The 89,892-nt window shown below is 59.9% G+C and carries 84 protein-coding genes and 5 pseudogenes; 42 read left to right on the top strand and 47 right to left on the bottom strand.

The window, feature by feature from the left end:
- The 4 genes from LJE98_RS19680 to LJE98_RS19665 all read right to left on the bottom strand — a co-directional run.
- Positions 1-1,349 (bottom strand): recombinase family protein (locus LJE98_RS19680; RefSeq protein ID WP_229576964.1); only part of this gene is annotated, 1,349 nt, incomplete at its 3' end.
- Between the two features lie 112 nt (positions 1,350-1,461).
- A complete protein-coding gene (locus LJE98_RS19675) occupies positions 1,462-2,010 on the bottom strand; it encodes a hypothetical protein (protein ID WP_229576963.1) in 549 nt (182 codons plus the stop codon).
- 536 nt (positions 2,011-2,546) lie between these two features.
- Positions 2,547-2,882: a hypothetical protein gene (locus LJE98_RS19670; protein ID WP_229576962.1), complete on the bottom strand. Its 336-nt coding sequence runs from the start codon at positions 2,880-2,882 to the stop codon at positions 2,547-2,549.
- A 335-nt stretch (positions 2,883-3,217) separates the two neighbouring features.
- Positions 3,218-4,042 carry a hypothetical protein gene (locus tag LJE98_RS19665; RefSeq protein ID WP_229576961.1) on the bottom strand — a complete coding sequence of 275 codons (825 nt, stop codon included), beginning with the start codon at positions 4,040-4,042 and terminating at the stop codon, positions 3,218-3,220.
- A 728-nt stretch (positions 4,043-4,770) separates the two neighbouring features.
- Between LJE98_RS19665 and LJE98_RS19660 the strand changes: the two genes are divergently transcribed.
- The 5 genes from LJE98_RS19660 (at position 4,771) to LJE98_RS19640 (ending at position 10,532) form a co-directional block, all read left to right on the top strand.
- The gene (locus tag LJE98_RS19660) at positions 4,771-5,826 is read left to right on the top strand and encodes a hypothetical protein (RefSeq protein ID WP_229576960.1); all 1,056 of its coding nucleotides are present in this window, start codon (positions 4,771-4,773) and stop codon (positions 5,824-5,826) included.
- 334 nt (positions 5,827-6,160) lie between these two features.
- Positions 6,161-7,276 (top strand): hypothetical protein, encoded by a 1,116-nt coding sequence (locus LJE98_RS19655; protein ID WP_229576959.1) that lies wholly within the window; start codon positions 6,161-6,163, stop codon positions 7,274-7,276.
- A 151-nt stretch (positions 7,277-7,427) separates the two neighbouring features.
- Positions 7,428-7,892, top strand: coding sequence for a hypothetical protein (locus LJE98_RS19650; RefSeq protein WP_229576958.1), 465 nt, complete (start codon positions 7,428-7,430; stop codon positions 7,890-7,892).
- Entirely contained in the window at positions 7,885-9,789 is a 1,905-nt protein-coding gene (locus LJE98_RS19645; RefSeq protein WP_229576957.1) for an AAA family ATPase, read from the top strand. Before LJE98_RS19650 ends, LJE98_RS19645 begins: the two co-directional genes overlap by 8 nt.
- On the top strand, positions 9,786-10,532 hold the full coding sequence (locus tag LJE98_RS19640; protein ID WP_229576956.1) for an ATP-dependent Zn protease: 747 nt from the start codon (positions 9,786-9,788) through the stop codon (positions 10,530-10,532). Before LJE98_RS19645 ends, LJE98_RS19640 begins: the two co-directional genes overlap by 4 nt.
- A 535-nt stretch (positions 10,533-11,067) precedes the next feature.
- On the opposite strand, the gene ric is transcribed toward LJE98_RS19640, so the two are convergent.
- From ric to ubiT, 4 genes are all read right to left on the bottom strand, one after another.
- The gene (ric, locus tag LJE98_RS19635; RefSeq protein ID WP_229576955.1) at positions 11,068-11,730 is read right to left on the bottom strand and encodes an iron-sulfur cluster repair di-iron protein; all 663 of its coding nucleotides are present in this window, start codon (positions 11,728-11,730) and stop codon (positions 11,068-11,070) included.
- Between the two features lie 111 nt (positions 11,731-11,841).
- A complete protein-coding gene (ubiV, locus tag LJE98_RS19630) occupies positions 11,842-12,765 on the bottom strand; it encodes a ubiquinone anaerobic biosynthesis protein UbiV (protein WP_229576954.1) in 924 nt (307 codons plus the stop codon).
- The gene (gene ubiU / locus LJE98_RS19625) at positions 12,762-13,739 is read right to left on the bottom strand and encodes a ubiquinone anaerobic biosynthesis protein UbiU (RefSeq protein ID WP_229576953.1); all 978 of its coding nucleotides are present in this window, start codon (positions 13,737-13,739) and stop codon (positions 12,762-12,764) included. The genes ubiV and ubiU overlap by 4 nt, the downstream gene beginning before the upstream one ends.
- Positions 13,730-14,242 carry a ubiquinone anaerobic biosynthesis accessory factor UbiT gene (ubiT, locus tag LJE98_RS19620; protein WP_229576952.1) on the bottom strand — a complete coding sequence of 171 codons (513 nt, stop codon included), beginning with the start codon at positions 14,240-14,242 and terminating at the stop codon, positions 13,730-13,732. The genes ubiU and ubiT overlap by 10 nt, the downstream gene beginning before the upstream one ends.
- Before the next feature lie 155 nt (positions 14,243-14,397).
- Between ubiT and LJE98_RS19615 the strand changes: the two genes are divergently transcribed.
- Together LJE98_RS19615 and LJE98_RS19610 are read left to right on the top strand one after the other, a co-directional pair.
- The gene (locus LJE98_RS19615) at positions 14,398-15,873 is read left to right on the top strand and encodes a UbiD family decarboxylase (RefSeq protein WP_324255870.1); all 1,476 of its coding nucleotides are present in this window, start codon (positions 14,398-14,400) and stop codon (positions 15,871-15,873) included.
- Positions 15,870-16,439, top strand: coding sequence for a UbiX family flavin prenyltransferase (locus LJE98_RS19610; RefSeq protein WP_229576950.1), 570 nt, complete (start codon positions 15,870-15,872; stop codon positions 16,437-16,439). Before LJE98_RS19615 ends, LJE98_RS19610 begins: the two co-directional genes overlap by 4 nt.
- Positions 16,440-16,460: 21 nt before the next feature.
- On the opposite strand, the gene LJE98_RS19605 is transcribed toward LJE98_RS19610, so the two are convergent.
- The 8 genes from LJE98_RS19605 to LJE98_RS19570 all read right to left on the bottom strand — a co-directional run bounded on the left by LJE98_RS19605 (position 16,461) and on the right by LJE98_RS19570 (position 22,949).
- Positions 16,461-17,651: an NnrS family protein gene (locus LJE98_RS19605; protein ID WP_229576949.1), complete on the bottom strand. Its 1,191-nt coding sequence runs from the start codon at positions 17,649-17,651 to the stop codon at positions 16,461-16,463.
- Position 17,652: 1 nt separating this feature from the next.
- A complete protein-coding gene (locus LJE98_RS19600; protein WP_229576948.1) occupies positions 17,653-18,873 on the bottom strand; it encodes an NnrS family protein in 1,221 nt (406 codons plus the stop codon).
- Positions 18,870-19,619: an ABC transporter ATP-binding protein gene (locus tag LJE98_RS19595; protein WP_229576947.1), complete on the bottom strand. Its 750-nt coding sequence runs from the start codon at positions 19,617-19,619 to the stop codon at positions 18,870-18,872. The genes LJE98_RS19600 and LJE98_RS19595 overlap by 4 nt, the downstream gene beginning before the upstream one ends.
- On the bottom strand, positions 19,616-20,425 hold the full coding sequence (locus LJE98_RS19590; protein WP_229576946.1) for an ABC transporter permease: 810 nt from the start codon (positions 20,423-20,425) through the stop codon (positions 19,616-19,618). Before LJE98_RS19590 ends, LJE98_RS19595 begins: the two co-directional genes overlap by 4 nt.
- A 9-nt stretch (positions 20,426-20,434) precedes the next feature.
- Positions 20,435-21,475 (bottom strand): ABC transporter substrate-binding protein, encoded by a 1,041-nt coding sequence (locus LJE98_RS19585; protein ID WP_229576945.1) that lies wholly within the window; start codon positions 21,473-21,475, stop codon positions 20,435-20,437.
- A gap of 151 nt (positions 21,476-21,626) precedes the next feature.
- Positions 21,627-22,310, bottom strand: a complete 684-nt coding sequence (locus LJE98_RS19580) for an NnrU family protein (RefSeq protein WP_229576944.1) — start codon at positions 22,308-22,310, stop codon at positions 21,627-21,629.
- Complete coding sequence (locus LJE98_RS19575; protein ID WP_229576943.1) at positions 22,307-22,783, bottom strand: hemerythrin domain-containing protein; 477 nt, start codon at positions 22,781-22,783, stop codon at positions 22,307-22,309. Before LJE98_RS19575 ends, LJE98_RS19580 begins: the two co-directional genes overlap by 4 nt.
- A 10-nt stretch (positions 22,784-22,793) precedes the next feature.
- Positions 22,794-22,949, bottom strand: a complete 156-nt coding sequence (locus LJE98_RS19570) for a hypothetical protein (RefSeq protein WP_229576942.1) — start codon at positions 22,947-22,949, stop codon at positions 22,794-22,796.
- 124 nt (positions 22,950-23,073) lie between these two features.
- Here LJE98_RS19570 and LJE98_RS19565 point away from each other — a divergent pair, with 124 nt between their 5' ends.
- The 6 genes from LJE98_RS19565 (at position 23,074) to LJE98_RS19540 (ending at position 28,662) form a co-directional block, all read left to right on the top strand.
- Entirely contained in the window at positions 23,074-23,619 is a 546-nt protein-coding gene (locus tag LJE98_RS19565) for a cytochrome c oxidase subunit 3 (protein ID WP_229576941.1), read from the top strand.
- Between the two features lie 8 nt (positions 23,620-23,627).
- Positions 23,628-23,903, top strand: a complete 276-nt coding sequence (locus LJE98_RS19560; RefSeq protein ID WP_229576940.1) for a cytochrome C oxidase subunit IV family protein — start codon at positions 23,628-23,630, stop codon at positions 23,901-23,903.
- Between the two features lie 155 nt (positions 23,904-24,058).
- Entirely contained in the window at positions 24,059-24,511 is a 453-nt protein-coding gene (locus tag LJE98_RS19555; RefSeq protein WP_229576939.1) for a c-type cytochrome, read from the top strand.
- Between the two features lie 28 nt (positions 24,512-24,539).
- Complete coding sequence (locus tag LJE98_RS19550) at positions 24,540-25,886, top strand: nitric-oxide reductase large subunit (protein WP_229576938.1); 1,347 nt, start codon at positions 24,540-24,542, stop codon at positions 25,884-25,886.
- 63 nt (positions 25,887-25,949) lie between these two features.
- Positions 25,950-26,753: a CbbQ/NirQ/NorQ/GpvN family protein gene (locus tag LJE98_RS19545; protein ID WP_229576937.1), complete on the top strand. Its 804-nt coding sequence runs from the start codon at positions 25,950-25,952 to the stop codon at positions 26,751-26,753.
- A 10-nt stretch (positions 26,754-26,763) separates the two neighbouring features.
- Positions 26,764-28,662: a nitric oxide reductase activation protein NorD gene (locus LJE98_RS19540; protein WP_229576936.1), complete on the top strand. Its 1,899-nt coding sequence runs from the start codon at positions 26,764-26,766 to the stop codon at positions 28,660-28,662.
- Between the two features lie 71 nt (positions 28,663-28,733).
- Here the strand turns inward: LJE98_RS19540 and hemN are convergent, their stop codons facing one another.
- Entirely contained in the window at positions 28,734-30,086 is a 1,353-nt protein-coding gene (gene hemN / locus LJE98_RS19535) for an oxygen-independent coproporphyrinogen III oxidase (protein WP_229576935.1), read from the bottom strand.
- Between the two features lie 193 nt (positions 30,087-30,279).
- Here hemN and LJE98_RS19530 point away from each other — a divergent pair, with 193 nt between their 5' ends.
- The gene (locus tag LJE98_RS19530) at positions 30,280-30,561 is read left to right on the top strand and encodes a DUF2249 domain-containing protein (RefSeq protein ID WP_229576934.1); all 282 of its coding nucleotides are present in this window, start codon (positions 30,280-30,282) and stop codon (positions 30,559-30,561) included.
- Positions 30,562-30,647: 86 nt separating this feature from the next.
- Positions 30,648-31,172 carry a DUF2249 domain-containing protein gene (locus LJE98_RS19525; RefSeq protein ID WP_229576933.1) on the top strand — a complete coding sequence of 175 codons (525 nt, stop codon included), beginning with the start codon at positions 30,648-30,650 and terminating at the stop codon, positions 31,170-31,172.
- On the opposite strand, the gene LJE98_RS19520 is transcribed toward LJE98_RS19525, so the two are convergent.
- A complete protein-coding gene (locus tag LJE98_RS19520; protein ID WP_229576932.1) occupies positions 31,136-32,380 on the bottom strand; it encodes an NnrS family protein in 1,245 nt (414 codons plus the stop codon). The two genes, LJE98_RS19525 and LJE98_RS19520, sit on opposite strands and share 37 nt — an antisense overlap.
- Positions 32,381-32,609: 229 nt before the next feature.
- Between LJE98_RS19520 and nirK the strand changes: the two genes are divergently transcribed.
- The 4 genes from nirK (at position 32,610) to LJE98_RS19500 (ending at position 36,060) form a co-directional block, all read left to right on the top strand.
- Positions 32,610-33,749 (top strand): copper-containing nitrite reductase, encoded by a 1,140-nt coding sequence (gene nirK, locus LJE98_RS19515; RefSeq protein WP_229576931.1) that lies wholly within the window; start codon positions 32,610-32,612, stop codon positions 33,747-33,749.
- 70 nt (positions 33,750-33,819) lie between these two features.
- Positions 33,820-34,713 (top strand): SUMF1/EgtB/PvdO family nonheme iron enzyme, encoded by an 894-nt coding sequence (locus LJE98_RS19510; protein ID WP_229576930.1) that lies wholly within the window; start codon positions 33,820-33,822, stop codon positions 34,711-34,713.
- Between the two features lie 100 nt (positions 34,714-34,813).
- Positions 34,814-35,515: a Crp/Fnr family transcriptional regulator gene (locus LJE98_RS19505; protein WP_229576969.1), complete on the top strand. Its 702-nt coding sequence runs from the start codon at positions 34,814-34,816 to the stop codon at positions 35,513-35,515.
- Between the two features lie 98 nt (positions 35,516-35,613).
- Entirely contained in the window at positions 35,614-36,060 is a 447-nt protein-coding gene (locus LJE98_RS19500; protein WP_229576929.1) for a pseudoazurin, read from the top strand.
- A 103-nt stretch (positions 36,061-36,163) separates the two neighbouring features.
- Here LJE98_RS19500 and LJE98_RS19495 read toward each other — a convergent pair whose 3' ends face one another.
- Genes LJE98_RS19495 through napE form a run of 6 tightly spaced genes read right to left on the bottom strand, consistent with a single transcriptional unit; the run spans position 36,164 to position 40,796 of the window.
- Positions 36,164-36,874 (bottom strand): NapC/NirT family cytochrome c, encoded by a 711-nt coding sequence (locus LJE98_RS19495; RefSeq protein WP_229576928.1) that lies wholly within the window; start codon positions 36,872-36,874, stop codon positions 36,164-36,166.
- 2 nt (positions 36,875-36,876) lie between these two features.
- Entirely contained in the window at positions 36,877-37,368 is a 492-nt protein-coding gene (locus LJE98_RS19490) for a nitrate reductase cytochrome c-type subunit (RefSeq protein WP_229576927.1), read from the bottom strand.
- A complete protein-coding gene (gene napA / locus LJE98_RS19485) occupies positions 37,338-39,842 on the bottom strand; it encodes a periplasmic nitrate reductase subunit alpha (RefSeq protein WP_229576926.1) in 2,505 nt (834 codons plus the stop codon). The genes LJE98_RS19490 and napA overlap by 31 nt, the downstream gene beginning before the upstream one ends.
- Complete coding sequence (locus LJE98_RS19480) at positions 39,817-40,110, bottom strand: chaperone NapD (RefSeq protein WP_229576925.1); 294 nt, start codon at positions 40,108-40,110, stop codon at positions 39,817-39,819. The genes napA and LJE98_RS19480 overlap by 26 nt, the downstream gene beginning before the upstream one ends.
- Positions 40,091-40,582 carry a ferredoxin-type protein NapF gene (locus LJE98_RS19475; RefSeq protein WP_229576968.1) on the bottom strand — a complete coding sequence of 164 codons (492 nt, stop codon included), beginning with the start codon at positions 40,580-40,582 and terminating at the stop codon, positions 40,091-40,093. The genes LJE98_RS19480 and LJE98_RS19475 overlap by 20 nt, the downstream gene beginning before the upstream one ends.
- Before the next feature lie 19 nt (positions 40,583-40,601).
- Entirely contained in the window at positions 40,602-40,796 is a 195-nt protein-coding gene (gene napE / locus LJE98_RS19470; RefSeq protein ID WP_420710181.1) for a periplasmic nitrate reductase, NapE protein, read from the bottom strand.
- 399 nt (positions 40,797-41,195) lie between these two features.
- On the opposite strand from napE, the gene LJE98_RS19465 reads away from it, so the two are divergent.
- The 5 genes from LJE98_RS19465 to LJE98_RS19445 all read left to right on the top strand — a co-directional run bounded on the left by LJE98_RS19465 (position 41,196) and on the right by LJE98_RS19445 (position 45,409).
- Positions 41,196-41,564, top strand: coding sequence for a hypothetical protein (locus LJE98_RS19465; RefSeq protein WP_229576924.1), 369 nt, complete (start codon positions 41,196-41,198; stop codon positions 41,562-41,564).
- A gap of 93 nt (positions 41,565-41,657) precedes the next feature.
- Complete coding sequence (locus LJE98_RS19460; RefSeq protein ID WP_229576923.1) at positions 41,658-42,326, top strand: Crp/Fnr family transcriptional regulator; 669 nt, start codon at positions 41,658-41,660, stop codon at positions 42,324-42,326.
- Positions 42,327-42,405: 79 nt separating this feature from the next.
- Positions 42,406-43,509, top strand: a complete 1,104-nt coding sequence (locus LJE98_RS19455; protein WP_229576922.1) for an ABC transporter substrate-binding protein — start codon at positions 42,406-42,408, stop codon at positions 43,507-43,509.
- Entirely contained in the window at positions 43,506-44,573 is a 1,068-nt protein-coding gene (locus LJE98_RS19450; RefSeq protein WP_229576921.1) for a FecCD family ABC transporter permease, read from the top strand. The genes LJE98_RS19455 and LJE98_RS19450 overlap by 4 nt, the downstream gene beginning before the upstream one ends.
- The gene (locus LJE98_RS19445) at positions 44,570-45,409 is read left to right on the top strand and encodes an ABC transporter ATP-binding protein (RefSeq protein ID WP_229576920.1); all 840 of its coding nucleotides are present in this window, start codon (positions 44,570-44,572) and stop codon (positions 45,407-45,409) included. The genes LJE98_RS19450 and LJE98_RS19445 overlap by 4 nt, the downstream gene beginning before the upstream one ends.
- On the opposite strand, the gene LJE98_RS19440 is transcribed toward LJE98_RS19445, so the two are convergent.
- Positions 45,365-46,078, bottom strand: a complete 714-nt coding sequence (locus LJE98_RS19440) for a DMT family transporter (RefSeq protein ID WP_229576919.1) — start codon at positions 46,076-46,078, stop codon at positions 45,365-45,367. The two genes, LJE98_RS19445 and LJE98_RS19440, sit on opposite strands and share 45 nt — an antisense overlap.
- A complete protein-coding gene (locus LJE98_RS19435) occupies positions 46,032-46,271 on the bottom strand; it encodes a hypothetical protein (RefSeq protein ID WP_229576970.1) in 240 nt (79 codons plus the stop codon). Before LJE98_RS19435 ends, LJE98_RS19440 begins: the two co-directional genes overlap by 47 nt.
- A gap of 265 nt (positions 46,272-46,536) precedes the next feature.
- Here LJE98_RS19435 and LJE98_RS19430 point away from each other — a divergent pair, with 265 nt between their 5' ends.
- The 7 genes from LJE98_RS19430 to LJE98_RS19400 are packed head-to-tail and all read left to right on the top strand — an operon-like array spanning position 46,537 to position 55,167.
- Entirely contained in the window at positions 46,537-48,693 is a 2,157-nt protein-coding gene (locus LJE98_RS19430; protein WP_229576918.1) for a NosR/NirI family protein, read from the top strand.
- Positions 48,694-48,712: 19 nt separating this feature from the next.
- Entirely contained in the window at positions 48,713-50,641 is a 1,929-nt protein-coding gene (nosZ, locus tag LJE98_RS19425) for a TAT-dependent nitrous-oxide reductase (RefSeq protein WP_229576917.1), read from the top strand.
- A 3-nt stretch (positions 50,642-50,644) separates the two neighbouring features.
- The gene (locus LJE98_RS19420; RefSeq protein ID WP_229576916.1) at positions 50,645-51,973 is read left to right on the top strand and encodes a nitrous oxide reductase family maturation protein NosD; all 1,329 of its coding nucleotides are present in this window, start codon (positions 50,645-50,647) and stop codon (positions 51,971-51,973) included.
- The gene (locus tag LJE98_RS19415) at positions 51,939-52,838 is read left to right on the top strand and encodes an ABC transporter ATP-binding protein (RefSeq protein ID WP_229576915.1); all 900 of its coding nucleotides are present in this window, start codon (positions 51,939-51,941) and stop codon (positions 52,836-52,838) included. Before LJE98_RS19420 ends, LJE98_RS19415 begins: the two co-directional genes overlap by 35 nt.
- Positions 52,835-53,656 carry an ABC transporter permease gene (locus LJE98_RS19410; protein WP_229576914.1) on the top strand — a complete coding sequence of 274 codons (822 nt, stop codon included), beginning with the start codon at positions 52,835-52,837 and terminating at the stop codon, positions 53,654-53,656. Before LJE98_RS19415 ends, LJE98_RS19410 begins: the two co-directional genes overlap by 4 nt.
- A gap of 8 nt (positions 53,657-53,664) precedes the next feature.
- Positions 53,665-54,252, top strand: a complete 588-nt coding sequence (locus tag LJE98_RS19405) for a nitrous oxide reductase accessory protein NosL (protein WP_229576913.1) — start codon at positions 53,665-53,667, stop codon at positions 54,250-54,252.
- Between the two features lie 3 nt (positions 54,253-54,255).
- Positions 54,256-55,167: an FAD:protein FMN transferase gene (locus LJE98_RS19400; RefSeq protein ID WP_229576912.1), complete on the top strand. Its 912-nt coding sequence runs from the start codon at positions 54,256-54,258 to the stop codon at positions 55,165-55,167.
- A gap of 86 nt (positions 55,168-55,253) precedes the next feature.
- Here the strand turns inward: LJE98_RS19400 and LJE98_RS19395 are convergent, their stop codons facing one another.
- Together LJE98_RS19395 and LJE98_RS19390 are read right to left on the bottom strand one after the other, a co-directional pair.
- The gene (locus LJE98_RS19395) at positions 55,254-55,454 is read right to left on the bottom strand and encodes a hypothetical protein (RefSeq protein WP_229576911.1); all 201 of its coding nucleotides are present in this window, start codon (positions 55,452-55,454) and stop codon (positions 55,254-55,256) included.
- Between the two features lie 17 nt (positions 55,455-55,471).
- Positions 55,472-56,660 (bottom strand): annotated as a pseudogene (locus LJE98_RS19390) (IS3 family transposase).
- A 69-nt stretch (positions 56,661-56,729) separates the two neighbouring features.
- Here LJE98_RS19390 and LJE98_RS19385 point away from each other — a divergent pair.
- Together LJE98_RS19385 and LJE98_RS19380 are read left to right on the top strand one after the other, a co-directional pair.
- Positions 56,730-57,003: pseudogene (locus LJE98_RS19385) on the top strand (tyrosine-type recombinase/integrase); the annotation flags it as partial.
- 188 nt (positions 57,004-57,191) lie between these two features.
- Positions 57,192-57,536 (top strand): HNH endonuclease, encoded by a 345-nt coding sequence (locus LJE98_RS19380; RefSeq protein WP_229576910.1) that lies wholly within the window; start codon positions 57,192-57,194, stop codon positions 57,534-57,536.
- 324 nt (positions 57,537-57,860) lie between these two features.
- Here the strand turns inward: LJE98_RS19380 and LJE98_RS19375 are convergent, their stop codons facing one another.
- The 14 genes and pseudogenes from LJE98_RS19375 to LJE98_RS19310 form a co-directional block, all read right to left on the bottom strand.
- Positions 57,861-58,655: an ABC transporter ATP-binding protein gene (locus LJE98_RS19375; RefSeq protein ID WP_229576909.1), complete on the bottom strand. Its 795-nt coding sequence runs from the start codon at positions 58,653-58,655 to the stop codon at positions 57,861-57,863.
- Positions 58,652-59,596: an iron chelate uptake ABC transporter family permease subunit gene (locus tag LJE98_RS19370; protein ID WP_229576908.1), complete on the bottom strand. Its 945-nt coding sequence runs from the start codon at positions 59,594-59,596 to the stop codon at positions 58,652-58,654. Before LJE98_RS19370 ends, LJE98_RS19375 begins: the two co-directional genes overlap by 4 nt.
- Positions 59,589-60,566: an ABC transporter permease gene (locus LJE98_RS19365; RefSeq protein ID WP_229576907.1), complete on the bottom strand. Its 978-nt coding sequence runs from the start codon at positions 60,564-60,566 to the stop codon at positions 59,589-59,591. Before LJE98_RS19365 ends, LJE98_RS19370 begins: the two co-directional genes overlap by 8 nt.
- The gene (locus tag LJE98_RS19360) at positions 60,566-61,477 is read right to left on the bottom strand and encodes a siderophore ABC transporter substrate-binding protein (protein WP_229576906.1); all 912 of its coding nucleotides are present in this window, start codon (positions 61,475-61,477) and stop codon (positions 60,566-60,568) included. The genes LJE98_RS19365 and LJE98_RS19360 overlap by 1 nt, the downstream gene beginning before the upstream one ends.
- A 77-nt stretch (positions 61,478-61,554) precedes the next feature.
- Positions 61,555-63,861, bottom strand: a complete 2,307-nt coding sequence (locus tag LJE98_RS19355) for a TonB-dependent receptor (RefSeq protein WP_229576905.1) — start codon at positions 63,859-63,861, stop codon at positions 61,555-61,557.
- Positions 63,862-63,999: 138 nt separating this feature from the next.
- Entirely contained in the window at positions 64,000-65,007 is a 1,008-nt protein-coding gene (locus LJE98_RS19350) for a FecR family protein (RefSeq protein ID WP_229576904.1), read from the bottom strand.
- Positions 65,008-65,164: 157 nt separating this feature from the next.
- Positions 65,165-65,680: a sigma-70 family RNA polymerase sigma factor gene (locus LJE98_RS19345; protein ID WP_229576903.1), complete on the bottom strand. Its 516-nt coding sequence runs from the start codon at positions 65,678-65,680 to the stop codon at positions 65,165-65,167.
- A 480-nt stretch (positions 65,681-66,160) separates the two neighbouring features.
- Positions 66,161-66,480: pseudogene (locus tag LJE98_RS19340) on the bottom strand (aldehyde dehydrogenase family protein); the annotation flags it as partial.
- Positions 66,481-66,630: 150 nt separating this feature from the next.
- Complete coding sequence (locus LJE98_RS19335; protein WP_229576902.1) at positions 66,631-67,542, bottom strand: dihydrodipicolinate synthase family protein; 912 nt, start codon at positions 67,540-67,542, stop codon at positions 66,631-66,633.
- Positions 67,539-68,714 (bottom strand): L-rhamnonate dehydratase, encoded by a 1,176-nt coding sequence (locus LJE98_RS19330; protein WP_229576901.1) that lies wholly within the window; start codon positions 68,712-68,714, stop codon positions 67,539-67,541. Before LJE98_RS19330 ends, LJE98_RS19335 begins: the two co-directional genes overlap by 4 nt.
- A gap of 13 nt (positions 68,715-68,727) precedes the next feature.
- On the bottom strand, positions 68,728-69,744 hold the full coding sequence (locus LJE98_RS19325; RefSeq protein ID WP_229576900.1) for a 4-hydroxythreonine-4-phosphate dehydrogenase PdxA: 1,017 nt from the start codon (positions 69,742-69,744) through the stop codon (positions 68,728-68,730).
- Positions 69,741-71,021: a TRAP transporter large permease gene (locus LJE98_RS19320; protein WP_229576899.1), complete on the bottom strand. Its 1,281-nt coding sequence runs from the start codon at positions 71,019-71,021 to the stop codon at positions 69,741-69,743. Before LJE98_RS19320 ends, LJE98_RS19325 begins: the two co-directional genes overlap by 4 nt.
- Positions 71,018-71,581 (bottom strand): TRAP transporter small permease, encoded by a 564-nt coding sequence (locus tag LJE98_RS19315; protein WP_229576898.1) that lies wholly within the window; start codon positions 71,579-71,581, stop codon positions 71,018-71,020. The genes LJE98_RS19320 and LJE98_RS19315 overlap by 4 nt, the downstream gene beginning before the upstream one ends.
- A gap of 67 nt (positions 71,582-71,648) precedes the next feature.
- Positions 71,649-72,632, bottom strand: coding sequence for a TRAP transporter substrate-binding protein (locus LJE98_RS19310; protein ID WP_229576897.1), 984 nt, complete (start codon positions 72,630-72,632; stop codon positions 71,649-71,651).
- A gap of 150 nt (positions 72,633-72,782) precedes the next feature.
- Between LJE98_RS19310 and LJE98_RS19305 the strand changes: the two genes are divergently transcribed.
- On the top strand, positions 72,783-73,436 hold the full coding sequence (locus LJE98_RS19305) for a GntR family transcriptional regulator (RefSeq protein WP_229576896.1): 654 nt from the start codon (positions 72,783-72,785) through the stop codon (positions 73,434-73,436).
- A 686-nt stretch (positions 73,437-74,122) separates the two neighbouring features.
- On the opposite strand, the gene LJE98_RS19300 is transcribed toward LJE98_RS19305, so the two are convergent.
- Positions 74,123-75,448: an alpha/beta hydrolase gene (locus LJE98_RS19300; protein ID WP_229576895.1), complete on the bottom strand. Its 1,326-nt coding sequence runs from the start codon at positions 75,446-75,448 to the stop codon at positions 74,123-74,125.
- A gap of 576 nt (positions 75,449-76,024) precedes the next feature.
- Here LJE98_RS19300 and LJE98_RS19295 point away from each other — a divergent pair.
- The 4 genes from LJE98_RS19295 to LJE98_RS19280 all read left to right on the top strand — a co-directional run bounded on the left by LJE98_RS19295 (position 76,025) and on the right by LJE98_RS19280 (position 82,005).
- Complete coding sequence (locus LJE98_RS19295) at positions 76,025-76,978, top strand: helix-turn-helix transcriptional regulator (RefSeq protein ID WP_229576894.1); 954 nt, start codon at positions 76,025-76,027, stop codon at positions 76,976-76,978.
- A 193-nt stretch (positions 76,979-77,171) separates the two neighbouring features.
- Complete coding sequence (locus LJE98_RS19290) at positions 77,172-78,158, top strand: hypothetical protein (RefSeq protein WP_229576893.1); 987 nt, start codon at positions 77,172-77,174, stop codon at positions 78,156-78,158.
- 13 nt (positions 78,159-78,171) lie between these two features.
- Entirely contained in the window at positions 78,172-81,141 is a 2,970-nt protein-coding gene (locus tag LJE98_RS20260; protein ID WP_324255869.1) for a vWA domain-containing protein, read from the top strand.
- Between the two features lie 3 nt (positions 81,142-81,144).
- Positions 81,145-82,005 (top strand): hypothetical protein, encoded by an 861-nt coding sequence (locus tag LJE98_RS19280; RefSeq protein WP_229576892.1) that lies wholly within the window; start codon positions 81,145-81,147, stop codon positions 82,003-82,005.
- Positions 82,006-82,384: 379 nt separating this feature from the next.
- On the opposite strand, the gene LJE98_RS19275 is transcribed toward LJE98_RS19280, so the two are convergent.
- The gene (locus tag LJE98_RS19275) at positions 82,385-83,593 is read right to left on the bottom strand and encodes an MFS transporter (RefSeq protein ID WP_229576891.1); all 1,209 of its coding nucleotides are present in this window, start codon (positions 83,591-83,593) and stop codon (positions 82,385-82,387) included.
- 132 nt (positions 83,594-83,725) lie between these two features.
- Between LJE98_RS19275 and LJE98_RS19270 the strand changes: the two genes are divergently transcribed.
- Positions 83,726-84,193: a DMT family transporter gene (locus tag LJE98_RS19270; protein ID WP_229576890.1), complete on the top strand. Its 468-nt coding sequence runs from the start codon at positions 83,726-83,728 to the stop codon at positions 84,191-84,193.
- Between the two features lie 425 nt (positions 84,194-84,618).
- Here the strand turns inward: LJE98_RS19270 and LJE98_RS19265 are convergent.
- A pseudogene (locus LJE98_RS19265) lies at positions 84,619-85,714 on the bottom strand (IS3 family transposase).
- Positions 85,715-86,241: 527 nt separating this feature from the next.
- Between LJE98_RS19265 and LJE98_RS19260 the strand changes: the two are divergent.
- Both LJE98_RS19260 and LJE98_RS19255 read left to right on the top strand, forming a co-directional pair.
- Positions 86,242-86,922 carry an isochorismatase family protein gene (locus LJE98_RS19260; RefSeq protein ID WP_420710180.1) on the top strand — a complete coding sequence of 227 codons (681 nt, stop codon included), beginning with the start codon at positions 86,242-86,244 and terminating at the stop codon, positions 86,920-86,922.
- A gap of 87 nt (positions 86,923-87,009) precedes the next feature.
- A complete protein-coding gene (locus LJE98_RS19255) occupies positions 87,010-87,474 on the top strand; it encodes a DUF1348 family protein (RefSeq protein WP_229576889.1) in 465 nt (154 codons plus the stop codon).
- A gap of 184 nt (positions 87,475-87,658) precedes the next feature.
- Here LJE98_RS19255 and LJE98_RS19250 read toward each other — a convergent pair whose 3' ends face one another.
- Complete coding sequence (locus tag LJE98_RS19250; protein WP_229576888.1) at positions 87,659-88,945, bottom strand: ATP-binding protein; 1,287 nt, start codon at positions 88,943-88,945, stop codon at positions 87,659-87,661.
- Positions 88,946-89,475: 530 nt separating this feature from the next.
- Entirely contained in the window at positions 89,476-89,739 is a 264-nt protein-coding gene (locus LJE98_RS19245) for a helix-turn-helix domain-containing protein (protein ID WP_229576965.1), read from the bottom strand.
- 15 nt (positions 89,740-89,754) lie between these two features.
- Here LJE98_RS19245 and LJE98_RS19240 point away from each other — a divergent pair.
- Positions 89,755-89,892: pseudogene (locus LJE98_RS19240) on the top strand (IS3 family transposase); the annotation flags it as partial.

Genomic DNA, 89,892 nt, shown 5'->3' with positions numbered 1-89,892 from the left:
AGCTCAAGTTCGTCGAGCTGGTCGTCGAGAATGGCAAGCCGCGGCCGGCCTTCGGCATGCCGGTCCTGGATCTGCTGCATCAGGCTCGTCTGCGTCGCCTTAATCTTCGCGAGTTCAGCCTCCAACTGCGCCTTGCGGGAGGGCGCACTCTTCAGTTTGCTTACCTCGTGGGCGATCATCTTCTTCGAAATCCGGTCGAAGATCTCGATCGAGTAAAACGCGACCGGAAGGCAGTTCAAGACTCGCTCTTCGAGTTCATGGCGGGTGATCGTTTTACTATTGGCGCAGCATTCCCCGTCAAGCTCATCGATTGGCAGGCGCTTCTTGCGGTTGGTACAGCTATAGCGATCCTTTCCGCTGATCGCGTAAGGTCCGCCGCACTCGGCACATTGGAGCATTCGGCTTAGGAGATATTCCGGACGGTGCGTCGCGTTGAGACGGTTTGTCGAGTGCCGGTCAAACTCTTCCCGGCTTTCGGCCTGGCGTTGCTTTGCCCGTTCCCACATCTCATCCGAAATAATGCGAAGCTTTGGCTCGTCCCTGAACTCCCATTCGTCTCTGTCGTTGGCACGAGAGGTTCGCCGCTCTGTCGTCGGGTCCTTGCGGAACTTCTGTTTGTTCCAGACGACTTTCCCCACATAGAGGGAGTTGTTGAGGATGCCGGTCCCGTCAGTGACGCTGCCCCGGATGGTGGTGTCGCGCCAGTATTTGGTGCGTGCACCCGGGATCCCCAGGTCGTTCAGCTTCTGTGCAATGGCGGCCGGTGAGACGCCATCGACATAGTCCTTGAAGATCCCACGCTCGATCTCGGCCTTGACCGGATCGATCTCCCTCAACCCCTTGAGGCGATCGCCATTGGCATCGCGCTGCTGAGAAAGCTTATAGCCGTAGGAAAGGCATGTGGTTGCCTTTCCCTTGCGAACGGCCGTCTTCATGCCCTCTCGGGTGCGTGTCCGGCCCTGCTCGACGAGTTCATGGCTCATCGTGGAGCGCATGTGCAGTTCCATATCTGTGACCGCCCGGCCGGCCTCGACAGTCCAGATGGCGCAGTCGTGATAGTTCAGATCCTTCAGGATCTTCGACGTGTGCTCCACATCGCGCGACAGGCGGTCGACGTTGACGCAGAGTACCACATCAATGTGTTCGCGCTTCACATGCGCGAGGAGCTGCTGGATGCCGGGGCGGGAGGTGAACGAGGTTCCGCTGATTGCGGAGTCGAAGTAAGTCGCGACCAGCTTCCAGTCCCTGTCGGCGACAAACTTTTTGCCGAGTTCCGTCTGGGTCTCGATCGAGACCTCATTCTGGCGGTCCGTGGAGTAGCGGGCGTAGAACAAAACCTTCTTGGTCATTTGGTGCTCATACATAAACAGATTGCGCGTGAGAGACATGCTTAGCCTGGCCGGGACGACTTGGGAGCCCCGGCCAGAGCCAGGTCGTCATGACCTGGCGCTTCGCGTGTGCTTACGGTTGGGGGGCCGGCTTCGTCAGGTGGTGCGCCGTCGAGTAGACCTGACGCTGGACAGCGGATACGAATTCCAGCAACAGCACACGGGCCGCTTCACGATCGATCTCGGCCAGGCGCTTGTTCATCGACAACAGGTCGCCAATGCGCATGCATCCGACGGTGTGGGCAAGGGTCAAGGCCTCTACCGAGCGCTCACCGATACGGCGCTCGCAGATCTCGAACTGAACATACGTTCCTGGGCCGCCAAGCTCCTTGCGCCGTGGCGGCTTGGGCGATGCCGTGAAACCTTGATCGGTCACGGTCACCCAGATCGCCTTCCGGAACACGTGGTAACCGTCCCGCACAACGCCGGGTGTTTGCTCGATCAACTCAAGCAAACGGTCTACCGCCGCCTCGTTTTGCCGGTGGTAGTCCTCGATCCGCCGGTTGTCATCCTCGGAATAGATGAACCTGAACGTCCCGCTCGGTGATTGGGGTGCATGCAGCATAGTGGCTCCTTTCGTGCACAGATCTTCGCCGTCGTATTCGACGGTAATCTGCGCCAAGAGCCTTCTCGGGCATGCGGCCGGTGCAGACCCCGAACTCGGGCGTGGTCTGGCACTCTGGGTCTCCTGACGGCGGCATAACGGCGCCAGTGACATGGCCGTAATCGAACATGGGCGCCTCCTTTCCGTTCCTTGGACTGGCCTGGGTTGAACACTGCTACCAGCCAGAGAACACAGGAGTTGCGATCACGCAAGTACCTGTAATTGTTGGCTAGATGGATGCAGCTTGAGCAAAATCCGGTCGATTCTCAAAATGGGACAGCGCCTTTGCCTGAGAAGTTTGAGCACTTTACCGGCAGCTCATAGTTGTTAACGGCTTGGCAACCGTTGACTTAGATAGGGCAGTGTTGCGTGCGCGCAACAATACGACGGTCGCCCGGGATAGGCCGAAACCCTCCAGAAATCCGATTCAGAATCAAACGCCGTTTTATGAAGTAACGGGGGGAATGTGTCAGATCTTGCAAACGGGGTTTGTGAAAGACGATGCGCGATAGCGCATCCAAGAGGTACCGAATAAGGGCAGGCGAGAAACCTAATCAATCCTCAAGTTCGGCACCGTCTGCCTCGTCCAGGTGAACCTTCCGACGAAAAGGCCACTCGCCCGTGCGGTATTTGGCGGCAAGCTCATCGAATACGGCATCCGATGCTCGCTCATCGAAGCCTTGGCGAACCAGAAGAGCAACCACGCGATCCTGCAGCTCATCGAGTTCGGCCTCCGCCCGACGTTCCGCCATCGCAGAAATGATCATGAAGAGAGCCGTGCGGGCGACATCGTCGCGATTGGGGCGCCTTGCCTTCCTGTCGGCATCGCGCAGTCGCTGCTGACGCTCTCGCTGTTCGCGATTGCGGATCTCCTCCGATTTGCGTGTCATCCCGTCCCCTCAAACCAACAGGTGGCCTGCATGCCAGACCGGCATGAGCGCAGCAACCGCGTTCGCGGCTGAATCGAAAATCCCGGTTGATGAATCGGAAATCCTCAACTCTGAATCAGGAATGCGCAACTTGAGACAAGTTGTGGGCACTGTGCGGCAGGTCGAGATGACTTAATTCCTGCAAACGGCGTTTGTGGAAACGCCATTCTACTATCCTGAATCGGATGTCCAGAGTTCGGAATCGCTGCTGCGCAATTTGTCTCGATGTGAGATGGCGGCAGGATGATTTGCCTGCACTTTGAGACAGCTCGAGCGCTCTTGCGCCACCGGCAGGATCAAGGCTGCTGCGGCGACCCCAGAAGCTGCTGCATCATCGCGCGCACTTTGACAACGTCAGGCTTAGAGCTCTCACTGATATCATAGAGCTCCCCTAGACCATCAAGAAGCTCGTTCCACGGAGACGCTTGAGGCGGCCATGCTGGAAAGATGTGGCTTGGGCTTGAGGCGAGCGGATGCGGCAGCAGGATCAGGTTGCCGATCATCGTCTCCAGGTGTTCGCCGCCGATACGCAATTGGCTCCGGATGGCCTCGGATTCTTCGTGGTTAAAGCCCACCTCTTCGAGGCGGTTGATCAACTGAATGATGCGGCTGACCATCTCTCGGAAGATGCGAAACCCGCTGCGTGTCTTCATCGCTGCCAGCTCCTCCATGCTCGCCATATCGAACCGTAGCAGGGCATGATGAGGCGCTTGATAGACACTTTGTTCACTGGAGGGGTCCATCAGGATCTGCAGGTTGACCAGAGAAATCCCGGGGTAGGTTTGGAGCGCTTGAACCCCGCGGTCGACGTCCTGCTCTTCACCCACTGCGAGAGCGGCGACCACGTCGGCAGATACGCCCATGCGCTCAAGGCTCGTGCGGTGGGGACCAAGCACTGAACCGGCGTACAAAGCCCGCTCTATAACGGCCCCCTCGATACCGGTTCGTTCTGCGATGGACGACAGCACCTTTGATGTTGGTATCTCGTCAAAGACTTCCGAAAGCGCAATCCCGATGTCGATGAGCGCCAGCGGAGCGGTTTGGTCAATCGCCTCGATGGTTCTGAGCGCGGATTCCAGGGTCTCGGCCCGGTCGGCTGCAACATGGCTTGTTTTACTCATCGGAACTCCTGAACCCTGCGCGAAACGACTACATCAGTCGCCACGGCTATCGGCGAGAGTTTAAGCGGTGATGAATGACGAGAGCGACCGGTGGCCAATGCTGTTCGTGTCCACAGATCGATCACCTTGCCAAGTCCGATTGAACCGGTCGGCGAGGCAAGGCGCGCCGTAACGCCCGGATCAATGCAAACGGCGTTTGTGGAAACGCCGTTCCGGTGTTCTGAATCGGATGTCCAAAGTTCGGAATCAGATGAGCGCAATTTGTCTCGATGCATGGGCACTTTGAGAAAACGCGTGATGCCTTGTGAGGCTCAAGTGAGCCATTTTAGCCGTCTCCGTAGCCCTTGGCGGCTAAACCTTCGGTGATTGCAAAATACTTCGAACAGCCTCTGCGTGGAAAAAGTGCTTTTTGCGTCCCAATGGGAGGTGGCCGTCGAGCGAGCATGGGGCATGCCTGGCCGCGAAAATGCACGTTGGTCTGCTTGTTGACGGATGTAATAAAGTCGGAGTTGTAATTAAGATTGTTTGATCAATCGATTAGTATATTTAATGCCAAATTTATTAATAAGTATTTATTGCGGTTTGTAAATTGGTTTGTGGTGGAATTACATGGTTTTTGCTTGGTGTGATTCTAGGTGCGATTTGCATCGATTGATAATCGTGACGATAATAGCTTCATCCGATGCCTTTGCGTGTCGGATGATTGTAGCTAGTAACCGGAGTGTCAGATGACCACCAAGACCAAGCCCAAGGCCCCCGCCACCCCCTCCCTCACATATGAAAAGCTGAAGATCGATCCAGCGCTTCAGGGCCTTCTCGAGAACAAGGCCGAGCGCATCTTCGAGCTCGGTCGCCGCTCGACGGAGCAGACCTTCCTGATCGGCGACATTCTCAATGAAGTCGCTGACGTACTGGAGGGCCCGACGTTCGCGAAATGGGTGCATAGCCGTTGCGGGATCGCTGCGCGCACGGCGACCGGCTTCATTGCCGTCTCGCGGAACCTTGAGGCGTTCCGCGACGAGATGATCGATCTCAACGTGAGCTCGACCGTCTTGTTCACGATCGCTCATGCGGAGCCGGACAAAATCCGCCAGGTGCTGAAGCTTGCCGAGGAGCACGGTCAGGTCCGGGTCTCGGATGCCAGGGCCATCCTGTCTGATGGCCAGGAGAAACCCCGCGTCAATCCTTATGACATCGGCGGCGTGAGCGGACTTCAGGCGCTGATTGCTCTCAAATCCCGCGAAGGGCAGAAGATCTTCCTTGCCCGGCTTCAGACAATCGTCGGGGTCATGGATGCAGCTTTGAAAGCCAAGCGGCTCTATAAAGAGAAGCTGCAGGAAGCGCTTATGCTGTCGGCAGGTACCGCTCGAAACGAGCTTCGCAATCTGACGCACTTCGTCGGTTCGTCTGAGGCGAGGAGCGAGCACCAGAGCCTTGTGATGTTCCCCAATGGCAGCCAATGGGCGCGGGTCGAGGCCGTGCTGACGCGACTGTCCGACAAAGAGCGGTGGCCGAAGATGGTCGACCTGCGCAAGTGGCTCGAGGGCGAAGCCGTGCCCGTCCTGTCCTGGGCGATCTCGAAGGATCGGAAAGCAAAGCTGACCGGCCCCGACGTTAAGGACGCTGTCGACGGCAATGACGATGTCGCAGGCCGCCAGTTGCTCGAAGCGGTTCCGTCGATCGACACGTCCGAGATGGTTGAAGTCGAGATCGAATTTGAGGGCGAGGCCGAGGTTGAAGACGAAAACCTCGACGAGGTGGCCTCGCCTGTGATGTCGATGTGACCGGCGTTTAGATCGGGAAGGCGGCAACATTGCCTTCTCCCAAACCTTCCCTGGGGCCGCTTGTCGGCCCTTTTTTTGTTTGGTTGCCTGAGAGGCAGGAAGCGAACTTGGCCGCCGGCATTCGGCGACGGGCAGGGGCGTCCTGCGGAGTTCGTGAGCCCGCCGTTAACCTTGTACCGGCTTCGTTCTCTTTTTGACTGCCAAGGTCCTTGAGCCCGATCCCCGGTCCTGCCAGGTTGGGGAAGTTCCGGATGGCCGGAACAAGCGGCCCAAGCCGATGCTGGACACATCGACAAGGGCCTGACCGTCAACCTTGGTTAGAAGGAATCGGGCTATGAGCACGAATACCGCTTCTGTTCCCTATGGGGAAGTTCTCAACTCACTCGTCAACGCCAGCGCATCGGCCATGTCAGGCTCCCGCCCGCGCCCGTTCGGCTTCGGCCGAAACGCCATTGCCGCGCCGATCCGCGAGCCCGCCGCGCTGCGTCGGCATCCACACCTCGTCCGCTTTGAGGATGTTGAAGCCGATCTCGATGTGCTCATCGATCGCGCCATCACCGCCATCATGGACGGCGAACCGGCTGAAGACAAGATCTTGGGGCACTACGTTCACATCGCCTCGCTGGTGCGTGCGGTGTCGTTCCGGGAAGGCAAGCTTCTTGAATACGCGTTCGAACGGGTGGCGAGAGCGAACCCGAACGTGCTGGTGCTGATGCAGTCCCTCAAACTGCCGCTGGTCAAGGCCGCGCTTGAAGCAGTGTCCGGCAATAACTGGTCGAGCCTCGACGGCATCAAGCTCGATTGCGAGTCCCCGGCAAAGGGCAGCTACACGCCGGACTTGATTGTGGTGAACCGCGCGCGACACACGGCATACATCCTCGACCTCAAGCGATCGCTCGCGTCCTATGGCGACACAAGCCGGCTCGAGGAGTTGAAGACCAAGATGATGGCCGCGGCGATGGTCTTGCCCGACTGGCTTTACAAGACGCAAAAGCGATTGATGGTGGATACAGTCGAAGTCGCAATCGTCGATGGGGCCAGCCGACCAAGCGATCACGCTACCGGCATCTGGGCTCTCTCCGAAATCGATGACCTCCTGGAAATCGATGGTGCCGCTGCGTGCATGGCCGAACTGCGCCGTCGCTTCGGTGCCCGGGTGCAGCAGCTTCTTGAGGTCGAAGCGCGCAAGGCTATTGGGGTGGATGAGCGGATCGTCGAAGTCGTAGGCGACACTGAAGCCGCGCTGATCACGCCCAAGCCACCACGGATCAATCTCAACGGACCGAGCCGAACGTTCGAGGAAGAGATGGCGGCCCAGTCGTTTGACGAGGATCCGCTTCGCGGCCCATGGGACGAAGAGCGCTTCGAGCGGGTCGATACCATAGATGACGACGAGCCGCGCCCGGTCTTCTTCCGCATCGGCTATGCCAGACGCCCTGGGGCGCTCTGACCCGATCCACTCGATGATCTGAACGCTGCAGCCAGACGCTTACCGTCGGGTTGTGGGCGTTGGCCTCGACGGCTTCGCGCCTGTGACTTGCCACACCATTCCCATTCCCTGATTGCGCTGGACCCCGATGCGGTTCGGCCAAGGAGTTCCCATGTCTTCCGAAACCCAGCCGGAGGGGCTGCCGCGCATGCGTTGCGAAGCGGTCACCCCGAATACACGACCGACGACTCTCGATTGCCACCGCTCCCACGACGCCTTGCTCCGCACCCGGAGCACTCCCGTCAATCAATTGTCCGCCGATGATCCTGCCGTCGCGATCGGCCTCGCACTTGGCCACGTTCGAACCCAAGACGGACTGGCTGGCACCGTGCCGCCTCGCGTGATGGCCCACCTGCTAATCCATATCGAGCGGGGCGATCCAGCCTGCGAAGTGGTTATGGATTGGCTCGCCAAGCGCAGCCGCAACGCTGAAATGCAGGGCCAGCGTCGCCGGGTTCACGAGCGTCCCAGGCAGGAACCGGGCACCCTCAGGAAACGCGCGTTGCGGGCGCTGACACCAGCCGAGTCCGACTTGGCAATTATTGCCGAAACTGAGGAGGGCAAAACTGATGAGTAAGATCGCCCGTTTGTTTGTTCACCGCCTTGAACAGCTTGCCCGGCGCGAAGCGAGGCGCAATGCGCTGCGCAACGGTTTGCTCGACGTCAAGGCCATCGAGATCGGCGGTCACGTGGTCCGGCGCTACATGCCCGTGTTTGACACCTCATACCTCACCGGCGATCGCGAGAAGGATCTCGCCTGGGTGCGGCGGCACTTTGGCGACTGTCTGCAGCCAACGGCTGGATTGTTCGAAGGTACCTCCGTGCCCGCGGGTCTGCGGTCGGTATCTCGGCGGAAGTCCGGTTCCAAAAGTGAGCGTCTGTCCGACGCTGATCATGCAAACCGCGCCTATGCCCTCAGCCTCATTGGCCAAGCGGGCAAAGGACCCCTCGTCAGCAACATCATCGCGGCGATCGTCCTTGCCCGGACGATTGAGAGAGCCCGTGTGACCCTGGCTGCCGTGACACGCGCGGCGGCGATGCCGGCTCCGGTGATCGCACTGCATGCGCCAATCATCGGCTTCGAACCCGCAATCCGACGGCTGATCGAAGTCCCGGGCTTTGTACCCGGTGGCGATCTTAAAGGTCTCGATGGTGAGTATGTTTATGACGACGTGACCATCGCCGGCGATGAAGGCCCAGGGAGAACCTACGTTCTACTGCTTGGACATCTCCTGCGTCGCGTGGCCGGAGGCAATTTGCAGCGTCGCCTCCTCAACGCGCTGCGGCGTGATTATCCCGTTGTTGCTATCTGCGAAGATGCGAAAGGTGTTCCGGACGACATCAGTATCGCCGCGGATATCAATCTGGTCGGCGGGAGGCTCGATTACCCCTTCCTCGCCCTTATGCTCGAAGCTGTCTACGGACCGGGCGGCAGGTTGCCGCTCGATCGGTGGACCAATGCCTACGATGTACACTACCTCACCATCGATGACGTCGTGCTCGCGTTCAGACCGGGGCGCAGCGCTGCTGAAGTCGTTGCAATTCTTGCGTCGCTCACTGAGCGCAATCGCATCGCCGCGCGCGATGGGGAAAGTCATGACGATGAGGGCGACGGCTCTTCAAGTGGGTCCAAGGCGTCGAAGCAAAAGCCAGGCAAGGCGAACCACGACACGTCCGCCTCGGGGCAAGACGGTAGTAGCGGAGGATGGCGACGCGACAAGCCGTCTGGTGCCGAGGTGATCCAGCCGGAGCCTTGGAGCGAAGACGGCAGCCCACCGAGCCTCGCGGTCGAGACGCTCCCTGGATACGGCAAGGCGAAGACCTGGGCGCTCGATCTGAAGGCGGATCTCGATGACTACCGCGCCTCGATCTTGCCTTGGTCTGACATGAGCACCAAGCTGCTGCTCTCCGGACCGCCCGGGACCGGCAAGACGACATTTGCGCGGGCGCTCTGCAACAGCCTCCAGGTGCCTCTCGTCGTTAGTTCGGTATCGACCTGGTTGCAGGGTGCCCATCTGAGCGACGTGCTCAATCGTATGACCCGGACGTTTGCAGAGGCGCGTGCCGTGGCTCCCGCGATCCTCTTCATCGACGAGATTGACGGCATTGGAAAACGCCAGCCGGCGGAAAGGGACTACTCCGACTATTGGAATGGCGTGGTCAACAAGGCGCTCGAACTGCTGGATGGAGCGGTGAAGGGCGAAGGCCTCATCGTCGTCGGCGCCACCAACCGACCGGAGCAGATCGACGAGGCCTTGAAACGTTCCGGGCGACTGGAAACCCACATCGAGATCCCTAGGCCTGATACCGCCACGCTGGTCGAAATCTTCCGGCATCATCTTGGCGAAGATCTGAACGTTCTGGTCGCCGAGGGGCAGGTGCCAACCAAGGAGGAACCTGAGATCGCCAAGCCGTCCCCGGATGCGGAGGACAGCCTAAGTCAACAAGCAGCGCTGAATGGAGGGAGCCAATGACGGATCAACCCATGACTAATACGGGTTCAATCGATAGCGACGTTCAATCGGTCCTGAAGCGTCTGGGGACCCGTGCCATGGGGCTTACGGGTGCTGATGTCGAGCGCATTGTACGCGAGGCCCGGCAGGTCGCCCGCCGGCAGAAGCGGTCTATCCGATATAAGGATCTGGAAGACGGCATCCGCATGAACAGACCAGAGCTTCCGCATGATCTACGCTGGCGCTTCGCGGTCCACGAGGCGGGCCATGCGATCGTCCATCATGCCCTGAAGCTTGGTCCGATCCAGGGGATCACAATCGATATGCCCGATGGCGGGTACAGTCTTCTAGCTTTCCAGAGGTCCGGCAGTGATACGCTGAGCTATCGCGAGGACCTGCTGGCGATGCTGCTGGCCGGGCGGGCGGCAGAGCAAATTGTCTTCTGTTCGGTCTCAGTTGGTTCGGCCGGATCAGACGACAGTGATCTCGCGCGTGCGACCGGGCTTGCCCTGGCCCTTGAGCGCAGTCTCGGCTTTGGGGCGGTGCAGCCGCTGCTCTACCGTGACGACAAGGATCCGACGCCAGTCCTCGATGCGCATTCGGATCTGGCCGCTCGGGTGCATGCGCGCTTGGAGAAGGCGTTGGCAAAGGCGCTGGATCTGCTCACCGGAAGCCGGGATAAGCTTGATCGGTTGACGGCGGTGCTGTTCGAACAGCAGGTGCTTGATGGGGATGTGGTGCTCGAAATCCTCAATGAGGGGTGAGGCAATGACGGGCGGGAAAGCAGTTTGGCGCCCTCATATTGGCCTGTGGCATATTCTGGCGTTTGCCCGGAACCTGCCGGTCCGCTCGCCCTGTTCGGAAAGCGCCAACAGGAGAACATGAACTATTTCGCGGTTGGCGGCTGGAATGGGCCGGGAGCGGACTGGCAGCTTCTGTTCCATAAGGCGCATAAAGCGGCACCTTGTTCGCGCCTCTTACCAATCTCAAACCCGGTCATTCGTCACTGCACATTTACGCGCAAACTCCAGGCGCAATTGAGCGGATGGCATGGAGGGGCCGATCATCGCCTTTCGCCTGTGTATCGAGGATCAAGTAACAGCAGCCGGTCCATGAGATAGGCGGCCGTCTCGGGTCCGGCGCAGCCACTGATCACGCATTCATGCATGTCGCAGACGGTGTCACAGACTCGCTCACGCCGCGATCTAAAGACGACCGCAGGAACAAACCTGTCGCGGTCTATACTTTGGTTCGGCGTCTGGCTCCTCAGCATGATCCCTCATCCTCAATAGATTTGTTTTAGAGGGTCCCGCCAGTAAAGCGTGGAAACAGGACTTCATTTTCCAGGTGCATGTGCTGGACGAGGTCGTCCGCGAATTTCTTCGTGCCTGTGTAGAGCGCGCGCCAAGAATTGCAGGCGCCTTCTGGCAGATGAAATCCGCCGGTCACGTGCTCGAGTGCCGCCAGATGCTGTGCCTTAACGTCATGTTCTTGGCGCATCTGTTCGATGGGTCTCGTCAGCACCTGATGGTCGCTGCGTTCCATGAGCGGGAAGAGAAAAATCTCCTCGCGATGCATGTGGTCGTCGAGTTCTCCCTGGATGCGCTCGAGGAGATCCGCCAGTCCGATCGGTGCATCGGGATGATTGCCATGCACGCGCTCAACCTTGGCTGCGAGCGGGATCAGCGAGATGAGTTCCGCCCGGTGGGTGTCGTGGTAGCGTGTCCTGATGTGATTGATCAGATCGACCGTTCCGTCCGGTGCTTCCGTCGAGGCGGCGTTGACGAGGCCGAGCAATTCAGCAACCAGGGCTTCCGGTGAAAGTCCTGCAGCTTCGGCCGCAGCCGCGATGCTGTCAGAACCACCACAGCAGAAGCTGATGCCGTGTCGGCGGAACAGTGCGGCTGCACCGGGGAGGGATGTGGCGATCTTTCCGACCGTCTGGCTTGCGTTGAGTTCCATCGAATTCACCTGCGCTTCAATGCGTTTTCAGTTTGGGGAGAACATGGTCGGGATGGCCGATCGGGTCGTTGCGCTGTCGCAAACAACATGCCGCCAGCGCGTTGCGCGATGTCAGAGGGCTTGGGGAGTGTTTCTGGCCCGCGACACCCAGGCCGCTCCCTCTCGCGCGTGATGAAAGCCGTTTGAAAACCTAGCTGTGGGATAGGAATGCCCGATCAACGCGGCGGCCTCCTCGGGCTCCATGCCGCCGGACAAGGTCTTCTGGAAAATGGAGGCAATACGCGCCATGTCGCAATCCTGCGGCGAGAGACGGAAGGCGTTGACCCCGGCCTCCTGCAACTCGTGCAGTTCGCTGAGCAGGAGTTGGCACGTATGCGACATGGTCTGCACGCCATTGAGCACAAGGAATGACTGGCGGTCGAGGGTGTTGATTGGCAGGCCATCCGGCTCTTCGCCGCAGACGAACTGGCAATTGTCCTTGATCCTGCCCTTGGAGCGGGCATGGGCGCAGCGGGCCGATATGGCGAGCGGCATGCGGCCGAACACCATGACTTCGAGAGCCACATCAGGCGCATCGGCGGCGATCCTGGCAATCGAACTGAAGGGAAGTTCGGGCGGAAGACAGATGCGTTCCGCCCCGCGTTGTGCCAGGAGGCGCGCTGTGGGGCCGTTATAGACATTGACCAAGGGGCCGACGAGGTGCCGACGACCGTTGATCAGGCCGACGGCGGAGAGATCGTTGACCTCGATGGGGTGGTCGGCTGTCTCGATCAGCTCTTTCAGGCTACGGCTTTCGCGCTCCAGCGTGACGAGTGCCAGCGACGAGAAGGCGACGGTTTTCCCCGCCCGTTCCAGGCGTTCCACCACATCTGCCAGATGCGGCTCAGTGAAATGCTGCCGTTTGGAGCACACGGTCTCGCCGAGAATCACGCGATCCACCGGTGCTTCGTCCGCGATCTGGAAATAGAAATCGCGCCATTTCGGGCCATCCCAGAGATAGTAGACGGGTCCCAATGTCAGTTTGCTCATGCTCATCTCCAGCGCTTCTCATAGGCGCCGACCGTGGTCTTCTGTCCTTCGCTCAGGGCTCTGAGACGGGCCAGCAAGGGGCCGCGCCCTGTGGGATCGGTTGCGAGCGCCTGGCGCAGCGTCGAGACGACCTCGGCGACATAGGCCTTGCCGCGCTGGCGCCCCTCGATTTTCAAGGCGGATACGCCGGCATTCTTCAAGGCTTCGATTTCGCCCATGACGTCGAGTGACACAGGGTCCTCGAAGGCGTAGCCACGCGCATCGCCAATGTCGAAGCGCCCCTTGCACAGTGTCGGATAGCCGGCGGCCTCGCCTTGGCTGAACCGGTTGATCGTGTAGTCGCCGAGTTCCGATACCATGTCCGATCCCTCCTGCCGGTATCGCACATGGCTGGCCGGCGAGCAGACGCCATTCATGTTGGGCGATTTGCCGGTGGCGTAGGAGGAGAGCGAGCAGCGTCCCTCGGCCATGACGCAGAGCCCGCCGAAGACGAAGACTTCAATCTCGCATTTGACCTTGCGCCCGATACGGGCGATGTCGGCGATCGTCAGCGTCCTCGGCAAGACGACCCGTTTTGCGTCGAAGGCCTCGACGAGAAAGTTGATCGCTTCGGGATTGGAAGCAGACGCCTGGACCGAGACATGCAGGCGCTGCTCGGGATAGTGATCTCTGACATGCGCCATGAGGCCGAAATCGGCCAGGATCAGCGCATCGGCACCGAGCTTCGCCGCGTCGGCTGCTGCGCGATACCAGATCTCTTCGTCACCGGCCCGCATGAACGTATTGAGGGCAACGAAGGTCATGCAGCCCTTCTTGCGGGCATAGGCAATCGCATCGCGCAATTCGTCCCGGCTGAAATTGAGGCCGGGGAAATTGCGGGCATTGGTCTCATCGCGGAAACCACAATAGACTGCGTCGGCGCCCGCATCGACGGCTTCCCGAAAGGCGGCTGGTGTTCCGGCCGGGCAGATCAGTTCCATGACGGCGTCTCCTTCAGCGACTGGCTGCGGATTTTCTCGGCCAGCCTGTGAACGATGGGCGCCGCCGGTCCCCCGATCCGGGCGAGATCACGCGGCAGGTCGATATCGCAGTCGTCGAGCGCGTTTCTCATGGCGAGCATGGCCTCCATGTCCCCGATTACCTTCAGGTCGCGGGAAAAGAACAGGGCATCGGCATCGCAGCGACCCTCGAGGAGCGCCAAAAGCATGACCAGAGGGGCCTCCACGCCGGCGTCCGCCGTGAAGGCATCGCCCTTGCGCACCACCTTGAGGCGCTGAAGATCCGGTTCGATCAGGAAAACGAGGGGGAGGTCCGTCGGGACAAAGGAAAAGCGGCTGCTCTTGTATGTGCCAAGACGCTCGAACATGTCGCCATGGGCCGAGAGCAGGAGCTTGAAGAGGCGGCCCGCCACGAGTTCAATCGGCACGAGTGGCACGAGCGGAACGGCCTTCAGCGGGAGAGCCAGAATGGATGAAATCTGCATTGCGCCAATTCGGATGTTTGAACCGGCGCAAGCCTAGGGGAGCGCCCGGCGATCCAGATTGCTCCAGCGCAAAGACGCAGCCGAATTCGCGGTCCATAGCGGTCGGCATGACACAGAACGCACCGCCTCGTCGCTACGACGGCCTTCAAGCTTTCATGAGTGAATTGGAAAAACGGGGGCGGCTCGTCCGTGTTTCGCAGCCAGTCAGCCTCGTCCATGAGATCACCGAAATCCACAAACGGGTCCTGGCAGAGGGTGGCCCTGCCTTGCTCTTCGAACGTCCCGTCCGGCCGGACGGCTCGACGTCGGATGTTCCCCTTCTCGCCAATCTGTTCGGCACGCGCGAGCGCATCGAACTTGGCTACGGCATTGGCGGTGGCAAGATCGGCGATCTCGCGGAATTGCTGGCCGAATTGCGCGAGCCAAGACCGCCGGCTTCGCTTCGGGATGCCCTGAAGAAGCTGCCTGTGCTTCGGTCGGCCATGGCCCTGGGGTGCCGCCGGGTGTCACACGCCAGATGCCAGGATGTCGTGTTCGAAGGCGAAGCCGTCGATCTTGGTCGGCTGCCAATCCAGTGGTGCTGGCCCGGCGAACCTGCGCCGCTGATCACCTGGGGGCTGGTCGTCACCGCTTCACCTCATGATCCAAAGGATGTCAACGTCGGCGTCTACCGGCTGCAAGCGCTGGATCGAAAGCGTCTGATCACGCGCTGGCTTGCCCATCGCGGCGCTGCCAAGCATTTCCGACAGTGGCAGGCGGTGGGCCAGGATATGCCGATCGCGGTGGTCATCGGTGCTGATCCGCAAACGATCCTCGCAGCCGTCATGCCCTTGCCGGAGACCATGAGCGAGCTTTCATTCGCCGGCGTCTTGGGTGGAAAGCGCAGCCGTGTCGTTCGGGCGCTCACCCAGCCGCTCGATGTTCCAGCCAGCGCGGAAATCGTGCTCGAAGGGACGGTCTCCCTGGATGAGACCGCGCCCGAGGGGCCATACGGCGATCACACGGGTTACTATAACTCCGTCGACACGTTTCCCATCATGACCCTGAGCGCGATGACGATGCGCCAGAATCCGGTTTACCTCTCGACCTTTACGGGCCGTCCCCCGGACGAACCCTCGGTGCTCGGGGAGGCGATGAATGCCTTGTTCCTTCCACTCGTGAAGCGTCAGTTTCCGGAGATCGTCGATCTCTGGCTGCCGCCTGAAGCCTGTTCCTACCGGGCGATCGTCGTCTCGATCCACAAGCGTTATCCGGGGCAGGCGCGGCGGATCATGCTCGGGCTTTGGTCGATGCTGCCACAGTTCAGCTACACAAAGCTGATCATCGTGGTCGATCCCGACGTTGACGTCAGAAACTGGAGCGATGTCATGTGGGCTGTTTCCACCCGGTTCGATGCCTCTCGCGACATGGTGGTGGTCAGCGACACACCCATCGACTATCTCGATTTTGCCTCTCCCAAACCAGGGCTCGGCGGAAAGCTCGGGCTCGATGCCACAAACAAGCTTCCACCCGAAACCGACCGGGAATGGGGCAGAATTCTTCAGATGACGCCGGAAATCTCGGCGCGCGTCGATGCCATGTGGGGCGAGCTCGGACTTGGTCCAGGTCAGACGGCGGCAGGCCACCCATGAGCAGGCGTGTCATCCTCGGCATTTCAGGTGCATCCGGTGCTGCGATCGGACTTCAAGTCGGCCGGATTCTGGCCGCGATGGAGGACGTAGAACTGCATCTCGTAGTCACCAATGCAGCGCGCCGGACGATCGCCCACGAGGCAGGCAACGAGGCGCTGGGGCGCCTCATCGGCCTCGCCGATCACTTCCATGCCGATACCGATATCGGCGCGTCCATCGCCAGCGGATCCTTTCGCACGGCCGGGATGATTGTCGCGCCCTGTTCGATGCGTTCTCTTGCGGCGATCGCGGCCGGGATCACCGACAATCTCCTCACCCGCGCCGCCGATGTGCAACTCAAGGAACGGCGCAGGCTGGTTCTGCTCGCCCGGGAGACACCACTTCATCTCGGACACCTGCGCAACATGGTGGCGGTGACCGAGATGGGGGGCGTGGTGATGCCGCCGGTCCCCTCCTTTTACCGCAATCCGGCGACCGTGGAGGATCTGGTCGCCCACATCGCGGCGCGCGCAGTGGACCTCCTCGGTTTGTCGGATACACCCTTGATCCCCGAGTGGAGGGGGTGAGGGCGCGCCCGCGCCCTCCTGCTATCCCTTCCGCAAGATCAGCGGCATGTAGAAGACCACGTAGCCCAGGAAGGCGACGATCCAGGCGAATGCTGCAATGGGCAGCAAGAGCATGGTGTGTTGAGGCAATAGCGCGACCAGTATCCTGAGCGCTGCCGCGAGAATAATCGGCGCATAGATCAGCCAGGTCGTGGTGCGGGGTGACGTCAGCGCCTGGCCCGTATGCCCTCGGGTTGCACGCGTCATCACCGCCAGCGTGACGACCCCGATGCCACCGGTCGTCCAGGCATGGATGCCGGCTGAGGCAAAGCCTGAAACTTGCAGGAGCATGGAAAGGCCTGTGAGCAGGAAACCCAAGGGGATGAACAGATAACCGACATGGAGGATCGTTACCAAGGGCTCGCGCAGCGTGCGCTCGGGACACCATCTGGCCTGTCTCGTGAGGTGCGCGATTCCGGCGAGGATCATCAGCAGCCCAGTGGGTGCGCGGAGGTCTTCCGAACCGGCGGCAACAGCGACCCACATTGCAAGCGACAGGCCAGCAAGGATCATGACGGCAAGATCGAAAGGGGCGAAATTCTGAGGCAGCCGTCCCGGATTGTTCGCCTTCAGCCAGTTGCCGGTGAAGGCTGGAATGATGCGTCCTGTGACAAGGGATACCAGGATGAGGATTGCCGACAGGGCCATCCGGTCGGACATCTCGATCCGCCCGTAGCGCTCGATTTCGCGATGGAAGAGGATCTGGGCTGCGCTGAGAACGACGAGCACCGCGACGATCTTGTAGTTCCGGCGGTTCGATGCCGCGACCAGTTCCTTCAGAACGAAGATGGCGAGCACCGGCAGAAAGGCGAGCGTGACGAGCGTTGCACCAAGCAGGCCCGTCCATTCCGAGAAACCGATTGCCAGGCGCCCTGCGATCCAGAGAAGAAACAGCGCCAACAGGGGCAGTCCCTTCAATCCCGGCCTGCCGGTCCAGTTCGGCACGGCGGTCAGAAGAAAGCCGGCAATCACGGCCGGGACGAAGCCGAAGAGAAGCTCATGCTGGTGCCAGGCAACTGGGGGCAAGAGGGTCGGGACATGCATGAAGCCGAGGAACCAGGGGACCCAGATAGCAATCGACAGGGCGGCGACAAGCGCACTGCCCGGGAAGAACAGGCGGAAGCCTCCAGACAAAAGATGCTGCGGGATGGCGGGGCCGGGAATTTTAGTCATGTCAGCACCTTTCCTGATCCACCGTTTCCGGCGACCAGAGCAGAGGAATATAGGCCTTGGCCCAGAGGAAGAAGGAGAGCGAGAAAAGCGTCGAGGCGAGGCCGTGCGGGCCAAAGGGCAGGGCAAGGGACGGGGTGAATTCAGGCAGGATCCGCACAAGCACCGACAGGACGAGGAGCAGGATCGACAGCCTGGTTATCCGGGAGAAGCGCAGCGGTTGACCGGTATGGAGCAGGCCCGCAATCGACAGAACCTGCAGGACGCCGAGACTCAGCCCACCCATCAGCGCCAGATGCAGCCCACCCAGCCAGGGCAATGGCAAGCCAGCAAGAGAGAGCCCGCAGGTGACAAGGCCGGTGCCGGCGAGCGCACTCGACATCCACAAGCCGCCGAGTTCCAGCGAAAAGCCTTCGCGCCCCACAAACCCCTCGGCGACCCGATCGAGAAAGGCTGCACCGGCAGCCAATATCAGATAGCCGCGCACGGCGTCCGAGAGCGTGGCTGCCTCTGCCACGATCACCAGCATGGTCAACCCCGCCGCGAGATGGACCCGGCCCGGATGGGGTCGATAGGGCGAGGTCTTTTCCGTCGGGTCGAGGATCAGATTGGTCACCGGCACGGTGATGCGGGCAAGGGCGAGACCGAGCAGGCCGAGAAGCGAAAGCCCGAGTATCCTGATGGAGCTTTCCGCAAGCTCATAGCTCTCCAGGGCCATCGCAATCCGCAGCGATGCTGCAGCTGTGGCATATGCGATCACAAAGAGGGTGAACCCCAGGAGGTCGGTGGTTTTTCTGATCCACGCCAGTCGCAGCACATAGGCAAGCAGGAACAGCATCCAGGCCTCATCGAACAGGAGGCCGAGGAGCCAGCCCTTCTCGACGGCGAGGAAGCCGAGTACACGGGCGCCGGCCCAGAGAGCCGCAAGCAGGAACAAGGGGCGGCCGCTCAGGCGCTGCGTGTCCGTCCATTCCGGCAAAGCAGAGGTCAGGAAGCCTAGGAGAGCACCTCCGAAGGAGCCGACAAGCATTTCCTGGGCATGCCAATGGCCCGGCAGGGACGAGGTCGCGAACGGCAGATCGAGAGACCAGACCACCACCCAGAGAAACGGCCAGAGTGCTGCATGCAGGGCGGCGAGAGGAAACATCAGTCTGAGGCCGTCGGCAGACATGGCCCTGGCAAGATCGGGGGAGGGGAGCATCCGAATGGCTGGAAGCACACTCATGCCAGCCTCCGCTCGTCATGCTCGTCCACCACGGCAAACAGCGGATGATCGCAAACGAGCCGACGAGCCATCTCGAAGACCATCTCGTCGCTGCGGGTTTCGGGCATTTCGGGAACGGCGACGCAGTCGAGAATTCCATGCCCGTATCGATCTAGAACCGCGATCCGGTGGCAGATCCGCAGCGCTTCGTGTATGTCATGGGTGATGAAGAGCCCGCCCTTGCCGCTGTTTAGAACCGTGGTGACGACGAGGTCCTGCATTCGTCGTCGCAAGGCAGCGTCGAGCGCGGTGAAGGGCTCGTCGAAATAGAGGAAATCCGGATCGCCGACGAGTGCGCGGGCGAGCGCCGTGCGCTGACGCATGCCACCTGACAACTGTGATGGAAACTTGTGCCAGTCGCTCTCTTCCAGCGAAACGCGACGACAGGCATCCGCAATCCTCGCCGACTGCTGGGCGCGCGAAAGCGCATGACCGGAAAGGCCGAGCGCCACATTGGCCTCGACCGTCGCCCAGGGGAGGAGGCGCGGCTCCTGAAAGACGAAAGCGCTGCGGTCATATCCTCGCGTCACTTGGCCATGGCGTGGAATAATCAACCCGGCGGCAATCTGGGCAAGGGTGCTCTTGCCACAGCCGGATGGTCCGACCAGGGCTATCATTTCTCCATGTTCAACCCAAAGGCTGGCGTTCTCGAGAACAGCGCGGCCGAGAAAGACATGGCCGACGGCATTGAGCTGGAGAAGTGTCATCGGCGAACGCCCCAGGGTTGGGCAGCTTCCCGCCACGCCTCGGCTTCCGCCCGCAGGGGCTGTACAATCCCGTATTCGACGCCGATCAGAGCGATGACCGAGAGGAGGATCCAGGCGAGGGCTGCTTCCACATCGAGTGCCGAGCGGGCATTGGCCAGGGCTCCGCCGATACCGCCGGCATTGGCCAGAAGCTCGGCCATAACCGCTGCCTTGAAGGCCGTACCGAGCGCCATAACCAGAGCCGGAAACAGGACGTGCAGCATTTGCCGCAGCGATATTTCAAGCAGGCGAGCGAGGGGGGAAAGGCCGGCCATGCGGGCCATGTCCTCGAGCGCCCGGTCTCGGGTTTGAATGCCTTCGGCCGCACCGACGAAAACGAGCGGCAAGGCGGCGATGGCCGCGGTCGCGATGACCGTCCCGGCCCCCATGCCGAACCAGATCATCAGGAGGACGATCCAGGCGATGGGAGGCACGCCGATCACCAATGTCACCTGCGGTCGCGCAAGGCGCATCACTGCCGGATGATATCCGGCAATGACGCCCGCAATGGTCCCAAGCGCGGCCGCCACTAAGAAGCCACCGAGCGCCCTGAGACTTGTCGAGAGTACCAGCAGCCGGTTGTGGGGATCTGCGACCAGTCCCAACAGGGTCTGGATCGTCGCGGCGGGCGCGGGCAGAACGAAGCTGCCATAGGCCTCGGCGCCGAGCTGCCAGACGGCTGCAAAGACCGCAAGGCCGGCGAGACCCGCCCAGCCGGACCAGAAGAAGCGGCCAATCCTGCCCGCACGATCTGTGAGGCCCTTCATCCTCAGGCCTCAGAGATAGAGGGAGGCGTCGGGCATGCGCCCGCCCACCATTTCCGGGTGGCTCTGCGCCACGGCTTTGAGCAAAGCCTCGATCGATCCACGTGCCTCCCGCGCGGCAATGGCAACGAGGTTCGAATAGGGGATCGAAGCCTCGATCACCGGCCAGGGCAGTTCAAGTGCCGATGCGGCCTGGCTTGCAGCCGCTGCCGGGTCGGCATTCACCTCGACCGCCGCCTGCGCAAGCCCCTGAAGAAGCGCTTTCGCCTGTTCCGGATGATCGTCCAGGAAGCTGTGGGCGAGGGCCAGACCTGCCTGCGGCATGACCGGCGCCGTTGCGGTCACAGCGCCCCATTCCTGCTGCATGTCGATCACCCGGTGAAGGGCCTGACCACCGGTCTTGGCCTTGAAGATCGCGGCAGAGACCGCCGGCTCGGGCAGCAGGGCGGTATCGATGCGGCCGGCGAGCAGCATCTGCACGGCTTCGATCGGCGTGCCTGCCCGCTCCACCTTGACTTTCCCGCTCATTCCATGATGGGCCAGTGCTGCGTCAAAGACGAGCTCCGGCGTGTCATTGGGAAACGGCACGGTCACGCTTTGTCCTTCGAGATCGGAGAATGCAGTGATCCTGTCATCGCGCGACACGATGTAGAGAAGACCGTTGGTCATGACATTGGCCAGTTTCAGGCCAAGCCCGCGCGTATGCAGGTTCGCCGCAGCTGTTGTCGGCATGACCACGGCCTGCATCGAGCCGGATGAGAGGCCGGCCCGCATCTCGTCGGGCGTGCGCCACACCTTGAACTCCACCTTCTCGGCGACATCGCGTAGAAGCCCCTTGCCGACCGCATAGGCCATCGTGATCGATGGCCCGGCAGGAGGGCCATAGAGAACGAGCTGGTCCAGTGACGAAGCCCGCGCCCGCTTGTTGAGGAAGGGCAAGGCAAGGGTCGCGGCTATGCCCGCGCATAGCGTGCGACGGGTCGGTGCATAGCCGGCCTTGTCGGCTTCAGTGCTCTTTGTCTTGCTGATCCGGTCACCTGGGTTCGGCATCATGCTCTCCGTAAAGATGAATTAGTGGCTCATGTTATCGTCCGCCGCGCGCCGGTTGTTTGATATGGAGCAAGGAACGAGGCGAATTGCAGGTCGAGCGCCGGCGACCTGTATGGAGAAATGCAAGTCCTCCTGATCGTGCCTGCAATCGCTGTCAGAGATCGAGCGCGAGGACGGGGTCGACGCCAAACAGCGCGGCATGCCCTCCCGTGAGCAGCCAGGTCGTTGTCAAGAGCGTCAGGGCCAACGCGGCTAGCAGGGGTCGATCCAGACGCAGCTCGGCGCGTCCAGAGAACAAGGCGATGAAGGGAAATACCGATGTCGATCGCGCGATTGACGACCACTTGTCGCCCATCCGGCGTTTTGCGCGTTTTTCCACGACGAGGATTCCGACAGCCGAGAATAGGCCGAGGCCGCCGAATACAAGGAGTGACCTGACGTCACCGTTTGCGCAGACATGGCCAAGAGACCAGAGGAGGAAACCCCATAGGACAGGATGACGTGTCATGGTCGTTATCGCGCCGGGTGTAGCGCCTGGAAAAACGCTGACCGATGCCGGATTGGTGCTGATGAGACCAGCGGTGACAAGGAAGAGTCCGAGTGGCGACAACACCAGATTGACGAGGACGCTCCGCGGATCCGGCTGCCAGATCTCGACGTATTCGGCGCTCCAGGCGGCATGCAGAACCCAGATCAGGAGGGCCCCGGACGTTGCCGAATAGGCCAGAAGATAGACAGGCAATCCAAGCGCTGCGGTCAGCCTCCCCCGAATGCCTGGTATGGCAGGAACCGAATGCAGCAAAAGGAAAGCTGCAAGGGCGAGAATGACCTCGGTCATGATGGGAGTGTCTGCATCTCTGGCTCAACGCTGAGGAGCTGCTGCAGCAATATCTGCTCCACTGTTATGTGGCGCCGGACCGCCTCCTGAAAGCCGCGAACCATATGAGCTACCGTTTCCAGGCTCAGTCTGCATCGTTTGCGGGCGACTGCGGCCAAAGTGAGCGACAGTTCACGGGCGGCGCGACGGTCGACGCGATGTTCGGACTTGACCTGATCGAGAAGAAGAGAGCCGAAGCAGGAGCCGGCATGCAGCTCGAGGTCGGGGTAAAACCTTTGCTCTTCCAGAGTGTGTGCCGCTGCGACCAGCGGTTCGATGTGCTTTGCAACCTTCTGGATGCCGCGCGGGATCTCACCCGCGTCAAAGTCCATGGCCAGTTCCTCCAGCCTCAGGCAGAGGATGAGAAGATCGCGGTGCTTGTCCTCAAGCGCCCTGACCTCGGCGGCCGTTAGGCTGGATCCTGTCGTTTCCATGGTTTTCTCCCTACTGGCCGAGAAACAGGATGACGCCGATGACCATTGACGCCAGAACGGCGGCAAGCGTACCTCCGCCCTGCAGCACGCCCATGCGTTTCAGCATCAGGGCAAAGCCCACGATGACCGGTGTCACAACGACAAGGCCGATCTGTGCATCCGTCATGTCAATCATTTCCTTCTGTTCTGAACGCAGTCTGCCTTGCCTTTCGTCAGTCTTCTTTGCGCTCCCACAAAGAGCGCTTCGGATTTTTCTCTAAAACCGATCCCGACCGGAAGGAGATGTGACCATGGCCATGCGAACGAGCCTCCAGGATGAGGCAAAGGACGACCATCTGCTGCTCTGGATCCTGGTGTGGAGCGAGTTGATCGCTTTCGGCATCCTGATCCTCGGCTTTCTCGTCGCTTCGACCTTCGAGGCGGAAGCTTTCGAACTCGCCCGTCTGCACTTGAGGCCCGGCATCGCCGGAGCCAATACCCTCATCCTTCTCGTGAGCGGGTACTTTGTCGCAGTGGCGATGCGAAATCGGCTTGATCTTGAGGCGGTAAAACGGCCGTTGACCATTGCAGCCATGCTTGGCTTCTGCTTCGTGGCGATCAAGCTCTTCGAATATTGGGGTGAGGTCCGCTTCGCCGGTGATGCGACACTCGATACCTTCTTCGAACTCTACTTCATCATCACCGGCTTCCATCTCCTGCATGTCTTCTTTGGCGCAATTGCCCTTCTTCTGGTTGCCTGGCGCCCGGCACGGGAAAACCTGATCCTGATCGCCACGCTCTGGCACGTGATCGACCTCGTCTGGCTGGTCATCTTCCCCATCCTCTATCTCGCGTGAGGCCTGTCATGACCCGCAGACAACATGAGGAGTTGGTTGGCGTACTTGCCATGCTGATCACCTTCGCGATCGGCGGCGCGGTGGTTGCGGCGCTCGCTGGTGCTACCATCATACCGATCGCCGCAGTTCTTCTGATTGCCTTTGCCAAGGGACGGCTTGTGGTTCTCGACTTCCTCGAGCTGAGGAGCGGTCAGCATCCCATGCGGGTCGCGCTCATCGGCTGGTTGTGCATCCTTCTGACCGCCGCACTCGCCCGCTCGCTGGCCGTCGCCCTGATTGGTTGAAGATTCGCTGCGTTGCTTGCCGAAGCGCAAAGAACAACTCCCACCACTCACTATGAACAAGCATCCCGCAGACCCGGCGAGGGGATCGCCGGAGCCTTCAAGGCGGGGAAACCAGCGCCGGGTGTCATTCGCCCGGCAGACGGAAGGACAAAGGCATGGCAGAGCGCCTGACCAAGACCGGAGCGCGCAACGTTTTCTACGGCGGCTCCATCTTCTTTTTTGCGATCTTCGTGGGGCTCACGGCCCACAGTCACTACTACATCCGGACGACCTCGACCGACGAGACGACGCTGACCGACAGCGTCGCCCGCGGCAAGCATGTCTGGGAGAAGAACTCCTGCATCAACTGCCATACGCTTCTGGGGGAGGGGGCCTATTTCGCGCCTGAACTGGGCAATGTCTGGACCCGATGGGGCGGCCAGGACGACCATGAGGGTGCCCGCGAGACGCTTCGCTCCTGGATGGCCGCACAGCCCTCCGGCGTCGAAGGTCGCCGACAGATGCCGCAATTCAACCTGACCGACGACGAGATCAACGATCTCGCCGATTTCCTCGAATGGACCAGCAAGATCAAGACGCAGAACTGGCCGCCGAACGAGGCGGGCTGAGCCCTTCGTGACCCAAGGAGACATCACCATGAAATATCAAAGCCAAAAGGTCGCGATGCTGTATTTCTACGGCGCGCTTGGCCTCTTCGTTGCCCAGGTCCTGTTCGGGGTTGTTGCGGGCACGATCTATGTCCTGCCCAACACGCTCTCCGAGCTCCTCCCCTTCAATATCGTGCGCATGATCCACACCAACGCCCTGCTCGTCTGGTTGCTGATGGGCTTCATGGGCGCGACCTATTATCTCTTGCCGGAAGAGGCGGAGACGGAGCTTTACAGCCCGAAGCTCGCCATTGCGCAGTTCTGGATCTTCCTGATCGCCGCTGCCGCCGCCGTCGTCGGCTATCTCTTCGGCATCCATGAAGGCCGCGAGTTTCTCGAGCAACCCTTCATCATCAAGGTCGGCATCGTCATTGTCGCGTTGATGCTGCTGTTCAACGTCACCATGACGTCGCTCAAGGGACGCAAGACTGTTGTCACCAACATTCTGATCTTCGGCCTCTGGGGCGTGGCGATCTTCTTCCTCTTCGCCTTCTACAACCCGATCAATCTCGCGCTCGACAAGATGTACTGGTGGTATGTCGTCCATCTGTGGGTCGAAGGCGTCTGGGAGCTGATCATGGCCTCGGTGCTCGCCTTCCTGATGATCAAGCTCAACGGCATCGATCGCGAAGTCGTCGAGAAATGGCTCTATGTCATCGTCGGTCTGGCACTCTTCTCCGGCATTCTCGGCACGGGCCATCACTACTATTGGATCGGTGCGCCAGGTTACTGGCAATGGATCGGTTCGCTCTTCTCGACGCTCGAAGTCGCCCCGTTCTTCACCATGGTCATCTTCACCTTCGTGATGACCTGGAAGGCCGGCCGCAAGCATCCGAACAAGGCTGCCCTTCTGTGGTCGATCGGCTGCTCGGTCATGGCCTTCTTCGGCGCCGGCGTCTGGGGCTTCCTGCACACGCTGTCTTCGGTCAACTACTACACGCACGGCACGCAGGTGACCGCTGCGCACGGACACCTCGCCTTCTTCGGCGCCTACGTCATGCTCAACCTTGCGATCATGGCCTATGCCATTCCCGAAATGCGGGGTCGCCAGCCGTATAACCAGTGGCTGTCGATCGCGAGCTTCTGGATGATGTGCACCGCCATGTCGGTCATGACCTTCGCACTCACCTTTGCCGGTGTCCTGCAGGTACATCTGCAGCGCGTGCTTGGTGACAGCTATATGGCCGTGCAGGACCAGTTGGCACTGTTCTACTGGGTACGCCTCGGCTCGGGTGCCATCGTGCTGGTCTCCGCCCTGATGTTTGTCTGGGCCGTGCTGATGCCGGGCAAGGAAAAAGAGCCTGCCTTCGGCGGCTATGTCGAGCCTGCCGAGTGAGACAGCGGCCCCGCTACTTTCCCGGCGGCGGGGCCTTTTCCAGAGTTTTCAAGGATCAGACCTATGAACATCATTGCACGCAATCTTCAGTCGGATATCCCGGCCTATAGCCCGCTCGGCAACGAATGCGCCCTCTTTGAGACGGCCTGGACGCGGCAATTGCCGCTTCTCCTCAAAGGTCCCACCGGTTGCGGCAAGACCCGTTTCGTCAGCCATATGGCGCAAAAGCTTGGTCTGCCGCTCACCACCGTGTCCTGCCACGATGACCTTGCCGCCGCCGATCTCACGGGACGGTTTCTGCTCAAGGGCGGCGAGACCGTCTGGGTCGACGGGCCATTGACGCGCGCCGTGCGCGAAGGCGGCGTCTGCTATCTCGATGAAGTCGTCGAGGCACGCAAGGACGTGGCCGTCGTCCTCCATCCGCTCACCGACGACCGGCGGATCCTGCCGCTGGAGCGCACGGGCGAAGAGCTTGCGGCGCCACTCTCCTTCATGCTCGTCGTTTCCTACAATCCCGGCTATCAGAGCCTGCTCAAGGCGCTGAAGCCCTCGACCCGCCAGCGCTTCGTTGCGATCGAGTTCGACTTTCTGCCCAAGGCCCGTGAGATCGAAGTTGTCTCGGCGGAAAGCGGACTACCCATTTCGGCCGTCGAGCCGCTGGTCGAACTGGCGCGGCGGCTGCGCGCACTCAAAGGTCATGATCTGGAGGAAGGTGTCTCGACCCGTCTCCTCGTTTATTGCGCCAGCTTGATTGATGCCGGACTCTCCCCACGCGACGCCGTGCGTGCCGCGATGATCGAGCCGCTGACCGACGAGCCGGATGTGCGTGCCGCTCTTCTGGAACTCTCGCAAGCGGTCATCCGCTAGGAGTTGCGTCATGCTGGATTTCCTGGAGCTTGAGGAGACGGTCGGCCGTGTCTGGCACAGGCTGGCCGGCGACACCCGGACCTGGCCACGCTATCCCGAGGCAGCTGTCACGCTGGACGAGATGCTGCCGGTTCTCTCGGTCTGCTTTCGCGGTTTCGGCGGGGAAAAGACGGTGCAACTGGTCCCGGCGCGATGCCGGACCTCGCAGCATCGCCTGAAGCTGCGCCAGCGCTTGGGCCTGGGCGAGGAAAAGCTTATCCATCCGGCGCGCGACGAGGCGAGCGTCATGCTGCCGCCGGTTCTCGACCTGATGCCGGAGCAGGCGCTCAATCGCGACCTTTATGTCTGGCTCGTCGCCGCCATGGCCGTCATGCCGCTCGAACCGATGACGCAGGCTGATCCGCTGAAGGCCGATCTTGCCATGCTGGAGGCAGCCTCGCAGTTGCAGGGGCACGTTCTCGCCGCGTTTCCCGGCTTTGTTGATCTCTATCGCCGGCTGTGTCTCGCTCTGTTGACGGAACGCCGGCGCGGTTCGCTGCCCCGGGTCGAGGGCCTGCTCGAAGACCGGGTGATCGACCTCCTGCGACAGGGTGGTGGTCTCGCGCCGCTCTCCGTCGAGGCTGAGCTTCCCGCAACCGCGCCCCCCGGCTATTTGCCAATGCTGCCGGTGCCGCTCTGGCCGCAGGCGGTCATCAGGGAGGAATGGGCCGGCCGCCAGGAAGTGGACCAGCCGGTCGGCTCCAGTCAGGCGGATGCACAAGCCGCTGGCCGCCATGTGGCGATCCGCGAAAAGGACTCCGCTGCCAAGGGCGAGCGCAGCCCCTTCATCCTCAACCGCTTCGAAAAGATCCTAGCCATGGCGGAGATGGTCAATGTCGACCGCCCCGCCGATGACAGCGATGATCACGATGCGTCAGCCGCCGATGAGCTCGACGAAATGGTGCTCGGCGAACGCAAGGGCCGGCCTGCGGCGAAGTTCCGTTTCGACCTCGACCTGCCGCCGGAGGCCATCATCCACTCTGCGCTTGAAGCCGATCTCACCTATCCGGAATGGGACTACCGCCGCGGCGTCTACCTGAAGGATCATTGCCGCGTCGTGGCAGGTCCTGCCTCGAGCGAAGAGGCGGGGCAGATCGCTTCGGAGGAGATGAAGGCCCTGATCCGCCGTGTGCGGCGACAGTTCGAGGCGATGCGCCCCCGTCATGAAAATCTGCGGGCGCAGGTCGATGGCGCCGATCTCGATCTCGATGCCGTCGTCCGCAGCCGCACCGAGCTTGCTGCCAGCGGCGAGTGCTCGGACCGGATCCATCTGGCGAGCCGTCCGCAGGCGCATGATCTCGCAGTCACTTTGCTGGTCGACGTTTCGCTGTCCACCGACGCCTGGTTTAACGATCGGCGGGTGCTCGATGTGGAGAAGGAGGCATTGCTCGTGCTGGCCGAAGGGCTCGCCGCCTGCGGCGACAGTCATTCGATCCTGAGCTTCACGTCGAGACGGAGGGAATGGGTTCGGGTCGAGACGATCAAGGGTTTCGATGAGCCGATGAGTGCGCTGGTCCGCCACCGTATCGCGGCCCTGAAACCGGGCTATTACACCCGCATGGGAGCAGCACTGCGCCATGCCACGTCAAAGCTGGCTGAACGCTCAAACCGTAAGCATCTCCTCCTGGTTCTGACCGACGGCAAGCCGAATGACGTGGATCACTACGAAGGCCGCTTTGCGATCGAAGATTCACGCCGCGCCGTGACCGAGGCGCGCCGTCGCGGCATTCATGTCTTCGGCGTCACGGTCGATCAGGATGCAAAGACCTACGTGCCCGCCGTCTTCGGCCATCACGGCTTTGCCGTTGTCCCCGATATCCGCCGCCTGCCGGCCGCCCTGCCACAGATCTACCGCGCGCTCGTTCGCTGATCCGCGATCGCGCAAAGGGAAAGCCCGGACCGAGTGATCGGACCGGGCTTTCTCGTTTTCCCTGCTTTGCCTCAGGCTGCGGTGGCGTGTGTTCGACCCGTTTCGCCAAGATAGGCGTCAAAGCAGGATGCCACCGTTCTGACCAGGAACCTGTGCTGTGTATCGACCCTTAGCGTATCGCCATGCCAATTCGCGATGCCCTCCGCCACCAAGGTCTGCAACGGCTGATTTGCCTTTCCGATGCTCTTGTCCGGAAGGTCGAAACCATCCGGCATAGCGCCGAAATCCACCTGGAAGTCGCACATCAGCCGCTCGATGATCCAGGCCCGGATGCGGTCCTCCCGTGTAAGGCGGTAGCCTTTCGATGTGGCAAGTTCACCGGACGAGATGAGGTTCGCATATCGCCCGATCGCGACGTCATTTTGCGCATAACCTTCGGCCAGGCGTCCGATTGCCGACGAACCGAATCCGATAAGCGTCGATGCATTGTCGGTCGTATATCCTTGGAAGTTTCGATGCAGCGCCTGGCGATCGGCCGCGATCGAAAGCGAATCCTCAGGAAGCGCGAAATGGTCGAGACCGATGCGGCGATACCCGGCTTCGCACAATGTTGCCGCGATGGCTTCCGCCTGAGCGTGCCGCTCATGCGCGTCACCAAGGGCTGCCGTATCGATCAGGCGTTGATGCTTCTTGAAGGTCGGTACATGGGCGTAGCCAAAGACGGCGAAACGTTCCGGACGCATGGCGGCTGCCACACGCGCAGTTTCAATCGCAGAGTCTACGGTCTGATGTGGCAAACCGTAGATCAGGTCGAAGTTGACACTTGTGGCGCCTGCCTTGCGCAGGTTTGCAAGGGCAATTTCCGTTTGCTCCGCCGACTGGATGCGATTGATCGCCTTTTGAACTTTTGGATCAAAGCTCTGTACGCCGAGACTGGCCCGGGTCATCCCCGCCTGGCCCAGGGCCTCGGACATTTCGAGCGTCAGGGTTCTCGGGTCGATTTCCACGGCCAGCTCCGCGGCGCCGCCTAAGTCGAAGGCCTTGTCGAGAGTGGCAGTCAGGTCGAGAAACTCGTCCGGCGTCATGATGGTGGGGGTGCCGCCGCCGAAGTGGACTTCACTCACACTTTGTCGCCGCCCGATCGCCTTGGCCACCAGCTTGATCTCCTGCTTCAGCACAGTGAGATAGTCGAGGATCGGCGCGTCCTTCTGGGTAATCGTGGTGTGGCAGCCGCAATACCAGCACATGGATCGACAGAAGGGCACGTGGAGATAAAGCGACACCGGATCGCTTTCCGGAACGGTCGCCAGCCAGTCACGATAGGTGCCTGCTCCAATGCTGGGTGAAAAGCGTGGCGCCGTCGGATAGCTCGTGTAGCGGGGCAGGCGGCTTTCGCCGTAACGGCGGATTATCTCTGCGTTCATTGTATCGCTCCGGTTTGGTGCCGTCACGATAGTGCCGCGCGCCAGCACTTCGTTGTCGAAAGGCAAAGAGGAACACAGCTTTCTAGGTTTTGCTTGTCGCAGCACAACGAAGTCCGCGCACAAGCGCTTCAATGTCCTGTGGTGCGGCCGAGCTGCATGCGCCCTGCAAACCTCCATGGAAGAAAGCGACCGAATGACTGCTGTCGAAGATCATGTTCTCAAACTCGATGTGCGAGAAGTTCCCCGCGTGGAACGGCATCCCCGCATATTCGGAATGTTGAATTCTCTGCTCCCGGATTATCAGTTGATCCTGACCGTCGATCATGATCCGGTTCCGCTCTATTACCACCTCGAAATGCACTATGACGGGATGTTCGGCTGGGAATACCTTTCCCGCGGTCCGGAAATATGGGAAGTCCGCATTAGCCGGAAGAAACACGAAGGCTGCAACTGCAACTGCGGTGGTGGCCATTGAACTGAGTCGGAGCGGTCGGTATTCCTCGGTCGCTCCACGTGCGTTTGGTGCGATCGGTTCCTGGGAATCGCAAACAGGGAGGTTACATGTCGACAGCGATCAACTACAGGGAGCTCGACGTGCGGCCCATTCTTCGCGAGGGTGGTGAGCCATTTCCCGCGATCATGGAGGCGGTGCAGTCCTTGGAGCCCGGCGAAGGCTTGCGGCTCTTGGCAACCTTTCAACCTGTGCCCCTTTTGAGCGTCATGGCGCGGCGCGGCTATTCTGCGGAGATCAAGGAGTTGGATGGCGGCGACTGGGAAGTCTTGTTTTCCCCGGCCATCGAAGCATCTGCAAAGATATTCCATTCCCTTGGGGCTGAAGAAGCGGCGGCGTGGCCCGATCCCCTGTGGCAGATCGACCTCACCAATCATGAGCCGCCGGCACCGATGGAGAAGGTTCTCTCGCTGATCGACCTGATGGAACCCGGTGAAGTTCTGTTCGCGGTTTTTTCCGAGGAATCTCGCTTCTTGGCAGCGGAGCTTGAAAAACGTGGTCACCAATGGGTTGGCAATCTTGACGCGTCGAAGCGTGCTTATCGCATGCTGATCCGCGTCGGCGACGAGGGCTGACGGCCGGGTTGTCGCTGAACGTGACATAGCAGTCCTGCGCTATCGCACAGGAAGAAGACAAAACCGGCGATCCAAAATAGACCGGCGGTCCCTAGCAGGGCCTCATAAAATCCGGGAACGAGATCGGCACTGCTGCGCATGCCTGCCGCCAGCAGCACGCATGGAACCGACAATCGCAGAGGCCAGGACAGCTTTCCATTCCGGCCGGTGTGAAGCCGGATCGAACGGTTCATGATCGCGAGCATCATTCCCGATACAGCGCCGATGGCAAGTAGATGCATTGCAGTGATCGGGTCGAGCATGTCGAGTGCGGTTGCTCCGAGACCCAGGAGCCCGAGAGGGATGAACCCGTAGGAAATCTGTATGGCAGTGATCAGGGATGACCGCAGTATGGCGGGCCTGAACCATGCTCCTGTGCGAAGCAGATGCGAGCCTGCTGCAACAACCGCCACGATGGCCGTAAGAAGTCCTGACGGCACCAATGTCCACATCATCGCTGCAAGCAGCGTGGTGACAAGTACGAAGCGGTCGACCACGCGATTTCCCGGGGCGAGGCGTGGCCTGCCTGCCTGGGCAAGCCAGTTGTTTGTGAAGCTCGGGATGAGTTTGCTGGCGGTGGCAGCTATCAACAGGATGTAGACGGACAGACCTGCCCGTGCCCAGGCGCTCACGTCGCCTCCGGTCATGGCTGCGGCGTGAAACCCGCCATTGAGAAAGGCAAGAAGCGTAACGGAGAGTATAGGTTTGGCATCCGCAATCCGTCTTGCAGCCCAGACCTCCCTCAGGCAAAAAAAAGCGAAGAGTGGGAGGAATATCCAGTCGATCGGGAGTGTAATCAGGGCCGTCGTGTCGCCGACCATCAGCATGGAGACCCGGCCCGCAAGCCAGATGAGCACGAGGCGTGCAAGCGGCAGGCCTGATAGTGGAAAGCGACCCGTCCAGTTTGGCACGGTCGTCATCAAATAGCCGACCAGAACCGCCGGCATGAAACCAAACAAGAGTTCATGTGCGTGCCAGGCGGATTGCCCGTAACTGTCTGCGAGGTCGAGCCAGCCCTGGCGGGCGAACATCCACACTGCCATCGTTGCAATGGCCCATAATCCGGCTCCAAGATAAAATGGCCTGAAACCGTAGGAGAGCAGGACGAGACCATCGCGCCCAAGGCCGCGTGGAATGCCGCCAATGGCCAACTTTTCTCGATCCGTCATGAAACTGGTCTCCACCCACTGCGGGAAATGTTGCTTCAAGAACTCGTCGAGCAAAGTAATTGATCTCGATCAACTGGCCGCGATCAATCCGTTGTTTTTCCGGCGGCTGAACGTCGCACCGCGAAGAATAGAGATCATTGTTCCAGATCAAATAGAACGGCGTGTCATGAAGTAAAACAATGTCAACAGATCGGGCGAAACGCTCACTGCATGACAAGGAGAAAAGATTATGACCCATGCGTTGAATTTGACCAGAAGAACAATGCTTGCGGGAGCTGTCTTTGCAAGCGCGCTTGTGCCTGTCCTGACGGGTACTGTGGCACGCGCCGAAGGCGGCGACATCAAGACCAATGCCGCAGCCGTTGCCGCTGACATCGCCAAGCTGGAGCGTGTGAAGGTCGACCTGGTTGCGCCGCCCTTCGTCCATGCCCACTCGCAGAAGGCAGAAGGTGCGCCGAAGGTCGTCGAGTTCACGCTTACCATCGAGGAAAAGAAGATCATCGTCGATGATGCTGGGACCGAAGTCCATGCCATGACCTTCAACGGCTCTGTCCCCGGTCCCATGATGGTCGTTCATGAAGGCGACTATGTCGAGCTGACGCTGATCAACCCCGACACCAACAGCCTGCAGCACAATATCGACTTCCATTCGGCAACCGGTGCGCTTGGCGGTGGTGCCCTGACGCTGGTCAACCCGGGCGAGAAGGCGGTGCTCCGCTTCAAAGCCACCAAGGCCGGTGTCTTCGTTTATCACTGCGCACCTCCCGGAATGGTGCCGTGGCACGTCACCTCGGGCATGAACGGCGCGATCATGGTCCTCCCGCGGGAAGGCCTGAAGGACCACAAGGGCAACGATCTGCCCTATGACAAGGTCTATTATGTCGGCGAGCAGGACTTCTATGTGCCGAAGGATGCCGACGGCAATTACAAGAAATACGAAAGTGCCGGCGATGCCTACTCGGACGTGCTCGAAGTCATGAATACGCTGACCCCGAGCCACATCGTCTTCAACGGAGCCGTCGGAGCCCTGACCGGCGACAATGCCTTGACCGCTGAAGTCGGCGACCGGGTGCTGATCCTGCATTCGCAGGCCAATCGTGACACGCGACCGCACCTGATCGGTGGTCATGGCGACTATGTCTGGGCGACCGGCAAGTTTGCCAACCCGCCAGAACTCGACCAGGAAACCTGGTTCATTCCCGGCGGTGCTGCGGGTGCTGCCTACTACACCTTCCTGCAGCCGGGCATCTACGCCTATGTCAACCACAACCTGATCGAAGCCTTCGAAAAGGGTGCGGCCGCTCACTTCAAGGTCACCGGCGACTGGAACGACGACCTGATGACCGCCGTGGTCAAGCCGGAAAGCTGATCGAACCGCAGTCCGGGGCGCCCGCCAGGGCGCCCCGGGACATTTGTTCTCAAGCTCGTTGGAAATCGCCATGTTCGGCGCCATCAACACACCCAGACATTTCAACCCAATCGCCTCGGTGGCCTTGCCGCTTTTTCTGATTGGCGGCTTGTCGATCGCGGTCGGGGTTCAGTCCGGCATCGTGCGGCTGGAGGGCGCGGATGTAACCGCGCCGCAAACCATCTCGGTGGCTCCAGGAACATTCGCTTATCGTCAGCCCGGTGAATATTATCGTGCCGGCTATGCAGTCGACGGTCCGAAGGCCGATGAAACGCTGGTGACACCGGTCACCATCATGAAGTATCAGGTGAGCACACAGGATTATGACGCCTGTGTTGCCGATGGTGCCTGCCCGGCCCGGGAATCGGCCACGCCATCGCGCCCGGACATGCCGGCCACGGGCGTCAGCCATGACGACGCAACACTCTATGCGCGGTGGTTCTCGGAAAAGAGCGGCGGGCTCTGGCGCCTGCCGAGCGACGTCGAGCTGGCTTTTGCCGCTGGCACCAAGTTTCCTGATGACGCTCTCGGCATAGATCCGGACAACAGGAACCCGGCATTGCGTTGGCTTGCCGACTATGAGCGCGAGGCGGCGCGCAAGAGGTCGAAGGAGCCGAAGCCACTTCCTTATGGAAGCTTCGGTGAGAACGAGCATGGCCTTGCCGATTTTGCCGGCAATGTCTGGGAATGGACGACCACATGCAACCGGCGCGTCGATCTCGTCAGTGGTGGTCAGTCAGTCGCAACCGAAGCCTGCGGTGTCTATATCGCCGCCGGCAAACATAGATCGCCATTGAGTTCGTTCATCCGCGACCCGAAAAGCGGTGGTTGCTCTGTCGGAGTTCCCCCTGACCATGTCGGCTTCCGGCTGGTTGAAGATCGTCGCTGGTATGCTCCTTTGCTCTTTTCGATTGGTGCCTTGTGATATAGTTTGCACCCGTCGCATTGGACACTCGCCGCTGCAGCCGTTATTGGACTCTCCCGAGGCCGGATGGTGCACGCTGGTGGCGGGAGAGGGATCTGTTTTGAAACTTGATCGGACGATCATCAAGTCATTGTCATTGTTCGACAAGATGACGGATGACGAGCTGGACGCACTGCTCGTTCCCGCGCAGACGAGGCGGTTGCCGATCGGTGAGTCCGTGTTTGAACAGGGTCAGCCTGCCTCCTATTTCTTTCTACTTCTGCATGGTCGCCTCAAGGTTACCCAGGTCACCAGTGCAGGTCAGCAGATCATTGTCCGAGTCGTGCATCCGGGTGATCTCTTCGGCTTTGCAAAGGCACTTCAGCGGCACGACTATCCCGGTACAGCCCTTGCCGCAGCCGAGAGCATTGTTCTGTCCTGGCCGACAGAGCTCTGGCCGCGATTTGTGGAGCGCAATCCCAGGCTCGCCGTCAGTGCGATGGAGACGATCGGACAAAGGCTCGAAGAGGCGCATGTCCGCATTCGCGAGATGTCCACTCAGGAAGTCGAGAAGAGGGTTGCGCATACCGTGCTGCGGCTGGCTCAAAAAGCCGGTCGCGCAGAGGCTGCGGGGATACGGATCGATTTCCCGATTTCGCGGCAGGACATCGCGGAAATGACCGGAACGACGGTGCATACGGTGTCGCGCATATTCAGTGCCTGGGAAAGCCGGGGGCTGATCGAAGGCGGCCGGCAAAAACTTCTCGTGCGCAATCTGGCAGAACTGGCATCGCTGGCGGAATCGCTTCCCGAGCGTCGATAATCAGGTAAAGCGTTCTCGTACTTGATATTGCGCAAAGAAGGCGCGGCAATCCTGGCCTATCTCTTCACCAACGGAACAGGGTGTTCCTGTGTAAGGAGATGAAAATGGAACTTCGTAGTGTAATCATGGCAGCCGTTCTCTTGGTTTCGGCTCCGGCGCTTTCAGTCGCTGCCGATTTCGAAGTCAAGATGCTGAACAAGGGTGCTGAGGGTCCCATGGTGTTCGAGCCAGCCGGTCTGAAGATCGCTCCCGGTGACACGGTCACCTTCATCCCGACCGACAAGGGCCACAATGCCGAAGTGATCAAGGGCATGTTTCCGGACGGTGGCACTGAGTTCAAAGGCAAAATGAACGAAGAAATCAAGGTGACGTTCGACGTGCCTGGGCTCTATGGCGTGAAATGCGCTCCCCATGTCGGCATGGGCATGGTGGCTGCCATTCTGGTTGGGGATGCCCCGGCCGCCAATCTCGACGCCTTCAACGCCGCCAAGCTGCCGAAAAAGGCTCGCGAGCGGATTGATGCAGCCGTTGCGGCGGCGCAGTAAAGCCGCGCGCCAGTACATGTTTCTTGGCCAACGCCGCCGGGGGGGGCTGATCCCCGGCGGCGTCGCTATTCGTGAACCGTTTCGATGGCGGGTCTCACACGTATCAGATCCCGCCATCGGCCAGAAGACCGCTATGCGCTCGGTCGATTGCGTCGCGTAGCTCGTCGACCGGCGATGCGGTGGGAAGCTCCTTGCCTTCCAGCTCTTCCGACACCTTCCAGCCAGGATTGATCCCTTGCATGTTCGGCAGTTCATGCGCGATGCCCATGTGGCAGTCGATGCAGGTTGCCTTGCCGCTCAGGAGATAGCGCGTGTGGATCTCCGCCGCGCGTTCCGTCTGTTTCGACAGGTCCATGGCGACGGAGGAGTGGCAGTTTCTGCATTCGAGGCTGTCGTTGGCCTTCAGTCTTGCCCATTCATGCTGGGCCAGCCGTAATCGCTCATCCAGGAATTTTTGACGTGTATTGATCGTTCCGAAGATCTTGCCCCAGACTTCTTTGGATGCCTGCATCTTGCGGGCAATCTTGTCCGTCCATTCGTGGGGCACATGGCAGTCGGGGCACGACGCCCTGACACCGGATCGGTTGGAGAAGTGTACGGTCCTCGTCATCTCCTCGTAAACATTGTTCTTCATCTCGTGACAACCGACGCAGAACTCTTCCGTATTGGTCAGCTCAAGTGCTGTGTTGAACGCGCCCCAGAACATCACACCGCCGACGAAGCCGCCCAGTGTCAGGAAAGCCAGGCTGAGCGTGGCCGCTGGCGTCGTCAGAATGCGCCATGTCCATGAGAGCAGGTTTCGGAGTCTCTGCATCTCTAGTGCTCCTCGCCCATCAGCTTGACCCCCATGTCGCTCATGTCGCGGAAGGTGTTCCCGACCAGGGGGCTTGTCTCCGCCTGGGGTACGTGACAGGCTGTGCAGAAATATCGTCTCGGCGAGACGTCTGCCAGCATTTGCCCCTCCCGCGTGATGTAGTGGGTCACGCTGATCATGGGCGCCCCGGACCCTTCCGTAAACTCGCGCTTGTGGCAGGAAAGGCATCTGTTGGTATTGACCGACAGCTGATAGCCCTCGATCGAGTGCGGAATGACGGGAGGCTGGTCCGGATAGGCGCGCATCTTTCGCACGTCATCCACATTCCATTTCGGCAAGGCTTTTGCCGGAACGCTCTCCATCTGTTGCGGTGGGCCGGACAATTGCGGAACCGATTGTGCGACGACGCCACCGCCGATGAGACAGGCTGCAAACAGGGCAACGGCACCAAGTCGGCCTCTTGTCAGGCCACGGGAACGATCTTGACTGCACATTTTTTGAAATCCGTTTGTTTGGAGATCGGATCGGTGGCGTCAAGCGTCACCTTGTTGATCAGTTGACTGGCATCGAACCACGGAACGAAGATTACGCCTGGCGGCATGCGGTTCCGGCCTCGGGTCTCGACTCGGGTCCGCATCTCGCCGCGACGCGAGACGATCGTGATTTCTGCCCCTTGGTTGATTCCACGTTTCCGGGCGTCGTCCGCATTCATGAAACAGCGCGCGCCGGGGAAGGCCTTGTAGAGTTCGGGCACTCTCATCGTCATTGAACCGGAGTGCCAGTGCTCCAGCACCCGGCCTGTGACCAGCCAGAAATCGTATTCCTCATCCGGCGATTCGGCCGGCGGTTCATAGGGGACAGCCAGGATGACCGCACGTCCATCGGGTTTGCCGTAGAAGCGCACCCCTTCGCCGGGTTTGACATATGGGTCATAACCCTCCCGGTAGCGCCATTTGGTCTCCTTGCCGTCGACGACCGGCCAACGAAGGCCCCGCTCCTGATGGTAGACGTCGTAAGGTGCCAGGTCATGCCCATGTCCGCGCCCAAACTCCGCATATTCCTCGAAGAGGCCCTTCTGGAGATAAAAGCCAAATGCTTCGGCTTCGCGATTGGCATAGTCGGCGTCCACCTCTGAGAGGGGGTATCGGTCCACCTTGCCATTGGCGAACAGCACCTCGAAAAGTGTTTTGCCGCGGTAGTCCGGGTTCTGCGCCAAGATCTCCTCGGTCCAGACTTCATCCGTCGTGAACCGTTTGGAAAACTCCACCAATTGCCATAGGTCCGAGCGCGCATATCCTGGCGCATTGACCAGTTGATGCCAGACATGTGTTCGGCGCTCTGCATTGCCATAGGCTCCTTCCTTCTCGACCCACATGGCGGCCGGAAGAATGAGGTCGGCAGACATGGCGGTGATCGTGGGATAGGCATCGGAGACGACAATGAAGTTGTCCGGGTTCCTGTAGCCGAGATAGGTCTCGTTGCTGGTATTGGGGGCCGCCTGGACGTTGTTGTTGACCTGAACCCAATAGAAGTTCAGCTTGCCGTCCTTCAGCATCCTGTCCTGTTCTACGGCATGGTATCCTGGTTTGTCAGGAAGAAGACCTTCCGGGAGTTTCCAGATCTCCTCTGCGTGATGTCGGTGCTCCGGATTGGTCACCACCATGTCTGCCGGCAGGCGATGCGCGAATGTGCCGACTTCGCGCGCCGTTCCACAGGCCGATGGTTGGCCTGTCAGTGAGAAGGGGCCGTTGCCCGGTTCAGAGATCTTCCCCGTCAGCAGATGCAGATTATAGATCATGTGGTTTGCCCAGACACCGCGCGTGTGCTGGTTGAAACCCATGGTCCAAAGAGACATGACCTTGGTGTCGGGATTGGCATAGAGCTCAGCGAGTTGCTCCAGAAAGCCCGGATCGGACCCAGTCAGCTCGGCGACTTTTTCTAAAGTGTAATCTGCGACAAAGGCCTTGAAACTGTCGAAGTCGATCGGCTCCATCTTGGTCGGGTCGCCGGCGTTCTTTGCCTTCATCTCGAGCGGATCGTCCGGTCGAAGACCATATCCGATATCGTCCACGCCCTTCATGAAGGTCGTGTGCGCGCGGACAAAGTCCTCGTTCACTCGACCGGTCGAGATGATGTGATTAGCGATATAGTTCATGATCGCCAGATCCGTGCTCGGCTTGAAGATGATCGGAACGTCTGCAAGATCCATGCTGCGGTGGGTGAAGGTCGAGAGTACTGCGACTTTTACATGTTCGTGGCCCAGTCGCCGGTCCGCAAGGCGTGTCCACAGGATCGGGTGCATCTCGGCCATGTTCGAGCCCCAGAGCACGAAGGCGTCAGCGTGCTCGAAGTCGTCGTAGCAGCCCATGGGTTCGTCCATGCCGAAGGTCCGCATGAACGCATAGGCGGCCGACGCCATGCAATGGCGGGCATTGGGGTCCAGGTTGTTGGAGCGGAAGCCAGCGCGCATCAGCTTCGTGGCAGCATAGCCTTCGAAAATGGTCCACTGGCCGGAACCGAACATGCCGACTGCGGTGGGTCCCTTTTCGCGCAGGACCTTCTTGCACTGCTCTGCCATGACGTCGAAAGCTTCGTCCCAGCTCACCGGTTCGAACTCGCCGTCCTTGGAATACTGCCCGTTGCGCTTGCGCAGGAGCGGTGTGGTCAGGCGATCCTCGCCATACATGATCTTTGAGAGGAAATAACCCTTGATGCAGTTGAGGCCGCGGTTCACCTCGGCTTGCATGTCGCCGTGTGTGGCGACGACCTGCCCTTCCTTGACGCCGACCATGACACCACAACCGGTGCCACAGAACCGGCAGGGCGCCTTGGACCATTTGATCTCAAGGGACCCGACGCCACCGGGAACGGACTGTGCATTGGCCGGCAAGGTGATGCCGGCGGTGGCCGCTGCAATCGCGGCGGCATGGGCCTTGAGCAGACTACGCCGCGTCAGTTCTGTGTCCATTGATCGGACCCTCCTTCAAATTCTCTGCATGCTCGAAAACCATATTTGCCGCCATGACATCCGGAAGACCTGAGATGGCGGCCAATGTCGCGCCCATTTCACCGCTGGACTTGCCTTCGATCACGATGACGATCTTGCCCTTCTCTGCGGCATGAACTTCAACGTTCGGCATCTCTGCCAATGCTAAAAGAAGACGGTCAGCCGCTGCGGGCGAGGTCAGGATGACGGCACTGGATACATGGTAGCGTTCAGGATTGTGCGTCGACATGCGGGCCACTCCTTACCGATATGGAAATTGCGTTCGTGGGACAGTGGCCGATACAGGCGCCGCAGCCGGTGCAGTCGTCTTGTGCAACATCCGGGTGCCATGGTCCGCCGGCTCGCGGGCGAAACCGGATGGCGTCGGCCGGACAGTGGTCACGGCATGACTGACAGTCGACGCCGTTGAGCGCCAGACAGTGCGACAGGACTTGTGCCGTGTGGGGGAAAGTGAGGTCTTCTTCGAAGAAAACATCGGAGTGCGGACAGTTATCGCGGCATTCGCCGCAGAAGTCGCATCCCTCGAAAGAGAAATCGAGCGCGGGCATGCCCGACTTCAGAGAGATGATCGATGCCGGACAGTGGTCAACACATGCCCTGCATTGTTGACAGATCTCCGCAACAGGCCGCACGAGACCCGGGGGCAGGATGCGTGGCTCTTCCCTAAAATGGCCTCGAAGCAGTGCTCGGCGCGATAGCATGGTCACCATGATCTCCTCGCTAGGCTGGAGGGCCGGGTGGACCCACGATGATCTGGTACATCCACACCATGAAGCCGAAACCGCCAACGGCAGCCACGGCGAGGATCGGCCAGATGCCAAAGGCAAGGATGAAAAATGTCACAATCTCGGATCGACGCCGGACACGGCGGTCGGAGGCGGACAACGGGATGGTGGTCTCGGTGCTGTGCTGCACTGGTACTCCTCCTTTTCCTCGCGGCAAGTGTGCGGACCGATCACTCCGCTGTCAAGGAAGGTGAGTTTCTGTGACATGGCAATGGCAGTGCCGGAGCCTGGTCGATGCGGTGCGGACGGAGACGACAAGGCGAAGCGGAATACCGGGGCTCAAGGCGTGGATGCTGTTGAGCCGCCAGTCGGCCTGGTTGTTCGCAATGTGAAGCGTTCCCGGGTGGGACACAACCCACCCTGATCAAGGCTTGCTGTCTTCCGGCATTCGTCCCGAGAGCCGCCTGTGCCCAAGACCTCACGAGCGCGCATTGACTTTCTGCAGCATGTTTGTTCCAGGTCAAACAGTTCGCTGCAATGGCATGTTAGGCATTCGATAGTCGACAATGCAAACCGGGCCATAGGCATCGTGGAAAGAGCTATTCGGATCATCCTTGCATTGCTGCTCATCATGGTCGGGATGGCACACCAGCCCCCGTCAGGCGTCGGAAATGCCGCAACGCATGGCGTTGCCGCCTATGTTCTGCCGGACGGCACTGTACCCGAGCTTTGTGTCACGACCGAAGATGGCGGGATCGCGCATCACGGCGGGGTTGCCACCTGTGAAGCCTGCCTGATTGCATCTGCGACGCTGCTGCCGGTGCCGGTCGATCTTGTCGGTCGGCGCATGCTCGTTGCTCTCAACATGTCGGCGCCTGTGCGAAACGACGCAGGCTACCGGCGTCTTTTCCCCCCGAACACTGCGCCGCGTGCGCCTCCGGTGCCGGATTCCCTCTGAATCCGGTCCGAATTCGACGTCAGACGTCCGGACCGATCTCGTTCGATCGCCGGCAGATGCGACGCATCATGACCGGCCAACTCCGGAGCCGTCATGTTGTACGTCGTCCCTGTCAGCGCTACTCCGATTTCGCAATCCAGTATTCCCGCTCCACATCCGTCAAAGGCACGGTTCCTCAAGGAACATGGCTTTGTCGCACCCGGTACTGTCCTTTTCCATCAGGGGCAGCCGTCTGCTCCCCAGTTCAAGCTGTCGCAGGGCTGTATCGCCCTCTCGCAGACCCTTGCCGACGGGCGTCGTCAGATCGTCGACATCGTCGGACCCGGCGAACTGGTCGGTCTTGCCCACGGTGACAAGAACCGGATGACGGCCGAAACGCTCAGCTATTGCCACATCGAGCACTATCATGCCGACGGGATCGGCAAGATCTACAGCGCGATCGGCGAAGCCATGATGCGCATCGAGGCACACACCATGCTGCTGGGCCGCAAGACGGCACCTGAACGTGTGGCAAGTGCAATCCTCGATTTGTCAGAGCGGTTTGCTCGACCGCAACGTCTGCGCAGCGAGGTCCGCGTCTTCAATCTCTATCTCGGACGGGGCGACCTGGCTGATTGGTTGGGCCTGTCGCTGGAAACGGTAAGTCGCTGTTTCACGCGGTTCAAACGGGCGGGCCTGATCGATTTCGAGGAGCCCGAAATCGTCACCGTTCTGGATCTTCCCGCACTTCAAGCGATTGCTGACGGCGCCGTGCCGACCTGATTGCCAAGTCAGCTCCAAAATTCTGTCATTCCTCACGGACCGAAAGCTCGACCCGTGATACCCTCCAAAGGAAAGTTTCATGAAAAACCTGCTGCTTTGCACCACATGCGCCCTGATCGCTCTTGCAGGACAGGCCATGGCCGATATCACCGTGACCGACGTCAAGGGGCGAACCGTTAACGTTCCCACCCCCCCCGAACGGGTCGTCCTCGGCTTCTACTACGAAGACTACCTGGCCATCGTCGGTCCTGATGCGATCGACAAGGTGGTGGCGCTTTCGCTCTCGCCCTGGAAAGATTGGAGGCCCAGCCAGTTTTCGGCCTACGAGAAGGCGCTTCCGAAACTTGCCTCTATTCCCGATGTCGGAAACACGGAAGACAACAGCTTTTCGATCGAGAAGGTGATCGCGGCGAGACCCGATCTGGTCGTCCTCGCCGCCTGGTCCTATGACGCGCTGGGCGAAAGCGTCAAACAGTTCGATGACGCAGGTATTCCGGTGGTTACGCTCGACTACAATGCCCAGTCCGTGGAAAAGCATGTTGTCTCGACCCTGGCGCTCGGAGCCCTGATGGGAACGCAAGATCGGGCCGAGGACCTTGCGAAGAACTACCAACATGCCATGGCGGATATCGCAGCCCGGGTCGAGGCTGCCGGGCCGTCGAACAAGAAGGTTTATGTAGAACTCGCTCAGAAGGGGCCTTCCGAGGTCGGAAACTCCTATGGTGACAGCATGTGGGGAGCGCTGGTCGACAGGCTTGGCGGCGAGAACATCGCCAAGGGTCAGATCGGCAATTGGGGTCCGCTGAGCCCCGAATATGTTCTCGCTCAAAAGCCGGATATGATCTTCCTCGCCGGGTCGGAATGGTTGAACAAGCCGCAGTCGGTCTCGGTCGGTTTCGGCGCATCCAACGAACTGACCCGCGAGCGGATGAAAGCCTATCTGGAACGCCCCGGCTGGTCAGATCTTCCCGCAGTAAAGAATGGCAATGTTCATGCCATATACCACGGCGGCGCGCGCACCTTGTCCGACTATGTTTTTGCGCAATACATCGCCAAGCAATTGCATCCTGACGCCTTCAAGGATGTCAATCCGGAGCAGAACCTCAAGGACTATTACAAGACCTGGCTGCCTATCGAAGCCGATGGCACCTTCGTCTTGCCCTATCGGGCTGTCGGCCAATGACCTTCGTCCTCAGTCAGGTCGAATTCGTGCGCGGCGATTATCGCCGCGCGTCCCGACGCCGGCAGTGGGGTCTGGGCCTGTCGGCGATTGCATTAATCGGTCTGATGCTGCTCGACCTGGTCACGGGTCCATCCGGCATGCCGCTTGGGGATGTGCTCCACGGATTGATTGCAGGTCCCGCCGGTGAGGACAGGATGGCGGCAACGATTCTATGGCAGCTACGCATGCCACAGACCGTCATGGGGGTCGTGGTCGGGGCTTGTCTGGGGCTCGCCGGGCTTCAGATGCAGACGATCCTCGACAATCCGCTTGCCAGTCCGTTCACGCTGGGGTTCTCCGCTGCGGCAGGCTTCGGAGCAGCGCTCGCGATCACCTTCGGCGGCGCTTTCGCAATGCCGGATCATTTCGTCGTGCCGGCTGCCGCCTTCAGCATGACGCTCGTTGCCTGCGGGCTGGTCTACCTGATCGCAACCTTGCGCGGCGCTTCCCCGGAAATCCTGGTGCTGGGCGGGATTGCCGTTTCCTTCTTCTTCCAATCCATCCAATCCCTGCTGCAATTCCTGGCGTCGCCCGAGGTCCTGCAGCAGATTGTATTCTGGCTTTTCGGCAGCCTGCTCAAGGCAACATGGACCAGTGTGTCGGTCAGTGGCGCGATACTGCTGTTTTGCCTGCCCTTCGTGGCGCGCAATTGCTGGGCATTGACCGTGCTGAAGCTTGGCGACGGCAATGCGCGCAGTCTTGGCCTGTCGGTTGAAAGGGTGCGACGCGAAACCTTCCTTCTCGTTGCCCTCCTGACGGCGGCGGCGGTTTCCTTTGTCGGAACCATCGGTTTTGTCGGGCTGATCGCGCCGCATGTCTGCCGGCTTCTGGTGGGGGAGGACCATCGCTTCGCGCTGCCGCTGTCGGCCATCATAGGCGCTGTCATCCTCGTCGGTGCTTCCGTACTCGGCAAGTTCATTTCACCGGCCGCGGTGATCCCGGTGGGTATCGTGACCGCCGTGGCGGGTATTCCGATGCTGTTTGCGGCGATCCTGTCTCGAAGCACTCAAGGAGGTGCAAGGTGAGTGAAGGTCTTGTCTTTGACCGGGTCGGCGTCCAGTTTGGTGATCGTGTTGTTCTGAAGGATGTCGCAACTCAGTTTTCTCCGGCACAAATCATTGGCCTGGTGGGGCCGAACGGAAGTGGAAAGTCCAGCCTGCTCGGCGCTGTCGCAGGCCTTGTGCCCCATTTCGGGGGGATTACCTTCGACGGTTGTAGGGTCGATCCGCGCATGCTTGGCTACATGCCGCAACATGGGCAGATCCGCGCCAGCCTGTCGGTTCTGGAGGTCGTCCTGCTGGGACAGCATGAGAGGCTTGGATGGAGGGTGAACGCCGAGATTCAGGAGGGCGCCTATGACATTCTCCGTTCCTTTGGCATCGCGGACCTCGCTTCGCGCCCCATTCACGCGCTGTCCGGCGGCCAGCAGCAATTGGTTCTTCTTGCCCAGCGTCTCCTGCGTGCCCCTCGCCTGCTGCTCCTCGACGAGGCGACGAGTGCGCTCGATCTAGCGCATCAGCTGCGCGTCTTCGAAATCCTCAGATCGTATGTGACAAGAACCGGGGCATTGGTGGTGATCGCCATCCACGATCTCAACCTGGCGGCGCGCCATACGGATGGCGTCATGCTTCTGCGCAAAGGCGGGCTGGCGGGGGCAGGGTGTTTTGACGACGTGGTCACCCAGCAAGTTCTGCGCACGGTCTACGGCGTGGAAGCCGAGTTCTTGTCCTCGGGCGCAACCGGATCCGTCATCGTGCCGGTGGCGCGTGTGCGCGAGGCCTCCACGGGCGCGGCCAACCATTGTTGTGGAGATCGTTCAAGGTCGTTTTCGGCCTTCGAGAGCCGCAAAGGCAGCGCCTGAGAGCACCAGGGGCAGGGCCGTGAGAAATGGTGACGCGAGTGGCTGACCGAACAATACGAGGTCAGCCATGATCGGCCACAGGATTGCCAGATACTCCAACGGCGCAAGACGCGAGGCTTGGGTATAGCGGAATGCGAGCGTCATGGAGATATGGGCAAAGCCTCCGAAAACGCCGGCTCCCACAAGGTAGGCCAATTCGTCATGGCCCGGCGTTGTCCAGCCGAACGGAAGTGTGAGGATCCCGCCAGCCATGGAAGCCAGGACGAAGTAGAAGGCTATGCTTCCCGGGCTTTCCGTCCGGCTGAGACTTCGCACCATGATCAGGGCCAAAGCCGTCAGCAAACCCATCAGAAGGCCGAAGCCAAAACCAATCAGGCGCGTGTCGTCCGTTGCCGCTGGACCGAGTTCGGGCCAGACGAGCGACACCACGCCGATCGTCCCCAATACCATGCCACCGGCACGCCAGACCGTTGCAGGTTCCGAAAGTATGACCACACCCGCAATCGCTGTGAAGACGGGCGACAGGTAACCCAACAATGTTGCCTCGGCGAGGGGAAGGCGTGCAATCGAGGCGAAGGATGCAAACATGGCCGCCGCCCCGAGCGCGGATCGCAGCAGGTGATCAAAGGGACGCCGCGTGGCCAGTCCTTTCGGAAACTCCCCCCTCATCCACAGGAAGAAAATCAGGGGAATGAGCGCAAAGGCGGACCGGAGAAACGATCTGCCCGACCGGCACATCGTTCGACACCTTTTTGACGAAGATCGCCATAACAGCAAAGAGCGCACCTGAAAGGATGCGCAGCGAAATTCCGAGGGCAGGGCGGTCTGGTTTCTCTGCGTTTGCGCTGCTCTCGTTCGTCATTCGCTACCGTCGCTGGCTGCCAGAATTCAGGACAAACCCCCATGTCACCGGGCACCTCCGCATCAGATGTCACTCTTTTCCATTGAAGTCGAGAGGTTGATGGGGAGGTCGTGAAACCGTGGTTTTACGTGTGTCAGCTGTTGATCCAGACGCGCGCAGTAGCTGCAGGCAATCACTCGAGAAACGGCTGCATCTTTGATCTGGCGCAACGATCTATCTCCCTGAAGCCGCCAATGCTCCTGCGACGAAATGCGGGAAATCTGGGATGAATCTCTTACGTGTGGCCCTTCTGATCTGCGCTTCCCTTTGCCTTGCGGTCTCCGCCAGTGCGGCATCGGTGCTGGAGCAGTATTTGCCTGCTGCCCAGGTCTCCGACCTGGTGCCGGGCGCTGATGGATTCGGCCCGCTGCGGGCGGATCTGGCGGTTGCCCCCGTGCTGAAGGGCGGCGAGACTGTGGGCTGGGTCTTCGCGACGTCGGATTTCGTCGGCACGACGGGATACTCGGGCAAGCCCATCCACACGCTGGTGGCGGTTGCTCTCGACGCGAAAATCATCGGTGTGCAGTTGGTCAAGCATTCCGAACCCATCGTCCTGATCGGCATTCCCGAGGCCAAGGTCAAGGCAATGGTTTCAGGCTATGCCGGTCTCGACCTTGTTGCCGAGGCAAAGTCGGGCGGCACCGCGCATGACGTCGATATCATCTCGGGTGCTACGGTCACTGTGATGGTGATCGACGATTCGATCGTGCGATCAGGCTTGAAGGTGGCACGCGCGCTCGGGCTCGGCGGCCTGGCACCGGAAAGCGAACTGGCCGGCCCTCGCTTCACGATTGATGCCGATGCCGCAGAGCCGGCCGACTGGGTCGAGGCGGAGGGCGACGGCACGATCCGTCGTCTGTCGCTTGATGTGGTGCAGGTCAATGCCGCTTTTGCCGAGCATGCCGATGCGCGGGCTCGCGAGCGGGCGCTGACGGAGCCGCCGGAAACCACCTTTATCGACATGCATGCAGCACTCGTCTCTGTGCCGGCGATCGGCAAGGCTATGCTCGGGCCGGCCGAGGAGGCCAATCTTAGGGACTGGCTGAAGGAGGGCGAAAACGCGGTCGCCGTTGCCGGCAGAGGGCTTTACTCGTTCAAGGGCTCCGGCTACGTGCGCGGCGGCATCTTCGACCGCATCGTGCTGATCCAGGACGATGTTTCTGTGCGCTTTCGCGACCGCGATCATCGCCGGCTCGGCAGGATCGCACTTTCCGGCGCGCCCGACTTCGCCGAGATGGATCTTTTCCGCATCCCCGCCGATGTCGGCTTTGATCCGACCAAACCCTTCCGCATCCAGCTTCTGGCGCACCGCGAGGTCGGTCCAATCGAAAAGGTGTTCCATACCTTTGATCTCAGCTATCAGCTGCCGCAGAAATATCTGAAGGCTGCGGCTCTTCCTCTCGCCGAAGTCACAGCTGTCGCCGACCGCGACGAGGGCACGGCTCAGGCGGATCTTTGGAAACGCATCTGGCGTGACAAGACGCTGGAGATCGCAGTGCTCGGCACGATGCTGTTCGTGCTGACGGCGGTATTCTTCTTCCAGACCTATGCCGTCAGGAATGCCAGAGCTTTCTATATCTTCCGCATCGCTTTCCTTACCGTCACACTGGTTTTCCTCGGATGGTATGCCAATGCCCAGCTCTCGGTGGTCAACCTCATGGCCCTGTTCGGCAGTCTGGTCACCGGCTTTTCCTGGCAGGCCTTTCTACTTGATCCCTTGACCTTCATCCTGTGGTTTTCGGTAGCGGCTGCCCTTCTGTTCTGGGGGCGCGGCGCGTATTGCGGCTGGCTCTGCCCATTCGGCGCGCTCCAGGAACTGAGCAATCAGATCGCCCGCAAGCTGCATGTTCCGCAGTGGACCCTGCCGTGGGGGCTGCATGAGCGACTGTGGCCGCTTAAATACATGATCTTCCTTGGCCTGTTCGGGGTCTCGCTGATGAGTGTCGAGCAGGCCGAGCACCTGGCCGAGATCGAACCGTTCAAGACGGCGATCATCCTGAAGTTCATCCGCGCCTGGCCGTTTGTCGCCTATGCGGCCGCCCTTCTGGTCGCGGGACTCTTCGTCGAACGCTTCTACTGCCGCTACCTCTGCCCGCTCGGTGCAGCACTCGCGATACCCGCCCGAATGCGCATGTTCGACTGGCTGAAGCGCTATCACGAATGCGGCAACCCCTGCCAGACCTGTTCCAACCAGTGTCCCGTGCAGGCCATCCACAGGACCGGCGAGATCAATCCGAACGAGTGCATCAACTGCCTTCACTGTCAGGTGCTCTACCAGTCCGAAACCGTCTGTCCCGTCGTGATGAAGAAAATGAAGTCGCGAGCAAAGCTCGCGGCAAGTCCGGGCGGGGCGCCGATCAATCAATCCGCAGCCAAAGTCTAACCGAAGAAGGATACCGACGATGGAAAAGAAAGAAACCAAAGGCCTGAGCCGGCGAGAGCTGTTCAGTGCCACAGCCGGCAGCGCAGTACTGGCCGGAAGCATGGGGGCAGGCGCGCTCGGCCTCGGGGCTGCCGTCGTCGCGACGCCGGCACTCGCTGCTGCCGAAGGCGACGGCTCCGTGGCGCCCGGCAAGCTCGACGATTATTACGGCTTCTGGTCCTCGGGGCAAACAGGCGAAATGCGCATTCTGGGCATCCCTTCGATGCGCGAGCTGATGCGTGTTCCCGTGTTCAACCGTTGCTCGGCAACCGGCTGGGGCCAAACCAATGAATCGATCCGTATCCATCAGCGGACGATGACAGAGAAGACCAAGAAGCAGCTCGCCGCCAATGGCAAGAAGATCCATGACAATGGCGACCTGCACCACGTCCACATGTCCTTCACCGAGGGCAAGTATGACGGCCGCTATCTGTTCATGAACGACAAGGCCAATACCCGCGTTGCACGCGTTCGCTGCGACGTCATGAAGACCGATGCCATTCTGGAAATTCCGAATGCTAAAGGCATTCACGGCCTGCGCCCGCAGAAGTGGCCGAAGACCAATTACGTCTTCTGCAACGGCGAGGACGAAGCGCCGCTGGTCAATGATGGTTCGACCATGACGGATGTTTCGACCTATGTGAACGTTTTCACTGCGGTCGACGCTGAAAAATGGGACGTTGCCTGGCAGGTCAAGGTGTCGGGCAATCTTGACAACTGCGATGCCGACTATGAAGGCAAGTGGGCCTTCTCCACCAGCTACAACTCCGAAATGGGCGTGAATCTCGAAGAAATGACCAAGTCCGAAATGGACCATGTCGTCATCTTCAATCTGGCTGAGATCGAAAAGGCCATCGCTGTTGGTCAATACGAGGAGATCAACGGCGTCAAGGTGCTGGATGGTCGCAAGGAAGCCAAGTCGCTCTTCACCCGCTACATCCCGATCGCCAACAATCCACATGGCTGCAACATGGCGCCGGACAAGAAGCACCTTTGCATCAATGGCAAGCTTTCGCCGACCGTCACGGTGCTTGATGTGACCAAGTTCGACGCACTGTTCTATGAAAATGCAGAACCGCGCAGCGCAGTTGTTGCCGAACCGGAACTTGGCCTTGGGCCGCTGCATACGGCCTTTGACGGTCGCGGCAATGCCTATACCTCGCTCTTCCTCGACAGCCAGGTCGCCAAGTGGAACATCGAGGATGCGATTAAGGCTTATGCCGGCGAAAAGGTCGATCCGATCAAGGACAAGATCGACGTCCAGTATCAGCCGGGGCACCTGAAGACAGTCATGGGAGAAACGCTCGACGCCTCCAACGACTGGTTGGTTTGCCTTTGCAAGTTCTCTAAGGACCGTTTCTTGAACGTCGGGCCGTTAAAGCCTGAAAACGATCAGTTGATCGACATCTCCGGCGACAAGATGAAGCTTGTTCATGATGGCCCGACATTTGCTGAGCCTCATGATGCAATCGCTGTTGCGCCCTCGATCCTGTCCAACATTCGCTCAACCTGGGATCGCAATGATGCGATGTGGGCCGAAACCCGCAAACAGGCCGAGGCTGATGGTGTCAACATCGATGAGTGGACTGACGCAGTTGTCCGCGACGGCAACAAGGTGCGCGTCTACATGACTTCGGTCGCTCCGGCCTTCAGCCTGGAGAGCTTCACGGTGAAGGAAGGCGACGAAGTCACGGTTATCGTCACCAATCTGGATGACATCGACGATCTGACGCACGGATTCACCATGGGCAACCATGGCGTGGCGATCGAGATCGGTCCGCAGCAGACGAGCTCGGTCACCTTCGTCGCGGCCAATGCCGGTGTCTACTGGTACTATTGCCAGTGGTTCTGCCATGCCCTTCACATGGAAATGCGTGGGCGCATGTTTGTCGAACCGAAGGGCGCCTGAGCCATGCGGCTACCCGTCGTCCTGATCGGTCTTGTTCTTGCTTCGCCGCTTGCGGCGGAGGAGTACATGGTCGCCCCGGGTACGGGCAGTCTCGCGGCCGCCATCGCCGTTGCATCACCCGGCGATGTCCTGACATTGACCGACGGGGCCTATCTTGGCCCCGTAACCATCGACCGGTCCCTTGCCATCATCGGTCCGCGCGGCGCCGTCGTCGATGGCCTGGGCTCGGGCAGCGTGATGACGATCACCGCAGCCGATGTCCATCTGACCGGGTTCACAGTCACGGGCTCGGGCCGGATCAACCAGGACCTCGACGCGGGCGTAAAGATTGAAAAAGGGGCCGATCGCACCCGGGTCGAGAAGTTGTACGTCACCGGCAACATGCATGGCATCGATGTGCACGGTGGTCGGGATGTGGTGGTCTCTGGCAATGAGATCATCGGCACCGACAGCCTACGCATGAACGAGCGCGGCAACGGCATCTATGTCTGGAACAGCCCAGGCACCCTTCTGGAGAACAATCTCATCCGCTTCGGTCGCGACGGCATCTTCTCCAATGCCAGCTCCAACAGCATCTATCGTGGTAATGTCATGCGCGATCTGCGTTTTGCCGTGCATTTCATGTATACCCGCAATACCGAGGTTTCCGGCAATATCTCGGTCGGGAACCATCTCGGCTTTGCCATCATGTTCTCCGACAGGGCTAAGATCCTCAACAATCTGAGCCTCGGTGACCGTGATCACGGGTTGATGCTGAATTACGCCAACAATGCCGACGTTACCGGCAATCTGGTGCGCGGCCGCACGAAGAAGTGCCTGTTCATCTACAACGCTCACAAGAACCTGATCTGGGATAATCGCTTTGAGGGCTGCCATATCGGCATTCATTTCACTGCCGGTTCGGAAAAGAACGTGCTGACCGGCAATGCCTTCGTCGCCAATCGCGAGCAGGTCAAATATGTCGGGACCCGCAACATGGAATGGAGCTATGAGGGGAGGGGAAATTTCTGGTCCGACCATCCGGCTTTCGATCTCAATGGCGACGGCATCGCCGACAGCTTCTACCGCCCGAACGACGTGATGGACCAAATTCTGTGGTCGCAGCCTGCCGCAAGCCTTCTGATCGGTTCGCCCGCCGTGCAACTTGTGCGCTGGAGCCAGCGGGATTTTCCAGCCACCTTGCCGGGTGGGGTGCGCGACGGCGCCCCGTTGATGCGCGCGCTGACGATCGAAATTCCCGAAGACATACTCCGCCATGAAGCCGAGGCCACGGGCCGATGGGCGACAGGAAATTATGATGACACCGACGCTGACAATCTCTCGGCTCACTAAGCGCTTCCAGTCCGTGGAGGCGCTGAAGCAGGTCTCGCTGGCATTGCAGCCTGGAAAGCGCGCAGCGCTGCTTGGACACAACGGTGCCGGCAAGTCGACGATAATGAAGATCATTCTTGGGCTGATTCCGTTCGACAGCGGCGAGGTTCAGGTTTGTGGATTAATGCCAGGTTCGGAAGCTGCGCGCATGCAGGTGGCCTATTTGCCGGAAAATGTTGCCTTTCATCCCGCGCTTACCGGCGAGGAACAGATCCGCCACTATCTTTCGCTTCGCGGGGACGATCCCCGCATCGCGCCGGAACTCCTCGCTCGCGTAGGTCTTGGCCATGCGGCGCGGCGGCGGATTGGTACCTATTCCAAAGGCATGCGCCAGCGCGTGGGCCTTGCCCAGACCCTGATTGGCCGACCCCGCCTTATGGTGTTGGACGAGCCGACCTCGGGCCTCGACCCCGTCTCACGACGAGATTTCTACGACCTGCTTGATGGTCTCTCGGCGGATGGCACCACGATCCTTTTGTCCTCGCACGCGCTTACCGAGGTCGAGGCGCGTACCGACAGCATCCTCATCCTGTCGGGCGGACAACTGGTGGCCGAGGGCAGCCTTGCCGACATTCGCGCGCAGGCCGTCTTGCCAATCACGCTCCTCGTTCGTCCGGTTGAGGGCCATGCAGCATCGCTTGCCGCAGCCTTGCCGGAAGCATCCCTCGGCATCGACGGAGTGCTGCGCATCACCTGCGCGCAGACCGAAAAGCTGCCGCTTCTCGCTCGCATCACGTCGCGAAGTGCCGAGGTCGCCGATCTCGATGTGAACCCGCCGAGCCTTGAGGATATCTACAGCCATTTCAGCCGGAGGGACGGGCAATGAGGCGCATTCTCGCCACCGCGACTTGCGAGTTCCGCATCGCCTTCCGGAACCGCTGGGTGCTGATCGCCACCGGCATGATGATGCTATTTGCGCTCGTGCTTGCCGCCGCAGGTTCCGCGCCGACCGGCGATGTCGGCGTCGACCGGCTGTCGGTCATTGTTGCCTCACTCACTTCACTTGCCGTTTATCTCGTGCCGCTGCTTGCGCTTTTGATGAGTTTTGATGCCGTGGCTGGCGAAGTGGAGCGCGGCACGCTTCCGCTGCTTCTCACCTATCCGGTCTCGCGCCTTGAGATCCTGCTCGGCAAGCTTCTGGCGCATCTTGCGATCCTGGCGCTTGCTGTAATCCTTGGCTATGGCGCAGCACTGGTGGTGGCCGTGTGGTCTGATCCGGCGGCGATCAAGGGGATCGGTTCCCTGGTCCGGTTGATCTGGTCCTCGGTTCTCCTGGGTGCCACTTTCCTCGGCGCCGGCTATGCGCTCTCGGCACTGGCGCGCCGCCCCTCCGGTGCTGCGGGACTTGCGATTGCGGTGTGGCTGGTTGCCGTCGTGCTCTACGACCTGGCGCTGCTGGCGCTGATCGTCACCGATGGCGGCGGTGCCTTTACCACGCAAGCCTTGCCCGTCGTCCTGCTGGCCAACCCCGCCGATGCCTTCCGCGTTTTCAACCTGTCTGCCGCTAAGGCGGTCGCGGCCGCCGGCGGCATCGGTGGCGCAGCGGGGGCAATCCCGCTCTGGCAGTTGGCAGCTTCGCTGTTCCTCTGGCCATTGCTGGCGATCGCGCTTGCGCTTGCCGCTTTTCGAAAGGTGACCCCATGAAATGGCCCATGCGACTTCCGCTTCACACGCTCCTGATCGCCGGCTTTCTGGCATTGCTCGCCGGGTGCCAGGAGAAGGTCACGCAGGACACGACGCCCAAGGACATGACGGCCGAGACGCTTGGCCACTATTGCCAGATGAACCTGCTGGAACATGCTGGGCCCAAGGGGCAGGTGTTTCTCGAGGGCATGCCAGCCCCCCTGTTCTTCAGCCAGGTCCGTGATGCCATTGCCTATCTGCGTGGACCTGAGCAGGTGGCGCCAATCCTTGCCGTCTATGTGAACGATATGGGGGCGACGGGGGCCACCTGGGATCAACCGGGCGATGGCAACTGGATTGCCATAGACGAGGCGCTGTTCGTCGTGGGATCGGCGCGCCAGGGGGGCATGGGGGCGCCGGAGACGGTTCCGTTTTCGAGCCGTCAACAGGCCGAGGAATTTGCCCGCGTCGAGGGCGGTCGTGTCTTGTCCCTGGCTGAAATCACCGACGACATGGTTCTGGCCCCGGTTGAGGACGTTGTCGACCCGAACCCGCAGGGCGACAATACCGATTTCCAAAACCGTCTGCGTGCCCTGTCCAACAAAGCTGGAGGCTGAACCATGCCCGTAACACGCCGCCGACTGATCACGATTTCCGCTGCCTTGGCTCTTCTGCCAGCCGTGACACGCGCCGCGCCGCAAGTCTCGAAATTCTGGACCGGGCAAGCGCTTGGTGCACGCGCTTCTATCCGGATCGACCATCCCGACGCGGAGGCGATCACCGCCCGCGTATTGGCCGAAATCGATCGGTTGGAAGACATTCTGAGCCTCTACCGAGCGCATAGTGCGCTGGCGCGGCTCAACCGGGAGGGCCATCTGGCCGAGCCGCCTTTCGAACTGCTGGAATGCCTGTCGCTTGCCGCTGCCGTGAACCATGCCAGCGGCGGGAGGTTTGATCCGACCGTGCAGCCGCTTTGGACGCTCTGGGCCGAAGCCGCCGCGCGCGGCAGGCAGCCGGATGCCCCGGCAATCGCCGTGGCCAAGGCGCTTGTTGGCTGGCACAAGGTGGAGATGGATGCGGCGAAAATCAGCCTGCGACCGGGCATGGCGCTGACCTTGAATGGGATCGGCCAAGGCTATGTCGCCGACCGGGTGGCTGCATTGCTGGAGGCAGAAGGCCTGACGAACGTTCTGATCGACACGGGAGAATTCCGTGCCCTTGGAGGCACTCCGACTGGTGGCGACTGGCCTGTTCGAACCGAAGCCGGCGGTTTTGTCGGTTTGCGGCAACGCGCTCTCGCCACATCGTCTCCTCTCGGTACGACATTCGATGCCGCGGGACGGCAGGGGCACATTCTTGACCCCGTCAGCGGAATGCCTGCACCGGCGGTGTGGCGCGCCGTGTCGATCTCGGCACCCACCGCGGCCGTTGCAGACGCGCTCTCAACCACAGCTTGCCTTCTTGAGGACGTCAGCCAGATGGAACTCCTGATACGAGAATTCCCAGGGTCCCGACTGGAGGCTGCGGGATGATGGCCTGCGTTGTTCCATCATTAGGCTACCCCACAAAGGGCTAGTTTGAGCCCTCTCGACGCGATTTACCGCAAGTCTCCGTGCAATCAGGCCCCCGCAACCAACCAAAATCGAAAATCCTCCCAAGCTAAGTATTTACGTGTAAACTCCTCACCATAGCGGTCTAGGAGCTTTTTGCGTTTTTGCTCCGTGTCGAGTTCACCAGACAGCTGACGCGCCAGCACATCCTGATCCACCATTGCCTTGAACTTTGCTTCCATCATTTGCGCTGCCTCCATGGCAGCCATGACCTTGCCCCCAAGTTTTATCCAGTTTTGAGTTCGCTCCGGCGGTTTTGGGTTGCTGTATTTAGGGCGGTAGCGGCGGGTTGCGGTGCGGAGCCATTCCGGCTGCGCAGCACCGCATCACGTCGCGGGCTGATGGTCTGAGCGAACTCGGCTGGTGTGAGCCAGCCAAGGCCGGAATGCGGTCGATGATCGTTGTAGTCGCTACGCCAGCTTGAGAGCGCTGATCGGGCATGGCTCAGTGACGAGAAGAGCGTCTCGTTCAGGAGCTCATCCCGCAGTCGGCCATTGAAGCTTTCGATGAAGGCGTTCTGGATCGGCTTACCCGGCGCGATGTAGTGCCACTCCACCTTGACCTGGTCTGCCCACTGCAGGATCGCGTTACTGGTGAACTCACTGCCATTGTCGCTAACGATCATCTTGGGCTTGCCACGCTTCTCGATGATCCGATCCAACTCGCGAGCAACCCGAAGACCCGAGAGCGATGTATCGGCGACGAGGCCCAGACATTCCCTGGTGCAATCATCGACGATCGTCAGCACCCGGAACCTGCGCCATCGCTGAACTGATCCGACACGAAGTCCAGCGACCAGCGGTCATTGGCCGTCATCGGGACAAGCATTGGTGCTCGCGTGCCGATCGCTCGCTTGCGGCCGCCGCGCTTGCGCACCGTCAGCTTCTCCTCCCTATACAGCCGGAAGAGCTTCTTGTGGTTCACACGGTGTCCCTCGCGTTTGAGCAGCACGTGGATGCGTCGATAACCAAAGCGGCGGCGTTCATGCGCCAATGCTTTCATTCGCTCGCGAAGACGATCATCGTCACTGCGCCTGGTTTCGTAACGAATTGTCATTCGGCAAAAGCCCATGGCTTTACACGCCCGCCGTTCGCTCATCTCGTGGTGACCCATCAGATGAACGACAGCTTTCCGCCTTGCTGCGGGCGTCACCACTTCTTTCCCAACAGGTCCTTCAAAGCCGCATTGTCGAGCATCGCGTCAGCCAGAAGCCGCTTCAGCTTCGTGTTTTCGTCCTCAAGTGTCTTCAACCTCTTGGCTTCGGACACGTCCATGCCGCCGAATTTGGCCTTCCATTTATAGATGCTGGCATCGCTGACGCCGTGCTTGCGGCAAAGCTCCGAGACCGGCGTACCCGCCTCGTGCTCCTTCAGAATGCCGATGATCTGTTCGTCCGTGAAACGGTTGCGCTTCATTCTCTGGTCCTCTCAATGGGCCAGAGCTTACTTCAAAATGGATTAGTTCAGCGGGGCAAGGTCACAACGGGAGGAACAGTCGATGACTATGCCTTTCCCAGTCGCGTCGACCACGCTGATCATCTCAGCACTCGGCAGTACGCCCGACTGGTCGATGAGTGGGTGACGGCGATCGGGCTTCGTCGGGAGGATTACGGTACGCATTCCCTGCGGCGAACGAAGGCCGCCATGATCTACAAGGCCACTGGCAATCTTCGAGCGATCCAGATCCTACTTGGCCATACCAAGATCGCCCGTCGACATTGGGGACGCATTAGAACTAGCTGTGCGAACTGAAATCTGAAAGCGGACGGCTCCACACGTCGTGGGGCCGCTCCTTTTTCCGGTGAGCCCCTCGAAGGATCCGATCCGGTTCGCGCCCTCAAACAAGCCATACGGTTCTGATGGTTTCATGCTACTGGCGTGCGCGTACGACACTAGCACCCATCCTCGGGAACAGCATCCGGGGTCTCCACCAGGAAAGATCGAGCCTTGGCCCGCAAGAACAGAGACGAGCTAGCTTTTTGGGACGAGCCTACGCCAGAGCCCGTGTTCTGTCCGATGTGCGAGCGCGTCATCCCGGAGGATCAGAGAGACGAGCATCATCTTGTTCCCAAGAGCAAGGGTGGAAAGGAAACCGTTTGCCTGCACCGTATATGCCACGATCAGATCCATTCGATCTTTACCGATGCTCAACTCGCCAAGAAATTTTCCACGATCAAAACAATCCTGGAAGACCCTGCGGTGCGGACATTCATCACGTGGGTGAGAAACAAGCCTCCTGGCTTTTCAGATTCTGCAAAGGAAACACGGCAGTCATTCCGTCGAGGCCGCTAGCCGCAACAGGAAAAAGTCCGGCTAGAAGCGAATGCTGCCGTGGCGAGAATGCGCCTTCAGTTCGGACGTTTGGCCGCAATAGGGTCTTTTCCATAAGCGGACACTCGCTTTGCCGGGCGATTTGGCAACACACCCACCGTCTTTGTAGGCGCTTCACTCTGAACGTTTCTGCCTGCTAGATACTGCTGCCGAGAATGGGGTCGCATTCCCGCGCAGTTCAACAGGAGTGTCCTCAGCCGTCAGCATGCTTCCCGCCTGAGGCGAGCATTTGGCAGCAACAGAGTTTTGTGGTTCCTTGGACCTATGGTGTGGTCCTCAAACCCATCAGGTTGGGCCGGACACACCTGTCGCATCTGGGCGCTGCGTGTAGTGTAGTGCAAACCGCATTCCGCCTGCCTCAACCACCGCGACGGGAAAATCGTAGATCCCCTGTAGCACGTCCGTGTGCATGATGGCGTCAGGCGTCCCGTCGGCTGCGATCCGGCCATTCTTCATCGCAATGATCCGGTCGGCGCTGGCTGATGCGTGGTTGATGTCGTGCAGCACGACGACGATGGTTCGGCCGGCTTCGTCAGCGAGCCGGCGCAGTTCCAGCATCAGTTGGCGGGCGTGATACATGTCGAGATTGTTCAGGGGCTCGTCGAGCAAGATATAGTCGGTCCCCTGCGCATAGGTCATAGCCACCATCACCCGCTGCCGCTGGCCGCCGGACAGCCGATCAAGCGAGCGGTTGGCAAGGCCTTCGAGTTCGAAACGAGCGAGCGCCTCCTCGACCATGGCCCGATCCTCCGCCGTCATCCGCCCCCCGCCATGCGGAAACCGGCCAAATTCGACCATCTCGCGCACGCTGACGCGCGGCGGCGGGCCGATATCCTGCCTCAGGATCGCGAGTTTTCTGGCCAGGGTTTTGCCGGGTGTCGAGCCGACCGGAAGCCCGTCGATGGTGACGGAGCCCTGCTGCAGCGGCAACAGCCGGGCGGCTAGCGAGAGCAGGGTGGATTTGCCCGCCCCGTTCGGGCCGACCAGGGCGGTAAGGCCGCCTCTGGGCAGAACAAGATCAATGCCATCCAGCACGCGCTGGCCCTCGCGATCCAGGCTGACGGATTGGATTTCGATCATCGGGCTCGCCTCGCAAACAGAAACAGGATGAACACAAGGCCGCCGAGGAAATCGACGACCACAGAGAGCGTGCCGGTCTGGCCAAGCCCGTGCTGCAACAGCGTCTGCCCGCCGACCAGCACGATCACGCCGAGAAGCATGGCAACCACGACGACGGAAGCGTGCCTGCGGGAGGATGTGAGCCGCTCGGCAAGCGCTGCGATCAACAGGCCGAAAAAGGTGACGGGCCCGACAAGCGCGGTGGAGACGGCGACCAGCAGTGACACGGTGATGAGCTGCACCAGCACCACCCGGTTCCAGTCAAGACCGAGGCCGATGGCCGTGTCACGTCCGAGTGCGGCGATGTCCAGCAGATGGCGGCGCGAGAAGAGGAAGCCGCCGGCCAGGAGCGTGACGAGCGTCGCAATGGCGAGCAGATCGGTGTTCGGCGCGGAGAAGTTCGCATACATCGCCCGCTGCGCCACGGCGAATTCCTGCGGATCTATCAGCCGTGCCAGAAGGTTCGTCAGGCTACGAAAGAGCCCGCCGATGACGACACCCGCGAGCAGCATCAGCGTCAGATCCATCCGGCTTTTCAGCGCCGGCCAGAGGATGAGCATGGCGAGCAGCATCAGGGCGGACGCTTCCATGCCGAATTTTAGATGCGGCGAGAGCGAGACATAACCCAGCCCGCCCAGCGCAAAGACGAGGGCCGCCTGACCGAACTGGTAGAGCGCGTCCAGCCCCATGATCGAGGGTGTGAGGATGCGATTGCCGGTGATCGTCTGGAAGGTGACGGTCGAGAGCGCGATGGCAACCGCGACGGTCACCAGCGCCGCAAGCCGGATCCCGCGCAGCTCCAACGCAAAAGCGATATTGCCGCGCAGGTTGACCGTCATGAAGGCGATGATGGAGGTGAGCGCAAGACAGAGAATAAGGCCGATAACGATCCGGTCACGCATCGCGGCGCTCCCGCAGGATGAACCAGAGGAAGACCGCCGGTCCGATGACACCCATGACCGTGCCGACAGGGATCTCGTAAGGAAAGCGCATGACGCGCCCGGCGATGTCGGAGGCGAGCACGAGGATTGCCCCGCCGAGTGCCACGAGCGGCAGTGTGCCGCGCAGATTGTCGCCCGAGAGGCGCGAGATGAGATTGGGCACGACGAGGCCGACAAAGGGGATGAGCCCGACGACGACGACCGAGAGCGCCGACATGACGGAGACCAGCACCAGCCCGATCTGGGTCATCCGGCGATAATCGATGCCGAGGCTGGTCGCCTGGTCCTTGCCGAGCGCCATGATTGTCAGCCGGTCGGCGATCACGGTGGCCACACCGACGATAACGAAGGCGACGAAGAGCAGTTCGTAACGGCCTTTCAGCACGCCGGAGAATTCGCCATTGGTCCAAATGTCGAGATATTGCAGGAGATCGGTTTGCCAGGCGACATAGGTGACGGCCGCTCCCACTACGCCGCCGTAGACAAGGCCGAAGAGCGGCACGAGATGCGGCTGTTCCGGCGGCAGGCGGTGCGCGGTGGCGAGGAACAGAGCCGTGCCGATGAGCGCACAGCCGCTGGCGACCAGCGCTTTTACTCCCAGGCCGGCAGCCGGCAGAAAGAGCGTCACGATCAGGATGCCGAGCGCTGCACTCTGGGCGGTGCCCGCGGTCGATGGCTCGACGAAGCGGTTGCGCGTCAGCGTCTGCATGATCTGGCCGGCGACCGCCAGCCCGGCGCCGCAGAGCACGGCGGCAAGCGTGCGCGGCAGCCGGCTGATGGCCATGAGATCGCCAAAGGGCATCCCCCCCTCGGTGCCGGACAACGACAGTTCCTGCACGCCGATCGCAAGGCTCAAGACGACGAGAAGCGCCAGGCAGAGCCCGGCGCCGATCATTGCGCGACGATGGTGTGTCTCAAGTTTGGCAGACATCACTGGCTGGCGGAGAATGCGGCCTCGATGGTGGCCAGGACCCGTTCGGTAGCCTTCAATCCGCCGGCGGCGATGTAGAAATCGGCCGACGGCAAATAGATCACCTGGCCGGTCTTCCAGGCTTTGGTCTCGGCGACCAGCGCATTGTCGAGCGTTGCCTTGGCATTTTGGTCATTGGCGCCAATGGCGGCGGCCCGGTCGAGCACCAGCAGCCAGTCGGGATTGGCTTTGGCGATGAATTCGAAGGAGACCGGCTCGCCATGGGTGGCGGCTTCAACGTCTTCCACGACGGCTGGCAGGTCGAGCGCCTTGTGCACCCAGCCGAAGCGGGAATCGATACCGTAAGCTGTGATCTTCGGCCCGTTGGTCATCACGATCAGCCCCTTGCCCTTGCCCTGAACGGCGGCCTTGGCGCGGGCGAGCGCTGCGTCGAAATCGGCAACGACCTTTTCGGCCTCCGCCTGCTTGCCGAAGATCGCACCATAGGTCTTGGCCCGCTTACGCGCCTGGTCAATCACGTCGATGCCGTCCATGGTCATGTCGAGCGAGGGCGCGACCTTCGACGTTTCCTTTTCCCTGCCGGAAGAGCGACCACCAACGATGATGAGGTCAGGTGCAAGCGCGCTCAAGGCTTCGAGATTGGGCTCGAATATGTCGCCGACGACCTCGGCCTTGCCCTTCAGGTCCGAGAGTTCGGAAAGATAGAGGTTTTCCGGGATACCGGCCGGCATCACGCCGATCGCCAGCAGCGTATCAAGTGCTGCAATGTCGAAGACGGCAACCTTCGACGGTGTTTCCTCGACGGTGACCTTGCCAGCATAGGTCTCGACGTCGAGCGCAAGCGCCGGCAGGGTGGCGAGGACGAGGCCTGCGGTAATCAGTGCGCGGCGGGTCATGGGGCGAATAAACATGCTCGTTTCTTCCTGATGTCAGATGGTCATGGGTCGCCCTCCGCCGGTCTCGCGACGAACAGCAATGTCTTTCGGGATCAGAAGGTCGCCTTGACTGATAGCAGGAAGGTGCGGCCCTGCTCGTATAGGGGCTCAACATTGCCGAATTCCTGGCCATAGGTGGAGCGGCTCGCATAGGTCTCGTTGAAGAGGTTCTGCACTTCTGCGCGGAACGTCATGTGAGAGAGCTGTTCGGGCTTCCACTCTGTGTAGATGTTGACGACTTCATAGGCCACATAGGTGTTCGCGCCGTCTTCGAATTCCGGTGCAAACTCCATGTCGCCGCCGACTGTCAGGCCCCAGTCGCTGAAGGTGTGAGCTGCTGAAATGGTGATGATGTCGCCAACCGGTGTGGTGAGGTAGTTGCCCGTGTCGGAATCGGCCGGCAAGCCATCGATTTCCGCATTCACCCGTGTGTACTTCACCTTGATGAAGCCGTCGGTCCAGTCATAGCCTGCCCCCACTTCGAAGCCCCAGGTCTCGACGTCATAATTTTGGTTGGCCCGCGCAGCAGCCCATTTCGCCACGCGCGCATCCTGGATCATGCTGCGGAAGAGGCTCCCCTCGGCAGTGAAGCCGTCATGGTGGAATTCGAGCCCTGCGGTCGCGTTGTTGGCAGTCGTCACCTCCGGCCCCTCTAGGCCATAGTTCCAGGCGGGGTTCATGATGAAGGCTTCCGCAAGCGGAATACCCGCCCAGACATGGCTTGCACCGGCCTTGGCCGTCAGGAAGCTCGTCAGGTCGTATTCCACGGACGCATTGCCGCTGAGACCGGCATGGTCCCACTTCTCGCCCGTCGTGCCCTCGAACCACTGCTTGTCGGCGCGTCCGCCAAAGGACAGCCGCATGGCATCAACAGGCTCGATCCGCACCTGTGTATAGATGCCGACGTTGCGCGCGCGTTCGGAGGCGTCCTCCGTATATCCGAGCGGCTCGCTAGCGGTCTCCAGTTCGATCTTGTCGCTGTAGAAGTCCAGACCGGCGACAATGTTGCCGTTTTCCAGCGTGAACTTGTTCTCGAACTTGCCGTTCAGGCTGCCGCTCTCGCCCTGTCCGTCATAGGAAGCGCCCACGCCACCGCCGGCATTGTAGAAGATCGGCGTTTCGACCGAGCTGTGGCTGTAGGCCAGCCGCACAGTTGGGTCCCACCAGCCTTCCGGCGTTGTATCCGCATAGGTGAAGACGGTATTGTCGCGTTCAAGCTTATAATTGCGATAGGCCGGCTCCCAGGGACGCCCGGTCGTGACCACGCTGGCATTTGCGCGGTAAGGCCGATCTGCGTCGTCGCGCACCCGCTCATGACTGATCTCGAAGCGATCGCCGCTTTCGGCCTCATAGGCCAGCTTGCCGAGGCCGCTCAGGAGGTTTGTCTCGGTGCCACGGACCTCATCGCCGTTTCCTGCTTCGTAATTGCCGCCTTTGCCATAGTTCAGGAAGCCGAGAAACTCGAAGCCATCCTGCATGGCCCAGCCGCCAATGCCGGTGGTGAAGGTATTGCTGTTCGAATTATAGGTCTCCGACGCCATGCCGCCGAAGCCGTCTTGCGTGAGCAGGTCTTTGACATCTTTCGTCTCATAGGCAATTGAGCCGGCCAGAGCGCCCGGGCCTACATCGGCAGGTGCGATGCTGGCATCGACGTCGACGGCCTTCAGCAGCGATGGATCGATCAGGTTGGTGGCATTATGATGGAAGACGCGGTTGTTCTGACGGCTGCCGTCAATGCTGACTGCGAGCGTCGTTTCTTCCAGCCCGTTGACATAGACCTTCTGCGAGGTCGGGATCGAGCTTCCGACGCTCACCCCCGCTTCGTCGCGGAAGACGTCGGCGACGCTGGTCGGATTGCGCGCTGCGAGTTCTTCGGCACCGATGTTGACGGAGCTGACGCTGGTCTCGGCCCGCTGGCCGGTGACATTGATCTCACCGATCACTGTTGAACCATCGGCTGCAGGCGCGCCACCGGTGACACCAGAAGACTGGTCGCCGACGACGACCGTGCCATTGCTGATGCGCCAGGAAAGTCCGGTGCCGGACAAAAGCTGCGAGAGGGCAGCTTCGGTCGAAAGCGTCCCGGAGACGGCAGCGGAATTCGCGCCGCGGGCCGCCTCTGCCGGCAGGGAAACCTGCAGGCCGGATTGGCGGCCGAAGGCCCTCAGCGCATTGGCAAGCGGTTGTGCCGGAATGACATAGGCGCGGGTCGCCGCACTCACTGGCGCCGTCTGCGCCACGACGGGCATCGTGAAAGGTCCGGCCAGAAGCGCAAACGCGCAGGCGGTTGTGGTCATAAGGCGGCGCGACTGTGCCCCGATCAAGGCGCCGCGATCCGCAGAAAGTCTTGTCACTGTCATACTCGTCCCCATACTCAACCGGCTTAAGCCGGGTTCGAGATTAAATACGAGTGAAAGTGACAAGTTTTTCAGGCGGCATTCATCTTTTTGCGATGGTTCGCGAAATATTGATCAAGATACTGAATTGCAGCGATTATTTCAGCGACTTGAGACGATGCGCAGATAGGGAGACGCCGCCCGCACCTGAAGACCGAAGGCGGCAGCCAGTGCCGTTAGCGCCCGGTCTGGATCGCTCAGGTCATAAAGGCCGGTGACCCGCAGCGTGGCGAGGTCGCTTTCCGGCAGCATGATCCAGGCTGGATGCTGGCGCTGGATGAGCGCCACGACATCCCCGAGCGCCTGATCGGTGACGGACAGGCGTCCCTCGCGCCAGAGTGCGATATCGGCGGGGTCGACCCGGCTCAGTTCCGCTTTGCCGCCCCTGCGGTCGACTGTTGCGACGTCACCGGGCGCAAGCGTCAGCTCCGTGCCGTTCTCTACCCCCTGAGGGCGTAGCGCAATCGACCCATGTGCCAGTTCCACGCGCGTGCCATGGCCTGTGTCGCGCACGCTGAAGGCTGTGCCCAGCACCCGCACGGAGGCGTCCTGTGCATCCACGACAAAGGGTCGGGTGGCATCCCGCTCGACCTCGAAGAAGGCTTCGCCGGCCAGTAGTCGGACATGCCGCGCCGTCCCGTCGACGTCATCCGCTAGTGCCGTATAGGGCGCGAGCGTCACCCGCGATCCGTCGGCCAGCGTCACGATCCGTGTTTCGCCGGCGCCCGTTAGAAAATCGGCTTCGAGGCGGATCTGCAGCGCCGGGCCGAACAGGGCGACGACGAGACCGGCGGACATCAGGCAGGCCGCTGCGAGCCGAAGGCTGCGGCTGGACAGGCGCAAACCGATCGGTGAAACCTGCGATGCAGGCGAGGGCCGTGTGCTCTGCAGCGCGACATCCGGCAAGGCTGCGGGGCGATCGCCAAGGGCTGCCCAGGTGCGACAGATCCGTGTCCAGGCCGCGGCATGGGTTTCTGACGCCTGCAGCCAGTCTCCCCAGGCCGCCATCAGCGCGGGGTCTGCCGGCGTGTCGCGCAACAGCATGAACCAGTCCATCGCTTCTTCGAGGAGCATGGTGGCCCGCTGTTCTGGCTGATCCGTGACACTCACCGGTTGGCTGTTCCCTGGTTGCTTGGTTGCTCCGCACGCGCGCCCAGGCGGCATTGCGCATGGTCTTTCGATGTGTCCGTCTTGTGAGCGAACTTATCTGTGCCTGCTGGATATACGATTGGCTGGATGTCCTTTTTCACGTGCGCCTCGACATTTTTCAATGGCTCCCCCGGTCAAGCGACAGGGCTATCTTCACCATGCCGGCGCGGATCAGCCGGTGGGCCGTCGCGACTGAAATCTTCAGCTCGCCGGCGATTGCCTCCAGCGTCCAGCCCTCGATCCGGTAGAGTTCGATCGCGCGGCGTGTCTCTGGCGGCAATTCCTCCAGCGTCTGCGAGGCAACCCTTGCCTGATCTGCGAAAAGAACTGATTCCTCCGGTGTGCCCTGTTCCTGCGGCAGGATCCAGAACGGCGGATCGACCTCTCGGCCGCGCGTCTCGATGGTACGGCGCTTCATCTGGTCAAGAGCGAGATTGCGCACGATGCTGTAGAAATAGGACAGGACCTGGCGCGGCGCATAGTCATCCGATTTCCTAGGCTTCAGCCGCAGAAAGGCGTCCTGCACGATATCCTCTGCCTGATCACGGGATCCCAGCAGCCGGGTGGCATAGTCCACCAATGCCGACCTGTGTTCCAGGAAAAACGCGATCTGGCGTTGGGTCTGTGCGCTCATAGTCCTAATGCGGTTGAAAGTTGATAGAAAAGGTATGCTTTCCTATCGCGCAACCACGGTTAAGGCAATTGGCAGTTATGCGCACGCCGCATTGCGGACCTGCACGCCCCCCGGCTTTCCTAAGCAGGGGCTGGCGGAACGTGCTGCGCGTTCCGCTCACCGCCACATAAAGGTAATGATTCCCGCTTTGCGCTGTCATTTCGGTCTTTGTGCAGCTCTCGACCCAACCCGAAAGCGGTCGTTCGCTTTTGCCCGGTCAGAGGCCTTGAATCGGTGAGAAGCCGCCATTCCCTGCAATTTGCGTCGATGACAGCTTCGCTGACGAGCAAATTGTGAATATCTTGCGTCCGAAACCTTAGCTATTTCCGTTGGCTATCGAGGTAGCAGCGCCTCCGGCATGTCCTGATAGCAAACAGGCCGCAGGAACCTACGGATTGACAATGTACCAACCGAGGTCGCACCAAAGTTGGTGCTCGCAGGCTGGCCCACAGTGCGGCCGCGTTCACCTTGCAGCCGCCCGGCAGGAAGACCTGTTTCCTGCGTGCCGATCTCCGTAATCTGGTCGCCGCGCGCCTCGATCTCGTCTGCAATTGCGTTCAGGAACTCCGCGCGCGCCTCCCGCGTGGAATAGCCATAGGTCCAGAAGGCGTCTTCTGCCGCAATGCAGGCGCGGTCAATCAGCTCCGCGGTGCCGATGCTGAATTCGTGCGCCGGGCCATCAGCGGGCTCCGAGCGGAGGTCGCATCGCCTGCAATCCAGTTGCCGGCGATCAAGTGCTTTCCGTGAGGAGTAAAAGACATGTATTTCAATCTCGTTTGGCTTGCGGCGCGCCCAGACCGGGTCCGGGCGCCGCGCTTCACAGCACCGCCCGACTAACAGGACAATGCTCTGAGGGTGTGTTGCTGAATGTGGTTATGGCAGCAGCGCCGGACGCTTCTGCGCGTCCTGGACTAACGGCCCCAGTTCAGCACCATGGGCTCCAGCGGTTGCAACAGGTCGATCATTCGCTGGCGGATTGCCGGATGCAGCGGCGGGATCGGATGTCGGCAGAACTCGGACCGGATGACGCCACCCTCGACCATGGCCGCCTTGCAGGATTGCCATCCGCATTGCCGGTTCTCATGGTTGATGGCCATCGCCACCCGCCCATAAGCTGCAGTGGCGCCCTCAATGTCGCCGGCATGGTGCTTCTCGATGACCGGTTTGATCTGATCAACAATCATGCCGCTGGTCATCGACCCCGTCGCACCGGCGTCGAGATCAGCCAGCAGGGTGATACCTTCCTCGCCATCAAACGGCCCCTCGATGGCGTCTCCACCTTCGGCGATCAGCGCACGCAGCTTGTTGGCGGCCTTCGGGCATTCGATCTTGAACAGGCGCACTTCCTCGATCTCCCGGGCCATGCGCACCAGCAGCGGCACCGGTAGTTCAACGCCCGACAGCGGCGCGTCCTGCACCATGATCGGGATGCCCACCTCGCCTACCATGCGGAACTGCTCGAAGGTTTGCTCGGGCGTGCCTTTGAGAAGCGCACCGTGATAGGGCGGCATCATCATGACCATGCTCGCGCCGAGCGATTTTGCAAAACGCGCCCGCTCGACGGCAATCTGTGTCGCATAGTGGCTGATCGTCACGATCACCGGCACGCGGCCAGCCACGTGCTCGAGGCTGACGCGGGTCAAAAACGCGCGTTCTTCATCCGAAATCAGGAACTGCTCGGAGAAGTTCGCCAGGATGCAGATGCCATCGGCACCCTGGTCGATGAGGCAATCGAGAACACGCTTCATACCTTCGAGGTCGAGCGTTCCGTCCTCGTGGAATGGTGTGGGTGCGACGGGCCAGATACCGGTGTAACGGGTCATTCCACGATCTCGAAGTTCGAGAGATGCTTGTCGCTGATGGTGATCCCCAGACCGGGTTTGTCATCGTCGAGCTGAAGGAAACCATCGACGGCTTCCGGATCACCTTCAAAGATGTAGTAGAACAGCTCATTGCCCACCTCGACATCGAAAACTGGGAAATACTCGCTGATCGGGCAATTGGTGTTGGCCATTGTCAGGTGATAATTGTGCATCTGGCCTGCATGCGGGATGACAGGGATCTGCGCAGCCTCGGCGATGGCGTTGATCTTCTGTGCCGCAGTGATGCCGCCGACCCGGTTGGTGTCATATTGCAAGACGCTGACGGCCTTCTTGTCAATCAGATCCTTGCAGCCGATCACGCTGAATTCGTGCTCGCCGCCCGAAATCGGCACGATGCCCATGGCGTTGAGTTCGGCATAGCCTTCCACGTCATCGGCGATCACCGGCTCCTCGAGCCAGCGCGGCTCGTATTTCTCCAACTTTGGCAGCATGCGCTTGGCGTAATCCAGGTTCCAGCCCATGTAGCATTCGAGCATCAGGTCGTTGTCGTAACCGATGACTTCGCGCAAGGCTTCGACGCGCTTGAGATTCTCGCGCATGCCCGCCATGCCGTCCTTGGGACCGTAGCCAAAGCGCGACTTGTAACCCGTGTAGCCGTTCTTCATGGCTTCTTCGGCCTCGGCCTGCATGCTCTCGACCGGGCCTGCGTAAAGCTTGGAGTAGTAGACCGGGATCTTTTCCTTGGTCCGGCCACCAAGCAGCTTGAACACGGGCTTGCCCACCAGCTTGCCCATCAGGTCCCAGATGGCGATGTCTATGGCGGAAATTGCTGTCATTCCAATGCCCTTGCGGCCCCAAGCATGGGTGCGCCGGTACATTTTTTCCCAGATATAGGCGTAATCGAACGGATCTTCGCCGATCACCAGAGGGGCATACCAGTCGTCGATGGCCTTCTTGACGACGGTCGGCGCGAGCGCCGCATTGCCGATACCGATGGTGCCGTCTTCAGTCTCGATTTCGCAGGTCAGCCACTGGTGAAAGCGGAACGACGCCATCGCATCGCCCTTGAGCCACAGCGCATCGGACGCATTTGTGCAGAAATTCCCGGTGGGCGGCACAGTCGGGCCGGTCCAGTTCCAGACCCGGGTGCGGACAGATTTGATCTTGGTCATGTGCGTTTCCTTGTCAAGCGGCGGCGCGGTTAGCGCGATGATTAAGGGCCATGCGGACGAGCAGGTTGAAGGCCTGCAGGGTGGCGCCGACATTTGCCTTGTTCTGGCCGGCAATGTCGAAGGCGGTGCCATGGGCAGGCGTGGCGACAGGAATTGGCAGGCCGCCGGCCACGGTCACGCCACGGTCGAAGCCCATCAGCTTGATGGCGATCTGGCCCTGGTCGTGATACATCGTGACCACCGCATCAACCTCGCCACGTTGGGCCTTGAGGAACACAGTGTCCGATGGCCACGGCCCAGTGACATGCTTTTGCTTATCCTGTGCTGCTTTGACGACGGGCTGCAGGATGTCGATTTCTTCGCGACCGAACTTGCCATTATCGCCGGCATGCGGATTGAGGGCGGCAACGGCAATATGCGGACGGGCGTTGCCGGCACGCTGGCAGGTGTCCTCTGCGAGACCGATTGCCTTTTCCACGGCTTCCGCCGTGATCCGTTCAGCGACGTCGCGAAGACCGATATGGCTGGTGACACGGGTGGTCATCAGATTGTCGAGAACGTTGATCTCGCTGTGATAACCCTTGAAGCCGATGTGGCGGGCTATGTAGCGGTGTTCATCCTCGGCGTTCAGGCCTGCACTGGTCAAAGCCGCCTTGTTGAAGGGGCCGAACAGGACGCCGTCCACCTTACCCGCCATGGCCAGGTCCAGCGCCTTGTCGAGGCAACGCAGACTGCACTCTCCGCCTGCAACGGTGACTTCCGCGATTCTTACATCCTCCGGAGCAATGGTCTGCATCGGAAGCCAGCTCAGCCCCTCCTGCGTTTCGACCCCTGCCTCATCGATCTGCGCTAGGTCGACGGTCATTCCCGCCTGCTGGGCACCTTGTTGCCAGACATGCTGATCGCCAATCAGCACGATGTCGGCGGCGTCCCTGACGCCCTCCTGAGCCAAAAGCTTGAAGATCAGTTCCGGTCCGATCCCGGAGGGATCTCCGGGAATGATGGCAATACGTGGTTTCTGGTCGGTCATTGGATCAACCCTGTGAGTGCGAGAGATACCTGCGGCACATACGTGACCAGCAAGAGGATGAAGGCGAGGACGCCGATGAACGGAAGGTTGGTGCGGGAGGTCTCCCAGATCCCGGCCTTGGCAATCGAGCATGAGGTGATCAGCACCGAGGCCACGGGCGGGGTCTGCTGACCGATGGCGAGATTGAGCGTCACCATGATGCCGAAATGCACGGGGTCGATCCCGACGGCATTGACCAGGGGCATAACCACCGGCACCACCAGGATGATTGCTGCAGCACCGTGCAGGAACATGCCGAGCACCAGAAGCAGCAGATTGAGCAGCGCCAGCACGATCAGAGGGTTTGTCGTAAGCTCGGTGATCTGTTGCGCCAACTGTTGCGGGACCTGCGCTTGGGTGAGGAACAGCCCGAGTGCCGCCGATGTGGAAACAAGCAGCATCACAACGCCGGTCTGGCTGACCCCTTCAAGCATCACCTTGCGCAGCCGCGTGACATCAAGATCGCGGTAGATGAAGATGCCGATGACCAGTGCGGCGAGAACCGCCAGTCCAGCACCTTCGGTCGCAGTCACCACACCGGAGAAGATGCCGCCAAGAATGATCACCGGCATCAGCAGTGCCCAGATGGCCTCCTTGAACGACCTCCAGACATGGCAGAGGTCGAAGCCTTCGGCACGCGGCAAATCATAGCGAACCGCCAACACGTAGGTGACCGCCATCAGCAGGACACCGCCCAGGACGCCCGGCACGACACCGGCGACGAACAGCTTGAGCACGGAGGTTTCGGCAATCGCGCCATAGAGGATCATCGGGATCGACGGCGGAATGATGATGGCCAGCGACGCTGACGAGGATGTGATTGCCGCGGCAAGGGTTCTGGAATAGCCGCGTTTCTTCATCTCGGGGATCAGCACTGTGCCGGTGGCTGCAACATCGGCGACGGCGGAGCCGGAAATTTCGGCAAAGACCATCGAAACGCCGATATTGACCATGCCAAGGCCGCCGCGGACGAAGCCGATCAGCGAGGTGACGAAGTTGATGAGCCTGACTGAAATGCCCGAGGTGTTCATCAGGTTTCCAGCTAGGATAAACAGCGGAATGGCGATCAGTGGGAACGAAGTCGAGCCGGAGTAAAGCGCGATCGCCATATCGTAGAGCGTGGCGCCGCCCGGTGTCAGGACAAGTCCACCCACGGCAACGATCCCGATGGCGACGGCGATCGGCACATTGATCAGGATTAGGGTGATCAGGGCGACTGTGGTTGCAAGAAGGATCATTTGTGGTCGTCCTTTCCGAACGCGGACGCGTTCTCGCGCTCAGCTTCGGCAATGGCCTGTTCGATTTCGGCGTGGTCGGCATCGATGCCTGCTGCGGCATTTCTGAGAGCGCGCGGCATCGTCAGGAAGGTTCCGATGATCATCAGCACGGCGGAAACGGGTATGATCGACTGGACGATATCCAGCGTCATCCAGCGGATCGAGAGCAGCGAATCCCACTTGGCGGCCGCGAGCACCGCGTTGCCGTACCACGCGACGATGGCGAAGAAGCCGATCACCAGGAACTCGGATGCCAGCGCAAGTGCGACCGCAGCATATTTCGGCAGCGCGGTAACGATGCCACCGAAGCTCATGTGCTGGCGCAGAAACAGCGCATAGGTGGCGCCAAAATAGGTGAGCCAGGCCAGAAGAACGATGGCGATCTCGTCGTACCAGGACGGCGACGAACCGAGATAGCGCATTGTGGCCGAATAGATGACCGACAGCGCCAATGCGATCAGCAGTGCAAGACAGATCGTCTCGATCACCCACAGAAGCGCTTTTTCAAACTTTGCGACCATGAAACAGGTTTCCTCCCCCAAAAAAAGGAGCCGACCGGGATTATCCGGCCGACTCCGCACCGCGTTGTTACTTGGCCAGAGCCTGCGCGCGGCTCACCAGTACGTCACCGCCCTCCACCTGGCTTGCGAAAGCCGCGTAGACCGGAGCAGACGCTTCGATGAACGCTTTCTTGTCAGGCTGGTTGACCTCGACGCCGGCCGCCTTGACCTTGTCAACGAGCTCGTTGTCAGCAGTCTCACCTTGGGAAAATGACCAGTCCTGGACCGAGGCAGAGACGCTCAAGGCAGCTTCCTTCACCTCATCAGGCAGACCATCCCAGGTGCCCAGACCGGTTGTCAGATAGGTCGGCGAATAGACGTGTCCGGTCATGCTGAGATATTTCTGAACTTCCTGGAAATTCGCACCGGTGATGTTGGTGAGCGGATTTTCCTGACCGTCCATCGTGCCTGTCTGAAGTGCGACGAAGACTTCGGAGAATGCCATTGGCGTCGGGTTGGCGCCCCACTCCTTGAACATCGACACGCGCCACTCGGAAGAAGGCGTGCGGATCTTCAGCCCTTCAAGATCGGCGGGTGTGTTAATCGGGCGGGTGTTGTTGGTGATCTGGCGGAAACCGTTCTCCCAGGTCGACAAAACCTTCAGGCCGGCCTCTTCGGCTTTCGGCGCCAGGTCCTTCTGAACGATCTCGGTATCGATTGCCTTGAGATGCGCGCGGTCCTGCACCAGGAACGGCATGTCAAAGAGCGCGAACTCGGGCGCGACATTGGTCATGATGGATGAGACCAGGGTGAACTGGACCGTGCCAAGACGGAGCTTCTGAATCAGTTCCTTTTCGTCGCCGAGCTGGCCGTCAGCATAGAATTGAACCGTATGCGCGTCGCCAAGCTTGGCACCAAGATCCTCTGCGAATTTGGCTGCGCTGCGGCCCTGAAGGCTGTTTGACGCTGCGCCGACGGCAACGATGTAGGTGTCAGCCAGTGCCGGTGCTGCCGTCACCGACATTGCGCAGATCATCAGTCCGGCGGAAATGCCTTTACGTAGAGTGTTCATTGGGGGCTCCTCTCCCTTGAATTATATCATGCATATTCGCACAATGTATTTTGTATACATTATGAAAGTATGGACTAGCAAGGCGTTTCTGTATATTTTGCAACACCGTGTTGCCTGTGCACTAAACGACGTGAAATTAAAGGCTTAGAGATGAAATCCGGCATTGCCATTACGAATCGATCACTCCACGATCAGGTGGCGAGCCGCATTCGCGATCTGATTATCGAAGGCACACTGGAACCAGGAAGCCGCATCGACGAGGCGCATCTCATCGAAGAACTTGGTGTGTCGCGCACCCCGTTCCGCGAAGCACTCAGGACACTCGCCGCGGAGGGACTGGTGATTGTGCGCCCTTCCAAAGGAAGCATAGTTCGCAAACTCACCCAAGACGAAGTTTTCTCCATGCTCGAAGTTCTCGGAAATCTAGAGAAACTAGGCGCTGAACTGGCCTGCGAACGGGCCAGCGACAAAGAGATAAATGCACTGATCGATCTTCATGAGCGCATGATGGACTGCTACCGAGCGCGTGACCGCATGCCGTATTACAAGATGAACCAGGAGTTTCACTCACGGCTATCGGAATTGTCGAAGAACGAGACCCTGCTGGAAATGCAGGCGAACATTCAGGCGCGTCTGAAGCGCATCCGCTACATCGGCAATCAAGAACCCGACTCCTGGGCCGGGGCTGTGGCCGATCACGAGGAAATGGTAAGCGCTCTCAAGGACAGGGATGGCCGCGCCCTCGGTGAAGCCATGGCGAATCACCTCAAGAAGACCTGGGACCGCGTAAAGGACAGCATTTAGTCACGCTGTTGGAAAAAATCGCTAAGTTGAGCGATCGGACGACATCGGCATTGTGACCAAAGAACTTTACGCGCGCAGATTGCACGCGCGCATTTGGAGTTGCCATTCGTCATAACTTGCACTGACTGCGTGTCAGAGCTGCGAGGGCCAATGCACCTCTGGCGTCCGAATGGCTGCTTCATTGGTTTGGCATCTATAAGCTGCCATTCCGCTCCCGGCCCCAAAAAGGACATTGCTTGCGGGTCCCCAGCCATTTTCGCGAGACCTGTTTAAGCACGACGGATGGCCTCAAGAACACCAGCCACGATTGCTCAAGTTGTTGAGAAGGCGTCACTTTTTCCTGTGAGGAATAGTCGCTGATTTTCAGCGGAACACCGACCTAAAATGGTTCGCCTGGGGCGGGCCTGGATTATCACATTATTTCAAAGGCTTAATAAAGACGCCTTTGATTTTGTTCTGTTTTCCTGCCGCGAGCGACCGTGGATGTTATCTTTGTGCCCTGGCTTTGGGCCAACGTCAATTTGGCGGGATAGCGGCAATTATTTCCGCTCGGGTGCGCCAACTTGGAGGTGGAGACAGGCGATGAGCAAAGCGGTGCGCCAACAGTTACAAACTTCAAGGGCCAAGCAGCAGGCAATCCAGTCTCACTAAAATGAGGTCCGTAAAATGCTTTCTGCACAAGCTGATTACGGTCGATCTAAGCCATTAGTTTTACTGGTCGCGGTGTCGATGATCAAGTCAACGATGCGGCAGGTCTGTTGGTAGAGCGCCAGCTCGCCAGCCTTTGCGAGAGGTCTTACGCGGATAAGAGGATTTCTCCTCTCAATTCGCCGGAAGCTTACCTCATCGAAGACACCGTCCTGTTCCGGCGCAACCCATGTCAACGGAACCGACAAGGCGTCGATGACAGGATCGATATCAGACCGGGCAAGGATAAGCTCCCGGACAAACGTCTGATGTCCCTGGGAAAGTAAATGCGAGCAGGCGTTTCGAATAAAGGGCGCGAGATTGGGATCGGTACAGGTTGCGTAATCGAGAGGTCGAGTGCGATAGGCGCGCTCGATATACCAATCGACGCCATAGGTCTGGATCATCCGATGAGCCTGTTTGGCCATCAGGTCGACGAGCCACGGCAACATCCCGACGAGCCGCATCATTGCCTGTTGTGTCGGCTGCAATCGCCGGATGCCGCTGCGATCAAGGACGCCCGTATAGCCGATGGCGATAAGCGCGTGGAACCGGTCTGGGCGCAGGCTTGCTTCAGCGAGCAGCGGCAAGATGCCGTTGCTCAGCCCGATCGCAATGCAGGGTGCCTTGACCACATGGTCGAGAAAGCCACGAAGCGCGGCGAGATTATCTTCCAGCGGAGATAGATTGGAATGCTGGCTGGAATTACCGAAGCCCGGTCGGGAAAGGGCCAGAAGCTTGATGCCGGCATCTCGCAATTGGCCTTCGCTGTCGGGTGGCAGGAGATAGCACATCGGTAGACCGCGGCAGAGAATAACGGGTCGACCATCGGGGTCGCCGAGCCACGTCCAGGCGATGCAGCGCCCGTCCGGTAGGCTCAGCATCTCTTCGCGGCCAAGCGGGTCCCTCCATGTATCGGTCTTGCCCTGACGGTCCTGAATGGCCCGCCCGGCGGTCATTGCGAGAAGCCGCATGAGCTCGACCTGTGAGGGTGCCTCAGTCTTTGCCATGATGCTCTTGAGCTGGGTGCGCACCGTCAGCAATGAAACATTGCGAGCGGCAGCGGTGGCGGCAACGTCACGGACACGGAAGAAGATCCGCGCGATTTCTATTTCGGCGGCCGAGAGCCCGAAGGCTTGCGCGAGCATCTCTGAAGCGCGATCGGTCCACTCGATTTCCAAGGAACGAATGACGACGAAGGCGGCGCCGTCGAACTTCGGAGTGAGAAGCCACGCCTCGGCCAGGATGGGATCACTGTTATCCAGCGGGGTCATCCGGAGAATGGCCTGCGAGCGATTGGCGCGCTTGTTCGCTGCGCGCATCATGGTCCGAAAGGTTTCCAGTGATCGCGGGTCTACTCTGTCCAGATCAAGGAAGCTTCCTTGTCGGGCTCCGAGAACGGATGCCCCTTCGGTATTGGTGACGACGACGCGACCTTCGGGGGACAGCACGAGTGCCGGACCGGGCACATCCTGCACTGCGCGTGCCAAGGGGTCGTTCTCGGCGGGAATGTCGAGGCCGTCGAGGGTTGTGCGTGCTAAGGCAAGTTGCGCCAGAAGCGCGCCCGACAGTTGCTTCGAAGCTTTCTCATCATCCGGAATGCGACCGAGTTTCGCCTGCCAACTATCGATCATGGCGTCGAAGGCCTCCTGATCGACAATGGCGCGATAGGTGTTCGAGATGATATCGAGGTCCACGTCTGCATCTATCATCGCGGTAGCAACCGGCCCGTCTTTGCGGTCTATGGCTGCCTTCACAGGATGATTTGAACGTGCCCCATCTCTGTCCATGGGCTAACCTCCGCCAAAACCCTTGATCGGGATGATACGCCAAATGGTGTATGCGACAAATGACGGGTATCACTACAAGGGCAGGGGAGACGAGCCATAGGGGAGGTCATCATGCCATTGCTGTCTATTCGATCGCAGGATTTCGACCGGGCAAGCCGCGTCGATGCGTTTCGCAATGTCGTTGCCAGTATGACCAAGGTCGACTTCATTCCGGATGACCGGCAGCATTTTAGCTCGGAGACATCGATCGCCGTCCTGCCCGGTGTGATCATCGGGCATGGTCGGCATTCTGCGTCGAGAGCCATCCGGACACGAAGCCATGCTGCGGAGTGTAGCGACGACGTGATGTTTCATATCCCGCTTGCCGGCGGTGGCACGATCTCGCAGATCGGTGGAAACGAAGAGGTTTTGCGTGCCGGAACTGTCTATGTCGATCCGGGCGACGTCCCCGGGACCGTGCGGTTCGGTGGCCAATACATGGAGGGCATTTATGTCTCCATTCCAAAGGCCCATCTCGGAATGGCTGAGGCAGGGCTTCAGGCGGCACTCAGGCGTTCTGCACCGCTGACACCACAATGGCGGCTTTTTCTCAACTACGCCCGCAGTCTGCATGCCGAACTGCCAGCATTGGCCCCCGAAGAGGCAGCCCAATGCGTGGCGCATGTCCAGGATCTTGCTTTGATGGCCCTGGGGGCGACGCGGGAGGCGACCGAGATTGCCGCCGGGCGCGGCGTGCGGGCCGCACGATTGAAGGAAGTAAAGAGAGAGATCGAGCAAAATCTCCTCTCCGCTGAATTGAGTGCCGACGGTGTCGCAAGCCGGCTGGGCTTTTCATCGCGCTATCTTCGCGCCCTCTTTGAGCGGGAGGGAACATCCTTCCGCGACTATGTGGCGAGCCGCCGTCTGGCGCGAGCCTATCGCATGCTGTGCGACCCGGCTTTGCAGCATCTCAATATCGCTCAGATCGCCATGGAGGCAGGCTTTGGGGATCTGTCCTGGTTCAACACTCGTTTCAAACAGACCTATGGCATGACACCAAGGGATGTGCGGGCCGGACTCGCATAGCCGCCTGACAGGGAAGAGGCGGGACCAGCGTTAGTCCGCCTTGGTGCCCGTCTCTGTGTCCTTGTGCCATCGCCCCCGCAAATGGGTGCCGTCAGGCCCAAGACCGAAGCTTCATCGAAATCTACTGTCGATCCTGGCGGCCATTCCCTTGCCAGGACATGCCCCTTCGTGACCTTTTTGAGGATCAAGCTCTATGTGGAATTTCAGTTTATCGGGTGCTCTGGCGCTCATGGTGCGCACTGCTCCCTTTCTTTTCTTCCGGATGGCCGTCTACTTCGCCTTGGCTTGCGCCTATGTGATCGCGACAGGAACGGGGGGCGCGATCGGTTATGGCGTCGGCCAGTTTGGAGACGCTGACTTCCTGGCGACCAGCACAGTGTTTGGTGGATTGGCTGGCTTTGGCCTGGTGGCGGCGATCGTCTATCTTCTGCGAGAATATCTGCTCTATCTCGTCAAGGCGGGGCATATCGCCGTGCTCGTGGAACTGATGGGCGGTCGAGCTCTACCTGCGGGCGAAGGACAGGTGACCTATGGCAGCCGGATGGTGCGCGAACGCTTCACCGAGGCGAGCGTTCTTTTCGGTATCGACCAACTCGTCAAGGGTGTGATTGCCGCCATTGCTGGACTCATTGAGGGGATCGCGTCGCTCCTCCCCATTCCCGGTCTCGATACGGCAGCCCGCGCTTTCCGGAGTTTCCTGAAGATCGCTGTCGGCTTTACCGACGAGGTGATCCTTGCCCATGCCCTGCGAAGCCGTGCAGCCAATCCATGGGCTTCGGCGGAAGAGGCCCTTGTCCTCTATGGGCAGAACTACAAGATCATGTTGCGCAATGCAGCCTGGCTCGCGGTCATCATCTACGGTCTATCCTTCATCGTGTTCCTGCTGGCGCTCGCACCTGCTGCGGCACTTGTTTATCTCATGCCTGGCACACTCAGCGCAGGCGGTTTCGTCTTTGCTCTTCTCTTCGCCTGGGCGTTCAAGGCAGCCTTGCTCGAACCGCTCGCCATCACCTGCATGCTTCAGGTCTTCTTCAAGACAACCGAAGGACAGGTGCCGGATCCGCAATGGCGAGCGCGTCTGCAGAACCTTTCGGGAAAATTCAGAGACATCGGCAGCAAAGCGGCAAGCTGGGCATCCGGTCGGCAGACACCTGTCCAGCCCTTTGCGGCATCGGCTTGAGAGGAATGAATTGATGAAAAGCGCTTTACTGAAAGTCGCCAGTCTGCTTGCGGGGGTTCTGCTTGTTCAGATCCCGACGGGGCAGGCCGAGGAAGCACCACGCACGATCATCGTCATGGATGGCTCCGGCTCCATGTGGGGGCAGATCGACGGTCGGCCAAAACTCGAAATCGCCCGTGAGGCGGTGGCTGACGTTGTGACCCGCCTGCCGGTAGAGCAGGAACTCGGCCTCATCGCATATGGCCACCGCTCCAAAGGCAATTGCGGCGATATCGAGCTTCTCGTGCCACCGGGCAAGAACACCGGCCAAACGGTTGTCGGCGCGGTCAACTCCATGCGCTTCCTCGGCAAGACCCCTCTCTCGGCGGCCGTGCGCCAGGCCGCTGAGGCGCTGCGCTATGGCGAGGAAAGTGCAACTGTCGTGCTTGTCACGGACGGACTGGAGACCTGCGAGGCGGACCCTTGTGCGCTGGCTTCGGAACTGGAGGCGTCAGGCGTCGATTTCACAGCCCATGTGGTTGGTTTCGGGCTGTCAAAGGAAGAAGGCGCCCAGGTGGCCTGCCTCGCTGAAAACACAGGCGGGCGATATATACAGGCCAGCAACACAGCGGATCTGACGGATGCGCTCACACAAACGGTCGGGGCTCAACAAAGTGCTCCGCAACCCGCGCCGGTTACTATGCCCGACGCAACATTATCAGCACCATCGACAGCCGCGATCGCGACGACGATCGATGTCGATTGGACCGGTCCCGGCAATGCTGAGGACTATCTCGAGATTGTGCCAGCGACAACGAACGAGGTCGTCAGCGGCAGCCGGAACTACGCCTATGCGAGGGAAGGTGCGCCGGCGCGCCTGCTCGTACCTGCAAACGAGGGCGACTATCTTGTCCGCTACATCTGGAATGGCCCCGAAGGTCGCAGGGTTCTGGCCACCGCACCATTGGCCGTCAGCGATGCCGAATTTGCGGTGTTTCTGCCTGAAGGCCCGATCCAGATGGGCTCCACCATCTCGGTTCGTTGGAAAGGCCCCAATGGTCCCGGCGACTATCTCGCGATCCGGGAGACCGGTAACGCCGAGGCAGGCGATCTGAACTATGCCTACACCAAGGATGCCAATCCCGCCGAAATGGTGGTGCCGAACGTGCCTGGAGATTACGAACTTCTCTACATCGTCGAGGGTTCGGGCGAGCGTCGCCCGGGTGTTTCCGTGCCGCTGAAGATTGTCGAAGGCGAAGTCTCGTTGCAGGCAGCTCCTTTTGTCCGGCCTGGCGCAACACTCGCCGTGCGGTGGAAAGGTCCCGGAAGTAGCCTCGACTACCTCGACATCGTGCCTTCGAACCATACGGAACCGAGTGGCGAACTGACCTACGCCTATATTGGCGGCGCAGGACCAGGCCCCCGTGAATTGGGGGCACCAACGGAGCCTGGAAATTATCTGATCCGTTATCTCTCGGAGGGTGCCGGCGGACGCCGGGTGCTTGCCAGCATCCCGCTCGCGGTGGACCCGAACGCACCCGATATCTCAGCCATAACGACGGTAGAGGCGACTTTTGAGGTACCTGCTGATTTCGCCGGAACCGCGATCCAGTGGTCGGCGGTACCGTTGCCGGGTCAGGCCGTTTCTCCTGAAGCATGGGCGATGAATGATTTCGCGACCGGGCCGGTCACCGAGCAATTTGAACCCGGGACATACGCTGTTCGCGGAGACGCGGCTGACGTCGTCTTCACCGGCGAAGTCAGCATCGTTCCCGGTGGTGAAAACCGTTTTGTTATCCTCCCGGATGAGACGCAATCCCCGGCGGGTGCTGTCGATGGTGCGCCGCCAAAGCGCGGGTCTGACAATATCGGCGAGGACACCGGATATCTGTGCGACGGTCCAGCGCCTTGCCCCATAACAGACAGCAGCACTGGTCTTTCCTTCATGCTGCCCGCCGGCTGGTGGACGGATTATCCCACGACTGAGGGATACACCAGCGGTGCTCAGGCGGCAGATGACGTCTTTAGCCCGCGCGTCAATTTCTTCCGAACGGGCACCGACGACGTGCTGGTCCTCGGACCACGCCAGTGGGTTGCCATGAACGGCCCATGTGAGGAGGTGGGCGCTCTCGGCCCGTTCTGTATGTTTCAGAGCACGGATCCGCAGGTGCTGGCGGCCTATCAGCTCGTCAAGGCAACGTTGAAATGGGATCCGCCACAGGATCGAGCCTCCCTTGACCGTGGCTGCGCTGATGATGATGGCCATGGTCCGGACGCCTGCGAGAACGGCATGGAGGCCGGTGCCAAAGCATTTTCTGACTATCCGCATCGATGCCTTCCGGGTGACAGGACGGTTCCAAACTGCGATATGCGCGACGGGGCGACCAATCTCTCCTTCCATTTGCTGGAGAACTGGGTGGCGCAGGTAGAACCGTCATCCCCATTTCCGCGTGCCGAGTTCGCACAGCTGGCCGGTTCAGCCCATTCGATCTGGCTCAATCCGAAGGATTGGCCGCTTGCTGATCGGGGCTGTTTCCTGACGCGGGTCGGGCAATTGTGCCTGGATCCGGACAGCGTAGATGAAGCGCTTGACGGTGCGCGACAGACCCTGCAGTACACGTTGACGACAGGTGAGGTTCTGCGTCGCTGCGGCGATGAGGAATGCGACTTTTCCCACCCCAATCCCGCGCTCTCTGGAAAGCTGCCAGCTCTCTGGTCGGTTGAGGTCGGGCGCCCACTCCAAGACGGCCGGATCTCCACCTGGTTCTGGGATCGCGATCCCGCCGGCAATTTCAAGCTCATTGGTCTCAATCAGTGGGGCGGTGACAATTGTCTTGAAGCCGGGGCAGGGCAGATGCTCTGCGAGTTCACGCCTTACATTTCCACGGATGAATTTGACCTCATTCGCGAGAACCTGAAGGCCGGTGCACCTGCGACATCCGGGCCCAGAACCCTTGCGCCCGCCGAATTCGAGCGTGCACTTTCCATTGTCAGGGGGAACTGAAACATGCGCCGCCACATCATTGCGACAAGCCTTTTTCTTCTGGCAACTGCCTCGCTTTCTCTTGCCGCACAGGATTGCAACAGCCCCGTCATCTCCATTGACGCAAACGGACAGGCGGAATTCATTTCCCCTGACCGGGAGGTGAAGCGTGACATGGAGAGCTTCTGTGGTGAGGCGCCTAGTCCAGACTCGATCCTTGTTGTCGACGCCCGAAACCGTCAGGGGATCTGGATCGCACGAACGGATCTACCCCTGGTCCTGGTGGGGTTTGGCGCAAGCAGCGATGGCTATCTCTATTCCGGCCCGAGCCACTGCCTGCCACCCGGATTGCCTGTTGACCTGCCGGACAACAAGCGCCGGCCGGAGGAACTTCCGCCAGGCAAGCCGCCGATCGAACTTTTCCCCGGCATCGAACCGCAGTCTGGCCTCTGGCAGGCGCGTCTTGGCGACACGCGGCTTGAAGGCTGCCCAGCTATGATGCAGCAGGTCTTCCCGAAGTCGCCCGGCGCGCTGCCTGCAGAATGGCTGGCGCCGCGAATACTGGAATTCGAGGTGCCTTTCCATCCAGACCAGCTTGAAATGTCTCGCCGACTGTCGGCCGAAGGGCTGAACTCGATTGCTTGGCGCAATGCCGGGGAGAATGCCTGGACAACCGAGGTGTTTCCTGAGCTTTTCGGCCAGTTACCCGCAGGACAGGGGGCAGGCAGTAAGATGACCTGGCGCCTCACGCTCAAGAGTGAGACGGAGATAGAACATCTCTCGACCGTCCAGATCGTTTTGCCGAAGGAAGCCGCCGCCGTGTTGGGCGGGAGTGGCAACTGTCGCATGATCAGTCGCAATTACTGGATCAGGATTTCTGATTGATCGGAAAGATTGGGAAGCGCTGGTCCCTAAGGCAAGCGAAGAAATCGGAACGCGGTCGTGTTATCATCCTAAAAGAGGACATGTACTGCCGTGAGGATACTCAGCCACTCGCTGCGCATCCGCGGCCCGAGGCTCAAAAGCGTCTTGAATAAGCCCGCTTCCTTTCATGCATGGATCAAAGAAATCCGATGCACTGACCCGGAAAGCTGACAGAAACCTGGAGGGTAGTCTCGGGCTGTTGTGATGCCGAGGTTCAGGTAAAGCGAATAAGAAGCCGCCAGCTTGATAGAGGCTCGGCATAGTCAACGGCTCTCGGGGTTCCCCAGCCAACTCTGCAAGACCCGGTTCAAGGCGTTTGACCGCGTTCCAGAGAGACCATTTATATGCTTCTGTGCTCAATCTTTGGCAGACACCATGCAAAAAGCCCCGCAAGTGGCAGAAATGAGCAGATAAGGTAGACCGTTTCCACGCCATAGCGATCGGCGAGGATGCCCAAGAGTGCGGCGGCGATGCCACCCAGACCAAAATTTAGGCCGTAAAACAGGCCCCCGATGAGGCCGATGCGGTTCGGTAACAGTTCCATTGCGTAGATCAGGATGGAAGCAAAAGCGCTGGCCATGATGAGATTGATCATCACGGTCAGAATGCCAGTCCATAATAGATCGACATGAGGAAGGATTAGGGTCAGCGGCAGTGGCCCGAGCACTGAAATCCAGATGATGCGGTATCGGCCGATCCTGTCCCCCACGATGCCTCCGATCAAAGCTCCGGCAGCTGATGCGAGCAGGAAGATGAACAGCATCATCTGGGCGGACGGGATGGAAAGATCAAATTTTTCCATGAGGTAGAAGGTGTAGAACGAGCGGAAACTTTCGCCGTACGCGTTCTTCGTGAACATGAGGAAAGTCAGGACGGCAAGAGCCGTGGCGACCGACGCCGGAGCTTGGCGTACTCCACCTTCCTTGCTAATTCCATTCGCTCGCGTGGCCGCGAACACGGCGCTGATCGCCCTCTGTTTGGATCCAATCCACATTAGAAGTGCCATGGCAAGCAGCGCGAGAACAGCGAACCAAGAGAGGCTGGACTGGCCGAAAGGCACGATCAGGATAGCGGCGAAGACAGGGCCGAGCGCTCCGCCCGCCTGGCCGCCGACTTGAAAAAGCCCTTGAGCCAGTCCCTGTCTTCCTCCCGCCGCATAACGCGCCATGCGGGTCGCTTCAGGATGGAATATGGAAGACCCGACTCCGATGAGAGCGACGGAGGCCAGGATGATCGCGTAGCTGTGTGCAAATGCAAGGCTGATGATCCCTGCCAACGTAAACATCATCCCCACGACAGGCGAGTACGGCGCGGGATGCTTGTCGGTAACGAAGCCTATCACTGGCTGCAACAACGAGCCAGCAATTTGAAATGTCATGGTGATCATACCGATTTGTACGAAATCGAGTGCATAGGCTTCTTTCAAAATCGGATAAGCCGCTGGGATCAAGGATTGCATGAGGTCGTTCAGTAGGTGGGTGAGACCCAGAACGACAAGAACGCCAATGTAAGTATTGGAACGGGGAGTGGCGGAAGCAGTGACTGTCATGATGACTTCTGTATTTTATCGAGAATCACGCCATCCAGTAGAGGTGACGATGAGATGTATTTGTTTATTCGTTGAAAATCGGAACGTCACGACAAATGTACAACGGCTGACATGATGAGGTTGCATATCGGGATGGTCGAACCGGCCGCGGGGCTCGTCCTGATTGCCGCCGCCGGTTACGGACTCTCGCTGATTTTCGTCAAAAGGCTGACGCGCGACGTCTCGCCGGCTGCGATCGTCGTCTGGATGATCCTCATCCAGCTGCCACTCGGCCTCGGGGCCTCGCTGACCGACTGGCGGCCGGTGCATGCAGCCGATATTCCCTGGATGGTAGTTGCCGGTCTCGGCGCTCTCTGCGCCCATTACTGCCAGGCGCAAGCCCTGAAGCGCCTTGATGCGTCCGTTGCCATGCCGATTGATTTTCTGCGGGTGCCGATGGCAGCCGTCGTCGGCTCCTATGCCTATGGCGAGGCGATCGACCTCTGGGTTTTCCTTGGCGGTGCCATGATCGTGCTGGCCAACTATCGGACCGTGATGACGGAACGACGCGCCGGAGTGGGATCGCTTTCCGCCGGCCCGGCTCCTCCAGGATCAGTGTGATCGCATGGTGTTGGCATCTCGTAAAGGGTTCGCCGACACCATGCAGAACCTATTCGCTGCGAGTCAAAGGAATTGAATGTAGCAACGTGTAGCCAGCCTGTCCGTAGAATGTCCGGTGGAGCAGTCTGCCCGTAGTTCCATAATTTAGCTACCCTACAAAGACCTCGTTTGATCCGTCTAGTCGCAGTCTTTATGCAAGTCTCTGTGCAATCAGGCCCCCGCAACCAATCAAAATCGAAAATCCTCCCAAGCTAAGTATTTGCGTGTAAGCTCCTCACCATAGCGGTCGAGGAGCTTTTGGCGTTTGAGCTCCGTGTCGATCTCAACCGGATGCCATGCGCGCCATCAGATCGTTCTGGGCGGCAGTGACCTGAGACCCAACTCCCCTCCAGTTTTCGGGAGAGTCTTGGATTTTCAATCTGGCCTCATGCGGCCCGTTTTTCCATAGCCATTTTCATGGCGAACTCGCTGGGAGTGATATTGCCCAGCGACGAGTGCGGTCTGTTTCTGTTGTAATCCTCCTTCCATGCAGTGATTGCGGCGCGGGCCTGAGCGACGAGAACAGCGTCTCATTCAGGCATTCGTCACGGAAGCTGCCGTTGAAGCTTTCGACGAAGCCGTTTTGCATCGGCTTGCCGGGGGCGATGTAGTGCCATTCGACCTTGGTCTCCTGGCACCGTTTGAGGATGGCCATGCTGGTTATCTCCGTGCCGTTGTCCGAGACGATCGTCCTCGGTTTTCCGCGTCTGTTGATGAGACCACCCAGCTCGCGGGCAAGCCTTGCGCCTGACAGGGATGTATCGGCGACCAGGCACAGGCATTCACGGGTAAAGTCGTCGACCACCGCCAGAACACGGGACCGTCGCCCGTTGGTGAAGGCATCGCTGATGAAGTCCAGGCTCCAGCGCTCGTTGAGGCGTGAGGGCAGAGCCAGAGGACGCCTCGTTCCCAAGGCCCGCTTTCTGCCACCACGCTTGCGCACCCGTCAGCTTCTCCTCCCGATAGAGACGTCGAAGCTTCTTCAGGTTCATGACGATCCCCTGCCGGTCGAGCATGATGTGGATGCGCCGGTAACCGAAGCGCCGCCGCTCGGATGCCACCTTCTTCACCGCCTCCCGAATGGCCGCATCGTCAGGCCGCACACTGCGATATCGCATGCTCAACCGATTAAACGATAGAACCTCGCACGCCGACGCTGGCTCACTCCATGCTGCGCACAGACGTGAGCCACCGCATTCCGCTTCACATCGGGCGTCACCATTTTTTTGCAGCGACATCCTTCAGGATCGCATTGTCCAGCATGGCCTCGGCGAGCAGCTTCTTCAGTTTGGCATTCTCGTCCTCGAGTGCCTTCAGCTTGCGGGCATCCGACACGTCCATGCCGCCTTACTTCGCCTTGTATTTGTAGAAGGTTGCATCCGAGATACCGTGCTTGCGGCAGACATCCGCAGTCTTCGCGCCTGCCTCCTGCTCCTTCAGTATCCCGATAATCTGTTCTTCCGTGAACCCTGAACGCTTCATTCGTCCGTCTCCTTGATGTGACGGACTCTACCAAAATCTGGAGGAAGTTCAGGGTCTCAGGTCATCAGGTCAGAAAAAGAGCGCGCCGGACCTTTTGGGGACGTGGGGACCGGCGGGGTGTCCGAGTGGTCGCGGCGCGCTCAGGTGACCCCGGGGGGAGGAGGCCGGGGGCATGGGTAACAGATACTCGCCTGTCTGGCTGATTGGCTTTCTCTATTAACATCAGCATGCCACCTAGGATCTAGGGCGACCAGTAAAACAAAGAAAAACAATGTGAATTAAACCCGCTCTATAAATCGAGTTGCCTGTGATATGAATCAATATAATATGTATCGCACCCTTTTAGATGGCGAAAATATCGTCTGATTTTCGATTTTATACAGAAAATTAATCAGCCAAACCCACACTTCACGCTAGATACCTTAATTTTTCGGATTTTAACTTCACTCCCCTGGCTCGTTGATATCCATTGGTGAGGCACGATCTGTCGGTCGTCGCTGGCTTAACTCGGATCATGGAGATTGACCGTGAGCATTCAGAACCCTGGAAAAACAAGCATCCTTGCCTCCGGTGGAGGCGTTGCCCTTATCAATCCATCCGACACAGTGATCCTCCTACTCGACCACCAGTCTGGTTTGTTTCAAACCGTTAAGGATATTGCTATCGCGGACTTGCGCCGGAACGTGGCCATGATTGCGCGCTTGGCGACTCTTCTTGACATTCCCGTGATCACAACGGCTTCAGAACCCAATGGCAGAAACGGGCCGTTGATGCCGGAAATCCATACTGACGCACCACATGCGGTTTACGTTGCGCGCAGGGGTGAGGTGAACGCCTGGGACAATGATGATTTCGTCGCAACTGTGAAAGCTACCGGTCGCAGAACCCTCGTCATGGCGGGTGTCTGGACGAGTGTCTGTGTGATGTTCCCCGCGCTCGATGCCCGCGAGGCGGGATTCGATGTCTATGCAGTCATCGACGCTTCTGGGGATCCATCAGAAATGGCATCTCGTGTCACCCTCGCCCGGTTCACACAGGCAGGGGTGAAGCCGACTTCGACAAACGCGTTGCTATCCGAGCTTCACCGCACTTGGGCGCGTCCAGAGGCCGCGGCTCTGGCTGAGTTGTACGGCATGGTTGCGCCGAATTACGCCGCTGTTGCTGAGAGTTATCAGAGGGCCCAGCAAGCCGCACGAGATGCGACCTAGCGGAAAAAGACCCTTTCATGACTGAGAAGGGCATTAACCTGCGGAGGCGCGGCTCCGCATGTCCTAATTCCTGACAGGAGTTTTCACATGTCTCGCCATCCCTTGCCGCCATTTACACTGCAAACAGCTGAGGAAAAAGTTCGCCTGGCCGAAGATGGCTGGAACAGTCGCGACCCCGCTCGGGTTGCGTTGGCCTATACTGAGCAGACGGAATGGAGAAATCGAGCCGAATTTCCGCGTGGGCGTGAGCAAGCGCAGGCGTTCCTGGAGAGGAAGTGGGCGAAGGAACTCGATTACAGGCTGATCAAGGAGCTCTGGACGTTTACCGGCAACAGGATCGCCGTGCGATATGCCTATGAGTATCATGATGACAGCGGAAATTGGTTCAGAGCGTATGGTAATGAAAACTGGGAGTTTGCACCTGATGGTCTGATGCAGAGGCGCTTCGCCAGTATAAATGAACACCCCATCAGCGAAATGGAGCGCAAGTTTCGATGGCCGCTTGGACGCAGGCCGGACGATCATCCAAGCCTTTCTGGACTTGGCCTGTGAACAGTTTTCTTTGATTGGCTTTTGGATCGATTGAGCAACATGGTGCACTGCTGCTACGCGACGACAATTTCTTCCGCCGTCAGCAATTCGAAGCCATCCAAATCGCTCGCTCTCTACATGGCAGCCAGGAGAGCTGCGCGGCGACCGACACGCATGAGCGATTGTGCCATAGTTCATCCAATCATTACAGAACTGAAGTCGCCAATTGAGTGAACTCGTGCGCCCGCCACAACGCGGCCGCGGCGGAGGTCAACCGAACCCTCAAAACGTTATCCTCCGGCGTCGAATTCAGCCAGACCAGGGCAGCCAGTAGATCGGGCAGCAGCACCTTTCGTAGCGCGCTGCATTCTGGGGTATTGCTGTCACCACCATCAGCCGACGCTTTCTCAAGCAGTCTGATGACATGCTTTGCGTGGCGCCGACAAACGTCAGGTTCGCGACCACTCTCAGCAAGCTTGGCCAGGCAATAGTATCGGGTGGTCTCGAGCATTCGATACCTGCTGCCCATGCCTTCGCCATCTGTGGAAAGAAGCGAGTTCATAACGAGCTCGCCGAGCACGGCGATAACGCTGTCAACAGGAAGTTCGAAAGCCGACAAGGCATCTTCAATTCCGAACCCGCCAGCGAAGACCGATATGGTCTGCAACAGCTCCGCTTCTGGGTCGGTCAAGAGGCTGAAGCTCCAATCCAATGTCGCCGCCATGGAGCGGTGGCGCTCAAGCCCCGCCCTCCGTCCGCCAAGGATACGCAACCCATCGCCCATTTGGCGTTGGAGGCCGGATACTCCGAACACATGTAACTTGATCGCGGCAAGCTCGATGGCAAGCGGTATTCCATCCAGTTTGGTGCAGATGATCGCCACCGCCGCGGCATCCGCATCGGTCAGAGCGAAACTATCGACGCGAGCCCGCGCACGATCGACAAAAAGTTCGATGGCTGGGAACCCCAAGGCTGCCTCAGCAGAAAGCCCGTAGCAGTCAGTGGGCGTTGCCAACCCATTGAGAAAATGAACACATTCATTCTCTACGCGAAGTGAAATTCGGCTGGCGGCGAGCAGGTGCACGCGAGACGCCTTATCCAGGATCTGCCGGATACAAGCCGCGATGGCGTCCGCTACATGCTCACAATTGTCCAGTACAAGGAGCATTTCTCGTTTGCGAAGGAAACGAGACAAAGCCGCTCCTGCATCGGCCGATTGTATGACAAAGCCTATCGTATCAGCGATGAAATGGGCAACGTCCGCGGAAGCCTTGTAGGAGGCAAAATCGATCCACCAAACACCATCTGCGTACGTGTCAACTACGCGTTCCGCGACAGCCAATGCGACCGTGCTTTTGCCAATGCCGCCAGGTCCCAGAATCGACACCAGCCTGACACGTTGCACTTCACCGTGAATCAGATCAACGAATTCATCACGCCCAAGGAGATTGGTAATACCGGCTGGCAAGTTGTGACCGATTTCCGCACCCATCCGCGCGTCCTTTATGAGTGCGGCGAGTGCTCACCGCCAACAAAGTGCAGGGGCTTCACGCCCCGCGCTCCTGGAGACTTTCTGATCGTGGTGTAACACCCAGGGAGCGATACAGGCGGATGCGGCGCGACGAAGACCTCTGGCGGAGCCGTTCTAAATTCGGGCTCCTCGGTTTTTCGCTTCTGGCGAATGCGACGGTGAGGATACTGGGAGCTCTTTACTCGGCAGTTCTCTTCACTAGAAGTGGAGTTACCAATACATTCGTATTTAATCAATTAAAATCAAGTAAAAAGTGGTAAAATACTGTAATAAGAGGCTGAAGCTAATGCTCATAAAATCATTTCATTCTTGAAGATTTGACTTTCCATTTGCGCCGGATGCGTTCATTTTGCAGGCTGTTGTCTCCTCCCCTTCGTAGGGCCACATGGGCTTTGCGCCTCGTTCGACCCCGTTTGGCAACCCGAGCAATATCAGCTGCGAAAGCGCAATCGACCGCCGTTGTCGCACCGTCGTTCCATTCGACTGAACATCTAAAGGGTGCGGTTCTGTTTTCGCCAAGCGAGCGGGCTCGTGCCGATATATCGGCGGAAAAGCTTGGAAAGATGCGACTGATCGGCAAGTCCGCAGCAGGCTGCAATTTGACAGAGCGGCTCTTCTGTTGTCAGCATTAGCTGTTGTGCGAGCGAGACGCGCTTGCGCATGACGTAAAGCGTTGGCGGTTCGCCATAACTGACTTTGAAGGCGCGTGAGAAATGGCCAACACTCAGACGAGTGACAGCCGCCAGGGCATCCATGCGTATCTGAGTTGAGAGTTGCAGCGGGAGGGCTTCGACATCGCCCGCTGCACTGTCGCTCGGCTTATGAGAGTAATGGGGCTGCAGGGCATCATTCGTGGCAAACCCGTCAAAACCACCGTGTCGGACAAGACCGCCGCATGTCCGCTCGAC

The organism is Rhizobium sp. 'Codium 1', assembly GCF_020889605.1.
Taxonomy (GTDB): domain Bacteria; phylum Pseudomonadota; class Alphaproteobacteria; order Rhizobiales; family Rhizobiaceae; genus Allorhizobium; species Allorhizobium algae.
This window is presented reverse-complemented; position numbering and strand designations above follow the sequence as displayed.

Excerpts from the sequence above, each read along its gene's own strand:
- LJE98_RS19670 (WP_229576962.1), bottom strand. The coding sequence starts at position 2,882 with ATGACACGCAAATCGGAGGAGATCCGCAATCGCGAACAGCGAGAGCGT.
- LJE98_RS19665 (WP_229576961.1), bottom strand. The coding sequence starts at position 4,042 with ATGAGTAAAACAAGCCATGTTGCAGCCGACCGGGCCGAGACCCTGGAA.
- LJE98_RS19660 (WP_229576960.1), top strand. The coding sequence starts at position 4,771 with ATGACCACCAAGACCAAGCCCAAGGCCCCCGCCACCCCCTCCCTCACA.
- LJE98_RS19655 (WP_229576959.1), top strand. The coding sequence starts at position 6,161 with ATGAGCACGAATACCGCTTCTGTTCCCTATGGGGAAGTTCTCAACTCA.
- LJE98_RS19650 (WP_229576958.1), top strand. The coding sequence starts at position 7,428 with ATGTCTTCCGAAACCCAGCCGGAGGGGCTGCCGCGCATGCGTTGCGAA.
- LJE98_RS19645 (WP_229576957.1), top strand. The coding sequence starts at position 7,885 with ATGAGTAAGATCGCCCGTTTGTTTGTTCACCGCCTTGAACAGCTTGCC.
- LJE98_RS19640 (WP_229576956.1), top strand. The coding sequence starts at position 9,786 with ATGACGGATCAACCCATGACTAATACGGGTTCAATCGATAGCGACGTT.
- ric (WP_229576955.1), bottom strand. The coding sequence starts at position 11,730 with ATGGAACTCAACGCAAGCCAGACGGTCGGAAAGATCGCCACATCCCTC.
- ubiV (WP_229576954.1), bottom strand. The coding sequence starts at position 12,765 with ATGAGCATGAGCAAACTGACATTGGGACCCGTCTACTATCTCTGGGAT.
- ubiU (WP_229576953.1), bottom strand. The coding sequence starts at position 13,739 with ATGGAACTGATCTGCCCGGCCGGAACACCAGCCGCCTTTCGGGAAGCC.
- ubiT (WP_229576952.1), bottom strand. The coding sequence starts at position 14,242 with ATGCAGATTTCATCCATTCTGGCTCTCCCGCTGAAGGCCGTTCCGCTC.
- LJE98_RS19615 (WP_324255870.1), top strand. The coding sequence starts at position 14,398 with ATGAGTGAATTGGAAAAACGGGGGCGGCTCGTCCGTGTTTCGCAGCCA.
- LJE98_RS19610 (WP_229576950.1), top strand. The coding sequence starts at position 15,870 with ATGAGCAGGCGTGTCATCCTCGGCATTTCAGGTGCATCCGGTGCTGCG.
- LJE98_RS19605 (WP_229576949.1), bottom strand. The coding sequence starts at position 17,651 with ATGACTAAAATTCCCGGCCCCGCCATCCCGCAGCATCTTTTGTCTGGA.
- LJE98_RS19600 (WP_229576948.1), bottom strand. The coding sequence starts at position 18,873 with ATGAGTGTGCTTCCAGCCATTCGGATGCTCCCCTCCCCCGATCTTGCC.
- LJE98_RS19595 (WP_229576947.1), bottom strand. The coding sequence starts at position 19,619 with ATGACACTTCTCCAGCTCAATGCCGTCGGCCATGTCTTTCTCGGCCGC.
- LJE98_RS19590 (WP_229576946.1), bottom strand. The coding sequence starts at position 20,425 with ATGAAGGGCCTCACAGATCGTGCGGGCAGGATTGGCCGCTTCTTCTGG.
- LJE98_RS19585 (WP_229576945.1), bottom strand. The coding sequence starts at position 21,475 with ATGATGCCGAACCCAGGTGACCGGATCAGCAAGACAAAGAGCACTGAA.
- LJE98_RS19580 (WP_229576944.1), bottom strand. The coding sequence starts at position 22,310 with ATGACCGAGGTCATTCTCGCCCTTGCAGCTTTCCTTTTGCTGCATTCG.
- LJE98_RS19575 (WP_229576943.1), bottom strand. The coding sequence starts at position 22,783 with ATGGAAACGACAGGATCCAGCCTAACGGCCGCCGAGGTCAGGGCGCTT.
- LJE98_RS19570 (WP_229576942.1), bottom strand. The coding sequence starts at position 22,949 with ATGACGGATGCACAGATCGGCCTTGTCGTTGTGACACCGGTCATCGTG.
- LJE98_RS19565 (WP_229576941.1), top strand. The coding sequence starts at position 23,074 with ATGGCCATGCGAACGAGCCTCCAGGATGAGGCAAAGGACGACCATCTG.
- LJE98_RS19560 (WP_229576940.1), top strand. The coding sequence starts at position 23,628 with ATGACCCGCAGACAACATGAGGAGTTGGTTGGCGTACTTGCCATGCTG.
- LJE98_RS19555 (WP_229576939.1), top strand. The coding sequence starts at position 24,059 with ATGGCAGAGCGCCTGACCAAGACCGGAGCGCGCAACGTTTTCTACGGC.
- LJE98_RS19550 (WP_229576938.1), top strand. The coding sequence starts at position 24,540 with ATGAAATATCAAAGCCAAAAGGTCGCGATGCTGTATTTCTACGGCGCG.
- LJE98_RS19545 (WP_229576937.1), top strand. The coding sequence starts at position 25,950 with ATGAACATCATTGCACGCAATCTTCAGTCGGATATCCCGGCCTATAGC.
- LJE98_RS19540 (WP_229576936.1), top strand. The coding sequence starts at position 26,764 with ATGCTGGATTTCCTGGAGCTTGAGGAGACGGTCGGCCGTGTCTGGCAC.
- hemN (WP_229576935.1), bottom strand. The coding sequence starts at position 30,086 with ATGAACGCAGAGATAATCCGCCGTTACGGCGAAAGCCGCCTGCCCCGC.
- LJE98_RS19530 (WP_229576934.1), top strand. The coding sequence starts at position 30,280 with ATGACTGCTGTCGAAGATCATGTTCTCAAACTCGATGTGCGAGAAGTT.
- LJE98_RS19525 (WP_229576933.1), top strand. The coding sequence starts at position 30,648 with ATGTCGACAGCGATCAACTACAGGGAGCTCGACGTGCGGCCCATTCTT.
- LJE98_RS19520 (WP_229576932.1), bottom strand. The coding sequence starts at position 32,380 with ATGACGGATCGAGAAAAGTTGGCCATTGGCGGCATTCCACGCGGCCTT.
- nirK (WP_229576931.1), top strand. The coding sequence starts at position 32,610 with ATGACCCATGCGTTGAATTTGACCAGAAGAACAATGCTTGCGGGAGCT.
- LJE98_RS19510 (WP_229576930.1), top strand. The coding sequence starts at position 33,820 with ATGTTCGGCGCCATCAACACACCCAGACATTTCAACCCAATCGCCTCG.
- LJE98_RS19500 (WP_229576929.1), top strand. The coding sequence starts at position 35,614 with ATGAAAATGGAACTTCGTAGTGTAATCATGGCAGCCGTTCTCTTGGTT.
- LJE98_RS19495 (WP_229576928.1), bottom strand. The coding sequence starts at position 36,874 with ATGCAGAGACTCCGAAACCTGCTCTCATGGACATGGCGCATTCTGACG.
- LJE98_RS19490 (WP_229576927.1), bottom strand. The coding sequence starts at position 37,368 with ATGTGCAGTCAAGATCGTTCCCGTGGCCTGACAAGAGGCCGACTTGGT.
- napA (WP_229576926.1), bottom strand. The coding sequence starts at position 39,842 with ATGGACACAGAACTGACGCGGCGTAGTCTGCTCAAGGCCCATGCCGCC.
- LJE98_RS19480 (WP_229576925.1), bottom strand. The coding sequence starts at position 40,110 with ATGTCGACGCACAATCCTGAACGCTACCATGTATCCAGTGCCGTCATC.
- LJE98_RS19475 (WP_229576968.1), bottom strand. The coding sequence starts at position 40,582 with ATGCTATCGCGCCGAGCACTGCTTCGAGGCCATTTTAGGGAAGAGCCA.
- LJE98_RS19460 (WP_229576923.1), top strand. The coding sequence starts at position 41,658 with ATGTTGTACGTCGTCCCTGTCAGCGCTACTCCGATTTCGCAATCCAGT.
- LJE98_RS19455 (WP_229576922.1), top strand. The coding sequence starts at position 42,406 with ATGAAAAACCTGCTGCTTTGCACCACATGCGCCCTGATCGCTCTTGCA.
- LJE98_RS19450 (WP_229576921.1), top strand. The coding sequence starts at position 43,506 with ATGACCTTCGTCCTCAGTCAGGTCGAATTCGTGCGCGGCGATTATCGC.
- LJE98_RS19440 (WP_229576919.1), bottom strand. The coding sequence starts at position 46,078 with ATGAGGGGGGAGTTTCCGAAAGGACTGGCCACGCGGCGTCCCTTTGAT.
- LJE98_RS19435 (WP_229576970.1), bottom strand. The coding sequence starts at position 46,271 with ATGACGAACGAGAGCAGCGCAAACGCAGAGAAACCAGACCGCCCTGCC.
- LJE98_RS19430 (WP_229576918.1), top strand. The coding sequence starts at position 46,537 with ATGAATCTCTTACGTGTGGCCCTTCTGATCTGCGCTTCCCTTTGCCTT.
- nosZ (WP_229576917.1), top strand. The coding sequence starts at position 48,713 with ATGGAAAAGAAAGAAACCAAAGGCCTGAGCCGGCGAGAGCTGTTCAGT.
- LJE98_RS19420 (WP_229576916.1), top strand. The coding sequence starts at position 50,645 with ATGCGGCTACCCGTCGTCCTGATCGGTCTTGTTCTTGCTTCGCCGCTT.
- LJE98_RS19415 (WP_229576915.1), top strand. The coding sequence starts at position 51,939 with ATGACACCGACGCTGACAATCTCTCGGCTCACTAAGCGCTTCCAGTCC.
- LJE98_RS19410 (WP_229576914.1), top strand. The coding sequence starts at position 52,835 with ATGAGGCGCATTCTCGCCACCGCGACTTGCGAGTTCCGCATCGCCTTC.
- LJE98_RS19405 (WP_229576913.1), top strand. The coding sequence starts at position 53,665 with ATGCGACTTCCGCTTCACACGCTCCTGATCGCCGGCTTTCTGGCATTG.
- LJE98_RS19400 (WP_229576912.1), top strand. The coding sequence starts at position 54,256 with ATGCCCGTAACACGCCGCCGACTGATCACGATTTCCGCTGCCTTGGCT.
- LJE98_RS19395 (WP_229576911.1), bottom strand. The coding sequence starts at position 55,454 with ATGGCTGCCATGGAGGCAGCGCAAATGATGGAAGCAAAGTTCAAGGCA.
- LJE98_RS19375 (WP_229576909.1), bottom strand. The coding sequence starts at position 58,655 with ATGATCGAAATCCAATCCGTCAGCCTGGATCGCGAGGGCCAGCGCGTG.
- LJE98_RS19370 (WP_229576908.1), bottom strand. The coding sequence starts at position 59,596 with ATGCGTGACCGGATCGTTATCGGCCTTATTCTCTGTCTTGCGCTCACC.
- LJE98_RS19365 (WP_229576907.1), bottom strand. The coding sequence starts at position 60,566 with ATGTCTGCCAAACTTGAGACACACCATCGTCGCGCAATGATCGGCGCC.
- LJE98_RS19360 (WP_229576906.1), bottom strand. The coding sequence starts at position 61,477 with ATGTTTATTCGCCCCATGACCCGCCGCGCACTGATTACCGCAGGCCTC.
- LJE98_RS19355 (WP_229576905.1), bottom strand. The coding sequence starts at position 63,861 with ATGACAGTGACAAGACTTTCTGCGGATCGCGGCGCCTTGATCGGGGCA.
- LJE98_RS19345 (WP_229576903.1), bottom strand. The coding sequence starts at position 65,680 with ATGAGCGCACAGACCCAACGCCAGATCGCGTTTTTCCTGGAACACAGG.
- LJE98_RS19335 (WP_229576902.1), bottom strand. The coding sequence starts at position 67,542 with ATGACCCGTTACACCGGTATCTGGCCCGTCGCACCCACACCATTCCAC.
- LJE98_RS19330 (WP_229576901.1), bottom strand. The coding sequence starts at position 68,714 with ATGACCAAGATCAAATCTGTCCGCACCCGGGTCTGGAACTGGACCGGC.
- LJE98_RS19325 (WP_229576900.1), bottom strand. The coding sequence starts at position 69,744 with ATGACCGACCAGAAACCACGTATTGCCATCATTCCCGGAGATCCCTCC.
- LJE98_RS19320 (WP_229576899.1), bottom strand. The coding sequence starts at position 71,021 with ATGATCCTTCTTGCAACCACAGTCGCCCTGATCACCCTAATCCTGATC.
- LJE98_RS19315 (WP_229576898.1), bottom strand. The coding sequence starts at position 71,581 with ATGGTCGCAAAGTTTGAAAAAGCGCTTCTGTGGGTGATCGAGACGATC.
- LJE98_RS19310 (WP_229576897.1), bottom strand. The coding sequence starts at position 72,632 with ATGAACACTCTACGTAAAGGCATTTCCGCCGGACTGATGATCTGCGCA.
- LJE98_RS19305 (WP_229576896.1), top strand. The coding sequence starts at position 72,783 with ATGAAATCCGGCATTGCCATTACGAATCGATCACTCCACGATCAGGTG.
- LJE98_RS19300 (WP_229576895.1), bottom strand. The coding sequence starts at position 75,448 with ATGATGCGCGCAGCGAACAAGCGCGCCAATCGCTCGCAGGCCATTCTC.
- LJE98_RS19295 (WP_229576894.1), top strand. The coding sequence starts at position 76,025 with ATGCCATTGCTGTCTATTCGATCGCAGGATTTCGACCGGGCAAGCCGC.
- LJE98_RS19290 (WP_229576893.1), top strand. The coding sequence starts at position 77,172 with ATGTGGAATTTCAGTTTATCGGGTGCTCTGGCGCTCATGGTGCGCACT.
- LJE98_RS20260 (WP_324255869.1), top strand. The coding sequence starts at position 78,172 with ATGAAAAGCGCTTTACTGAAAGTCGCCAGTCTGCTTGCGGGGGTTCTG.
- LJE98_RS19280 (WP_229576892.1), top strand. The coding sequence starts at position 81,145 with ATGCGCCGCCACATCATTGCGACAAGCCTTTTTCTTCTGGCAACTGCC.
- LJE98_RS19275 (WP_229576891.1), bottom strand. The coding sequence starts at position 83,593 with ATGACAGTCACTGCTTCCGCCACTCCCCGTTCCAATACTTACATTGGC.
- LJE98_RS19270 (WP_229576890.1), top strand. The coding sequence starts at position 83,726 with ATGGTCGAACCGGCCGCGGGGCTCGTCCTGATTGCCGCCGCCGGTTAC.
- LJE98_RS19255 (WP_229576889.1), top strand. The coding sequence starts at position 87,010 with ATGTCTCGCCATCCCTTGCCGCCATTTACACTGCAAACAGCTGAGGAA.
- LJE98_RS19250 (WP_229576888.1), bottom strand. The coding sequence starts at position 88,945 with ATGGGTGCGGAAATCGGTCACAACTTGCCAGCCGGTATTACCAATCTC.
- LJE98_RS19245 (WP_229576965.1), bottom strand. The coding sequence starts at position 89,739 with ATGGATGCCCTGGCGGCTGTCACTCGTCTGAGTGTTGGCCATTTCTCA.